At 62.2% G+C, this 88,058-nt stretch carries 79 protein-coding genes, 1 tRNA gene and 3 pseudogenes; 32 read left to right on the forward strand and 51 right to left on the reverse strand.

All coding sequences use genetic code 11. The annotated features are described in order from the left end of the window. Nucleotides 1-1,377 (forward strand): outer membrane beta-barrel protein (locus tag CN311_RS08770; protein WP_097572935.1); only part of this gene is annotated, 1,377 nt, incomplete at its 5' end. A gap of 29 nt (nt 1,378-1,406) precedes the next feature. Here the strand turns inward: CN311_RS08770 and galU are convergent. Then, on the reverse strand, nt 1,407-2,312 hold the full coding sequence (galU, locus tag CN311_RS08775; RefSeq protein WP_097572936.1) for a UTP--glucose-1-phosphate uridylyltransferase GalU: 906 nt from the start codon (nt 2,310-2,312) through the stop codon (nt 1,407-1,409). Nucleotides 2,313-2,516: 204 nt separating this feature from the next. Here galU and CN311_RS08780 point away from each other — a divergent pair, with 204 nt between their 5' ends. Both CN311_RS08780 and CN311_RS08785 read left to right on the forward strand, forming a co-directional pair. After that, a complete protein-coding gene (locus CN311_RS08780; RefSeq protein WP_097572999.1) occupies nt 2,517-3,743 on the forward strand; it encodes a lytic murein transglycosylase in 1,227 nt (408 codons plus the stop codon). 118 nt (nt 3,744-3,861) lie between these two features. Then, nucleotides 3,862-5,082: an SGNH/GDSL hydrolase family protein gene (locus CN311_RS08785; RefSeq protein WP_097572937.1), complete on the forward strand. Its 1,221-nt coding sequence runs from the start codon at nt 3,862-3,864 to the stop codon at nt 5,080-5,082. Between the two features lie 51 nt (nt 5,083-5,133). On the opposite strand, the gene CN311_RS08790 is transcribed toward CN311_RS08785, so the two are convergent. Together CN311_RS08790 and gltB are read right to left on the reverse strand one after the other, a co-directional pair. Continuing rightward, nucleotides 5,134-6,588 carry a glutamate synthase subunit beta gene (locus tag CN311_RS08790; RefSeq protein WP_097572938.1) on the reverse strand — a complete coding sequence of 485 codons (1,455 nt, stop codon included), beginning with the start codon at nt 6,586-6,588 and terminating at the stop codon, nt 5,134-5,136. Nucleotides 6,589-6,743: 155 nt separating this feature from the next. Beyond that, a complete protein-coding gene (gene gltB, locus CN311_RS08795; protein ID WP_097573000.1) occupies nt 6,744-11,465 on the reverse strand; it encodes a glutamate synthase large subunit in 4,722 nt (1,573 codons plus the stop codon). Nucleotides 11,466-11,941: 476 nt separating this feature from the next. Between gltB and CN311_RS08800 the strand changes: the two genes are divergently transcribed. Further along, nucleotides 11,942-12,994, forward strand: a complete 1,053-nt coding sequence (locus tag CN311_RS08800) for a threonine aldolase family protein (RefSeq protein ID WP_097572939.1) — start codon at nt 11,942-11,944, stop codon at nt 12,992-12,994. A gap of 70 nt (nt 12,995-13,064) precedes the next feature. Here CN311_RS08800 and CN311_RS08805 read toward each other — a convergent pair whose 3' ends face one another. After that, nucleotides 13,065-13,532, reverse strand: a complete 468-nt coding sequence (locus CN311_RS08805; protein WP_097572940.1) for an Hsp20 family protein — start codon at nt 13,530-13,532, stop codon at nt 13,065-13,067. 466 nt (nt 13,533-13,998) lie between these two features. Between CN311_RS08805 and CN311_RS08810 the strand changes: the two genes are divergently transcribed. After that, a complete protein-coding gene (locus tag CN311_RS08810) occupies nt 13,999-14,955 on the forward strand; it encodes an alpha/beta fold hydrolase (protein ID WP_097572941.1) in 957 nt (318 codons plus the stop codon). Between the two features lie 22 nt (nt 14,956-14,977). Here the strand turns inward: CN311_RS08810 and CN311_RS08815 are convergent, their stop codons facing one another. The 3 genes from CN311_RS08815 to CN311_RS08825 form a co-directional block, all read right to left on the reverse strand. Further along, the gene (locus tag CN311_RS08815; protein WP_097572942.1) at nt 14,978-15,490 is read right to left on the reverse strand and encodes a DUF1579 domain-containing protein; all 513 of its coding nucleotides are present in this window, start codon (nt 15,488-15,490) and stop codon (nt 14,978-14,980) included. A gap of 281 nt (nt 15,491-15,771) precedes the next feature. Continuing rightward, nucleotides 15,772-16,545 carry a histidinol-phosphatase gene (gene hisN, locus CN311_RS08820; protein ID WP_097572943.1) on the reverse strand — a complete coding sequence of 258 codons (774 nt, stop codon included), beginning with the start codon at nt 16,543-16,545 and terminating at the stop codon, nt 15,772-15,774. 368 nt (nt 16,546-16,913) lie between these two features. After that, nucleotides 16,914-17,855 carry an N-formylglutamate amidohydrolase gene (locus tag CN311_RS08825; protein WP_097572944.1) on the reverse strand — a complete coding sequence of 314 codons (942 nt, stop codon included), beginning with the start codon at nt 17,853-17,855 and terminating at the stop codon, nt 16,914-16,916. Between the two features lie 163 nt (nt 17,856-18,018). Between CN311_RS08825 and cpdR the strand changes: the two genes are divergently transcribed. From cpdR to CN311_RS08850, 5 genes are all read left to right on the forward strand, one after another. Continuing rightward, the gene (cpdR, locus tag CN311_RS08830; protein WP_006199474.1) at nt 18,019-18,381 is read left to right on the forward strand and encodes a cell cycle two-component system response regulator CpdR; all 363 of its coding nucleotides are present in this window, start codon (nt 18,019-18,021) and stop codon (nt 18,379-18,381) included. Between the two features lie 187 nt (nt 18,382-18,568). Further along, a tRNA-Val gene (locus CN311_RS08835) sits at nt 18,569-18,643 on the forward strand. A 74-nt stretch (nt 18,644-18,717) separates the two neighbouring features. Then, nucleotides 18,718-18,909, forward strand: a complete 192-nt coding sequence (locus CN311_RS32515; protein ID WP_165779641.1) for a hypothetical protein — start codon at nt 18,718-18,720, stop codon at nt 18,907-18,909. A 241-nt stretch (nt 18,910-19,150) separates the two neighbouring features. Then, complete coding sequence (locus CN311_RS33360) at nt 19,151-19,888, forward strand: hypothetical protein (RefSeq protein ID WP_245440784.1); 738 nt, start codon at nt 19,151-19,153, stop codon at nt 19,886-19,888. A gap of 163 nt (nt 19,889-20,051) precedes the next feature. Next, a complete protein-coding gene (locus CN311_RS08850; RefSeq protein WP_097572945.1) occupies nt 20,052-20,870 on the forward strand; it encodes a hypothetical protein in 819 nt (272 codons plus the stop codon). A gap of 1,158 nt (nt 20,871-22,028) precedes the next feature. On the opposite strand, the gene CN311_RS08860 is transcribed toward CN311_RS08850, so the two are convergent. The 4 genes from CN311_RS08860 to fcl all read right to left on the reverse strand — a co-directional run bounded on the left by CN311_RS08860 (nt 22,029) and on the right by fcl (nt 27,054). Then, on the reverse strand, nt 22,029-23,600 hold the full coding sequence (locus tag CN311_RS08860) for a hypothetical protein (protein WP_133117158.1): 1,572 nt from the start codon (nt 23,598-23,600) through the stop codon (nt 22,029-22,031). 218 nt (nt 23,601-23,818) lie between these two features. Next, nucleotides 23,819-24,574 (reverse strand): Stf0 family sulfotransferase, encoded by a 756-nt coding sequence (locus CN311_RS08865; RefSeq protein ID WP_097572948.1) that lies wholly within the window; start codon nt 24,572-24,574, stop codon nt 23,819-23,821. 97 nt (nt 24,575-24,671) lie between these two features. Beyond that, on the reverse strand, nt 24,672-26,147 hold the full coding sequence (locus CN311_RS08870; RefSeq protein ID WP_245440785.1) for a hypothetical protein: 1,476 nt from the start codon (nt 26,145-26,147) through the stop codon (nt 24,672-24,674). Next, the gene (gene fcl, locus CN311_RS08875) at nt 26,092-27,054 is read right to left on the reverse strand and encodes a GDP-L-fucose synthase (RefSeq protein ID WP_097572949.1); all 963 of its coding nucleotides are present in this window, start codon (nt 27,052-27,054) and stop codon (nt 26,092-26,094) included. The genes CN311_RS08870 and fcl overlap by 56 nt, the downstream gene beginning before the upstream one ends. A gap of 183 nt (nt 27,055-27,237) precedes the next feature. On the opposite strand from fcl, the pseudogene CN311_RS32930 reads away from it, so the two are divergent. From CN311_RS32930 to CN311_RS08890, 3 genes and pseudogenes are all read left to right on the forward strand, one after another. Next, a pseudogene (locus tag CN311_RS32930) lies at nt 27,238-27,541 on the forward strand (GMC oxidoreductase); the annotation flags it as partial. An 81-nt stretch (nt 27,542-27,622) separates the two neighbouring features. Beyond that, on the forward strand, nt 27,623-27,940 hold the full coding sequence (locus CN311_RS08885; RefSeq protein WP_097572950.1) for a Dabb family protein: 318 nt from the start codon (nt 27,623-27,625) through the stop codon (nt 27,938-27,940). Between the two features lie 90 nt (nt 27,941-28,030). Further along, nucleotides 28,031-29,248 (forward strand): MFS transporter, encoded by a 1,218-nt coding sequence (locus tag CN311_RS08890; RefSeq protein WP_097572951.1) that lies wholly within the window; start codon nt 28,031-28,033, stop codon nt 29,246-29,248. Between the two features lie 63 nt (nt 29,249-29,311). Here the strand turns inward: CN311_RS08890 and CN311_RS08895 are convergent, their stop codons facing one another. The 20 genes from CN311_RS08895 to CN311_RS08990 form a co-directional block, all read right to left on the reverse strand. After that, complete coding sequence (locus CN311_RS08895; RefSeq protein ID WP_097572952.1) at nt 29,312-30,157, reverse strand: EamA family transporter; 846 nt, start codon at nt 30,155-30,157, stop codon at nt 29,312-29,314. Nucleotides 30,158-30,164: 7 nt separating this feature from the next. Continuing rightward, nucleotides 30,165-31,076 (reverse strand): endonuclease/exonuclease/phosphatase family protein, encoded by a 912-nt coding sequence (locus CN311_RS08900; protein ID WP_097572953.1) that lies wholly within the window; start codon nt 31,074-31,076, stop codon nt 30,165-30,167. A 102-nt stretch (nt 31,077-31,178) separates the two neighbouring features. Then, a complete protein-coding gene (locus CN311_RS08905) occupies nt 31,179-32,729 on the reverse strand; it encodes a cation:proton antiporter (RefSeq protein ID WP_097572954.1) in 1,551 nt (516 codons plus the stop codon). A 68-nt stretch (nt 32,730-32,797) separates the two neighbouring features. After that, complete coding sequence (locus CN311_RS08910) at nt 32,798-33,970, reverse strand: glycosyltransferase (protein ID WP_097572955.1); 1,173 nt, start codon at nt 33,968-33,970, stop codon at nt 32,798-32,800. Between the two features lie 17 nt (nt 33,971-33,987). Beyond that, the gene (locus CN311_RS08915; protein WP_097572956.1) at nt 33,988-34,938 is read right to left on the reverse strand and encodes an NAD-dependent epimerase/dehydratase family protein; all 951 of its coding nucleotides are present in this window, start codon (nt 34,936-34,938) and stop codon (nt 33,988-33,990) included. Nucleotides 34,939-34,965: 27 nt separating this feature from the next. Further along, entirely contained in the window at nt 34,966-35,748 is a 783-nt protein-coding gene (locus CN311_RS08920) for a methyltransferase domain-containing protein (protein WP_097572957.1), read from the reverse strand. Beyond that, nucleotides 35,738-36,613, reverse strand: a complete 876-nt coding sequence (locus tag CN311_RS08925; protein WP_245440787.1) for a class I SAM-dependent methyltransferase — start codon at nt 36,611-36,613, stop codon at nt 35,738-35,740. Before CN311_RS08925 ends, CN311_RS08920 begins: the two co-directional genes overlap by 11 nt. Before the next feature lie 399 nt (nt 36,614-37,012). Then, the gene (locus CN311_RS08930) at nt 37,013-38,077 is read right to left on the reverse strand and encodes an ABC transporter ATP-binding protein (protein ID WP_097572958.1); all 1,065 of its coding nucleotides are present in this window, start codon (nt 38,075-38,077) and stop codon (nt 37,013-37,015) included. Between the two features lie 11 nt (nt 38,078-38,088). Continuing rightward, the gene (locus CN311_RS08935; protein WP_097572959.1) at nt 38,089-38,880 is read right to left on the reverse strand and encodes an ABC transporter permease; all 792 of its coding nucleotides are present in this window, start codon (nt 38,878-38,880) and stop codon (nt 38,089-38,091) included. Further along, nucleotides 38,877-39,794 (reverse strand): ABC transporter permease, encoded by a 918-nt coding sequence (locus CN311_RS08940; protein WP_097572960.1) that lies wholly within the window; start codon nt 39,792-39,794, stop codon nt 38,877-38,879. The genes CN311_RS08935 and CN311_RS08940 overlap by 4 nt, the downstream gene beginning before the upstream one ends. A 64-nt stretch (nt 39,795-39,858) precedes the next feature. After that, the gene (locus CN311_RS08945) at nt 39,859-40,965 is read right to left on the reverse strand and encodes an ABC transporter substrate-binding protein (protein WP_097572961.1); all 1,107 of its coding nucleotides are present in this window, start codon (nt 40,963-40,965) and stop codon (nt 39,859-39,861) included. 240 nt (nt 40,966-41,205) lie between these two features. Continuing rightward, nucleotides 41,206-42,378, reverse strand: a complete 1,173-nt coding sequence (locus CN311_RS08950; protein WP_097572962.1) for an iron-containing alcohol dehydrogenase — start codon at nt 42,376-42,378, stop codon at nt 41,206-41,208. Nucleotides 42,379-42,393: 15 nt separating this feature from the next. After that, the gene (locus tag CN311_RS08955) at nt 42,394-43,779 is read right to left on the reverse strand and encodes an aldehyde dehydrogenase family protein (protein WP_097572963.1); all 1,386 of its coding nucleotides are present in this window, start codon (nt 43,777-43,779) and stop codon (nt 42,394-42,396) included. A gap of 24 nt (nt 43,780-43,803) precedes the next feature. Continuing rightward, nucleotides 43,804-44,220: a type II toxin-antitoxin system VapC family toxin gene (locus tag CN311_RS08960; protein ID WP_097572964.1), complete on the reverse strand. Its 417-nt coding sequence runs from the start codon at nt 44,218-44,220 to the stop codon at nt 43,804-43,806. Then, entirely contained in the window at nt 44,210-44,620 is a 411-nt protein-coding gene (locus CN311_RS33365; protein WP_245440786.1) for a DUF7662 domain-containing protein, read from the reverse strand. The genes CN311_RS08960 and CN311_RS33365 overlap by 11 nt, the downstream gene beginning before the upstream one ends. A 74-nt stretch (nt 44,621-44,694) precedes the next feature. After that, nucleotides 44,695-46,065: a glutamine synthetase family protein gene (locus CN311_RS08970; protein ID WP_097572965.1), complete on the reverse strand. Its 1,371-nt coding sequence runs from the start codon at nt 46,063-46,065 to the stop codon at nt 44,695-44,697. Between the two features lie 108 nt (nt 46,066-46,173). Beyond that, nucleotides 46,174-47,238, reverse strand: a complete 1,065-nt coding sequence (locus CN311_RS08975) for a TRAP transporter substrate-binding protein (protein WP_208866464.1) — start codon at nt 47,236-47,238, stop codon at nt 46,174-46,176. Nucleotides 47,239-47,268: 30 nt separating this feature from the next. Next, a complete protein-coding gene (locus CN311_RS08980) occupies nt 47,269-48,594 on the reverse strand; it encodes a TRAP transporter large permease (protein WP_097572966.1) in 1,326 nt (441 codons plus the stop codon). Further along, a complete protein-coding gene (locus CN311_RS08985) occupies nt 48,591-49,100 on the reverse strand; it encodes a TRAP transporter small permease subunit (protein ID WP_097572967.1) in 510 nt (169 codons plus the stop codon). Before CN311_RS08985 ends, CN311_RS08980 begins: the two co-directional genes overlap by 4 nt. A gap of 32 nt (nt 49,101-49,132) precedes the next feature. After that, a complete protein-coding gene (locus tag CN311_RS08990) occupies nt 49,133-49,921 on the reverse strand; it encodes an N-formylglutamate amidohydrolase (protein WP_097572968.1) in 789 nt (262 codons plus the stop codon). 166 nt (nt 49,922-50,087) lie between these two features. On the opposite strand from CN311_RS08990, the gene CN311_RS08995 reads away from it, so the two are divergent. Next, a complete protein-coding gene (locus tag CN311_RS08995) occupies nt 50,088-50,915 on the forward strand; it encodes a MurR/RpiR family transcriptional regulator (RefSeq protein ID WP_097573005.1) in 828 nt (275 codons plus the stop codon). A gap of 127 nt (nt 50,916-51,042) precedes the next feature. On the opposite strand, the gene CN311_RS09000 is transcribed toward CN311_RS08995, so the two are convergent. Beyond that, nucleotides 51,043-52,839: a cation:proton antiporter domain-containing protein gene (locus CN311_RS09000; RefSeq protein WP_097572969.1), complete on the reverse strand. Its 1,797-nt coding sequence runs from the start codon at nt 52,837-52,839 to the stop codon at nt 51,043-51,045. A 391-nt stretch (nt 52,840-53,230) separates the two neighbouring features. Between CN311_RS09000 and CN311_RS09005 the strand changes: the two genes are divergently transcribed. Together CN311_RS09005 and CN311_RS09010 are read left to right on the forward strand one after the other, a co-directional pair. After that, entirely contained in the window at nt 53,231-54,394 is a 1,164-nt protein-coding gene (locus CN311_RS09005) for an efflux RND transporter periplasmic adaptor subunit (protein ID WP_097572970.1), read from the forward strand. After that, nucleotides 54,391-57,525: an efflux RND transporter permease subunit gene (locus tag CN311_RS09010; protein ID WP_097572971.1), complete on the forward strand. Its 3,135-nt coding sequence runs from the start codon at nt 54,391-54,393 to the stop codon at nt 57,523-57,525. The genes CN311_RS09005 and CN311_RS09010 overlap by 4 nt, the downstream gene beginning before the upstream one ends. A gap of 5 nt (nt 57,526-57,530) precedes the next feature. On the opposite strand, the gene CN311_RS09015 is transcribed toward CN311_RS09010, so the two are convergent. After that, nucleotides 57,531-58,568 (reverse strand): zinc-binding dehydrogenase, encoded by a 1,038-nt coding sequence (locus CN311_RS09015; protein ID WP_097572972.1) that lies wholly within the window; start codon nt 58,566-58,568, stop codon nt 57,531-57,533. Between the two features lie 116 nt (nt 58,569-58,684). Here CN311_RS09015 and CN311_RS09020 point away from each other — a divergent pair, with 116 nt between their 5' ends. The 4 genes from CN311_RS09020 (at nt 58,685) to CN311_RS09035 (ending at nt 61,229) form a co-directional block, all read left to right on the forward strand. Further along, nucleotides 58,685-59,500, forward strand: a complete 816-nt coding sequence (locus tag CN311_RS09020) for an SDR family oxidoreductase (RefSeq protein WP_097572973.1) — start codon at nt 58,685-58,687, stop codon at nt 59,498-59,500. A gap of 19 nt (nt 59,501-59,519) precedes the next feature. Continuing rightward, a complete protein-coding gene (locus tag CN311_RS09025) occupies nt 59,520-60,014 on the forward strand; it encodes a MaoC family dehydratase (RefSeq protein WP_280954029.1) in 495 nt (164 codons plus the stop codon). 154 nt (nt 60,015-60,168) lie between these two features. Then, nucleotides 60,169-60,813: a TetR/AcrR family transcriptional regulator gene (locus CN311_RS09030; RefSeq protein WP_097573007.1), complete on the forward strand. Its 645-nt coding sequence runs from the start codon at nt 60,169-60,171 to the stop codon at nt 60,811-60,813. A 167-nt stretch (nt 60,814-60,980) separates the two neighbouring features. Further along, nucleotides 60,981-61,229 (forward strand): DUF680 domain-containing protein, encoded by a 249-nt coding sequence (locus CN311_RS09035; protein WP_097573008.1) that lies wholly within the window; start codon nt 60,981-60,983, stop codon nt 61,227-61,229. A gap of 116 nt (nt 61,230-61,345) precedes the next feature. Here CN311_RS09035 and CN311_RS09040 read toward each other — a convergent pair whose 3' ends face one another. The 6 genes from CN311_RS09040 to CN311_RS09065 all read right to left on the reverse strand — a co-directional run bounded on the left by CN311_RS09040 (nt 61,346) and on the right by CN311_RS09065 (nt 67,272). Next, a complete protein-coding gene (locus CN311_RS09040; RefSeq protein ID WP_097572974.1) occupies nt 61,346-61,576 on the reverse strand; it encodes a hypothetical protein in 231 nt (76 codons plus the stop codon). Nucleotides 61,577-61,727: 151 nt separating this feature from the next. Beyond that, nucleotides 61,728-62,309, reverse strand: coding sequence for a sarcosine oxidase subunit gamma (locus CN311_RS09045; protein ID WP_097572975.1), 582 nt, complete (start codon nt 62,307-62,309; stop codon nt 61,728-61,730). Beyond that, nucleotides 62,302-65,295 (reverse strand): sarcosine oxidase subunit alpha, encoded by a 2,994-nt coding sequence (locus CN311_RS09050; protein WP_097572976.1) that lies wholly within the window; start codon nt 65,293-65,295, stop codon nt 62,302-62,304. Before CN311_RS09050 ends, CN311_RS09045 begins: the two co-directional genes overlap by 8 nt. Continuing rightward, nucleotides 65,292-65,588: a sarcosine oxidase subunit delta gene (locus CN311_RS09055; RefSeq protein ID WP_097572977.1), complete on the reverse strand. Its 297-nt coding sequence runs from the start codon at nt 65,586-65,588 to the stop codon at nt 65,292-65,294. The genes CN311_RS09050 and CN311_RS09055 overlap by 4 nt, the downstream gene beginning before the upstream one ends. 8 nt (nt 65,589-65,596) lie before the next feature. Further along, nucleotides 65,597-66,019, reverse strand: coding sequence for a hypothetical protein (locus CN311_RS09060; protein ID WP_097572978.1), 423 nt, complete (start codon nt 66,017-66,019; stop codon nt 65,597-65,599). After that, a complete protein-coding gene (locus CN311_RS09065; protein ID WP_097572979.1) occupies nt 66,019-67,272 on the reverse strand; it encodes a sarcosine oxidase subunit beta in 1,254 nt (417 codons plus the stop codon). The genes CN311_RS09060 and CN311_RS09065 overlap by 1 nt, the downstream gene beginning before the upstream one ends. Before the next feature lie 266 nt (nt 67,273-67,538). Here CN311_RS09065 and CN311_RS09070 point away from each other — a divergent pair. The 7 genes and pseudogenes from CN311_RS09070 (at nt 67,539) to CN311_RS09100 (ending at nt 73,007) form a co-directional block, all read left to right on the forward strand. Beyond that, a pseudogene (locus CN311_RS09070) lies at nt 67,539-68,296 on the forward strand (SDR family oxidoreductase). 105 nt (nt 68,297-68,401) lie between these two features. After that, nucleotides 68,402-68,788 (forward strand): SET domain-containing protein, encoded by a 387-nt coding sequence (locus tag CN311_RS09075; protein WP_097572980.1) that lies wholly within the window; start codon nt 68,402-68,404, stop codon nt 68,786-68,788. 183 nt (nt 68,789-68,971) lie between these two features. Then, complete coding sequence (gene rpsU, locus CN311_RS09080; RefSeq protein ID WP_008874389.1) at nt 68,972-69,235, forward strand: 30S ribosomal protein S21; 264 nt, start codon at nt 68,972-68,974, stop codon at nt 69,233-69,235. Nucleotides 69,236-69,393: 158 nt separating this feature from the next. Further along, nucleotides 69,394-70,239 carry a tetratricopeptide repeat protein gene (locus CN311_RS09085; RefSeq protein WP_097572981.1) on the forward strand — a complete coding sequence of 282 codons (846 nt, stop codon included), beginning with the start codon at nt 69,394-69,396 and terminating at the stop codon, nt 70,237-70,239. Nucleotides 70,240-70,403: 164 nt separating this feature from the next. Continuing rightward, entirely contained in the window at nt 70,404-70,877 is a 474-nt protein-coding gene (locus CN311_RS09090; RefSeq protein ID WP_097572982.1) for a DUF992 domain-containing protein, read from the forward strand. A 79-nt stretch (nt 70,878-70,956) separates the two neighbouring features. Further along, nucleotides 70,957-71,436 (forward strand): DUF992 domain-containing protein, encoded by a 480-nt coding sequence (locus CN311_RS09095; RefSeq protein ID WP_097572983.1) that lies wholly within the window; start codon nt 70,957-70,959, stop codon nt 71,434-71,436. Nucleotides 71,437-71,573: 137 nt separating this feature from the next. Then, nucleotides 71,574-73,007 (forward strand): MFS transporter, encoded by a 1,434-nt coding sequence (locus CN311_RS09100; RefSeq protein ID WP_097572984.1) that lies wholly within the window; start codon nt 71,574-71,576, stop codon nt 73,005-73,007. Between the two features lie 5 nt (nt 73,008-73,012). Here the strand turns inward: CN311_RS09100 and coaBC are convergent, their stop codons facing one another. The 5 genes from coaBC to ubiE form a co-directional block, all read right to left on the reverse strand. Beyond that, entirely contained in the window at nt 73,013-74,245 is a 1,233-nt protein-coding gene (gene coaBC, locus CN311_RS09105; protein WP_097572985.1) for a bifunctional phosphopantothenoylcysteine decarboxylase/phosphopantothenate--cysteine ligase CoaBC, read from the reverse strand. Between the two features lie 25 nt (nt 74,246-74,270). Beyond that, nucleotides 74,271-74,678, reverse strand: coding sequence for a type II toxin-antitoxin system VapC family toxin (locus CN311_RS09110; protein ID WP_097572986.1), 408 nt, complete (start codon nt 74,676-74,678; stop codon nt 74,271-74,273). Next, a complete protein-coding gene (locus tag CN311_RS09115) occupies nt 74,675-74,935 on the reverse strand; it encodes a FitA-like ribbon-helix-helix domain-containing protein (RefSeq protein WP_097573009.1) in 261 nt (86 codons plus the stop codon). The genes CN311_RS09110 and CN311_RS09115 overlap by 4 nt, the downstream gene beginning before the upstream one ends. A 74-nt stretch (nt 74,936-75,009) precedes the next feature. Then, nucleotides 75,010-76,584 (reverse strand): 2-polyprenylphenol 6-hydroxylase, encoded by a 1,575-nt coding sequence (gene ubiB, locus CN311_RS09120; RefSeq protein WP_097572987.1) that lies wholly within the window; start codon nt 76,582-76,584, stop codon nt 75,010-75,012. A 13-nt stretch (nt 76,585-76,597) separates the two neighbouring features. After that, nucleotides 76,598-77,374: a bifunctional demethylmenaquinone methyltransferase/2-methoxy-6-polyprenyl-1,4-benzoquinol methylase UbiE gene (gene ubiE, locus CN311_RS09125; protein ID WP_097572988.1), complete on the reverse strand. Its 777-nt coding sequence runs from the start codon at nt 77,372-77,374 to the stop codon at nt 76,598-76,600. A 136-nt stretch (nt 77,375-77,510) separates the two neighbouring features. On the opposite strand from ubiE, the gene CN311_RS09130 reads away from it, so the two are divergent. The 3 genes from CN311_RS09130 to CN311_RS09140 all read left to right on the forward strand — a co-directional run bounded on the left by CN311_RS09130 (nt 77,511) and on the right by CN311_RS09140 (nt 79,926). Next, nucleotides 77,511-78,485: an adenosine deaminase gene (locus CN311_RS09130; protein ID WP_097572989.1), complete on the forward strand. Its 975-nt coding sequence runs from the start codon at nt 77,511-77,513 to the stop codon at nt 78,483-78,485. 107 nt (nt 78,486-78,592) lie between these two features. After that, nucleotides 78,593-79,222 (forward strand): uracil phosphoribosyltransferase, encoded by a 630-nt coding sequence (upp, locus tag CN311_RS09135; RefSeq protein WP_097573010.1) that lies wholly within the window; start codon nt 78,593-78,595, stop codon nt 79,220-79,222. Nucleotides 79,223-79,362: 140 nt separating this feature from the next. Then, nucleotides 79,363-79,926 carry a TIGR02281 family clan AA aspartic protease gene (locus CN311_RS09140; protein ID WP_097572990.1) on the forward strand — a complete coding sequence of 188 codons (564 nt, stop codon included), beginning with the start codon at nt 79,363-79,365 and terminating at the stop codon, nt 79,924-79,926. 123 nt (nt 79,927-80,049) lie between these two features. Here CN311_RS09140 and deoA read toward each other — a convergent pair whose 3' ends face one another. From deoA to CN311_RS09170, 6 genes and pseudogenes are all read right to left on the reverse strand, one after another. Next, complete coding sequence (gene deoA, locus CN311_RS09145; RefSeq protein WP_097572991.1) at nt 80,050-81,369, reverse strand: thymidine phosphorylase; 1,320 nt, start codon at nt 81,367-81,369, stop codon at nt 80,050-80,052. Next, entirely contained in the window at nt 81,369-82,178 is an 810-nt protein-coding gene (locus tag CN311_RS09150) for a purine-nucleoside phosphorylase (RefSeq protein WP_097572992.1), read from the reverse strand. Before CN311_RS09150 ends, deoA begins: the two co-directional genes overlap by 1 nt. A gap of 13 nt (nt 82,179-82,191) precedes the next feature. After that, nucleotides 82,192-82,584, reverse strand: a complete 393-nt coding sequence (gene cdd, locus CN311_RS09155) for a cytidine deaminase (RefSeq protein ID WP_097572993.1) — start codon at nt 82,582-82,584, stop codon at nt 82,192-82,194. Between the two features lie 81 nt (nt 82,585-82,665). Continuing rightward, nucleotides 82,666-83,637 (reverse strand): ABC transporter permease, encoded by a 972-nt coding sequence (locus CN311_RS09160; protein WP_097572994.1) that lies wholly within the window; start codon nt 83,635-83,637, stop codon nt 82,666-82,668. A 1-nt stretch (nt 83,638) separates the two neighbouring features. Further along, nucleotides 83,639-84,777, reverse strand: a pseudogene (locus tag CN311_RS09165) (ABC transporter permease). Beyond that, on the reverse strand, nt 84,774-86,306 hold the full coding sequence (locus tag CN311_RS09170) for an ABC transporter ATP-binding protein (protein ID WP_097572995.1): 1,533 nt from the start codon (nt 86,304-86,306) through the stop codon (nt 84,774-84,776). The pseudogene CN311_RS09165 and the gene CN311_RS09170 overlap by 4 nt, the downstream one beginning before the upstream one ends. 185 nt (nt 86,307-86,491) lie before the next feature. Here CN311_RS09170 and CN311_RS09175 point away from each other — a divergent pair, with 185 nt between their 5' ends. Continuing rightward, on the forward strand, nt 86,492-86,698 hold the full coding sequence (locus CN311_RS09175; protein WP_208866465.1) for a SlyX family protein: 207 nt from the start codon (nt 86,492-86,494) through the stop codon (nt 86,696-86,698). Between the two features lie 13 nt (nt 86,699-86,711). After that, nucleotides 86,712-86,897: a hypothetical protein gene (locus CN311_RS09180; RefSeq protein ID WP_097572997.1), complete on the forward strand. Its 186-nt coding sequence runs from the start codon at nt 86,712-86,714 to the stop codon at nt 86,895-86,897. 77 nt (nt 86,898-86,974) lie between these two features. On the opposite strand, the gene CN311_RS09185 is transcribed toward CN311_RS09180, so the two are convergent. After that, complete coding sequence (locus CN311_RS09185; RefSeq protein ID WP_097572998.1) at nt 86,975-87,964, reverse strand: BMP family lipoprotein; 990 nt, start codon at nt 87,962-87,964, stop codon at nt 86,975-86,977. Between the last annotated feature and the right edge of the window lie 94 nt (nt 87,965-88,058).

An 88,058-nucleotide genomic window follows, 5' to 3' on the forward strand; every position in this document is an offset into this window, starting at 1 on the left:
AGCGCCAGGCAACGCGCCGCCGATGAAGACAAGGCGCAGGATGAAGCCGCTGACAGCAAGAAGACAAGGAAAACCACCGTCGACTCAACAACCACGGCCACGACGGATGACGCCGACACCGCCCAGACGGATCAGGACACCAATCGCCGCGCCGTGACCATTGATTCCGCCGACAGGCTGCCGCTTGACCCCGGCGCCGAGCGTGCCGAGGCGATCGAGGGCCAGGACAAGAAGGCGGAGGACGACCCCTTCGCCGCCACCGGCATCAAACTTGGCTCCTTCGTGATCAGGCCGACGCTCGAGCAAGGCCTGACGGCGACGTCGAATGCCGATTCGAGCAATGGTGGCAAGCCGGCACTGCTGTCGGAAACGACGCTGCGCTTCAATGCGATCTCCGACTGGCGAGAGAATTCGGCCATCATCGACGGCTACGGCACCTTTCTCAAGACCATATCGGGCGACGAGATCCAAGAGTTGCGCGGCCGTGTCGAAGGCACGCTCAATGTCGACCTCGACAACGATCTGCGCGCTATCGCCAGGCTCGGTTACGAGGCGGCGCCGGAATCGGCCTCATCGCCCGTCGTCATCGAAGGCACCGCCGAGCAGCCGGTGCGCCAGACCATCGACGGCAGCCTCGCAGTCGAGAAGGATGCCGGCAAGATGCGCTTTGCGCTGACCGGTGCGGCCGAACACGATATCTATGGCGATGCCAAACTTTCGACGGGTGGATCACTGTCGCAGAAGGACCGCGACTCGACCCTCTATACCGCGACCTTGCGCACTGGCTACGAGATCTCTCCCGCCATCACCCCCTTCACCGAGATCGAGGTCGGCCGCCGGCTCTATGATCAGCGCGTCGATAGCAGCGGGTACGAACGATCCTCGACACGGCTCGGCGCCCGGGCCGGCGTTGAACTCGACATGGGCGAGAAACTTGCCGGCGAATTCTCGGCCGGCTGGCTCAGGGAAGCCATCGATGACGACCGACTGCAGGCGATTTCGGGCGCTACGGTGAACGCCGACCTCAAATGGTCGCCCGAGCGCGGCACCATAATCGGCCTCACCGGACAGACGACCGTCGAGGACTCGACGACCGCCGGAGAAAGCGGCGACATCCTCTATTCCGGCCGCCTCACCGGCGAGCGGCTAATCCGTGCCAATCTGACCGGGAACGCCGCCCTTGGCGCGGACTGGCGTGATTACATAGGCTCCGACGGCCATGATCTGACGCTGAGCGCCGAGGCCGGGCTGACATGGTGGCTGAACCGCTATACCGGCCTCACCACCCGCGTCAGGACCGAAAAGCAGACCAGCAACCTGGAGGGCCGCGACTACACGGCCAACAGCATATTCCTTGGCGTGAAGGTCCAGCGGTAAGGCAAGCCGACCGGCATCGACGAGTGGCCCTAAAAAGCAGCGCCCTTGCGTTGTGACGGCTTCAACTCGTCGAGCAGCGTGCGGATGACGCCCGCCATGCTCGCATTCATATCGCTGCGCCACAGCGCGAAGGCGACATTGGCCTCGACAAAGCCCTCGGGCGATCCGCAATCGAAGGTGCGCCCCTGATAATGGTAACCGTAGAACGGCTGCTGTTTCTCCAGTTTCAGCATCGCATCGGTGAGCTGGATCTCGTTGCCAGCGCCCTTCTCCTGGCTTTCAAGGATCCCGAATATCTCAGGCTGCAGGATGTAGCGTCCGTTGATGTAGAGATTGGAGGGTGCGGTGCCAGCCTTCGGCTTCTCCACCATACCGGTGATCCGAAACCCATGATGCGTATCCTCACCGCGGCCGACGATGCCGTATTTATGGGCCTCGGCCGGGTCGCATTCCTGGACCGCGATGATGTTGTTGCCGGTCTCGGCATAGAGCTCGACCATGTCCTTCATGCAGCTTTTTTCCGACTGCATGATCATGTCGGGCAAGAGCAGCGCGAAAGGCTCGTCGCCGACCAGTTCGCGGGCGCACCAGACGGCATGTCCAAGTCCGAGCGGCACCTGCTGGCGGGTGAAGCTGGTCTGCCCCGGCCCAGGCTGCAACCGTTGCAGGCGGGCGAGCTGGTCGTCCTTGCCGCGCTGGGCGAGTGTGTCATAGAGCTCGAACTGGATATCGAAATGATCTTCTATGACTGCCTTGTTGCGGCCGGTCACGAAGATGAAATGCTCAATGCCCGCCTCGCGCGCCTCGTCGACGACATACTGGATGACCGGCCTGTCGACGACGGTCAGCATTTCCTTGGGAACAGCCTTGGTAGCCGGGAGAAACCGCGTGCCGAGGCCAGCGACCGGGAAAACTGCCTTGCGAACTCTCTTCATGCTGCCATTTATCCTTGCTAGCCTCGTGGGCAACCGCTTGCAGACATTTTCATGCCGAAATCGGGAATTACCGACTATCCGATGAAAATTTGCAATCCCTAAAGCATCGACCTGTCTTTTCGTTCCCAACAGCACCTATGGTAAACTAAATCCTAACCGGCTTCGGCGATGAATGATCTTCCTGTGATGAAAAAGGAGGAAAAGATGTTCCTACGCAATGCAGCAAGGCGCCTGACGAGCGTCGTGGCGGCCGCCGGCCTCTCGCTTGCCTTGCTGATGCCAGCCGGGTCTGCTTTTGCCGACGCCGGTTTCCGCCAATGGGTTGCCAGCTTCCGCGCCACCGCGGTGCAGAGTGGCGTTTCCGGCGCTGTCTACGACCAGGCATTCAGGGGCATAAAGGATGCCGACCCGGAGGTGCTGGAGAAAGCACGCTTTCAGCCCGAGTTCACGGCGCCCGCCTGGGACTATTTCGACAATCGCGTCCATGACCAGTCGATCGCCGTCGGCCAGCAAATGGCCAGGAAATGGAAACCGTGGCTGGACAGGATCGAGGCCAAGTACGGCGTCGACCGCAACGTCCTGCTGGCCATCTGGTCGATGGAATCGAACTATGGCGAAACCCTCAAGCGCAACGATATCATCCGCAATGTCGTGCGTTCGCTGGCAACGCTCGGCTACGCCGATAAGAGACGATCGAAATATGCCCGCACCCAGTTGATCGCGGCCTTGAAGATTCTGCAGAGGGGCGACATCGACGAAAGCCACCTGGTCGGCTCATGGGCAGGCGCGATGGGCCATACCCAGTTTATTCCGACCAGCTACCAGTCCTACGCGGTCGACATGGACGGCGACGGCAGGCGCGATATCTGGAATTCTATTCCCGACGCATTGGCAACGTCCGCCAATCTGCTCAGGAAGAACGGCTGGCAGGCCGGCAAGACCTGGGGCTATGAAGTCGTCCTTCCGGACGGCAAGAAATTCCCGAAAGGATCGATGTCGCTGTCGCAATGGCAAGCGCTGGGTGTCAAGCGCGCCAACGGCAAGCCGTTCAGGAATGGCGCGGACAAGGCGACGTTGAAGGTGCCCGGCGGCCGCGGTGGACCGACCTTCCTGATGATCAAGAATTTTTCGGTCATCAAGCGCTACAACAATGCCGACAAATACGCGATTGCCGTCGGCCTTCTTGCCGATGATATCGCCGGCTATGGCGGGCTTGTGCAGGATTGGAAGCGGCCCTTCACCAAGCTTTCCTTCGAGGAAAGGCAGGAGCTTCAACAACGGCTTTCCGAGCACGGCTACTATTCGGGTAAGTTCGACGGCAAGATCGGCGAGGGGTCGAAAGCCGCCATTATGGCCTTCCAGGCGAAGGCCGGCTTGACCCAGGACGGACATCCGAGCATGGAAGTGCTCAAATGGCTCAGGCAGAAATAGAGCCGTCTACAGCGTGCGTCCTTTCGAACGCGCAGAGGACGCTGTAGCACGTTAATTCGCGCGCATGGCCCCTTCCGAATCCGCTTTCGGGCCATGCGCCCAGGGATGGAGAGGGTGATTGGTTTCGGCTGCGCGCATCCGGGTGATCCTTCGTCGCGTGCCGGTACTCGCTCTGGCCATTGTCGTCCTGGTGGCGGGCATCGCCGGCGCCTTTCACACACCGGCCATGGCGCAGGAAGAAAGCCGTGGCTGGTCGCTGCGCGACCTGTTGTTTCCGCGCCGGAGCGAGCGGATCGAGCCGCCACCGCGGCAAATCCAGCCAGCCAGGCCACTCACGAAGGCAAGAAAGCCTCGCGCCGCGCCGCGCCGACCAGCTGAGCCAACAACCCCCATTGTCGAGAAGGCGCCGGATGCCCGCACTGTTCTGGTGGTCGGCGATTTCATGGCGAGCGGCCTCGCCGAAGGGCTGGATGCCGCTTTTGCGCAAAACGCTGGCGTCAGGATCGTCGTTCGCGGCAATGGTTCGTCCGGCCTCGTGCGTGACGACGTCTACAACTGGCCCGAACAGATCAAATCGCTGATCGAGACCGAAAAGCCCGCGGCCGTGGTCGTCATGCTTGGTTCCAACGACCGTCAGCAAATGCGCGTCGACGATGTACGCGAACAGCCGCGATCGGAGAACTGGACCAAGGAATACGAGCGCCGGACCGAGGCGCTCGGCAAGGCCATCGCGTCGACCAAGGTTCCCTATCTGTGGGTCGGCATGCCGCCTTTCCGGGTGGCGAAGATGACCTCCGACATGCTGGCTTTCAACGACATCTACCGGTCGGCGGCCGAAACTCACGGCGGCGAATTCATCGACATCTGGGACGGTTTCGTCGACGAGAACGGCGCCTTCGTCATCAGCGGGCCAGACATCAACGGCCAGGCGGTGCGCCTGCGCACCGATGACGGCATCAACGTGTCGAAGGCCGGCAAACGCAAGCTCGCCTTCTATGCCGAAAAACCGCTGCTGAAGATCCTGGGGCTGAGTGCACCGGGAGGCGCCACGACCGCCGCCGCGCCGGCCGGCGCTCCCGTCGAGGCGCCGGCGGCCGCGCCCATGGAAGTTGACCGAACCGTACCGATGCTGCTCAGCGATCCGGCGCTCGACGGCGGCTCGGAACTTCTCGGCGCCACCCCACTGAAAAAGGCGGACAGACCCGGCGAAAAGCTCGCCGTCGAGGGCAAGGCCCCCAAAGCCTCGCCCGGCCGCGCCGACGATTTTTCCTGGCCGCCCAAGGTCAATCCCGCGACGGCAGCCGCTGGAAGCGACAAGACGACGGCAATCAATCCTTGATCCGGCGGAAACGCCCGCAGATGGCCGCAGGAGTAGGGTTTCCAAACGATCTCAGCGTGGCAGGACGGTCGATCCCATAAGCGCCTCGTCGATCGCACGCGCCGCCTGGCGGCCCTCGCGGATCGCCCAGACGACCAACGACTGGCCACGTCGCACGTCGCCCGCCGCGTAGAGCCGTTCGACGCTGGTCCTGTAATCGCGGTCGTTGGCCTCGACATTCCTGGAGCGGCGGGCATCGGTGGCGATCTTCATCTGCCCGTCCAGTTCCTGCACCACGCCAGCCGCGGCGGGGCCAGCAAAGCCGATGGCGATGAAGGCCAGATCCGCGCGGATGACGAATTCGGTGCCGGCGATCGGCTTGCGCTTTTCATCGACTTCGCAGCATTTGACGCCGGTCAGCTGGCCATCCTCGCCGATGAACTCCAGTGTCGCTACCTGGAATTCGCGTTCCGCGCCCTCGGCCTGCGAGGATGACGTACGCATCTTGGTCGCCCAATAGGGCCAGACCGCCAGCTTGTCTTCCTTCTCCGGTGGCTGCGGGCGGATGTCGAGCTGGGTGACGCGCACGGCGCCCTGGCGGAAGGCGGTGCCGACGCAGTCGGAGGCGGTGTCGCCGCCGCCAACGACGACGACATGCTGGCCGCCGGCGACGATCGGGGGCGAGGGCCACGCCACCGACTGGATCGCTTCGCCGCCGACGCGCTTGTTCTGCTGCACCAGATAGGGCATCGCGTCATGCACGCCCTCAAGATCATCGCCGGGAATGTCGGCGGCACGCGGCGTTTCCGAACCGCCGCAATAGAGCACCGCATCATATTCGGCGAGCAATTCCTCCACCTTCTTGTCGACGCCGACATTGACGCCGCAATAGAAGCTCACGCCCTCGCCCTGCATCTGCTCAATACGCCGGTCGATATAGTGCTTCTCGATCTTGAAGTCGGGGATGCCGTAGCGCATCAACCCGCCCGGCCGGCTCTCGCGCTCATAGACATGCACGTCATGGCCGGCGCGGCCGAGCTGCTGGGCCGCCGCCATGCCGGCCGGTCCCGAGCCGATGACGGCGACGCGCTTTCCCGTCTTCTTCTCCGGCGGATAGGGCCTGATATGGCCGGTCTCGTAAGCCTTGTCGGCGATCGCCTGCTCGACGGTCTTGATGGCGACCGGGATGTCCTCGAGGTTCAGCGTACAGGCTTCCTCGCAAGGCGCCGGGCAGATGCGGCCGGTGAATTCCGGGAAATTGTTGGTCGAATGCAGGTTGCGGATCGCATTGTCCCAGTCGCCATTGTAGACGAGGTCGTTCCAGTCCGGGATCTGGTTGTGGATCGGGCAGCCGGTCGGCCCGTGGCAGAACGGAATGCCGCAATCCATGCAGCGCGCGGCCTGTTTCTCGACCTCCTTGTCCGACATCGGCAGCGTGAATTCACGGAAATGCCGGATGCGGTCGGAAGCCGGCTGGTACTTGTGCACCTGCCGGTCGATCTCGAGAAAGCCTGTTACCTTGCCCATAGTCCAGTTCCTGCTGTCCAGATGGTGCGCCCGCAAATCTAACTTGCCGTCGCACCGGTTAACCTCTTGAGGCAGCCATGGCAACCTTCAGCCCGAGGTCAGGATTGTTGATGAGCCCCGTGCCGGGAAGCCAGGCTTCCCGGCCGTCGCAAAATCTATTCCGCTGCCACGCCCATGCGCATGCGTTCCATCTCGATCAGCGCGCGGCGGTATTCGACCGGCATGATCTTGCGGAATTTCGGCCGGAAAACCGTCCAGTCGTCGAGGATCTCGCGGCCGCGCACCGAACCCGTGTAATGCACATGGTTGGAGATAAGCTGGTAGAGCCGTTCCTCGTCATGGCTGGTCATGTCGCCTGACACATCGACGCGACCCTTGTGATCGAGGTCGCCGCCATGATGCAGCAGCTTCTCCATCAGATCGTCTTCTTCCGGAACCGGCTCCAGCTCGACCATCGCCATATTGCAGCGCTCGGCGAAATCGCCCGCCTCGTCGAGCACATAGGCGACACCGCCCGACATGCCGGCGGCGAAATTGCGGCCGGTCTGGCCGATGACGACGACGATGCCGCCGGTCATGTACTCGCAGCCATGGTCGCCGACGCCTTCGACGACGGCGGCCACGCCAGAGTTGCGCACCGCGAAACGCTCGCCGGCCACGCCGGCGAAATAGGCCTCGCCCTCGGTCGCGCCATAGAGCACCGTATTGCCGACGATGATGGATTCTGCTGCGACGATCTTGGCCTCTTCCGGCGGACGGATGACGATGCGCCCGCCCGACAGGCCCTTGCCGACATAATCGTTGCCGGCGCCGACCAGCTCGAACGAGACGCCGCGCGCCAGGAAGGCGCCGAAGGACTGCCCGGCCGTGCCGGTGAGCTTGACCGAAATCGTGTCCTCGCGCAGCCCCTTGTGCTTGAAGCGCTTGGCCACTTCGCCCGACAGCATGGCGCCCGCCGAGCGGTCGACATTGCGGATCGGCAGTTCGATGCTGACCGGTTGCCGGCTTTCCAGCGCCGGCTTTGCCAGCTCGATCAGCTTGCGGTCGAGCACATCGTCGATCGGGTGCTTCTGCCGCTCGGTCCAGTGCACCGCGTGATGCGGCGCGTCCGGCTTGAAGAACATCTTGCCGAAATCGAGCCCGCGCGCCTTCCAGTGCTCGATCACGTCGCGCTTCTCCAGCAGGTCGGTATCGCCGATGATCTGGTCGATGTGGGTGAAGCCCATTTCGGCGAGCAGTTCGCGCACCTCTTCCGCCACGTAGAAGAAGAAGTTGATGACGTGCTCGGGCGTGCCCTTGAAGCGCTTGCGCAGCACCGGGTCCTGCGTCGCCACGCCGACCGGACAGGTGTTGAGGTGGCACTTGCGCATCATTATGCAGCCGGCCGAAATCAGCGGCGCGGTCGAGAAGCCGAACTCGTCGGCGCCAAGCAAGGCGCCGACGATGACGTCGCGGCCAGTGCGCAGGCCGCCATCGACCTGCAGCGCAACGCGCGATCTGAGCCCGTTGAGCACTAGCGTCTGATGCGTCTCGGCAAGGCCCATTTCCCACGGGCTGCCGGCATGCTTGAGCGAGGTCAGCGGCGAGGCGCCGGTGCCGCCATCATAGCCCGATATGGTGATGTGGTCGGCGCGCGCCTTGGCGACGCCGGCCGCGACGGTGCCGACGCCGACTTCGGACACCAGCTTGACCGAGACATCCGCCGCCGGATTGACGTTCTTCAAATCGTAGATGAGCTGCGCCAGATCCTCGATCGAATAGATGTCGTGATGCGGCGGCGGCGAGATCAGGCCGACGCCCGGCGTCGAGTGCCTGACCTTGGCGATGGTGGCATCGACCTTGTGGCCGGGCAGCTGGCCGCCCTCGCCAGGCTTGGCGCCCTGCGCGACCTTGATCTGCATCACGTCGGAATTGACCAGATATTCGGCAGTCACGCCGAAACGTCCCGACGCGACCTGCTTGATCGCCGAGCGCTCGGGGTTCTTGCCGCCGCCTGGCAGCGGCAGATAACGGTCGGCTTCTTCGCCGCCCTCGCCGGTGTTCGACTTGCCGCCGATGGCGTTCATGGCGCGCGCCAGCGTGGTGTGCGCCTCCCTGGAGATCGAGCCGAACGACATCGCCCCGGTCGAGAACCGCTTGACAATGTCGGCAGCCGGCATGACCTCGTCGAGCGCGACCTTCTTGCGGCCGGTTTCATCCGCGAGCCTGATCTTGAACAGGCCGCGAATGGTCTGGGCGCGGGCCGTCGCACTGTCGATCTGGGCGGAATATTCCTTGAAGGTTTCCCACGAGCCCTGGCGCACGGCGTGCTGCAAGGTGGCGACCGCATCGGGCGACCACATATGCGCCTCGCCGCGCATGCGGAACATGTATTCGCCGCCGACCTCAAGGCTGTTGCGCAGCACCGGGTCGTTGCCGAAGCCGTCGGAATGGCGCCTGACCGTCTCTTCCGCGATCTCGTCCAGCCCGACGCCTTCGATCAGCGTCGCGGTGCCGGTGAAATACTGCTGCACGAAATCCGACTTCAGCCCGATGGCGTCGAATATCTGCGCGCCGCAATAGGACTGGTAGGTCGAGATGCCCATCTTGGACATCACCTTGAGGATGCCCTTGCCGATCGACTTGATGTAGCGGGAGACGACTTCATAGGCGTCGACCTCGGCCGGCAGCTCGCCGCGCTTGTGCATGTCGAGCAGCGTGTCGAAGGCGAGATAGGGATTGATCGCTTCGGCGCCGTAGCCGGCGAGACAGCAGAAATGATGCACCTCGCGCGGCTCGCCGGATTCCACGACGAGCCCGACCGAGGTGCGCAGCCCCTTGCGTATCAGGTGATGGTGCACCGCGGCCGTGGCCAGCAACGCCGGTATGGCGATGCGGTCCGGCCCGAGCTGACGGTCTGACAGGATGATGATGTTGTAGCCGCCGGCCACCGCCGCTTCCGAGCGCTCGCACAGCCGGTCGATAGCGCCCTGCATGCCGGCCGCGCCCTCGTTCGAGCCATAGGTGATGTCGATCGTCTTGGTGTCGAAGCGATCCTCGGTATGGCCGATGGAGCGGATCTTTTCGAGATCGCCATTGGTCAGGATCGGCTGGCGCACTTCGAGCCGCTTGCGGCGCGAATTGCCGACGAGGTCGAAGATGTTCGGCCGTGGCCCGATGAAGGAAACCAGGCTCATCACCAGCTCCTCTCGGATCGGATCGATCGGCGGATTGGTGACCTGGGCGAAGTTCTGCTTGAAATAGGTGTAGAGCAGCTTCGACTTGTCCGACATCGCCGAAATCGGCGTATCGGTGCCCATCGATCCAACCGCTTCCTGGCCGGTCGTCGCCATCGGCGACATCAAAAGCTTGGTGTCTTCCTGGCTGTAGCCGAAAGCCTGCTGGCGATCGAGCAGCGAGACATCCTTGCGCAGCGCGCGCGGCTCGACCGGCTTCAGATCCTCCAGGATAAGCTGCGTATTGGCGAGCCAGCTCTTGTAGGGGTGCCTGGTCGCAATCTCCGACTTGATCTCCTCGTCGGAAATGATGCGGCCCTTTTCCAGGTCGATCAAAAGCATGCGGCCGGGCTGCAACCGCCACTTCTTAACGATCTTTTCCTCCGGCACCGGCAGCACGCCGGCCTCGGAAGCCATGATGACGCGGTCGTCATCAGTAACGATGTAACGCGCCGGACGAAGACCGTTGCGGTCGAGCGTAGCGCCAATCTGGCGGCCATCGGTGAAGACGACCGCCGCCGGCCCATCCCAGGGCTCCATCAGTGCGGCATGGTATTCGTAAAAGGCCTTGCGATCGGCATCCATGAGCTTGTTGCCGGCCCAGGCTTCCGGGATCAGCATCATCATGGCGTGGCTGAGCTTGTATCCGCCCTGGAACAGGAATTCGAGCGCGTTGTCGAAGCACGCGGTGTCGGACTGGCCGTCATAAGAGATTGGCCAGAGCTTCGAGATGTTGTTGCCGAACAGCTCGGAGTCTACGGACGCCTGCCGCGCCGCCATCCAGTTGTTGTTGCCGCGCACGGTATTGATCTCGCCATTGTGGGCGACCATGCGATAGGGATGCGCCAGCTTCCACGACGGGAAGGTGTTGGTCGAGAAACGCTGGTGGACAAGGATCAGCGCGGTCTCAAAACGCAGATCGGTCAGGTCCTTGTAATAGACACCGACCTGATAAGCCAGGAACATGCCCTTGTAGACGATGGTACGCGCCGACAGCGACACGCAGTAGGAACCGATGTCTTTGTTGTCGTTCTCGGCGTAGATGCGGCCCGATATGACCTTGCGCAGCAGATAGAGCCTGGCCTCGTACTCCTCGTCGTCGGTAATGTCTGCCGTGCGGCCGATGAAGACTTGCCGGTGGTACGGCTCGGATGCCACGATGTCCGGAGCCTTCGACAGCGACGAATTGTCGACGGGAACGTCACGGAAACCGATCAGCGGAAGCCCCTCGGACTGTGCCGATTCGGCGATGATGTCCTCGATATGGGCGCGAAGCGCCGCGTCCTGCGGCATGAACCAGTGGCCGACGCCGTACTGGCCCGCCGGCGGCAGTTCGATGCCCTGGGCCGCCATTTCCTCGCGGAAGAAACGGTCGGGAAGCTGCACCAGCACGCCGGCGCCGTCGCCGACGAGCGGATCTGCGCCGACGGCGCCGCGATGCGTCAGGTTTTCAAGCACGGCAAGCCCGTCCTTGACGATCTGATGCGACTTGACGCCCTTCATATTGACGATGAAGCCGACACCGCAGGAATCATGCTCGTTGCGCGGATCGTAAAGGCCATGGGCAGCGAAACCGGTATCGGTGCGCAGCGGATTTTTGACGGCTGCCGCTTTCGTCTGCGCGGCCTGGCCGTTGATCGCAGATGGCGTCAATTCCGTCATCATCCTGTCCTCCATTCGGCGCCCTCAGGGCGCTGGTTTGCGTCGGGAAGCGCATGCTTCCCTTCATCCTTGCGGCACGTCTTGCGAAATCCTTGCCGAACCATGCGGCTTTCCGCATGCTTCGCATATGGTATTCGTACTGGCCAGAGCCGGGCCGTCTACCTGTCGCTCGCGGCAATAGCCGGAGAAGCCAATGATACGCCACTCCAGCCCGATTTGTGCGACAAAATAAGACAGCACTACTGTCCTAAATTTTTATGACAGAAATCCTAGACGCGCACAAGACCGATTCACAAAAAACTTGGGCGTTCGGCGACAGAAAATTACGCGGAGGCGAAGGAAAACGTAAGCTTCAGTCGTCAGCCGCTGGCTGCCGTACAGGCTGGCTTTAACGGTTTTCCGACGTGTGGCCTCTTGCGGTCGGCCTGTGAAACCGGTCAACTTCATGCGGATTTCCCCAAAACACAGGCAGATGCATGTTCTTCGCTTCCGACAATTGGGCAGGCGCCCATCCCAATATCGTTGCCGGCCTGTCGGGCGCTGCCGGCGGGTTGTCCACCGCCTATGGCGACGGTGCGCTCGACCAGGCGGTTTATCAACGCTTCAGCGAGATTTTCGAACGCGAGGTTGCGGTGTTCTTCGTGGCGACCGGCACCGCCGCCAATTCACTGTCGCTGACCACCTACAACAAACCGGGGGGCATTTCCTTCTGCCATCGCGAATCGCATGTCATCGAGGATGAATGCGGCGCGCCGGAATATTTTAGCGGCGGCTCGCGGCTCTGTGCCATCGACGGTGCTCTTGGCAAGATCGACCCGCACAATCTGGAAAACACGATTGGCCGTTACGCACCGGAAATCGTCCATTGGGGACGGCCGATGGCGGTTTCGATTACCCAGTCGACCGAGGTCGGTACCGTCTACTCATTGGACGAGATCGACAAGATTTCGGCGATCGCTAGGCATTACAAGGTGCCGTTGCATATGGACGGCGCCCGTTTTGCCAATGCGCTGGTCGCGCTGGATACGACGCCGGCGGAAATGACCTGGAAGCGCGGCGTCGATATCCTCTCCTTCGGCGGCACCAAGAACGGCTGCTGGTGTGCCGAAGCGATCGTGCTTTTCGGTCTCGATCGCGCCGGGGAACTGGCCTTCCTGCGCAAGCGCGCCGCGCAATTGTTCTCGAAATCGCGCTTTGTCGCGGCACAGTTCGACGCTTATTTCAAAGATGGCCTGTGGCTTGACACGGCTCGGCATGCCAACGCCATGGCGGCTCGGCTTGCGGCGGCGATCGAGGATTCTTCATCTGCTAGTCTGGCCTGGCTGCCACAAGCCAACGAGGTCTTCGCGGTGATGAAAAAGGCCGAGGCCGAGAGGTTGCAAGCGGCGGGAGCCGCCTTCTATGACTGGCACAGGCCGCTTGGTTTCGACGGCCATATAGGTGAGGACGAAGCGCTCTATCGCTTCGTCACCAGCTTTGCGACGACAGCCGAAGACGTCGACCGTTTTGGCCGTCTGATCGCCGGATAGGCGCGTATCAAACAAAAAAGGCGGCGAGGATCTCTCCGCGCCGCCCTTGCCTGGAAGGCGATGTATTAATTTAGTTGGCGGTCTTGGCCTCGATCTGCTTGGCCTTGCCCGAAGACGCGGTGATCGCGATCTTGCGGGGCTTCAGCTCCTCGGGGATGTTACGCTTGAGGTCGACGAAGAGCAGGCCGTTCTTCAGCGTGGCGCCGACGACATCGACGTGGTCGGCAAGCTGGAAGCGGCGCTCGAAGGCGCGCGAAGCGATACCGCGGTAGAGCAGCTCGGCACCTTCGCCATTGCCCTCTTCCTTGCGCTCGCCCTTGACGGTCAACACATTGCGGTGGGCCTCGATCGAGATTTCCTCGTCCGAGAAACCGGCGACAGCCATCGAGATGCGGTAGGAATCCTCGCCGGTACGCTCGATGTTGTAGGGCGGATAGGTCTGCGCGCCGTCAGGCTGCGCAAGCGAATCGAGCATGGTGAATAGCCGGTCGAAGCCGACGGTCGAACGGTAAAGCGGGGAAAAATCAACGTGACGCATGGTGTGTTCTCCTGTTGAGCAACATGGTTTGCGTATGGCCGGTGCGAAACCCGTTGAGGCGTTCCGAGTGGGCCAGCGGCCCCGACATTGGCGGCCGCAGCAGACATTTGGGGAGCAGGCAGGAGCATTTCAAGATTTTCCTGCCGGCGAAAAACCGCTGGGTTTCGAGCCTTGATGAACGGCAGATGAACCGAGGCTTCGGCGGACGTTCAGCCAGGCAGAGCTAGATTGTTTTCCAGGATCAAGAAACAGCGGCAACCGGATGCGGTGCCGCGACGAGGCCGAACCGGGTGTAACGTCCCTTCCTCCCGGCTCGACAGAGGCCGGAAGCCCGCCGCAGGCTGCTTCCGGCCTCATTCGTTGCCTTTCCATCTCCCGCAACGCCTTTGCTTTTGGCGCATGGCCGTCTATCACCATGCCGACGTCTCGGCAGGATCGGCCGGGACAGCAAACAACGAAGCGCCGAATGACGGATCTCTTCCACGAAATTCCGGGCAATCCGATACCGGAAAATGCGGCCGGCGGCTTCTTCACCGCACGCGACGGCAAGAAAATCCGCTACGGCCTGTTTGCCGCCACCACCCGTCCGATGAAGGGCACCGTGGTCGTGCTGACCGGCCGCAACGAGTGCATCGAAAAATACTTCGAGACCATCGGCGATCTTACCGGGCGCGGCCTCGGTGTCGCCACCCTCGACTGGCGCGGCCAGGGCGATTCCGATCGGCTGATCGGCGACCGCCAGCGCGGTTATGTCAGGAGCTTCTTCGATTACACCAGCGATCTGGAACAGTTCTTCGAGGAGATCGTGTTGCCCGATTGCCGTGGGCCATATTACATATTGGCGCATTCGGCCGGCGCGGTGATCACGCTGCTTGCCGCGCCCTCGATGGTCAACCGCGTGCGGCGCATGGTGCTGATCGCCCCGTTCCTGACGGTGCCTGACCTGCCGGTATCGATAACGACCGTTCGCCGCGTCTGTACGCTGTTCAGCTACCTCGGCCTTGGCCGGCTCTATGCCGCCTGGGGTCCGCGGCCGAAGGAAACCGCGCCCTTTGCCACCAACAAGGTGACATCGGATCCGCAGCGGTATCGGCGCAACACCTTGCTCTACGAAACCTATCCGCAGCTGGCGCTCGGCGGGCCGACGATCCGCTGGCTGAAGGCGGCGGCGGAAGCCTCCGAAATCATCAGCGATCCGGACTTCATGGCCAGGATCCAGGTTCCCTTGCTGGTGATCGCCGCCGGCGCCGACCAGGTCGTCTCGACCAGGGCCGTGGAAGCCTACGCCAGGCGTCTGCGTCTCGGCTCCTTGCTGATGATCGATGGCGCGCGCCATGAAATCCTGCAGGAAGCCGACCTCTACCGCGAGCAGTTCCTTGCCGCCTTCGATGCCTTCATCCCCGGGACCGACGACGCAGCTTGATTTGCCCGTACTCAGAGTCCGTTTACGCTTGTCGGGAAAAATCCATGATCCAGTTGGTCTCCCAGGTCTCGCCACCATCGGGTGAAAAAGCCTGCTCCCAGCGCGCCGATTTTTCCGTCATCCGCGACCAGAGGAAACGAACCCTAATCTTGCGGCCGTCGAAAACGTCGTCGCACAGGAACGTACCGACGCCCGCCTCGAAGCGGCCGCGCATCGGCACATCGATGCTCGAGGGGTTGCGACCGTCGATCCACCAGATCGACCATTGTTCCGTCGCCGGATCGAAGGTCCGGACGGTAGCGGCAAGATAGGCGCCGCCGGGCAATTCAATGACATTGTCGTCGACATTGCCGAGACCGCCAAGGATCCGGCGCACATCGCATGTTCCGCCGAACTCGTCCCAATTCGTATTGCCCGCAAGCCGCGCTTGCAGCCTTCGATGGCTGACGTCCCAGCGGCCGAAAAAGAAATCGAAGTCGTTCCGGCCGTCTGCCGGGCCATCGCCGGAACGGCCGGCTGCTGATCGCGTTGTCATGTCTTCCTCCCTCTGGTGACATTGTTCCATAGCAGAGGACTACTGACATCCTGCTGTCAGGAGGTCGCCGCGCCAAGGTTCGTTGAGATTCAGGTCAGGCCGAGTCGAAAATGGTGGTTTCCGAGAACCGGCCTACGCCGGCCGTAGCCTTTATAGGACGGAGGCGCCTATGAGGGCTTCGGCCGGCGTAGGCCGGAGCGGAGCGTACCTTTTGTACGTGAGCACCGGAAGCGCAGGTAACCGCCATTTGCAGACCGGCATCACCTGAATATCAGCGGACCCTAACCGCGCAGCGCCGCCATCGCCGCTGCATGAAGCTCCGGCGTCGCCGCGGCCACGATGTCGCCGCCCTTCTCGGCCGGTCCGCCGTCGAAGGTGGTGACGACGCCGCCGGCCTTCTCGATGATCGGGATCAGCGCGACGATATCATAGGGTTTCAGTCCGGGGTCGGCGACGATGTCGACGCTGCCCGCCGCGACCATGGCGAAAGCGTAGCAGTCGGTGCCGTAGCGGGCGAGCCGGACCGTTGTCTCGAAGCGGTCATAACGCTGGCGCGCCTCGCCCTTGAACAGCGCCGGCGTCGTGGTGAACAGCGTCGCCTCGGCGAGATCCGTCGTCTTGCGCGTCGCGAGTTTTCGCGGTCCGCCCGGGCCTTCATAGTGCGAACCCGAGGCGTTGGCGTAGAACAGCTCTCCGGTGAAGGGTTGCGACATCATGCCGGCAACAGCATCGCCGTCGACCGTCAGCCCGACCAGCGTTCCCCAGACAGGCAGGCCGGAAATGAAGGCTCGTGTGCCGTCGATCGGATCGATCACCCAGACATGCCTGCTGGATGTGTTCTCGCTGCCATGCTCCTCGCCGAGGATGCCATGATCTGGATATTCCGCTGATATCAGCGCCCGGATGACCCGCTCGGCCTCGCGGTCGGCCTCGGTGACCGGATCGAAGCTGCCTGCCTCCTTGTTGACGACAGCGCCTTGGCTGCGGAAGCGCGGCAAGGTCTCGGCGGCGGCGGCAACTGCAATGCGGCGCATGAAATCGATGCTGATGTCCAACTGATTCTCCCGCGTTGCAGCATGCCGGACCTGTCATTTGCCCAAATTTTTCCGCCAAAGCCACGGTTTTCCGCCAAGACAAGGGCGCGCAGAGACATTTGCGCATCGACAACTGTTGCCTCAATGTCACGCAGGCGGCACCGAAATGCAATTTCCACATCAGAGTGATTTAAAAACCCGGGAGACAGCTTGACATTTGTGCAGCGCACAATAGATTTGTTCTCGAACAGGTTTTCCTGTTCATGCCCTCCTTGGGCGTTTCCTCCCTAGACTTCGACCGTGTCGTGAGAACGATGCGGTCTTTTTTTCAGGGCGGCATCCGGCGGACCAGGCGTCTTTCCCGACCAGCACTTGAAACTTCTATTTGGTCATTCTGCGGCAAGCGGAAGATCGACGAAATGGTGGTCGGGCATCGCCATCAGATCGGCCGAGAATTGTGCCAGATCGTCGGCGAGTGCGTCGAAGCCGGCGGATTTCTGGAACGTCCGCTCGTTCATGTAGAGCCCGCGATTGACCTCGATCTGCAGCGCATGGAGATGGCGCGCCGGGCGGCCATAATGCTCGGTGATGAAGCCTCCGGCATAGGGCTTGTTGTGGGCGACGGTATAGCCCATGCCGATGAGCAGGCCGATCGCCGTCTCAGTCAACGCCGGCGAGGCGGAGATGCCGAAACGATCGCCGACGATGAAGTCAGGCCTTAAGCCATTGTCGCCGACCCGGATGCTTGCCGGCATCGAGTGGCAATCTATCAGCACGGCATAGCCGAACCGCGCATGGGTCCTGGTCAGCAGCCGTTTCAGCGTCTCGTGATAGGGCTTGTAGACGGCCTCGATGCGCGCGATAGCCTCCGCCAGCGGCAAACGGCCGGAATAGATGTCGAGCCCCTCTCCCACCAGCTTGGGCACGGTGCCCAGCCCGCCCGCCACCCGCGCCGAGCGGATGTTGCAGAAGGACGGCACCGGCTCGGCGAACATGCGCGGATCGAGCTCCCACGGCTCGCGGTTGACGTCGAGATAGGCGCGCGGGAAGTTTGCCGCCAGCATCGGCGCGCCGAGCGCGACGGCGCCGCCGAACAGTTCCTCGACATAGCAATCCTCGGACCGGCGGATGGCGTTGCGGTCCAGCCGCGCCATCGCCAGGAAGCGGTCGGGATAGTAGCGGCCGCTATGCGGCGAGTTGAAGAGGAAGGGGACGCACTGCTCGGCGCGCGACCGGATTTCGAAGGGTGGAACGACCGAAAAATCCTCGGCTGCCGTTTTCAATTTGAACGAACCCGGAAACACCAATGCATCATCATTGGAAGGTGCCATCTCACCGGGCGCATGTCCAGCATTTCAGCGTCCGGGCCGCCTTGTTAAATGCGGATCGCATCTGTCTTCGTTCACTTGATGTTTACCGTCACATCCTCATATACAGGATGGTTAACGGGCTTGCCCCACGGCAATCTCGGGCGGGTGATTCGGACGGGTTACAATGGCACGCATTCTATTGGCGGAAGACGACGACGATATGCGCCGGTTCCTCGTCAAGGCATTGGAGCGCGCCGGCTACCAGGTCAGCGACTTCGACAATGGCGCCAGCGCCTATGAGCGTCTGCGCGAAGAGCCTTTCTCGCTGCTGTTGACCGATATCGTCATGCCGGAGATGGACGGCATAGAGCTCGCCCGCCGCGCCACCGAGATCGATCCCGACCTCAAGGTCATGTTCATCACCGGTTTCGCCGCCGTCGCGCTCAATCCCGATTCCAAGGCGCCGAAGGACGCTAAGGTGCTGTCCAAGCCGTTCCACCTGCGCGACCTCGTCAACGAGGTCGAAAAGATGCTGCAGGCCGCCTGACGCGCTTTTCGGCGCGCCTCGAGCGACGAGAGCAATTCCAGGAAAAGTGTGAAGCGGTTTTCCCGGGAAAAGCGGGTAGCGCTTTCCCTAGGGAATTGCGTCAAAACAAAGAAACAGACCGGGCATTCTTTCCCTTTTCCCACTATTGACGCGATGGACCAAAAGTGGTGTATGCGCGGCTTCGGATGGGCGTGTAGCTCAGCGGGAGAGCACTGCATTGACATTGCAGGGGTCACAGGTTCAATCCCTGTCACGCCCACCATCCGATCCCTTTATAACCTTGGTAAAACGCCTCCTTCGGTTCCTTCCGCTTCGCTCGAACACGTCGTCATTGAGGTGGTTCTGCTCCTGCGCCATTGCTGGGCGCGGCAGGTTGAGCGCGATGCACAGGCGCTCGATGAAAAGCTAATAGTTGGCCAGCTCAGACCCGCCAGAGGCACGGGCCTCAGTGATCAGAGCTTCAAGTTTTTCGGTGTCGATCTGAAATTCACCCATTGCGGCAAACTACCCGCCGTGATCCGTAAATGACAATGCAAAAGACTGGACGTCGAAATGCGAGGTCCGCTCGAAGGGGAAACGCTTAGCCAGTCGCAGGACGTACTCGGGGCCGTAGCCTGATCACGAGCAGACCGGGGACAAAAAGTCGAACATCCCCTAGCTACCCGCCACGGCTTAGACAAGGGCATCGGCAAAGTTTCCGAAATCCGCCAGCCAGTGAGAAGAGTGACCGAAACTCTCGGACGAGAACTGTTAATCAATTGGCAGGAGAATGCTCGCCTGGCGCTGCGAGGTAGAGGCGATGATAGGCAACGTCGTTACACAACGCGACTACATGCGTAAGCTCGCTGTTGAACTGGGCGGAGACCAGAGCAAGGTGTGCGCCGCGTATGTGCAAGGCGAAATTGACGGTATCGTTTTGCGCGCGCGAAACGCCAATGACACCCGGCCCGAAGAATACGCGACAGCCCTTTGGGCGGATGGTCTCAAGAAGGGTTGGCTACCGTTGGACAACGGTCTCGCAACGGATCGCATGAAATCACTATCCGTGGCCGAACTGCTCGTGCTCCACGCGCAGATAGGCGAGGAGTTGCGCGACAGGGGTGTGGTGCGAAGTGCCAACAATCCGACTGGCGATCTTGCCGAGTATCTTTTTTGTCGCGCTCTCGGTTGGCGACAGGCTCCGAACTCCGAACGGGGATACGATGCGACAGGGCCAGATGGCACGCGGTATCAAATCAAGGCTCGCCGCATTCATCGCCGGAACAAGTCGCGCCAGCTTTCCGCGATCCGCGACATCGAAGGTGGACATTTTCATGTGCTCGCCGCCGTTCTGTTTGATGACGACTTCCGAGTGATGAAAGCGGCCTTGGTGCCTGTCGGCCTGGTGGTAGAGCATTCCACCTTTGTGAAGCGGACAAACAGCAACAAATTCATAATGCGGGATGATGTGTGGAATGCCCCCGGCGTTCGTGACGTGACCGCTGAGATTGCGGCGGCGATGCCCTAGCCCGATTTCTAGGTCGAAGCGCAAGAGCGCATGCAAACGACACCGTATCGCTTTTCAGGCAGACCATTGATTTCCCGCGAGGCGATGCATTCGAGGGCAAAGCATGTAGGTTGCCCGATTGGAAGCCGGTTGTGTCGGCCTATTCGGTGGACGAGGGGGAAGAATGGCAAGACGTAGTGACAAGGAAGTTTTTCTCGCCGCGCTGGAAAGAGTGGGCGGGAGCGCAGGCAACACCGCCTTGCTCCGAGAGCTAGGGTGGACAGACGACAAATACTGGAAAATTCACCAGAAGCTGTATGAAGAAGGGCTGATAGAAAAAGGGCGTGGCTATGGTGGCAAGGTTCTGCTTGCGCAACGTGATGCGGCTCCCGCCACTAAAGAAGATACCGAGGCACTCGCTTCGGCTTTAGCAGCAACTTCACCTGAAGTCGCCAAGACACTTGTCGAAGCATACACAAACGAGCTTCAACTCTATCCGTCTGTGAAAGAGCAAATCGAAACACATTGGGCGCGGAGGAGACAGCTTGACGATTGCCACTGTGAAATCACTGCTCTTCAAGGCAGACGAGACACAGGGGGTAGCTGGAGCAGACCCGATTTGGCCTTGGTTGCTTACCGAAAGTATGAGTTCCTACCCGAACGGGTCTTTGAACTCATTAGTTTTGAGGTCAAGCCAACCAACGACATATCCATCAAAGGCGTGATGGAAGCACTTGCGCATCGTGAAGCGGCGACACGATCCTACGTAATCTATCACACAGCCGGACAGGATTTTTCTTCGTTTCCCGAGGCAGAGAGGATCGAAGAAGTCGCCTCGCGTCATGGCGTAGGCGTATATGCGGCAAAGGACGTAAACGACTTCAATCAGTGGGCGGAAGTTGTGACCGCAATCCGGGCAAACCCCGATCCCGAAGCGGTGGATACATTCATTAGACGCACCTTGTCGGACCAAGCGAAGACCAAACTTCGCAAGTGGTTTTGAGGCTGCTTCATCCGTTCCGACTGGATGCCGCCCGCATGTCAATTGCCTGTTTGATGAGGGAGTGGCGGAACTGGTCCGACTTGTTCCATTCAAGGCTCCTGTCCCTTGGTCCGCGATCATGGAAGCAAGCTGCACAGATGCATCCAGCTTACCCATTTGGTGATGCTAACTGGGAGGTGAGGCGCATCGCCGTGACGGCATTCGTTCAATGCGACCTTGCACTTTACGATTTCATTCAACCTCGTTCGATACAATCCGACCCATCTTTTCCAGACGGTTCACGTGTCGGAAGTCCTATGAGCAGGGTCAAACAGAAGTACAATCGACGCGAAGCTGAGTTGCGGTTCGAGCAGGTCTATGAGGCCGTGGCTGGAGACCAATGCGTTTATTGCGGGATGCCCAATGATGGGAAGCATGACCATCAACCCCCCGGTCTATGTGCTTCACAGGTTTGCGGACGGTGGACTGGTGACTAAGAAGGCGATCCGGGAGCGGTTCGGCCTGTGCAAACTGGTCCCTTGTTGCACCATCTGCAACGTGGGCCTTGGTGCCTTTCACGGCTCCAACGACAACGACCGCAGACGGGAGATTGTGAACTGGTTCCTCGCGGATGACCGATACCCCGACGACAAGCTCGTCCTGAAGATCGGGAACAGGCTGATCCAAGATAGACTTCAAGGCAGGCGGGGCATTGAGATTTACGAATTTCCCGGCGTTGGTCGTGCCATCTACATCAACGCGTTGGTCGGCTTGATCGAAGGAGAGTTCAGCGGACTTGACGAATTTCCCGAGTGGCTTCACGCAATCGGAACTGGCAGCGTGGCTACGTGCTGCGTCAAGACGCAAGTCGAAGTATTTTCTGGATATGGCAAACCTGCAAAGCTACGAGTTGGTGCCCGACGCCCGGGACGATCCACGGGGTCAGTTCGCGGCACAATACATGTCGACAAGGTGCACGAGTGCGTCCCACGCGGCGGGGCTTTAGCCCTCGAGCCGCCAAGGACAAAGTCCGCTGGCTCCACTGGCTACCCGCCACGGCTTTCAAGAGGGCAACGACACCGGCTCCCAAAATCCGCTGGTATGCCGAACCTTCGACTGTCGAAGTGAACGCTTCCTAGGCCGATATGTAAGGTGTATCGCGAGTTAGCAGCGCCCTTACTAGGGCAATATGAGACTTCCTTGCCCATTGCCTACAATGCGGTAAACGGCACCCACCTCTTTGGCTACAATGTCTGCGAATGTAGTTATTGGCATGCTGTTGCTCGCTTCGAGAAATCCGCGACGTGCAACTACGCCTTCCAAGGAAACGCCTGCATCGTCCTCTTTGATGATCACCTCGGAGACCGCAGCAAAGGCAATGCCCACATCCCCTAGCATGACTGTGTCGACAAAGATGCCGACTTTGGGTTGATCAAGAAATTGTGCAACGGGTTGCTTCATTCCCTCCAGTTTCGCCTCAAAGCTCGTTCCTATCTCGTCAACCAAGCTGAAGCACGTTTGGACAGCCGGATCAGAAGCCATAATAGTCTGAAGCGTAAATTCCGTCCCGGAAAGCCCAACTCGCTCAAGCAAGTTCTCAACACGCCCTATTGTCTCCAAAATCATGGCGTGCCGAGTGGTCACCTCCTCGCCGAAAACCGTGCTAGTAGGCAGGTTCGAGCCAAAAACCTTTTCTCCATCTGGCGTGTATAGTTCAAGACTAAAGTCTTTTGACCCTAAAAGAATCAGAATACGAAAAACGTCTTTCCACCAACCGCATGACCGCAACTCCTGCCTTAAATCTGCAATAGTAATCTTGAAAGTGCCGGAGAGCCGAATATCGAGCGTAACCGGAAATGACTTTACGATCAGTCGCAGCTTGTCCTTCGACTTTGGCATGAATGGCGGTGATACTACGGTGCCATCTTTAACAAGTGGCGTTCCATATCGTTCTTGGCGGTAGAAAATGCGGCAGCTAGGACTATTAACTGGAGTGACAGAAAGCGTACCTGTGCCCGCGAAATCCAGCCCGTATGGCCTCTTAAACCCGAACCGCTCTTCTGTTCCTGAGAACTCGATAATCTTGAGGGGGTTTAAACCCATCAACCCCTCTATGATTTCGTCTTCTGAGTCGCCTTGAAGCTTGAAGTTGAAGGTAACAGGGTTTGGGCCGTACCCAGCTTCTCGTAGCTCCTTCGCCTTGGCAACCAAATAGTCTCCGCTATCCGAGTACTCGCGACATACGTTCTCTACCACCGCGTCGAGACGTTCGCTATCGCCAAACGGGCGCCAATCATCGCCCCGCGTGAAGGTTATGGTTTTTCGATTGGAGACCTCTTCCTTTTTGTGACTTTCAAGCGCAAGCCGCTTCAGTACCTGCTCAAGAACAGCTCCTCCAAGATGAAGCACAAAAGTGTCTTTTACAGATAGGTCTTCCCTCACCCGCACGACAAATATGAAGGATGGCTCCTTGGATTTTGAAAGGCGCTCCATTGATAGAAGCGGAGCTGAAAAACTCCTCTTGTCCTCCCACATGGTCTTAATCTGGAAGTTGTAGCATAGGGGTACGGGTCTTTTGTCGGCATAACCACCCGCCTCCAGTCGCGAATTCGGTAGCTCAACCCTATAATCCCAACCAGTCCGATCACGCTCGGATTTGTTTGCCACAAGTCCCGAACGTGTGCAGAGCGTGCGGAAGAGCGCATCACCGTGCTCGCCAAGTTCGTCCGAAGTGAGTGGGCGGTTCTTCATAGCCGGAAGTGTGTACCTTCAGCATAGCACGGATGGAATGCCCTGAAGTAGCTTAGAGCTCTATTCCTGCTACATTATCTTCGAACATGTCCCCGGAAGCGAATATAGCGGGCTTGCATCAGAGGCGCGGCCAGTTTGCGTCCTGATCTTCAATGTCGATGCGCCCGCGATTGCGGCGCTAGTTGTGGTTGCCTCCAGCTTGCAAGATGCCGCCGGGTCTATCTCCTCCAGAACGTCCATCCGGATTTCTTGCGTTTGCGGTTTCCCATTGGATTGACCGCTGCTGGAAAGTTGTTCCGGTCGCCGGCCTCGGCGAGAAACCGCCGCCGCCAGTCGTCACTTTGCGCGTTGCGCTGTCGCTGCATGTCCACCTGTGCCGTCGCAGGCACGGGAGCTTCAAGACCCAGAAGTCCGCCCGCGCGCTGGCAGACGCTGTCGAAATCATCGTGGATGTCTTCGTAGAAGATATGCAGCGGTTCGATGCCGCTTCTGGCGAAATAGGCTGACCAGCGCCCGTTGCCGGCGATGATCTTGGCAAGCGCGGCCTCTATCCCCTCCACCGTATACTCGGCGTCTTTTACCGCATTCTCGCCACTGGTCCACGCCCTGTCCTGCATGGCCTTGGCCAGCGAAATGGCCTGGCCGAGCAGATCGCGCCTTTGAAGATGGACCCAAACCGGATCGGGAAACCATTCCGTGAGACGGATATCCTTTTGCAGCCTGTCGAAATGTTCGGGAAACAGCTTGAAGGCGACGACGCCATTTTCGCTTTTGCCCTCGCTGGCCGCCAGCAGACAGCGAGCCACCGTCGTCACTTCGGGAGTATCCCAATGATGGAAATACTCGCTTGGATTGCCCAGCACGCCGGTGCTGGAAATCTTGCTGCAAAGAAGACTGCTGCCGCTTCGCGGCGTGCTCGCTATGATGAGCGTCTTGCGAGGTCGTTCCCAGCTTTCAGGCGGGCTGATCGGCATGTCTGGCAGATAATCCCGGGAGAATGGTGGAGTCCATCCAGCAAGAGCCGTCCCCTGAAGCGCAAACCTCCCCGGCGAACTGGGACACCCAAGGGGCCTAAATCCTGATCCCGGCCTTCCAGAGTTGCAACCGTGCTTTCGGCAACAGGCCGGACTTGGGCGGGGTGATTGGCCGTATGGATCTTCTGATTTTCTTGAACAATGTATTTGTCGGTTCCGTGTTCAGCGATTGTGCGATCATCTGCAGCGCGGGTTTCAACTCCCCAAATGCACGATGCAGAATGTGCGCCGAACACGCCGCGGCATAGGGATAGCCCGCCCGTGCGGCCGCAAGGAAAGGTTCAAAATCCTTTGACATGACATGGCCGCTACACACACGGGTGGTTAGAACCTTCATGGCCCTCAAAGGCATTTCAGTAGAGACGAGAAATTCCCTGGTCATCAGCGACTTCAGAATTGCTTCGCCTGAACGACAGTCATTTTCACGAAAATAGGACGCGGCAATCTTCAGGGCGTAGACATCGTTTTCCGGATCAAGCCCGTAGGCTTTCTCCAGAATTTCTCTCGCCCGCGCGGAACTGATCCGGTCCTCCAGACTGAGGAAAGCGGCTTGATAGCCGAAGGCAGCCTCCAGCGGATGGTAGTCCGACTGATGAGCCTCCAATTCGCCGAGGATGATTTCCGCGGCTCGGGAACTGTCGAACAATGTCGTTGTCTCGGTAGAGGGAATATCACCCATCACCGACGCCACCGTCGCAAAGACACTGCTCCCGGCATAGATTCCCTGGCATCGCGCCATGAGCCGCATCTCAAAAAATGCCTTGAGTGTCTGGTCGTTGAATTCCCTCGCCCCGAAATCATCGGTCAGCAAGGCTCCGGTTTCGGATCTCAGATATTCGAGCGTGGCGCGATCCTCGCCGATCAGCAGGGTCGAGAGGCCCTTCGATGAAAGTTCCGACACGATCGACCTGGCCAAGGTGGAAGGGACCACCTTGTTCGCAAAACCCAGGCTTGAGCGGTACTTGCCGCGGACGATATCGCCGCTGCGAAGATGCAATGCGGCCATTGGACCGGGAAAGCGGCATCTGTCGGCGGCGTCGAGCGCCTGTTTCACATTCCTTGAGAAGTCAAAACCCCGCAAGGTCTCGGACCGTCGGATCGTTTCAGCGCCCTCGTCCTGAAATGCTTCCAGAATGCGAAATTCATTGCAGATCCAGCCGCGGAAATTCCGTTTTAACGCAGCAGCATCCAGCCTGGACCGTGTGAAGGCGGTCTTTTCGAGACTGGCAAAATCGGATCTCTTGATTTTCCTACCCAGCCAATATTTCTCGATGAACTCGGCTGAAAATATCTTCTCGACCCCGTCGACGGCATGAAATCCCTTGTCTCCGACGGCCTTCCAGGTGAAGCCGAAACGATATCCGAGCGTATCGGCGAGCGACTTTGCATTGGTCATGGCCAGAAGCCGGCCGCCCAGGCCGTCATCCCTGGTGGCGATAATCAGCTTTGATTGCGGATCAGGCCGCGCCGAGGCGGAGATCGCCTGTTTCAATATGCTGAAGAAACCACGCATAAGTCTGTTCCAAGCCGCTGCGAAGCGAATATTGCGGGCGCCAGCCGGTGGCGAACAGGCGCGACACATCCATCAGCTTGCGCGGCGTGCCGTCCGGCTTCGTCGAATCGAATGTGAGTACGGCATTGGCGCCGACGACGGAGAGCATGGTGCGGGCCAGCTCGGCAATGGTGATGTCTTCGCCCGAGCCGACATTGACATGGCTGTCGCCGCTGTAATTCTTCAGGAGCCAGACCATGGCGTCGGCGGCATCGTCGACATGCAGGAATTCGCGCATCGGCGTGCCCGATCCCCACACCTCCAGGGTCTTGTCACCGTCGCGCCTGGCCTTGTGCGCCTTGCGCATCAGCGCCGGCACGACATGGCTGGTGGAGAGGTCGAAATTGTCGCCGGGGCCATAGAGATTGGTCGGCATCGCCGAGATGTAATCGACGCCGTACTGGCGCCGGTAGGCCTGGCACAGCTTCAGCCCCGCGATCTTGGCGATTGCATACCATTCGTTGGTGGGTTCGAGCGGACCGGTCAGCAAGGCGTCCTCGGAGATCGGTTGGGCGGCGAATTTCGGATAGATGCAGGACGAACCGAGAAACAGCAATTTCTGCACCTCGTTGCGGAACGCGCTCTCGATGACATTGGTCTGCATGACGAGATTGTCCTGCAGGAAATCGACCGGAAGCCTGTCGTTCGCCAGGATGCCGCCGACCTTGGCCGCCGCCATCACCACCGCGTCCGGTCTGCGGTCGGCCATCCAGCGCCGCACGCCAGCCTGGTCCTGAAGATCGAGTTCATCGCGGGATGCCGTCAGGACTTCGCAATCCTCATCAGCCAGCCTGCGCAGAACGGCGGAGCCGACCATGCCGCGATGCCCGGCCACGAAAACACGCTTGCCCAGAAGTTCGAAATTCATTGGCGTATCCCTATGCAGAACGGCAGCGGGGCCCTCGGCGTCGGCGCGCCGGATGGGCCTTGCGTCGGACGCATAGCGCATACGGATTTGCCCAGACAAGGCAAATCGCCAAACCAGGCACAATCAGACGCCTGCCACGGCGAACAGGCTCTTGCGATCGCCAGGTCCGGTTGGCCAGCAACCCTGCCAGGCCCTGCCCTGCAGAGCGGCGGCGAGCTGTTCGATTATGCCTGCCGCAGTTCCAAGACCGACCATCATCCTGTCGGCGCCTGCCGCATGGGCCACGACGATATGACCGTGGTGACGCCCGATCTTAGGTTGCGCGGCATCGAGGGCTTGCGGGTCTGCCGCGCGTCCCTTGCGCCGACAATCATAGTCGGCGAAAAGGGCGCCGACCTGATCCTCGGCCGCGAGCCGCTGCCGCCGGCGGGTCTTCTCAGGCAACTACAGCGCCGCGCTTCCTATGGACGCGCAAAGGACGCTGTAGCACTTTGATTTGGTGCATGATCCCCAGCGAAAACCGATTCCGGTTTCGGGGTCATGCGCTGCGCAGCATGGGGAGTAGAAAATGATCAGGCATTGTGTTTTCGTCAGATTCCGCAACGACGTTTCCGACGCCGAGCGCGCGGCGATCCATGCCGACCTCGAAGCACTGCGGTCGGTGATCTCAGGCATGGCCGAGGTCGAGTTCAGCGCCAATGTCAGCCCTGAACCGTTCGCACGGGGTTTCGGCCACGGCTTCACCATCGACTTCCGGGACGCCGCGGCGCGCGATGCCTATCTGGTGCATGAGGCGCATCAGCGCGCCGGCGCCCGGCTGGTCGCGGCGCTCGAAGGCGGCACCGATGGGCTGATGGTATTCGATCTCGATCTTACGGAAAAGTGACTGCCGGTTTATCGAAAACCGGCCGATAGGCCGTTCTCTTTTGCGAACCGGGCGACATATCGTGCCTCCGGGTGGCAAAGGAGCAACGCCTTGAACCTCAATTCGCAGCAGAAGAAAACCGTCCTGGCGTCGTTTCTGGGCTGGACGCTCGACGCCTTCGATTTCTTCCTTCTGACATTCCTGCTCACCGATATCGCATCCGAGTTCCACACCGATGTCCCGGCGGTCTCCAAGGCGCTGTTCCTGACGCTGGCGACGCGCTTCATCGGCGCATTCTTCTTCGGCATGCTTGCCGACAAATACGGGCGCAAGCCCATTCTCATGCTCAACATCGTCAGCTATTCGGTGATCGGCGCGCTCGCCGCCTTCTCACCCAGTCTCGGCATCTTCCTGGCGCTGCGCGCCCTGTTCGGCATCGCCATGGGCGGTGAATGGGGGCTTGGCAGCTCGCTGGCCATGGAGTCCATCCCGCCCAGCGCACGCGGCATGGTTTCGGGGATCCTGCAATGCGGCTATCCGGCCGGCTACCTGCTGGCGGCAGTGGCCTACGGGCTGCTCTACCAGCACACGATCGCTGGCTACACCATCGGCTGGCGCGCCATGTTCCTGCTCAGCTTCGTGCCGGCGCTGATCGTCCTGTTCATCCGCTCGCATGTGCCGGAATCGCCGGCATTCGTCGATGCCCAGAAGGCGGCCAGACCGGGGCTCCTCGAAACGCTGCAGAAGCACTGGGGCGTCGCCCTCTACGCGGTCGTGCTGATGATGTTCTTCAATTTCTTCAGCCATGGCACGCAGGATCTCTATCCAACCTTCCTGAAGAAGCAGCACGGATTCGATCCCGATACGGTGAGCTGGATCACCATCGTCGCCAACATCGGCGCCATCGTCGGCGGCCTGGCGTTCGGCGCGATTTCCGAGAAGATCGGCCGCGTCAATGCGATCACCATCGCTTGCCTGATCGCCTTGCCGTCGATTCCATTGTGGGCTTACAGCACCACCCCCTTCATGCTGGCCATCGGCGCCTTCGTCATGCAGGTCGCGGTCCAGGGCGCCTGGGGCGTCATCCCGGTCCATCTCAACGAGCTTTCGCCAGGCGCCGTGCGTGCGACCTTGCCCGGCTTCATCTACCAGGCCGGCAACCTTGCGGCGTCCTATGGCGGTCCGTATCAGGCGGGCATCGCCGAGAGTCCCGGCAGCAGCTACGGATACGCGTTGGCCCTTTTTGCCGGCGTGGTCGCCGTCTGCATCATCGTCGTCATCCGTTTCAGTCCGGAAAGGCGTGGCCAGGTGATGACGGTGCTCGGCTGAAGTATTGGCGGCTTTTTACGCATGATCTTCTTCCGAAAAGTCTGCAATTTTTCGGGATCATGCTCAGCCAAGCCTGAGCGCAACAACGCCGGCGACGATGCTGAGCACGGCGGCACCACGCCATGCCGTCATCTTCTCGCCCAGGGCGAAGACCGAGATCATCATGGCGAACAGGATCGATGTCTCGCGCAACGAGGCCACCGAGGCGATCGGCGCCTTGGTCATCGCCCACATCACGATCCAGTAGGCGGCACCGCTGAGCACGCCGGTATACGCGCCCGCCTTCCAGTCGCGCGCCAGCACCGGCAGCGCTTGGCGTCCGCGGAAGACGACGCACAGCACCAGCGCCCAGAGCGCATCGCAGACGAACAGCCATGCCGCATAGCTTGAGGCCGTCGCTGCCAGCCGCGCGCCGCTCCCGTCCGACAGCGTATAGCTGGCGATGAAGATCGATGTGCCCAGCGCAAAGCCGACGGCGCGCAGGTTCAGCCGCTCCAGATGCGCGCCGCCGCGAAACGACAGCACCAGCGTACCGGCCGACAGAAGAACGATGCCGAGAATGGCCAGCGGCGCCGGAAGCTCGGCAACGACCACAATGCCGCCGAGAGCCGTCAGCAACGGCGCTGTCCCGCGCGCCAGCGGATAGGTCTGGGCGAAATCGCCGGCCTTGTAGGCGCCGATCAGGAACGTCCTGTAGCCCATGTGGAAAATCACCGAGGCGATGATATAGGGCCACACTTCCGCTTTCGGTACTTCGACAAAGGGCAACGCCACCAGCGCCGCCGCGCCCATGCCGAGCGTCATCAGCGTGATCGACAGGAAGCGGTCGAGATGGACCTTGACCAGCGCGTTCCAGGTCGCGTGCATGGCGGCCGCGGCAAGCACCGCGAAGAAGACGAAAAGCGTCATTCCAGGCTCATCCGCCGCCGGGCAATGCGAGCGGCGTTTCCAGGTCGATGTCGATCCGCAGCGGAAAATGGTCCGAGGCGATTTCGCCGATATCGGCACTGACCGAGCGCACGCGTCCGGCAAACATGCCGCCGACGAAGCAATGGTCGAGTCGGCGCTTTGCCAACTTGCCTTCGATGACCTTCTCATGGGTATGGAAGTCCACCGTCGGCTCCTGAGCGACGGCGGCGGCATCAACGAAGCCGTCGAGATAGGCCGCGCCCCGGTGGTATGGCGTACCGCCGGCGATGCGTCGGTATTCGGCGCTGTGCGGCTCCATGTTGAAGTCGCCCATCCAGATCGCCGCCAGTGGGTTTTCCGGCGCCGGCTCGCCATTGCTCCAGTTGCGCGCAGGCTCGTCGTCGACACCGCTCCATGGTCCACCTTCAAGCGACGACCGGCGATGCTCGGCAAGCAGATAGTCGATCTGCTCCAGCCGCTCCTCGACCGCGATATGCGCCAGATGCAGCGAGAAGAAACGTACCGGGCCGGCCGGCGTGCGGATCATGCATTCGAGCGCGGCGTTGCGGGTGTTGAGCGGACGCACTGTGCGTTGCATGGGCAACGTGTGCAGGCGCGACCAGGCGATCGGCAGCTTCGACAGAATCATGGTGCCGAATTGCCGCCGCCGGTTGACGACGCGGCCATCACGCTGTTCGCTGGCATCCATGTCGAAGGCCGGACCATAGACCCAGTGGTAGCCGGGCAGCATTTGGCAAAGATGCGCCGGCTGGTCGTCTTCATTTGTGCGCAACCAATGCCGTTCCACCTCCTGCAGCGCGATGATGTCGGCGCCGGCAACCACCTTGGCGCAGCGCGCGAGGTCATAGCGCCCATCGCCGCCGAACCCGTACTGGATGTTGTAGCTGACCAGCTTCATTGCTTACCCGGCTCAATTTCGTGATGGCTGTAGCGGTTAGGCGATAACGACGCAATGTACCGGGCAAATGGCGGGCTGGGCCAAGAGGCGGATTGTCTGCGCCTAAGTCGTCAGCGGCTGGAATCGCCCCGCCGGCGAAGCCGCCAGTTCCGACCAGTCGATCTCTTCCTCCAACCGGTGATAGGCCTCGTCGCCGATCGTCCCGTTGCGGCGCAGTTCCTCCAGGGCGTCGCGCTGGCTTTTGATGGCATAGAGGCGCAGCCGGTCGTACTCCGTTGCCGCCTGCGCGTTCTCAGGGTTTTCGGCAATCGCGCGTTGGGCCGTATATTGCTCGCGCACGGCGGCAGCCGCATTCGATGTCTTGCCGCTCAACACTTTGAGGGCCGCCTCCATGATGACAACGCGCGCTTGCGCCACTTCGCGATCGACTGTCGTGTCCGGATCGAAGTTGAGCCAGCGCAGCAACGGCTTCAGCGTCATCCCTTGCAGCACCAGCGTGCCCAGAACCACCGCGAAGGCGGCAAGCACGATCGGATCGCGACCGGGGAAGTCCGCCGGCAGGGCAATGGCCACCACCAGCGTCACCAGTCCCCGCATGCCGCACCAGCCGACAAGCATGGCGCCGCCAAACGTCGGCAGATTCCGCCTTTTGTCTTCGCCATCGAAGCGGGCAAACCATCTTATGATCGCAACGTAACTCGTCACCCAGGCGAGGCGCGCCACGACGACCACCACCAGCACCGTTGCAGCGAAGACAAAGGCCTCGGCGTGCCCCTCGCCGGAGAGCCTGCCGACGATCGAGCGTGCCTGCAGGCCCATCAGCACGAAGGCCAGCACGTTGAGCACGAACACCGCCGACTCCCAGACCGAATAGGTGCTGACCCGTCTTCTGGCCGAGATCAGGCGCGGTGCTGTGCGCGCGATCGTCATGGCATAGACGACGATGGTGATGATGGCGGAAAGGCCGAGCCTCTCGGCCAGGATCCAGACCCCGAATGTTCCGGCGAATTGCACCACCGTGCTGCTGGCCGCATCCTCGATACGAGTGAGCGTCAGCAGCGAGAGCCGGCCAAACACATAACCGGCAGCAAGGCTGCCAATCGTCGACAGCAGGATCGTTGGTACGGCGCTGCTCAACAAAATCGGACCGAGCGCTGCTGTCACCGCGATCCGGTAGATCAACAGCGCGGTGGCATCGTTGAGCAGGCTTTCGCCTTGCAGGATGGCGGTGATGCGGTGCGGCACCTTGAATTGCCCGAGCACGGCAGATGCCGCCACCGCATCCGGCGGCGCCACGATGGCGCCAAGGGCGATAGCAGCCGCGATCGGTAGACCGGCCATCTTCCAGCCAACGACTGCAACGACCCCAGTGGTGAAGACAACGGCGCCAAGCGCCAGCAGCGCCAGCGACAGCCGGTAGCGCTTCAGGTCGCGCAACGAGGTGTCATACGCAGCATCCAGAAGCACCGGCGCGATGAACAGGGCAAGCGCCAGTTCCGGGTCGATCTCGATCGTCGGCGCACCAGGCACGAAGGCAATCCCGACCCCAGCCAAGGCCAGCAGGGAGGGATAGGGGATCTCCAGACGCCGCGACAGTCCCGTCAGCGCGACGGCGATGAGCAGGAGAACAAGGGTGAGCTCGAAAAGGACCATACCCAACTATAGCCGTGAAAAGCGACTGTCTGCAGGTGCCTGGAAGGTTGGATCATGACTGAGGCCAATCAGCGAAACGCAGCGGCGCGCTGGAATGCGTCAAGAAGCGCATCCGCATAGGTCTGGCGGCGCGCGGCATGATCGGCGCGAAGCTTTTCGGCCGTTTCACGCACAAGCGCCGGCCCCCGAGAAACGGCGAGCATGGCGGACGCCAACGCCGCGGCATCGCCGGTCGGAAAGAATGTCGCGCCAGGCGCCTGTTCCCGATGAAGGCTGATATCCGACAGAAGCATCCTTGTGCCGAGCGCCTTGGCCTCCTCGACCGTGGTTGACCAGCCCTCGAACAGCGAAGGATTGATGAGAGCATCGGAAGCGGCGTTGAGGCCGAACACATCCTCGTAAGGCACAAGGCCCAGGTGACGGAAATGACTCGACACGCCGGCCTCCCTGGCGCTTGCCATCAGTTGTTCGAAATGTTGAGGATTGTGCGGATTGTCGGTTCGTCCTGTCAGGATCACCGGCGCGACCTTCTCAAGGCCGCCATTCGCCGCGATGTGCGCCAACGCCTCGATCACGACTGCATGATTCTTATGCGACCAGAATTGGTTCGGCAGGTAGAAATAGCGCTCGGGAAGCTCGTAGCGCGCGATCACATCGGCTTGCCGTGCAACATGCGGGGCCGGATCGAGATCGATCGCAAACCGGACCACGGCCGTCTTGCCGCGTGCTGCAGGATAATACGTCTCGCAGTCTCGCCTGGCGTCATCGCTCGACAAAAGGATGATGCGCCTGCCCGATGTCTGCAGACGGAATCCCAAGTCGCGGCGCCACCACATGGAGCGCGAGAATAGGTGTGGCAGGTGTCGGTGCTGGAAATCAGGAATCCACGAGACAACAGGAATCGGAAACCGATTGCCATAAAACTGCGCCGGCTCGAACACCACGTCGACGCCTTCGGCCTGCATGATTGTCGCCGCCTCGGCGTCGCTGCCTGTTGCCAGCGCCCGCACGACGCTGCGTCCGCGCCCAAATCCGCCCACCCTTGCATCGACGATCGGCGGCGAGGCCAGAAAGGCATTCATGGAAGAGCCGATTTTTTCCGACTGCGCCGGCGTCAGGAACAGCTTGGCCTTAACCTTGCCCGCCAGTTCATGCGAGATCACCCCGAGCATATTGCGCAGATAAGTTTCCCCACCCGACCAGTTGCCTCGGCCGATGAGCGTGAAGCCTGCGGTAATCATCTTCAGCTCTCGATGCCTCAGCCTGCCTTTTTGAAAGGAAACCGCGCAACGATATCGGTCACCGCGGCAGGCAGGCCGATCTTCGCGGACCAGCCAAGTCGATTTCCGATCTTGTCCACCTTGGCCAGCTGCGTTGCGCGGTCGACCCTGCGCACGCGCTCCTTGTCCTCGACGATCTCGATATCGACCTTCATCGCCGCTCCGATCAGGCGAACAAGCTCCTCCACCGATGCATCCTTGCCTGAACCGACATTCATGACGTCGAAATTCGCCTCGCCAATGTCGTCGGCCAAGGCCGCCACCCCGGAAGCGGTATCTTCCGCGTGGATATAGTCGCGACGCGGCTTCAGATTGCCCAATGCGATCCTGGCCTGGCCCTTGGCGTTGTAGAGCTGGTTCAGGATATCCGGAATCAAATGCGCATTGGGGTCGTCATGGCCGATGGTGTTGAATATGCGGGCGACGCGCCCTCTCCCACCGGTCCTCTCAGCCCAGAAGCGAAGCTGGCTTTCATTGGTCAGCTTGGACAGTGCGTAGTTGTCGCAGGGCCAGGTCTTGGTTGCATTCTCGTCCAGCGGGGCATCGACCCAATCATACACCGCGCCGCTGGACGCCAGCACGACCGTTCCGACACCAGCCTTTTCCGCGGCATCCAGAATATTTTCGGTGCCGACGACGTTGACGTCCAGCGCATAGGCGCGCTGTCGCTCGCATGTCGGGATGTGATGAATGGCCGCCAGATGGACAATGGTGTCGGGCTTGAAATCACCAACCAGTTCCATCATCCCGTCCTTGTCGCGGATGTCGATCTCCCGCGTCTCGCATGCCTCGATACTTGGCATCGGCATGCCGACCGAAAGATTATCGGCGATCAACACCCGAGCGCCGGCGCCGGCGAGATTTCGCGAGCACCGCCAGCCTATGAATCCGGCTCCGCCCGTAACGAGGACGCGTTGAGGGTTCGTCATCAGGATTTTCTCTCCGGCTGTCTGTGTTCAAGTGGGCCTGGATGTCGGGGCGGGTGCATCGTCGCGCGGTCGACAAAGCACCATGAGGGAAAACCCGCCCAGCAAAAGCGCTCCGGCACCGGGGGCAACGCTGCCTATCAGTTTACGCACCGGGTTGAGCAATTTGGTGCGCAGAGCCCGCGTGGAGACATTGGCCTCGCCCGCCACATCCGTAAAATGCCAGTCGACCACCGTGTAGCCTGTGTCCTCAAGCGTCGCGAGCGCAGACTCACGCGTGAAATAGTGGAGGTGCCCGACCTTCTGACGTGCATGCATGTATGCTCGCCGAACCAGTCCCTGGACGTGAAGGTCCAAAGGGATATGAAAAACATGGTAGCGGCCATGCGGGCGCAGTGCCCGCAAAAAGCCCATATAGTCTTCGACATGCTCGAACACGTCGATCAACATGACAAGGTCATGCACCGACTTGGTCGCCAGAAAATCCTCGTGGTGGAAGATCGCGCCGGAAGCCTCTTGCATCGGCCAGAGTTTGGCGGCGTCGTCAGAAATATCGTATCCGTGAATAGGTCGCCCCGGATATCTCGCGGCCAATTTGCCGACGATGCCGCCACTGCCGCAGCCGACTTCGACCGCGTCGCGCCAGACAACCTTGTTGCGTTCCAGGATATTGGCGATCTCACGCGCCTTCCAGGCCGTATCGGCCAGATGCCAGTCGGGATTGTTGGCAAGATACTGACTGTCCGAATAGACATCGGCGGCGGCATCGGTGACAGCTATCGGCCGCGCGTCGTCAACTCCTTTAGCCGGCATCACGAACTTCCTTTTCACAAATGAATGACACCAGGCGACCGGGGCGTTTGTCTAACAGAGTTGCAACAGCGCCGATCGCCTGCAAGGGCAGCAATGACAGGCCCGCGCGCAACGGGGGCGCCAGGAAAGAGAGTTTGCCGCCAACGCGATCGGCGATTGCAGCCCGAACCTGATCCGGACGCATCGGATCGTAGTTGATGACGGACGCAAACGATCCGAGTTCTTTGCTTATCCGCAGGCCCGCGCCCGTCAGGGCATCCCTGTACTGTCCCGCTTCAAACGCGTTCTCTCCGCCATAGAGATGATGCAAGGGATGCTTTGCGAGAAAGGCCGGCAATTGCTTCGGGCTGGAAATCACGTGGTCACGAAGCGTTATGACAAGTCCGCCGGGTCGCGCCAGACGCGCCATCTCGCGGCAGAACTGCCCAAGATCGTTGGCATGGTGCAAGACCTGACGCGCGATCACCAAATCATAATTTGCGGCTTCAAGCGGAATGGCTTCGCCGAACGCCTCGACGACGTCGATGGCAGTGCCGGTGTCTTTGGCAAGCGCCCGAATCGCGCCAGCTCCGATCAAGGCGCTGGGATCCGGCTCAACCGCAGTGACCTGCCATCCATCGACTGCCAGCGCAAAAGACAGGATTCCATTACCCGCGCCGAGATCAAGGGCCCGCCCAGGCTGTTTCGGCAAGTAGCGGCGCAGTTCGGCAAACTCGGCGCTTCCATGATATCGGCGGGCCGGCACGGATGTCGGCTGATCGAAGTAAGCCGCGCGAGCGAGTTCCGCCTGGTCGGGCTGATCGAGCAACCAGTTTACGGCACCTTCCCAATCGAGCAATTTGTTACCGGCCATCAGCCAAAGCACCTCGCGCAACGAATAGCCGTGACCTCAATACTGGGCATGTCGACGATGATATCTTGCTCCTGCCGGTTGCCCCGGTTGATCTGCTTGCATCTTCTGCTCATGAACAACGATTGCCGACCGCAGCGGCGCTCTGTCCGTGACGACATATGCTATGCCTGAAATCCCATACCATCGAGCGCGCTCTATAACCGCCCGATCGACGATTGTCACGGTACCTGGTCAAGCCGATGCTCCTTGCGCCTTCTGCACCTCTCGCCCGGGTTTGCCTGTCCATGGCAGATCGTCGCCTCCAGTTTGCTACCCTGCCATAAACGCTCTTTGAACCGCCCTGATGCAAAGCCTCGATGGCCTCGATCTCGCCGTCCGGATCGGATGAACAAACTGTTGAAAACTCAGAAGCTAGTGCAGCACCAGCATGTCGCCTGACGAGAACGAAATCTCGGCCTTTTCGCCGACGGCTGGCGGCGGGGTGGCCGGGCTGTTGAACGTGTCGAGCGATACCGTGCTGCCGCCGATGCCGACGCGCACCCTGATCACCGAGCCGAGGAAATGCACTTCGGAGATTTCGCCCGAAAGGCTGGAATCGCGGCCGGGCTGGCGGCCGAGCGAAATCGCCTCAGGCCGCAGCGCCAGCGAGAGCGTGTCGCCGGATTTCGAACCGTTGAGCTTGCCCTTGAGCGAGACTTCCTGCGTGTTGACTTGTACCTTGCCGGACGCGGCGTCGGTCACGGTGCCTTCAAGCACGTTGAGTGTGCCGACGAAATTGGCGACGAATTTCGTCGCCGGCCGGTTGTAGATCTCGAATGGCGTGCCGACCTGCTCGGCCTTGCCGCCATACATGACAGCAATGCGATCCGAGATCGACAAAGCCTCTTCCTGGTCGTGCGTGACGAAGATGGTGGTGATGCCGAGCTTCTTCTGGATCGAACGGATTTCCTCGCGCAGCGAGACGCGCACCTTGGCGTCGAGTGCCGACAGCGGCTCGTCGAGCAAAAGCAATTTCGGCTTCGGCGCAATCGCGCGCGCCAGCGCGATGCGCTGCTGCTGCCCGCCGGAGAGCTGGTAGGGATAGCGGTCGCCCATCTGCGGCAGCCTGATGATGTCGAGCATCTCGGCGACACGCCTGTCGGCATCGGCCTTGGGCATGCCGGCGACCTTCAGCCCAAAGGCGATGTTCTGCGCCACGGTCAGGTTCGGAAATAGCGCATAGGCCTGGAACACCATGCCGACATTGCGCTGGTTGGGCTTCAGCCTTGTGATGTCCTTGCCGGCCACGACGATCTTGCCGGCTGATGGCTCCTCGAAGCCGGCGACCATACGCAGCACCGTCGTCTTGCCGCAGCCCGACGGTCCGAGGAAAGAGACGAATTCTCCGGGTTCCACATCGAGATTGAAATCCTGCACCACCGTGGTGGCGCCGAAGGATTTTCGCACATGCTGGATGGAAAGGAACGGTTCGGCCATGGCTTTGACTTTCAGTTCGGACGGTTCGACGATCGCGGCGCGAAGCGCGACAGGATCTGGATAAGCGACATGCAGCCCCAGGTGATGGCGAAGGCTATCACCGCAAGAGCCGCTGGTTCATAGGCGCGGTTGGCGCCGATGTTCTGGAGATACGGGCCGAAAGCCGGACGGCTGAGCAGGCTGGCCATTGTGAATTCGCCAATGACGATGGCGAAGGTCAGGAAGGCGCCGGACAGCACCGCGATCAGCACATTGGGCAGGATCACGCGAGTGATGATCGTGCCCCAACCGGCGCCCAGAATTTGCGCGGCTTCGGTCAGCGTGCGCACATCGATAGTGCGCAGACCAGTGTCAACGGCCCGATACATGTAAGGCAGAGACAGCGTCGTATAGCCAATGACAAGCAACGCGTTCGCACCCCAATTGCTTCCCAGGAAAGGCAGCGGTGAATTCGAACCGTACATCCTGATGTAGCCGAAAACGATGACGATCGCCGGAATGACCAGCGGCAAAAGCGTGATGAATTCGACGATTGGCCTGAGCTGCGGCAGACGCAGCCGGATCCAGTACGCCGCCGGCACCACGATCAGCACCCCCAGAATAATGGTCCAGACGGCCGCGATGACTGAAAACAGGAAGGTCGACTGGAAGCGCGGGTCGCCCAGCACGACTTGATAGGCGTCGAAGGAGTGGACGCCGCGCCGCATGCGCAGCGAGAATTCGACCGTCGCCATCAGCGGAATGAAGAAATAAGCAGCCCCGACAACAAAGACAACCCAGGCCCAGAACTTACCCGACTTCATTTGAGCCACCTTTCGGAGCGAGTCCGAAACCAGATGTAGAAGACATTCGCCAGCCCGGTGATGACGATCATGCCGAAGGCTATGGCATAAGCGAGTTGCGGATTGTGCAGCACGTCGCCATTCATCTGCGAATAGAGCTTGATGGGAACGATATTAAGCGTCGGACCGGCAAACGCATACGCAGTGGCGATGGCGCCAAACGCGTTGGCGAACAGCAGGATGACGGTGCCGAGAAAACTCGGCCATATCACAGGGATGACAACCATGCGCCAGTACTGCGCCTGGGTGGCACCGAGCGTGGCGGCGGCCTCTCCCCACTCCTTCTTCAAGCCGTCGATGGCGGGCACGATGATCACTACCATCAGGGGAATCTGGAAGAACAGATAGACCGCGATCAGGCCTGTTGTGGTGAGAAAATTGAAGCCCATCGCGTAAATGTTGATGTTGAGCACGTCACGCAGAAGCGTCGTGACGATACCAACACGACCGAGCGTAGCCAGGAACGCGAAGGCGAGCGGCAAGCCGGCAAAATTCGAGGCGACGCCCGAAAAGGTCAGAGTCGCGGAGCGCGTCCAGCTTGGCAATCCGCCGCGCACGATCGCGATGGCGATGGCGAGCCCGGCAAACGCCCCGATAATGGCCGACCAGAAACTGATCTTGATCGAAGACCAGTAGGAATTGCTGATCGACGGATCGCTGACCAGCTGCAGAATATTGTCGAGCGTGAACCCGCCTTCACCGTTCCGGAAGGCCCCCACCACGAGATAGAGCGTGGGCAGGATCAAGAACATCAGGGCAAAGATGAAGAACGGCGCCACGCCGAGCCATTGCGTCGGCAACCGCAAGGCGCGCGCCTCGCCTGGGGGCGCGGTCTTCCCGGCAATTGCCTGATCGGAAAGCGAGAGATCGGTCATGCGCCGGCTACCGTCTTCTAGAGAGGCCCGGGCGGCCTTGCGGCCGCCCGGTGGATTTCAAGTCTTACTTGACGTTGGCGCCGACAGTGGCGTCCCAGTTCTTGCTGATGGCTTCCTTGGCCTTGGCCTGCTCGTCGAGCGACGGGAACGCGGCCGAGGCATAGGATTCCGCCGGCGGCAGCTTGGCCAGCACGTCCGCCGGGATCTTGCCGTTCTTGGCGAGATCGTTGAAGCGGATCGGGTGGCAGTAGCCCTTCAGCCAGCCGATCTGGCCTTCGTCGGAATAAAGGTATTCCATCCAGAGCTTGGCGGCGTTCGGATGCGGCGCATAGGCGCTGATCGCCTGCACGTAGACGCCGGCGACGACGCCGGTCTTCGGCACAATGACGTCGACGGGCGGGTTGCCCTTCAGCGTGTCGCGGCCGGCGAGCGCGTTGTAGTCCCAGTTGATCAGGATCGGGGTCTGGCCCTGGGCGAGAGTTGCCGGCTTGCCGACGACCGGAACGAAATTGCCGGCGGCATTGAGCTTCTTGAAGAAGTCAAGGCCAGCAGTGCCGGCAGCTTCACCGGCTGCAGCGCCACCGGAAAGGCCGGCAGCGTAGACGGCCTGGATGGCCTGATTCGAAACACGCGGATCGCCGGCAAGGGCGACCGCGTTGGCGAATTCTGGCTTCAAAAGGTCAGCCCAGTCGGTCGGTGATTCCTTGACTAGGTCCTTGTTCACCATGAACGACAACACGCCGTAATAGTCGCCGTACCAGAAGCCGTCGGCATCCTTGGCGCTGTCGGGGATCGAGTCCCAGGTCGACACTTTGTAGGCCTGGATCAAGCCGTCGGCCTTGGCGGTCGGACCGAAAGACAGGCCGACATCGATGACGTCGGGCGCCTGCGGGCCCTTGTTGTCCTTGTTGGCCTTGATCGCCTCGATCTCGTCGCCGGATCCGGCATCGGGATTGAGCTCGTTGATGGTGATTTCCGGATACTTCGCCTTGAAGCCGTCGATGACAGCGCCGTAGCCGCACCAGTCATGCGGCAGCGCGATCGTGGTAAGCTGACCCTCTGCTTTCGCGGCCTTGACGAGATCGTCCATCGCATCGGCGGACGAAATCACCGTCGACGCAAGCAGCGCCGCGGCCGAAAGGGAAAGCAGTCTCCCCGTGAAATTGAACATTTGTTCTCTCCGTTGAACTGACGCCATTGGACGCCTGCGATGCGGTATCGTTTTCGTGTGACAGCCAGATGAAAGCTGTGTGAAAGCGATGCGCCGCAGACCAAAAAGTAAACTCTTTTTAACCTGATGTAGCAATCGCTCCGCGATTCTTTTTCCGGCTAACTAGTTCTGCCCTGCCTTTAGCCCCTTCCCCTTTCCTTTCCCCTCGTTTTCCAAATCACGTCCGGTACGAAATCCGCCCTACACCGTACCAGCGATGGCATTTTCCAGCAGCGTGAGCGCCGCCTTCCTGGTCAGCTTGACCGGATTGCCGCCGGCGGTCGGATCGACCACCGCCATGTCGGCGATCAGCCCCTTGCGCTTCTTGTCCATGTCGAGCCCCTTGATCAGGCCCGGCAGCGCATGCGGCACCTTCAGTTCCTTGCGCAGCTTGATGATGGACTTGGCGAATCCGTCGAAGCCGCCCTTGATGCCGCAATAGGCGGCGAGCCTGGCGATACGCACCTCGATGGCGTCGCGGTTGAAAGCCAGCACATAGGGCATGAACACGGCATTGGTCATGCCGTGATGGGTGTCGTAGAGCGCGCCGATCGGGTGTGACAGCGAATGGATGGCGCCCAGCCCCTTCTGGAAGGCGGCGGCACCCATGGCTGCGGCACTCATCATATGGGCCCGGGCGACGAGGTCCTTGCCGTTGGCATAGGCCTTCGGCAGGTTCTCGAAGACCAGCCGCACGCCTTCCACCGCGATGCCGTCGGCCATCGGATGATAGCCCGGCGCGCAATAGGCTTCGAGGCAGTGGGCGAGCGCGTCCATGCCGGTTCCCGCGGTGATGAACCCCGGCATGCCGACCGACAGTTCAGGGTCCGCAATGACGATGGCCGGCAAGAGTTTCGGATGGAAGATGACCTTCTTGGTGTGGGTCGCCTCATTGGTGATGACGCCGGCGCGGCCGACCTCCGAACCGGTGCCGGCGGTCGTCGGCACGGCGATGATCGGCGCGATCGCATCGGAATTGGCGCGCGTCCACCAGTCGCCGACGTCCTCGAAATCCCAGACCGGACGCGTCTGCCCGGCCTGGAAGGCGATCAGCTTGCCAAGGTCGAGCGCCGAGCCGCCGCCGAATGCGATGACGCCGTCATGCTTGCCCTTCTTGAACACGGCGATGCCGGCGGTGAGGTTGGAATCCACCGGATTCGGCTTCACCTCGGAAAATACGCCATAGGGCACCTTGGCCTCGTCGAGGATCTTCAGGGTCGAGGCGACGACCGGCAGCTTCGCCAGCCCCGGATCGGTGACGAAGAGCGGCCGCTTGATGCCGGCGGCTTCAAGCACCTCGGGCAATTCCTTGATGCGCCCGGCGCCGAAGCGCACGGTGGTCGGATAGTTCCATTTGGAGATGAGCTTGGACATTTTTTTCTTTCGAGATCAGATGGCTTCGCGCAGATGGTATGATTTCGGCCGGGTCAGATTGTCGTAGCCGATGGCCGAAAGGGCGGCGCCCTTGCCGGTGTCCTTGACGCCGGTCCAGACCAGCGCTGGATCGAGATAGTCGCAGCGGTTCATGAATACGGTGCCGGTCTCGACGCGGTCGCCGATCGCCACCGCGTGTTCGATGTCGCCGGTCCAGATCGAGGCGGTCAGCCCGTAGGGACTGTCGTTCATCAGCGCGATCGCCTCCTCGTCGTTGCGCACCTTCATGATGCCGACGATCGGGCCAAAGCTTTCCTCGCGCATGACGCTCATCTGGTGGTCGACCCCGGTGAGCACTTCAGGCGCCAGATAGGGCGAGCCTGCCGTGTCGTTGGCCACCTTCATGTTGATGTGCGCCTTGGCGCCCTTGCGCAGCGCTTCGGCCTTCTGCTCGCGGATCAGGTCGGCGAAGCGCGCCTGCGCCATCGGCCCCATCGTCGTCGCCTGTTCCAGCGGGTTGCCGACGACATAGTTCCTGGTCTCGGCAATGAAGCCCTCGACGAATTCGTCATAGACCTTCTCGTGCACATAGACGCGCTCGATGCCGCAGCAGCACTGGCCGGAATTGTAGAAGGCGCCGTCGACCAGATTGGCCACAGCATGATCCATCCTAGCGTCGGGCAGCACATAGGCCGGGTCCTTGCCGCCAAGCTCGAGGCCGAGCGTCATGAACGTGCCCGCCGCCGCCTTCTCAATGGCGCGGCCGCCGCCGACCGAGCCGGTGAAATTGACATGGTCGATCTTGCCTGAGCCGAGCAGCTTTTCGGTCTGAGCGTGGTTCATGACTAGGTTTTGGAACAAGCCCTTCGGCAGTCCGGCCTTGTCGAACGCCTGTTGAAACCGTTCACCGACCAGCAGCGTCTGCGCCGCGTGCTTGAGGATGACGGCGCTGCCCGCCATCAGCGCCGGCACGATGGTGTTGACGGCGGTCAGATAGGGATAGTTCCACGGCGCGATCACCATGACGACGCCGAGCGGCACCTTCTGCACATAGCGGCGGAAACCGTCCTTCGGATTGGAAGCCATGACCGGCTTGAGTGCGGCCTCCGCGATCTCGACCATGTAGCTGGTGCGTTCCCTGACGCCGCCGAACTCGCCGCCATAGCGCACCGGCCGCCCCATCTGCCAGGCGATCTCCGGCACGATCTCGTCGGTCATGGCGACCAGCGCTTCGAGCATCGCCAGCATGTGCTTGCCGCGCTCGACGACCGGCGTCTCGGCCCATTTCTCCTGTGCCGCCCTGGCGCGCTCGACCGCGGCATTGATCGCCTGGTCCGTGGCGAGCGGCCGCTCGGCATAGATCGAACCATCGACGGGGGATTTTATCTTGACCGTTTCCAATCAAACGTCTCCAGTTGTCTCTAATCAGCAGGCAATGGCTCGAACGTGGCCTTGGGCGGCATAAGCCAGGATGGCCCGGTCTCGCGTTATGATCGTCAGATCGCGCTCTCTGGCAGTGGCAATGAGAATCCGATCGATGGGATCGTTGTGCGCCGCGCCAGGCAGATAGGACGCAGCAACAAGGATCCGTGGGGTAACCCCCTCCACTTCGACAGCGGCGGCTTGAACGAACTCATCGAACCAGCGCTCGGGTGTCTTTGTCGACGGCAACCTGCCCTTCGAGACCAGCATTCCCATTTCCCATGCCGTCATGACCGATACGTTCAGCGTGCCGGATTGAGGAACCTTGCTGATGGCCGTGATTGCCGTTTCGGCAATCGGCTCATCCTGCGATATCCAGATAACCGCGCAGGTATCCAGAAGAAGGTTTTCAGTCTTCATAGACTTTGCCCCAATCGGGATCGGCAGGCTCTGTCAGATCGACATCGGGAATGAGCGTAAGCGTCCCCTTCATGCACCCAAAGATCGGGTGGCGTGACGATTTTCCACTGATCCCTGCCTGCGCCGATTCACCAAAACCTTTCGACCCGCCCAAATGTCCCTCCGCGCGTCGAAACACCAGTTTTTCGCCGGCGATATTGACCGACTCCGTCTGGAACCCTGCAGCAAGCCATTCCTTCGTCATCGGATTGTTGCTGGGATTGTTGCTCCACCAGGCGGGGTACCGCTTGGATGCAGGCAGCTTCTCGCCAAGCAACTTCTCGATGTCACCGAAAGACATCGGAACCCGCTCACCGGCCTGGGACATGAGATACGAACACAAAGGCGAATACTTTCCCATTTCTCGCGCTCCCTGGAAGCCTAACTTAGCCAAAATACAGCTTTAGTTAGGCTCAGTCAACGCAAATTACAGCTTTAATACCGCTCGAACCCCCTGTGCAGTTCCCAATCCGTGATCCGGCGGTCGTATTCGAACTGCTCCCAGCGGGCTGTGTGGACATAGTGTTCGAGTACGTCCTCGCCGAAGGCCTGCTTCAGCATCTTCGACTTCGCCAGCGTCTCTGTCGCATCGCGTAGCGTCTTCGGGATCTCCGGCAGGCGCGACGCCTGGTAGGCATCGCCGACGAAAGGTTTTTGCAGTTCCAGCTTCTCGTCGATGCCGGCAAGGCCGGCCGCGATCAGTGCCGCGAACGCAAGATACGGGTTCAGGTCGGCGCCGCCGATCCGGCACTCCATGCGGATGCCCTTGGTGCCCTCGCCGCACAGGCGGAAGCCGGCGGTGCGGTTGTCCTCGCTCCACATGATCTTGGTCGGCGCGAAGGTGCCGGCCTGGAAGCGCTTGTAGGAATTGATGTAGGGCGCCAGGAACCAGGTGAATTCCTTGGCGTATTTGAGCTGGCCAGCCGCCCATTGCTGGCCGAGCATCGACAGCGTCCAGTCGGCCTTTTTGTCGTAGAACAGCGGCGTCTTGCCGTCGGCGCTCCACAGCGAATTGTGGATATGGCTGGAATTGCCGGCAAGCCCGTAATTATACTTGGCCATGAACGAAATCGCCTTGCCTTCCGATTCGGCGATCTCCTTGGCGCCGTTCTTCAGGATGACATGGCGGTCGGCCATGTCGAGCGCCTCGGCATAGCGCACATTGATCTCTTCCTGGCCCGGCCCCCACTCGCCCTTCGAATTCTCGATCGGAATGCCGGCCGCTTCCATCTCGTTGCGCAGCCGGCGCATGACGCCCTCTTCCTTGGTGGTAATGCCGATCTGGTAGTCACCGATATAGGGCGAAGCCGTGTCGAGCCCTTGCCAATGCTTCTTGCGGGCGGAATCGTAGGTCTCGCTGAACAGGTAGAATTCGAGCTCGGAGGCGAAATAGCCGATATAGCCGCGCTCACTCAGTCGCTTGATCTGCTTCTTCAGCATGGCGCGCGGCGAATGCGGCAGGTCGTCATGGGTATGGTGGTCGAGCACGTCGCAGATCACCAGCGCCGTCTTTTCCAGCCATGGAATGCGCCGCAGCGTCGAAAGATCCGGCTTCATGACGAAATCGCCATAACCCTTCGACCAGCTCGCCGCCTTGTAGCCCGGCACCGGCTCCATATCGATGTCGGCGGCCAGCAGATAGTTGCAGCCATGCGTCTCGCCATAAGCGGAATCGACGAAGTACTGCGCCAGAAACCGCTTTCCCGCGAGCCGGCCCTGCATGTCGACGATGCAGGCCAGCACCGTGTCGATCTCGCCGCCGGAGACCGCCTTCTTCAACTGATCGAACGAGAAATTTCCGGCCATAGCCTGCTCCGCATGTGGTTCCGCGTCCGGGCCTGCACACCGCGCCGGCCCTCAATGAACGTCGGCGCGGGCGCCCGTCCGCCGGGCGCCCGCGCGATCAGGGCTGTCTCAGCCCTGGGTATAGACGCCGCCTGCCTTCTTCAGCATGGCGTTGTACTCCTTGAAGATGCCGACCACCTTGGCGCGGGTTTCGCTCTCGGCCGCGATCTCGTCCCAGAACTTCAGCGCCGCGTCTTCGACTTGCGCCCACTCCGCGGCGGGGATTGTGGTCAGCTTCAGCTTGTCGCCATTGGCCCGCAGGCTGGCCTCGCCGCCCCAATACCATTGGTTGCGGTAGGTGTGGCCGGCATCGATGCAGGCTAGCCAGAGCTTCTGCAGGTGCTCGGGGATATCGGCCCAGCTTTTCTCATTGACGAACCATGAACCGATCCAGGCGCCCGAAATGTTGTTGGTCGTAAAATGGTCGGTCACGTCGGCCCAGCCCACCGTATAATCCTCGGTAATGCCTGACCACGACATGCCGTCGAGCTCGCCGGTCTGGACGGCGACCTGTACGTCCTCGTAGGGCAGCACGACCGGGATCACGCCAAACTGTGCGAGGAACTTGCCCGCCGTCGGGAAGGTGTAGAGGCGCAGGCCCTGCAGATCCGCGAGGCTGGTGATCGGCTTCTTGGTGTTGAAGTGGCAGGGATCCTGCCCGGCCGCGGAAAGCCACACGACGCCGCCGGCCTTGGCATAGGCGTCGCGCCAGATCTCGGCGAGGCCATGCTGGTTGAACAGCGCCGGAACGTCGAGGATGTGCTTGGTTGCGAACGGGAAATAGCCGCCGAACACCGAGATGTCGACCGGCGCCGCCATCGAGTCGTCGTCGGAATGCACCGCGTTGATCGTGCCGGCCTGCATCGCCCGGAACAGTTCGCCGGTCGGCACGAGCTGGTCCGCGTAGTACAGTTCGATTTCCATCTCGCCCTTCGCCGCCGCGTTGAAGGCGTCGACTGCCGGCTTGGTGACGTGCGGTCCGAGCGCCGCGCCGGCATAGGTCTGCAGCCGCCATTTGATGGGCGTCGACTGCGCCATGACGTAGGGCGTCGCAAGAGTCGAGGCGCCGGCGGCGCCCGCGGTCACGAGACCGGCTTTCTTGAGGAAATTGCGTCTGCTCTGCACTTTGTCCATTGTCTTTCCCTCTGGTTGAATTTTTTGGACCTACTTCGAATAGTAGTAGTTGGGCAGCCACGTCGCGACCTCGGGGAAAACTCCGATGATCAGCAGCGTCAGCAGCATGATCCCGACGAACGGAACTATGGAACGATAGATGTCGGGAAGCGTCACTTCCGGTGGCGCCATGGCGCGCATCAGGAAGAGATTGTAGCCGAAGGGCGGCGTCAGATAAGCGATCTGGCAGGTGATCGTGTAGAGCACGCCGTACCACACCAGATCGAAACCGAGCGCGGCGGCCAGCGGTATGAACAACGGCGCGACGATGACCAGCATGGCCGTGTCGTCAAGAAAGACTCCGAGGGCGAGGAAGGTGAACTGCATCAGCACCAGCACCTGCCAGGGCTCGAGGCCGAGATCGCCGAGGAACAGGCGCTCGATTGATTTCACCGCGCCAAGGCCGTCGAAGACAGCGCCGAAACAAAGTGCGGCGGTGATGATCCAGAAGAACATGCAGCTGATAGCGAGCGTCTTGCGCGTCGTTTGATGCAGTATCGCCCATGTCAGCCGCCCGCGCATCAGCGCGGCGAGGATCGACGTGACGGCGCCCACGGCCGAGCTCTCGACCAGGCTCGTTACGCCGGTGAGGAACAGCCCGGTCATCGACAGGAAGATTGCCAGCGGAACAAGCCCCGCCCGCAACAGCATGAATTTTTCCGCCAGGCTGTAACGGGCGCGCTCTTCCTTCGACAGCGGCGGTCCGAGCTCCGGCTGCAGCCAGCAGCGGATCACGATGTAGAGAACGAACAGAGCGGCCATGAGCAGGCCCGGAAATACGCCGGCCATCCAGAGATTGCCGACCGGCTGACGTGCGATCATGCCGTAGAGCACGAGCACGACGCTCGGCGGGACAAGGATTCCGAGCGTCGAGCCCGCCTGGATCACGCCGGTGACCATGGTCTTGTCATAGCCGCGCCGCAAGAGCTCGGGAAGGGCTATGGTTGCGCCCACGGCCATCCCGGCCACGCTCAGCCCGTTGATCGCGGAGATGATCACCATCATGAAGATGGTGCCGACGGCGAGGCCGCCGCGAAGCGGGCCCATCCAGACGTGGAACATCTTGTAGAGGTCGTCGGCGATATGCGACTCGGCCAGCATATAGCCCATGAACACGAAAAGCGGCAGCGTGAGCAGCGGATACCACTTCATGACTTTCATGATGGAAGTGAACGACATCTCGACGCCGCCGTCGCCCCACAGCAGCAGGGCAGCCAGGGCGCCGACGAACCCGATCACCGCGAAGACGCGCTGCCCGGTGAGGAGCAGCAGCATCATGCCTGAAAACATCAGTAGGGCGATGATCTCGTAGCTCAAGTCATCGGCTCCCCGCGATAACGCGCCCAGTCCTTGAACCAGATGGCGATCGCCTGGAGCAGCGTCAGGAACAGTCCGACGTTGATGACGACCTTGATCGGCGCCATGTAAGGCGCCCAGGCGGAAAACCCTTTCTCGCCGTATTGAAACGCGTAGATCACCGAGGATATGCCGCCGATCTGCAGCGCAACGAGAAAGAAGATGAGCGCGAGGCCCGTGACCAGGTCGGTACCGGCCCTGCGGCGCACTGTCCAGCCGGCATAGAGCAGGTCCATGCGCACGTGGTCGTCTTCGCGAAGAGAGAACGCCCCACCGAGGATGAAGTAGGCGACCATGACGAACTGGGCCAACTCTATCGTCCAGATCGACGGCAGGAAGAAGACCTTCATCACCGACGCATAGGTGAGGATGCCGATCATCGCGAAGACGAGATACATGGCGAAGACGCCCATGTACCAGCTCGCTTTGTCGACGACGCGCACGTAGGTCTTTATGAATTCAGGCATCGGCGGTCCGCCATTCGGTTCTCCACGGGCGTTCAGGCGACTGCATTCGAGACCTCACCGTCCAGCACTGAATTGGCCAGGATCGTTGATAGCCGCGCCGCCCACTTCCGCTGCCCGGCTTCGTCGGCTATCTCGTCGTTGCGGATTTCGATCATCGCGCATGGCAGGCCGCGCGAGCGTGCGTGCCGCTCCAGCGTGAAATAGACACGGTCGGCCGGCGAATAGGGCTCGTTGACGCCGACATTCACGCCGTCGAGCCGCCGCAGCGCGGCAATCAGCAGAGACGCCAACCGGCGATCCTCGTCATGGATGATGCCGACATGCCAGGGCCGGCTCTTGCCCTTGTAGACCGGAGTAAAGGAATGGACGGATACCAGCCGGGTCTCCAGTCCGCGCGCCAGCCTGTTGTCGACGATGCGCTCGACCGCGTCATGGAAGGGCTGCCACGACAAGGCGATGCGCGCCGCGCGCTGTTTTTCCGACAGGCCGGCATTGCCGGGAATGACCGTGGTTTCGCTGACCGGCGGCACCAGGTCCGGCGCATTGAGCGGGCGGTTGCAGTCGATGACAAGGCGGGAAATACGGGTTTCGACCAGCGTCGCATCGAGCGCCTCGGCCATGTGGCTGGCGACCGGCAGCGCACCGGGATCCCAGGCGATGTGACGGCAAAGCTGCTCGGCGGCAAGGCCGAGCGTTCCGAATTCGGGCGGCAGGAAGTTGGAGGCGTGGTCGCAGGTCAGCACGAAGGGGCTCGATCCGCCAGGGTTTGTCACCCTCACGGTTTCAGGCGATGCAAGGCTGGCGGGCCGTGCTGTCTCCATTGTCTGCTGTCCCCGGGGAGCGCTGTATCGTATGTTACGTATTTTGCATCATTGCGTCCCTGTGGATGATTTCATACAGTTTGACCGGCTTTGTCAAACGCGAATTCGGGTCAAACGCGAATTCGGGTCAAATGCGATTTCGGCAAAACGGCCAGGGTGGAAAATGATGATATCCAGCATTGCCGAACTGATCTCGGACCGCATCGGCGCGATGCCGGCAGGCGAGCGGCGCGCGGCACAGACGCTGATCGCCAACTATCCGCTGATCGGCCTGAAGACGGTCGCCGAATTCTCGGCTGCCGCCGGCGTCTCCTCGCCGACCATCCTGCGCTTCGTCGCCAGGCTCGGATTCCAGCACTATCCGGAATTCCAGTCGACGCTTCAGAACGAACTGGCGGCGCAATTGCAGTCGCCGGCGTCGCGGACGCTCAATACGCCGTCGCAGAACGGCGGCGCGGTGTCGCCAATGCTGGAGGCGACGCTCGACAATTTGCGCGAGACGTTCAGGCACCTGTCCGACAAGCAGCTTGCCGACATCGCCGCAAGGCTTGCCGACCGGCGCGGCAAGACATTCCTGATCGGCGGCCGCTTCACCGATCCGCTTGCCTGCTACATGGCCGCCCACCTCGCCATCGTCCAGCCCAACGTCTTCCACCTCACCGGGCAGGAGAGCGTCTGGCGCGACCGGCTGATCGACATGGGCAAGCGCGACGTGCTGGTGATTTTCGACATCAGGCGCTACCAGGACAGCCTGGTCCGTTTCGCCGAGACGGCTCATCAGCGCGGCGTGCAGATCGTGCTGTTCACCGACCAGTGGCTGTCGCCGATCGCCCGCTTCGCCCGCCATGTCATCGCCGGTCGCACCGCCGTGCCCTCGGCCTGGGATTCCTCGGCGGCGCTTTTCGTCGTTGCCGAAACGCTGATCGGCGCCGTCACCCGGCAGCTCGAAGCCGACGGCGCCAAACGCATCCGTGAGCTGGAAGGCCTGCGGTAGGGTCGAAACCCGATCACTTTGAACGAAAGGGGTCGCCGCCCAAGCGGAAGCTCGTGCGCGCTGGGCCGAATTCACACCGACGATCCTGAACGGATAATGCCATGGTTTGTCCGTCCCCGGACCGCTCTCATGGCAATCGGGATCTTTTTGGGCGGATCGAATGCGTGGATCCGCTTGCGTTCCGTGCCGCTGCCTCCTGCAACTCGCGCCGAAATTCATCGCGTTTCTCATGGATCGAAGCAATGACCGGCCCTGCCGCCTGCCCCAATCCGATCAGCGCCGCTTCCGACAGCTGCAGGCTTGCCTCGATCGTTTCAGGCACGGCGTCGGTCACGCCGATCGCATAGAGGTGACGCGCGTGGCCAGCATCGCGGGCGCGCGAGACGATGACGATGTCCGTTCTCAGGGCACGTACCTGTCTTACGATTTCGTCGATATCGGCCTGCCCGGCAACCGTTACGATGACGGCTTTGGCGTCCATCAGACCACAGCTCTTCAGGAATTCCGGCTCTGTCGCGTTGCCGTAATAGACCTCTCGCCCGCGTCGCCGGTATGCCGGGACCGCGGCTGCGTCATTGTCCACTGCGATATAGCGATAGCTGTGCCGATCCAGCAGCGAGCAGACGACTTGCCCGACCCGGCCGTGCCCTATGACGATTGCATGTCCGGCGGCGCCGCTTGGTGCAACGGTCAGTTCCGGGTCGAGCGCCCTGGGTTCCCGGAACCTCGGCGTCAATCGCCGCGCGACCAGATCCAGCACCGGAATGAGCGTCATCGTGATCGATGTCACCGTCAAGATGAAGCCCGAGACGTTGGAACTGACAAGGCCGAGCGTGGTTGCCATGCCAATGCCAACGAATGCGAATTCGCCGCCTGGACCAAGGAGCAGGCCTGTTTCGATCGCTACAGGCCACGACAAGCGAAACATCCGGGCGAGGCCGGTGAGCAGGACGACCTTGATGCCGATGAGGCCGACGACAGAGGCAAGAAGCCAGAATGGCTCGCGAGCAAGCTCGCGGACATCGATGTTCATGCCGACGGTAAAGAAGAACACACCAAGCAGCAGCCCCTTGAAAGGACCGGCGGTTGTTTCGATCGCCTTGCGAAATTCGGTCTCGGCGAGCAGCAACCCCGCGATGAACGCCCCCAGCGCCATGGACAGTCCGGCCAGCGCGGCCGCGACCCCGGTACCGATAATCACAAGCAACGTCGCGGCCACAAACATTTCGTTGGTTCCGGCGGAGGCCACCAATCGGAAAAGGGGCCGCAGGAACAGACGCCCGACGATAGCGATCGCCGCAACCGCAAGCGTCGCATGCAAGAGGGTGAGCGCGAGGTTGGCCGTGACCGAGCTGCTCGTGTCGCCACCTAGAATGGAGATAAAGAGCAGGATCGGAATCACGGCCAGGTCTTGCGCCAGGAGCACGGCAAAACTGGCTCGGCCGGCAATTGTGGCAAGCCGGCCCTGGTGGGAAAGCACATCGATGACAATCGCGGTCGAGGACAAGGCAAGGCAGGCGCCGAGGATGATCGATACGGTCGGTGGGTTGCCGGCCAGGGCCGCGATGCCGCCGATCACGGTGGCGGAAAAGATGACCTGCAGGCTTCCGAGCCCGAACACCAGGCGGCGCATGGTTTTCAAACGTTCGTAGGATAGTTCCATGCCGAGAATGAAGAGCAAGAACACCACGCCGAGTTCGGCGATACCGGCAACGTTTTTGGCATCGACGACGGTGACCCAGTACAAGAACGGAAATGCGTTGATGAGCGAACCCAGGCCCAGTGGACCAAGGAGCGCCCCAGCCGCCATGTAGCCGAGCACGGAGCTAAACCCAAAGCGCCGCACCAATGGAACAACAATGCCCGCCGTCCCAAGCACGACAAGCGCATCGCTATAGGAATCGATATTGATCGGCGCTGCCATTCATCCCCCTGGACCTGGCGTGATGCACAATTTCGTGCTGGAATACATAGGCTGTGCATACCCAACGCTGACCAAGTCGTACGATGAGTTCCATCCTACGCCGCGCCCAATCGCAGTCGAACAGCCGTATCGAACTCCCTTGCCCCAGCTTGCTCGTTCGCTATCGACGAGACGAATGGCGACAGCCCACAGATTTCGGCCATTGCGGCAGCCAGCTGATCGCGTTTTGACCCAAGCGTAGTTCTGCCAACGTTACACAGATTTAATGTGCATGGCAGCGGCAGAATTGCCATAAAGCCATGATATCAGCGCGGCTTCGCACGTACCGGGTGCGTCGCTGCGTTTTTATGCTTGGGGAAACCGGTAGACGTTTTTGCCAACCGGAGTGCCGATGGCCGCCTGGAAACAGTTAATCTTCGCGCTTGTGATCCTCGTGGCGGCGGCTGCCGCCTGGGTTCGCTTCTTTCCCGGCGCGCCGGATGTGCTGGCGCGTTGGGGCATCGACTGGGCTTATGCCGCGACGCCCCCGGCCGAGACGGGCGCAGTCGCCAACGCCAGGCGGGCAGAGGGCCGCAATGGCGCCGGTCAGTTGGCAACCATCGTCGCCTTGCCGGCGTCGAAGGCTGTCATCAACGACCGTCTGCAGGCGATCGGCACCGGCCGCGCCAACGCGTCGGTGACGGTCAATCCCTATAGTTCCGGCCGTCTCGTCGAATTCCTGGTCAAGTCCGGCGCCCATGTCGAGAAGGGCGAGATCATCGCCACCCTCGACTCCGACACCGAAGTGATCGCCCAGAACCGGGCCAAGCTTGCCTTGCAGGACGCACAGGCCAAGCTCGATCGGGTCAAGTCGCTCAGGGCTTCCAATGCCGCGACAGCAGTCGCCGTCGCCGATGCCGAGGTGGTGCTGGCCAATGCCAAACTGGCGCTCAGCGATGCGGAACTGGCCTTGCAGCGCCGTTCGATCGTTGCGCCGATATCAGGCACTGTCGGCATCCTGCCGATATCGGCCGGCAATTACGTGACCAGCCAGTCGGCGATCGCCACCCTTGACGACCGCTCCAGCATACTCGTCGATTTCTGGGTGCCGGAGCGCTTCGCCGCCGCCGTCAAGGTCGGCGCACAATTGTCGGCGACGCCGATCGCCAATCCCAACAACGCTTATGCCGGCACGGTCTCGGCCATCGACAACCATATCGACGAAACCAGCCGCACCCTTCTGGTCAAGGCGACGATCGCCAATCCTGCCGATTCGCTGCGCGCCGGCATGTCCTTCCAGATCACCATGAAGTTCCCCGGCGACAGCTATCCCGCGGTCAGCCCGCTGGCGATCCAGTGGGGATCGGACGGCGCCTATGTCTGGGCGATCGAGGACGGCAAGGCCAAGCGCGTTGCCGTGCGCGTCATCCAGCGCAACACCGAGACCGTGCTGATCGACGCACCGATCGTCAGCGGCGACATGGTGGTGACCGAGGGTACCCAAAGCGTCAGCGAAGGCGGCGAGGTCCGCATCGCCGGCGAGCAACAGCGCGCCGCCGACGCTGAAGGCTCATGACCGGGGCCGTCAACAGCGGCAGCGAGACCGGCTTCACCGCCCTGTTCATCCGCAGGCCGGTGATGGCCTTCGTGCTGAACACATTGATCGCGGTTGCCGGCCTTGCCGCCTTCTATGGCGTCGAGGTTCGCGAATTGCCCGATGTCGATCGTGCCGTCATCACCGTTTCCACCACTTTCGAAGGCGCCGCGTCCGAAACCGTCGACCGCGAACTGACCGACGTGATCGAGGGGGCGGTCGGCCGCGTCTCCGGCGTCAAATCGATCTCTTCGACGTCCTCCTTCGGCTCCAGCCGCGTCACAATAGAGTTCAACGACGGTGTCGACTTGAATGTCGCCGCTTCCGATGTGCGCGATGCCGTCGGCCGTGTCGCCAACCAGATGCCGGACACGGCGGATCCGCCGCGCATCGTCAAGGCCGACGCCAATTCGGATGCGGTGATGCGGCTGGCCGTCACCTCCGACACCATGTCGGTGCAGGACATGACGGTTGTGGTCCAGGACCAGATCGAGGACACGCTTGCCGCCGTGCCCGGCGTTGCGGACGTCCAGGTCTATGGCGACCGCGACAAGATCTTCCGCATCGACGTCGACCAGACCAAGCTGGCGAGCCTCGGCTTCACCGTCGCCGATCTGAGGGCCGCACTTGCCTCGGTCGCCTTCGATTCGCCGGCCGGCTCGATCACCACGACCGACCAGGATCTCATCGTGCGCACGACGGCGGACGTGACCACGCCGGAGGCGTTCGAGAACATCATCATCATCGGCGGCAAGACGCGCATCCGCGACGTCGCCACTGTCACGCTCGGCCCCGACATCGGCCAGACCACGTTGCGTTCGAACGGCAAGACCGGCATCGGCCTCGGCATCATTCGCCAGGCGGAATCGAACACGCTGGACATTTCGAACGGAGTGAGGACCGCCGTCGCCAAGCTGCAGGCGGACCTGCCCCAGGGCATGTCGATCAAGGTCACCAGCGACGACGCGGTTTTCGTCAACGGCGCTGTGCATGAGGTCGAGATCGCGCTCGGTCTGTCCGTCTCCATCGTGCTGATCGTCATCTACGTGTTTCTCCTCGATTGGCGCGCGACGCTCATTCCGGGGCTTGCGATGCCGGTCGCCATGATCGGCACGATCGCCGCCATCTATCTCGCCGGCTTCTCGATCAACATATTGACGCTGCTCGCTTTGGTGCTGGCGACAGGCTTGGTCGTCGACGACGCGATCGTCGTTCTGGAAAACATCGTGCGACGACGCAACGAAGGCATGGGGCCACGCGCCGCAGCCGTGCTCGGCGCCCAGGAAGTGTTCTTCGCCGTCATTGCCACGACGCTGACGCTGGTCGCCGTCTTCGTGCCGATCTCCTTTCTGCCCGGCCAGACCGGCGGCCTGTTCCGCGAATTCGGCTTCGTGCTCGCCATATCGGTGCTTCTGTCTTCCGTCGTGGCGCTGACCCTTTGTCCAATGCTTGCCTCACGCATGCTGTCGGCCGCGCCGCTTCGCCGCGAAGGCGGCATCGGCGTCGGCGCCCGCGTCGGCGGCGCGCTGAACGCGCTCTACCGGCGCTGCCTGCGTGCCTGCCTCGACGCGCCGTGGATCGTGCTTCTGGTCGCGGCACTGTTCGCGGCCACCGCCTTCACGCTGTTCGGCACCATCCGACAGGAACTGACGCCGACCGAGGACCGCGCCGTCGTGCTCTTGCGCGTCAACGCTCCGCAAGGCGTCAGCCTCGACTACACGACGCAGCAGTTGCAGAAGATCGAAAAACTGATCCAGCCGCTGCGCGATTCCGGCGAAATCCTCAACACCTTCGAGCGCGCCGGCTGGAGCGGCGAATACAATAGCGGCTTCATGGTGATGACGCTGGCGCCGTGGGAAGAGCGCACGCGCAGCCAGCAAGAGATCATGGCCGACATCAGCCGGCTCACCAAACAGGTGCCGAGCGTGCGCGTCTTCCCGATACAGCCCAACAGCCTCGGCATCCGTGGTGCCGGCAACGGCCTGCAATTCGCGCTGGTCGGCAACGATCGCAAGGCGCTCGGCGACGCCGCCGTCAATATCATCGCCGAGATGCAGAAGGATCCGCGCTTCCAGTCGCCGCGCCTCTCCGTCGATCCGACGCAGCCGCAGCTGGCCGTCGCCATCGACCGCGAACGCGCCTCCGATCTCGGCGTCGACATCACCGGGCTTGCCGACACCATGCAGGCCATGCTCGACGGCAATGACGTCGTCGACGTCTATATCGCCGATCGCAGCTACGGGGTGAAGCTGGTCTCGACCACCAACCCGATCAACGATCCGACCGATCTGGAAAACGTCTTCCTGAAGACGGGTGACGGCCGCTTCGTGCCGATGTCGACCATCGCCACGCTGACCGAGCGCGCCGTGCCGCCGTCGCTGACGCGCGAGCAACAGCAGCCGTCGGTGGCGATCACCTCGAACCTTGGCGGCGATTTCGCGCTTGGCTCGGCGCTGTCGCGCGCCGAGGAGATCGCCACGCCGTTGCTGCCGCCGGGCAGCCGCATCCTGCCGCTGGCCGAGGCCGCGACGCTCGGCGAAACCAACAGCGCCATGATCACCATCTTCGGTTTCGCGCTGGTCATCATCCTTCTGGTGCTCGCCGCCCAGTTCGAGAGCTTTGTCAGCGCAATCATCATCATGGCGACGGTGCCACTCGGCCTTGCCTGCGCGGTCTTTGCCCTTTTGCTCACTGGCACCAGCCTCAACGCCTACAGCCAGATCGGCCTTGTGCTGCTGGTCGGCGTCATGGCCAAGAACGGCATCCTGATCGTCGAGTTCGCCAATCAGTTGCGCGACCGCGGGCTCGGCGTGCGCGAGGCGATCGAGCAGGCCTCCATCATCCGGCTGCGGCCGGTGATGATGACGATGATCTGCACCGTGCTCGGTGGCGTGCCACTGGTGCTGGCCAGCGGCGCCGGCGCCGAGGCGCGCATCGCGCTCGGCTGGGTGATCGTCGGCGGGCTCGGCCTTGCCACCGTCTCGACGCTGTTCCTCACCCCGGTCGCCTATCTGCTGCTCGGCCGCTTCGTCACGCCGAAGGTGGAAGAAGAGAGCCGGCTGAAGCGCGAACTCGAGGAAGCCGCCTACGCCAATATCGAGCCGGCGGAGTAGGCGATCTACGGCTTGATGAACACCTTGCCATTCGGCTTGGCCAGTTCGGCAGGTACGCCCCCCATTGCCTCGGCCAGCGGCACGACCGCCGTCACGTCGGTCGACCAGCGCCCATCGGAAAAGCGCTGCTGCGCCTCCATCACCGCCAGTCCGCGGCGGTCGCGGATCTGGCGCATCCATTCGACGAGCCAGAACCCCTCGATACGCTTGTGCTGGAAGATCAGTTGCCCGGGTTGGCGGATCACCGTAGGGTCCGGGTCCAGCCGCCCGTAGACGATCCAGCGCGAACGCTTCGGCATGGCGTCAAAGATGGTCGAAGCCAGCGGCCCGGTCACCGCGTCGAGGAATATGCGCGGCTGCTCGGCCGTGATCACCTCGCGCAGTGCGGCCTTGAAGTCCGGCGCCTTCTCGTTGAGCACATGGGCGGCGCCGATCTCCTTCAGAAGCGCGATCTGCTCGTCGCGGCGCACCGTGACGATCGGCCGGAACCCTTCCTCCCTGGCCAGGCCCGATATCAGCTTGCAGAGCTGGCTGGCGCCGGCGGTCATGATGAAGGCCTTCTCTCCTTCCTGCTTGACCATGTCGAACATGGCGAGCGCGGTGAGCGGATTGACGATCATCGCCGCGCCGTCCTCGTCGCGGACCGTATCGAGCAGCGGGATGCAGACGACCGCCTCGGCGACGGCGTATTCGGCCCATGAGCCCCAATTGCTGACGCCGGTGGCGAAGGCGACGCGCTTGCCGATCAGGCTCTTCGGGTAAGGCTCTTCGCCGCTGGCAACGACTGTGCCGACGCCCTCGAAACCGGCCGGCTGGCCCTTGACGCGCGGCTGGCCATATTGGCCCTTGATGAAGGCGATGTCGGACGGGTTGATCGAGGCGAGGCTGACCTTGATCAGCACCTGGCCTTGGCCGGGCGGCGGCACCGCGATCACCCCCGGCTGCACATAGGGTTCCATCGCCTCCAGCGCGCTTGCGGAGGGTGTCCTGGCGTAGCCGTCGCCGACGAGCAGGAGGGCTTTCATTTCGGATGGAACGTCCATCGCTCTTACCCTCCCACGACACTTGGGCCCTTTACCCGTGGCAAGGATGACCGTACTTCGGGTAGCCTTGTCAACACGGCCTCATGCGTTTGGCGAGAGGACGGCAGGAGTTGCGAATGAGCTATCTGGACGAGCTGTTTTCAGTCGCCGGCAAGACCGCGCTGGTGACAGGCGCCGCGACTGGTATCGGCCGTATGGCGGCGACCGCCCTGGTCCGGGCCGGCGCCAGTGTGATGATCGCCTCGCGCAAGGGCGAGGACTGCCTCAGGGTCGCCGGCGAATTGAACGGCCTCGGCGCCGCCGGCCGGGCCGAGGGCTTTGCCGGCGATGTTTCCAGCGAGGCCGGCATCGCCGCGCTCGTCGCCGAGGTGAAAGCGCGGACCGCTCGGCTGCACATACTGATCAACAATGCCGGCGTCTCCTGGGGCGCGCCGCTGGAGGACTTCCCTTACCACGCCTGGGCCAAGGTGTTCGGCGTCAACGTCACCGCCGTTTTCCATCTGACGCGCGAGCTTCTGCCGCTGCTCGATGCCGCCGCCAGCGAGGCCGATCCGGCAAGGGTGATCAATCTGGGCTCGGTGATGGGCACCCAGCCGCTTGCCGACGACGCCTATTCCTACACGGCCTCGAAGGCTGCGGTTCACCATCTGACCCGCACGCTGGCGATCGAGTTTGCCGCGCGCCACATCACCGTCAACGCCTTTGCCCCCGGTCCCTTCCAGAGCCGGATGACCGCCTTCGCCACCGCGACCGAGGAACAGGTGAAGCATGTCGGCGACCATGTTCCGATCGGGCGCATCGGCACACGGGATGACATTGCCGGCGCAACGCTCTATTTGTGCAGCCGTGCTGGCAGTTATGTCACCGGCGCCATCCTGCCGATCGACGGCGGGCAGTCGGTGCAGCATGGGCTGACACTGTTCAAGGAATGAAGCCGCCCGGGCGGCTGAAATGGAGGACATCAGCGTGGAACCGATCAGTCTCGATGTGCTTCTGGCCAGCGTCGGCAAGGAAGTCGGCGTGTCGCCGTGGCGGGTGGTCTCGCAGCGCATGATCGATCAGTTCGCCGACGCCACCGACGATCACCAGTTCATCCATTGCGATCCGGAGCGCGCCAGGCGCGAAACGCCGTTCGGCGGCACCATCGCGCATGGCTTCCTGTCGCTGTCGCTGTTGTCGGCGATGACCTTCGAGACCATGCCGCCGCTCGAAAACAGCAAGATGGGCGTCAACCACGGCTTCGATTCATTGCGCTTCCTCGCCCCGGTGAAGACCGGCTCGCGCATCCGCACCCGTTTCGTGCTCGCCGACGTCAAGGTCAGGCCGTCGGGCTGGGTGCAGACGGCGCATGACGTGACCATCGAGATCGAAGGCTCGAAAAAGCCGGCGCTGACCGCCCGCTGGTTGACGTTGACGCTGATCGAACGCCAACCGGAGGCGGTTTGAACGTCTCGATAATGCAGCAATCGATGTCCGGGAAAAATGGCGTCCGAGCGGCATGGCCATCCGCTGTGCCGTAAAGCCGGTTTGATACCGGGTTGTCCGATTCCGTACAGCGTATATAATTTTGCCGGCCACCAACAACCGAAGGCAGGAAAAATTGCCGCTGAGCGTCCAGACACGCCGCGAGAAACAAAAGGCTGAACTGCGCGCCGAACTTGTCGCGGCGGCGCACAAGCTTGTCCAGGAAGAAGGCTATGAGGGCCTCACCATCCGCAAGCTGGCCAAGCGCGTCGGCTATGCGCCGATGTCGGTCTATTCCTATTTCGCCGACAAGCAGGACATTTTGTTCGCGCTGGCCGAGGACGCGTTCGAGACGCTTGCCCGGCGCATCGAGGAGCACCCGTCAGACGATCCGATCGAGGCATTGCAAGCGGTCATGACCGAATATGCCGCCTTCGGGCTTGGCAATCCCAACGAGTACCGCACCGTATTCATGACCGAAAAGACCAGGCCGCCGGAGGGCAAGACCTTCGTCGAAGTGCATGAAAGCAACCCGGCCATGAAGGTGCTGATCAGCAGGGTCGAAGCCTGCGTTGCCGCCGGCAAGCTCAAAGGCGATCCACGCGCCATCGCTACAACGCTGTGGGCGGTCGGCCATGGCACGATCTCGCTGCTGATCACCTTCCCCTTCTATCCCTTCGGCGACCCCCAGGCTTTCGTAAAGCGAATGTGCGATTTCGCGCTCGCCGGTCTGATGACGCAAGATATGCCGCCGCTGACTGAAACACCGCCCAACCGCTGACTGCATTCCTGAACAGTTTGACCTGACGGCACCTTGCCGTGCGGCTTCTTGGCTTTTTAAGAAAATTTGATCGTACGTGTACGATTCCTTGCTTGAAGTCCTACGTCTTCAGGCGTATCTGTACGTCGTGTCGTACACGTACGGAAAGATTTGACTGGAGACAGATGATGAAAAAGGCAATTCTCACCCTCACTGCCCTGCTTGTTTTCTCGGGCGCCGCCTTCGCCGGCAACCAGCCGGCCAAGCAGGCGCCGGCAGCGGCCTGCATCCACACCAACGCCAATGTGAAGCTCGATTGCGTCGCGACCGGCTCGGTCAAAAAAGCTGGCGCCACGACCAAGACCGGCTCGGTTGACCGCGAGGGCCAAAAGCCCGGTATCTACGTCAATCCGTGGATCGTGCCCAGCACGTTCTAAGGTCGGGAACCGACCCGAACGGTTATGACGACTTCGTTATGATGAAAAGGGCGGCAAGAAATTCTGGCCGCCCGTTTTCTTGACCACCGAAGTACAGCTTCGCCACGCCAGACGGACTATTTCTTGCGCCTCTTCATCCCCGCTACCGTCTTGGCTTTGCCCGGTCTTGCGGGAGCGCCGGAAATGGACGTCGAGGTGATCGACACCGGATCGCTGGCCGGAAACGTATCCTCGAGACCTTCCTCGAGTTCCTCTTCCGCACTCACATCGAGACGTCTCTCATGTTCGAGCGAGCGCACGGCCGACGTCTTTTTAGCCTGTGATTTTGGCGCGGGTTTCGACGGCATCGGCACTCTCCCTCGACCAGAGCATGATCCCGAAAAGTGGAATCCGGTTTTCGGAAAGATCATGCTCCAACAAAAAATGCAGTTCCATCCCGATTCTTACCGGGATGGAACTTGCTCTGGCAAACGATCCGGCGCGACGAATGTTCCTGGCTCACGCTGCCGCGTCGCCTGCCGCCTCCGACAGGAAAGTAAAGACATAGTCGGAGAAGGAACGCCAGCATTCGACCCGGAACGCGTCCTCGGCGGTGCGCAGCAGCACGATCTCGACCTTGCCCAGGATGGTGCGCGACGCCGCCCCCACCGGAAAGGCGTCGAGCGACAGATCCTGCGGACAGCCTGAGTTGACCGCCTCGGCAGAAGCCGGGCCGGTGACGGAAATGGCGACGTTGCGATGCGAGATGCCGACCGCCGAATGCAACGCAGTTACCTTAGCGCAATCGGCCAGCGGATCCTTTCCGGCCTCGTCGATGATCAGCCATTCGTCCGGTCCAAGCCACAGCGCCGTGCGCCCTGCCTTGGACGCCGAGGTCTTCGGCTTGCGTGGCAAGGTCACGCCAAGCGCCTTCGAAAGCGCCGCCACGGAGGCCTCAGGCGCGCGCAGCGAGATGCGCTCCGCCGACGGCAGCACGGCAAGCCTAACGCCGGTGGCGGAAAGTTCCTGACCAGCGAGCGCGGCGCGGCGTTCGGCCGACGGCGCCGCGGCGGCGGTTTTCCTGGTGGCGGCCTTAGCCATTGAGGCGCTCCCCCTTCTCGTCGAAGAACACCATGCCGGTGACCTCCACTTCGATCACCTCGTTCGGCATCGGCACGTATAATGTCTCGCCCATTCGATCACGGCCGCCAGCGACCAGCGCCAGCGCGATCGAGCGGCCGCAATTTTCCGACCAATAGCTGGATGTCACATGGCCGATCATTGTCATCGGGACCGCCTGCTTCGGATCCGCGACGACCTGCGCACCTTCTTCCAGCACCACTTTCGGATCCTTGGTCTTCAGGCCGACAAGCTGCTTGCGGCCCTTGGCGACGAGATCGGGTCGCGCCATGCCCCTGATGCCGACGAAGTCGGTCTTCTTCTTGCCCACCGCCCAGTCGAGACCGGCATCGTTCGGCGTCACCGTGCCGTCGGTGTCCTGGCCGACGATGATATAGCCCTTTTCGGCGCGCAGCACGTGCATCGCCTCGGTGCCATAGGCGGTCGCCCCATGCTTCTGGCCTTCGGCCCACAGCGCCTCCCAGACTGCCTGGCCGTAGTCGGCCGGCACATTGACCTCGAAGCCGCGCTCGCCGCTGAACGACATGCGGAACAGCCTTGTCGGCACGCCGCAGATCCTGCCTTCGCGCACCGACATATGCGGCAGCGCCTCGTCCGACATGTCGATGCCTTCGACCAGCGGCGCGATGATGTCCCGCGATCTGGGTCCCTGCACCGCAATGACGGCCCATTGTTCGGTGGTCGAGGTCAGCCAGACATTGAGATGCGGGAACTCGGTCTGGAGATAATCCTCCATATGGTTCATGACGCGCGGCGCGCCGCCGGTCGTCGTCGTCACATGGAAGCGGTCCGGCGCCAGCCTGCCGACGACGCCGTCATCATAGATGAAACCGTCCTCGCGCAGCATGATGCCATAGCGGCAGCGGCCGGGCTCGAGCTTCTCCCAGGGGTTGGTGTAGAGCAACTCCATGAACTTCGCCGCATCCGGCCCGACCACCTCGATCTTGCCCAGCGTCGAGGCGTCGAACAGTCCGGCCGTCTTGCGCACGGTGACGCATTCGCGGTCGACGGCGGCGTGCATGTCCTCGCCCGCCCTGGGGAAATACCAGGCGCGCTTCCATTGGCCGACATCCTCGAAGACAGCACCTTGGGCCTCGGCCCATGGGTGGATCGCCGTCTTGCGGGTCGGATCGAAGAGCGGACCGCGCGCGTGCCCAACGATCGAACCGAAGGTGACGGGCGTATAGGGTGCCCGGAACGTCGTCAGCCCGACTTGCGGGATCGGCTTGCCGAGTGTTTCGGCGGCGATCGCCAAGCCATGCATGTTGGAGGTCTTGCCCTGGTCGGTCGCCATGCCGTTGGTGGTGAAGCGCTTGACGTGCTCGATCGAGTGCATGCCCTCATGCACCGCCTGGCGGATATCCTTGGCGGTGACGTCGTTCTGGAAATCGACAAAGGCCTTGACCGTCGTGTCCGGCCCGGCGCCGGGTGCTGCACCCAGCATGCCGCGCGACCAGCTTTCGCTGGCGTCGACCTTCGGTTTCGTGCCCTTGGCGGCCTTGGCGCCGGCATCCTTCGACGCCTTGGCGCCCGCCGCATAGGCCTCGTCGATCGTCGCCGAAAGCCCGTCGGTGCCGTTGCAGGCGCCAATGGAGACGCAGTCCTGCGCATAGGTGCCAGGCACGAAGCGCTTGGTTTCGTCGTTGAAGGCGACCTTGCCGCGCGATTGCGAGAACAGATGCACCGATGGCGTCCAGCCGGCCGACATCAGGATCGCGTCGACGGCGATAGTGCGCTCGCCGCCGCCATTCTTTGGCTGCACGGTCATCGACGTCACCCGCAATTTGCCGCCGGCGCGGATCACCGCGCGGCCGAAATTGATCTCGATGCCGAGCGCCCTCGCCTCGTCGATCACCGGCCCGGTCGGATTGTCGCGCAGGTCGACGATGGCCGCCACGTTGACGCCGGCCTTCTTCAGGTCGATCGCCGCGGCATAGGCGGAATCATTGGCCGTGTAGACGCCGACATTCCTGCCGACGGCGACGCCGTAATGATTGAGATAGGTGCGCGCGGCCGATGCCAGCATGATGCCCGGCCGGTCATTATCGGCGAATACCATGTGGCGCTCGATGGCGCCCGTCGCCAGCACCACGCGTTTGGCGCGAACCTGCCACAGCCGCTCGCGCGGCAGGTCGCGGCCCGGATTTTGCAGATGATCGCTGACCCGCTCGACCAGCCCGACAAAGTTCTGCGCGTAATAGCCGAAGGCAGTCGTGCGCGACAGCACGCGGACATTGTCTAACGCCTTGAGCCTGGCGATCGCCGCTTGCGCCCAGGCAAAGCCGTCCTGGCCGTCGATCCCAGCACCACTCTCGAAACGCAAGCTGCCGCCGAATTCCACCTGCTCGTCGGCAAGGATGACGCGCACGCCGGTCTCGGCCGCCGCAAGTGCGGCCGCAATGCCGCCAGCACCGCCGCCCAGCACCAGCACATCGCAATGCGCGTAGCGCGCCGAATAGTGGTCGGAGTCGGGCTGGTCGGGCGCGACGCCAAGGCCGGCTGCCGCCCGTATCTTCGGCTCGTAAAGGTTCTTCCAGGCCGCCTTCGGCCACATGAAGGTCTTGTAGTAGAAACCCGCCGAAAACAGCGGCGAGGCGATGTCGTTTACCGCTCCGACGTCGAAGGCTAGCGACGGCCAGCGGTTCTGCGATTGCGCGGTGAGTCCGTCATAGAGCTCCTGGACGGTCGCCCGCACATTCGGCGTCTTGCGCGCCGCGTCGCGCTTGATCTCGACCAGCGCGTTGGGCTCCTCGGCGCCGGCCGACAGGAAGCCGCGCGGCCGGTGGTATTTGAACGAACGGCCGACCAGATGAACGCCGTTGGCAAGCAGTGCCGAGGCCAGCGTGTCCCCTTCGATGCCGGAATAGGACTGGCCGTCGAAGCTGAAGCGCGCCGTCTTTGCCTGGCTGAGACGCCCGGCGGCGGAAATGCGGAACGCGCCGCTCATTTGGCAACTCCCGGCAGCTTCACAGGCTTCGGCTCGCCGGCCTTGTAGGTCATCAGGAACTTGTCGCTGACGGTGTCGCGCACGGCGTTGAAGAAGCGCGCGCAGCCATGCATGTGCCGCCAGCGCTCATAGATGATGCCCTTGGGGTTGGAGCGGATGAAGAAGAACTTTTCGAAGTCGTCATCGCTCTCGCCGGCAATATCAGCCGAACGCGCGATATGCGCTTCGCCGGCATTGCGGAATTCGAGTTCCGGACGCTCTTCCTCGCAATAGGGGCAGCGGATGAGAAGCATGGTGTTTCCTACAATTCGCCGTGGCCGACATGGGCGCCGGCCGGTTGGTCGCAAAGCCGCTGGCCGAGCATCGCGAAGGGCGCGACCAGCCGGATGCGTTCCTCGACACTTGCCGCCGGGCGGAAAAGGTCGCGATCAGCCATGTTGCCGATCGTGAGTTGCAACGGGTCGGTGGTCACGATGACGTGGCGTGGCTGGAACGTCTGGTCATCCTCAAGTTCGGCCGGCCGGTTTTCCAGGAAGGTGACCACCTTCTGGCCGCCGCTCCAGACACAGGCGAGCACGCCCGCGTCGACGGAAAACGGCCATCCGGTCTCGTTCTCGGCGCGGCTGATCGGCTGCAGGCGCACCTCTTCCACCGAGGGAAAATGAAACAGGCCCTGCTCGCCCGCGAGCAGCAACGGCATCGCCACTGCGACCTCGGCCATCATCAGTGCGCCACCGCCGCCGCCGCCGCCTCGTCGATGAGGCGGCCGGTGCGGAAGCGTTCGATGGTGAAGGGCGCGTTGATCGGATGCGGATCGTCCCTGGCGATGGTGTGGGCAAAGACGTGGCCCGAACCCGGCGTCGCCTTGAAGCCGCCCGTGCCCCAGCCGCAATTGACATAGAGGCCCGGCACCGGTGTCTTGGCCAGGATCGGCGAGCGGTCGGGCGTCACGTCGACGATGCCGCCCCAGGAGCGCAGCATCTTCATGCGCGTGAAGATCGGAAACATCTCGCAGATCGCGTCGAGCGTATGCTGCAATATGTGCAGGCCGCCGGTCTGCGAATAGGAGACATACTGGTCGGTGCCGGCGCCGATGACCAGCTCGCCCTTGTCGGACTGCGAGATATAGGCGTGCACCGTGTTCGACATCACCACGCACGGCACCACCGGCTTGACCGGCTCCGACACCAGCGCCTGCAGTGGATAGCTTTCCAGCGGCATGCGCACGCCGGCCATGTTCATGATGACGGAGGAATGGCCGGCCGCCACGACGCCGACCTTCTTGGCGCCGATGAAGCCGCGCGTCGTGTCGACGCCGGTGACGGCGCCGTTTGGCGCGCGCTTGACACCGGTGACCTCGCAATTCTGGATGATGTGGACGCCGCGCGCCGAAGCGCCGCGCGCATAGCCCCAGGCAACCGCATCGTGACGAGCCGTGCCGCCACGGCGCTGCAAGGCAGCCCCCACTACGGGATAACGCGCCTGCTTCGAGATGTTCAGCGGCGGGCAGAATTCCTTCGCCTGCTCCGGCGTCAGCCATTCATTGTCGATGCCGTTCAGCCGGTTGGCATGCACATGGCGCTTCAGCACCTGGATGTCATGTACATTGTGGGCCAACATCATGACGCCGCGCGCCGAGTACATGACGTTGTAGTTGAGCTCCTGGCTCAGCCCATCCCACAGCTTCAGCGCATGGTCGTAGATGCCGGCGCTCTCGTCGTAGAGATAGTTGGAGCGGATGATGGTGGTGTTGCGACCGGTGTTGCCGCCGCCGAGCCAACCCTTCTCCAGCACCGCGACATTGGTGATGCCGTGCACCGAGGCGAGATAATAGGCGGTGGCCAGGCCATGGCCGCCGGCGCCGACGATGATGACGTCGTATTCCTTCTTCGGCTCCGGCGAGGACCATTGCTCTTCCCAGCCCTTGTGGCCGCGCATGGCCTCGCGGGCGATGGCGAATACCGAATATTTTTTCAACGCTCAAGCCTCGCAGATACCGGCCGGGCATCCAATCGAGCCTCGGCGCGCGAGGTGTATCACTAGCGAAACAGCGCTGCCACCCTTGCGCTGTTTGCGACGGCGCTTGCCGTTTTGCGCCGTTACGAAAAAGACGCATCGGAAGCAATGAACGATCAATTCCTGTCATGAGGCCTTCGCAGGTATCGGGTGGCTCGCGCCGCCCTAAGCTGCGATCAACATCCCGATTGCCGGCAAAGCTGGCGCGAATAAAAAGGATGCAGAAAATGCTCGCACTGACCAACAAGGTCGCCATCGTCACCGGCGCCAGTTCCGGCATCGGCCGCGCCACAGCAAAACTCTTCGCCGAGGAAGGCGCCAAGGTGGTCGTCGCTGCCCGTCGCCAGGCGGAGCTTGACGCACTCGTCGCTGAAATCGAGGACGCCGACGGCGCGGCAATCGCCCTCGCCGGCGACGTCAGGGATGAAGCCTACGCGAAAGCCCTGGTCGACCTGGCTGTCGAAAGCTTCGGCGGGCTCGACATCGCCTTCAACAACGCTGGCTCGGTCGGCCAGATGGGACCGGTTCCCGACATGTCGCTGAAGACGTGGCACGAGACCATCGACACCAACCTGACTGGCGCCTTTGTCGGCGCCAAATACCAGGTGCCGGCACTGCTGGAGCGCGGTGGCGGCTCGCTGATCTTCACCTCCAGTTTCGTCGGCCGAACCGCCGGGATACCGGGCATGGCAGCCTATGCCGCGGCGAAGGCCGGCCTGATCGGGCTGACGCAGGTGTTGGCGGCCGAATACGGAGCACGAGGGTTGCGGGTCAACGCATTGCTGCCCGGCGGCACCGACACGCCGGGCGCCACCACGACCACGCCGGAGGCAGGGCTTTCGTCGAAGGCATTCATGCCCTGAAGCGCATGGCGCAGCCGCAAGAGATCGCCCGCTCGGCACTCTATCTTGCCTCCGCCGCGTCGAGCTTCACCACCGGAACCGCACTGTTTGCCGACGGCGGCGTCTCGATCAACCGGACGTGAACTGTTCGGCGGCGCGGCACACATCAGCCGAAATGTCGCAAGACCGCCCTTGATTTTCGCTGCGATTTGACGATTTCGTTTTCTCGTCGAAAACGGGCCGGAAACATGCTGCTGATCAGAACCTATATTGCCCAGAGCGCAATCGAAGGCGTCGGCGTGTTCGCCGCCGAACCGATCCGGAAGGGAGCGTCGATCTGGCGCCTCGATCCGGACTTCGACCGGCTGATCCCGATGGAAAAATACGAGGCGGCACCGCCGCATCTCAAGGAATTGCTCGACAGATACGCCTATCCAAGTCCCGACAGGCCGGGCTTCATGGTCTACGAAGTCGACAATGGACGCTTCATGAACCATGCCGAGCGGCCGAACACCGATTTTTCGCAATATGGCGGGGCGACCGCCACCCGCGATATCGTGGCGGGCGAGGAAATAACCTGCGACTATGGCGAATTCTTCGAGGATTTCGCCCGGCTTCATTTGGCGACGGCATAGAGCTCAGCCAAGAAGTCGTCTAACGACGATCGATGGTGGTTTTGGCAGCCGGCCTTCATTGGCTGTGGACACAGCCCCCTGATTCTGCTATCAGCCGCCACAATTCGTGGTGTAATTCGCCGCGGAGGCTTTCGGCTATGGCCGCTTGCCTATTGATATCAAACCCGAAAGACAGGATTGCCCGTGCAGGTACTCGTTCGCGACAACAATGTTGATCAGGCGCTTCGCGCGCTCAAGAAAAAGATGCAGCGCGAAGGCATCTTCCGCGAAATGAAGATGCGCGGACATTACGAGAAGCCCTCCGAGAAGCGCGCTCGCGAGAAGGCGGAAGCCGTTCGCCGCGCCCGCAAGCTGGCCCGCAAGCGCGCCCAGCGCGAAGGCCTGCTGCCGATGACGCCGCGCCCGGTCGCGGCCGGTGCCGCTGGTGCAGCGCGTCCGCCGCGCTGATACCGTCAATTTTTCGTCCTTTTCGAAGGATACCCAAGGTGGCGCGATGCGGAATCGCCGCCACCTTTTTGTTTTGAATGCGACCCAGTTCGGAGAAGGCCGGTTCGGAGGGGGAGAACGGACCTGACGGCGCGGCGGCAGTTAAGGACAGAGCAGACATGAACGCAATTACCGTGGAGCGCCGAACCGCACTGCGCGGCTTTGCACTGACGGCAGCCCTGCTTTCCGGCCTGGCGCTGGCCGGCTGTCAGACGGCCCCGACTGGCGAATTCAACAACATCGACAAGGCGCAAGGCTCGACCGAGAATATCTCCTCGCTCTCGGCCGTCATCCAGCGCAATCCCCAGGATCCTGAAGGCTACAATGTGCGCGGCTCCGCCTATGGCCGCGGCGGCCAGTATCAGGCGGCGCTGAAGGATTTCAACACCGCCATCCAGCTCAATCCGAATTTCTACCAGGCCTATTCGAACCGCGCCCTCATCCAGCGCTTCCTCGGCAACCAGGAAGCCGCCCTTGCCGATTACAACCGCGCGATCCAGATCAATTCGAGCTACGACGCCGCCTATATCGGCCGCGGCAACCTCTACCGCAAGGCCGGCCGCACTCAGGAAGCCTTCAACGATTTCCAGAAGGCGATCCAGCTCGACACGACCGATGCCCGCGCCTACCACAATCGCGGCCTGATCTATCAGAGCCAGGGCCAGCACGCTTTCGCCATCGAGGATTTCTCGACCGCCATCTCGCTGTCGCCGGACGCTGCCGAGCCCTACAACGGCCGCGGCCTCTCCTACCTCGCCATGAACGATGAGGACAACGCTTTCGCCGATTTCAACATGGCCATCAAGCTCGACGGCAAGAACGCCGAAGCCTGGTCCAATCAGGCGCTGATCTACGAGCGGCGCGGCGACAAGGCGAGAGCCGCCAAATCCTACCGCGAAGCGGTCCATCTCGACCCGACCTACCAGCCGGCCAAGGATGGCCTGGCGCGGACCAACGCCGGCTGATCGAAGGCGGCGTTCCAGCCATGTGTGGCAGGCCTACCGCCTGACATGGCTTCGAAGCCAATCGGTAATGCCATATTAACTCTTGCCTTGATCGCGCCAAGTTTTCGGCGGAACGCTCGACGCATTCGACCGTTTAATCCAGGCAATTGCGAAAGGATTCCCCCATGATCAAGAAAATCGGCTGCGCCGCAGCGCTCGCCACGACCCTGCTTGCCGTTCCCGTCAACGCCGGAACTCTCAGGCTTGGCACGCTTGATTGCACCATCGACGGTGGCACCGGCTATGTCATCACGTCAAACAAGGGCGTGTCCTGCACCTTCCGCCCCTATGATCACGGGCCGTCCGAGAAGTACACCGGGATGATCTCCAAGCTCGGCGTCGATATCGGGCAGACGCATCAGGGGCAACTGGCATGGGCGGTTCTGGCCGCCACCCGCAGCCGTGACGAGGGCGACCTTGCCGGCAGATATTATGGCGTCAACGCCGAGGCGAGCATCGTGACCGGCGGCGGCGCCAATCTCCTGGTCGGTGGACTGGACGGCGCCTTCATGCTGGAGCCGCTCAGCGTCCAGGCGCAGACTGGCGTGAACCTGGCGGTGGCGGTCGCCTCGTTGGAGCTGATCCACTCCTTCAAGTAAGCGGGCACATTCGCCCCCTCTACTCACGGCGCGGAACAGGATACTGTTTCGCGCCGTTGTTTTTTTGGGGGGATCCGCCGTGCGGAAAATCATCATCGCCTCTGCCATCGTCGCCATCTGGGCAGGTCAGGCCCATGCGCGCGATCAGGGCGTCGAACTTGGCGTGCTGGATTGCGCCATCGGCGGCGGCACCGGCTTCATTTTCGGCTCGAGCAAGGATCTGAGCTGCACCTTCACGCCCGCCGACAAGACGTTTGCGCCGGAAGCCTATTTCGGCGTCGTCAACAAATACGGGTTGGACATCGGCACCACCAGACAGAGCGTGATGCAGTGGCTGGTGCTGACGCCGCTGAAAAACATCTACGCGCCGGGCGCGCTGGCCGGCGATTATGTCGGCGCCAGCGCCGAGGTGACGGCCGCGGTCGGCGCCGGCGCCAACCTGCTGGTCGGCGGCTCCTCGCAGGCCTTCACGTTGCAGCCGCTCAGCCTGCAGACACAGACCGGCGCCAACATCGCCATCGGCGTCAGCCAGTTCCAGTTGCGCAGCATGGCCGACTGATCGAGGCGGATCGCCCACGCGTAAAATAACGCTTGAGCTCAACAGCGGTTGAGGTTCTACAAGCCTTCCCGGCCAGAGCCGAGCGCCGTCCCAGACGCTGACGTTCCGGCGCTTTTTGGCAGGGTCGGGAGGTCGAATTGGTCGCAGGCGGCAGCAACAAGGTGGACTGGCGGGCGCTGTGGGCAGGCGGCGATCTGGCGCGCTTCTGTTTCATCAATCTCGGCATTCTTCTCTACGCCACCAACGAGACGATGCTGGCCACAGTGACGCCGGCGATGGTCAGCGAGCTGGCCGGCGTGCAGTTGGTCGGCTGGTCGCTGGCGGTCTACGAGCTCGGCGCCATCGTTGCCGGAGCGGCTGCCGGCCGGCTGGTGAGCTACGTGCCTCTGCGCACCAACATGATAGTTGCCTCGCTGCTCTATGCTTCGGGCGCGCTGATCAGCGCGCTGGCGCCGTCAATGCTTGTCTTTCTCGGCGGCCGCGTCGTCGAGGGGCTTGGCGGCGGCGCATTGGTGTCTTTGGCCTTCATCTCGGTCGAGCGGCTGTTTCCGCGCGCCATCTGGCCGCAGCTCTTCGGCGTCATGTCGGCGATCTGGGGCGTCGCCGCCTTCAGTGGACCGATGCTTGGCGCGATCGTCACCGAAATCTCGTCCTGGCGCTGGGCCGTCGGCATCTTCGCGGCTGGCGGCGGCGCCATGGCATTGGCGAGTTTCATCGTGCTCGACACGCCCGGGGCGGCAAGCCCCGCAACGTCGGGCAAGGCGCCGCCTTTCCCCTACGCGGCACTCTTCTGTCTCGCCATCAGCGTGGTTCTGGTCGCCGCGGCCGGCGTCGACATTGCCGTGCTGCGTTCGTCGCTGCTGATGATCCTTGGCCTGGTCGGTCTTGCAGCCTTCTTTCGCATCGATGCCCTGAAGCCTGGCTCCCGGCTTTTCCCGTCATCGCTGTTTTCCTGGCGCTCGCCGGTCGGCGCTGGCATGACCATGGTCGCCGCCTTCTCGGTGGCGACCTGCTCCTTCGGCGTCTACGGGCCTTTGCTGCTGACCAGCCTGCACGACATCCCGCTGCTGACCACAGGTTACATCATCGCCACCGAATCGATCGCCTGGTCGATCCTGTCGATCCTTGTCGCCAACGCGCCGCAGGAGCGCGAACGGCCGATCATCGTCTGTGGCGCACTGATGATCGCGGCGGGCGTCGCCGGCTTCGCCTACACGGTGCCATTGGGCTCCATCCCGTTGATCCTGCTTTGCGCCCTGCTGCAAGGTGGCGGCTTCGGCATCGCCTGGCCGTTCATGACACGCGTTGTCGTTGCATCGGCGTCTGCAAGTGAACAGACCATCGCCGCGGCCGCGGTGCCGACCATGCAGCGTATCGGTTATGCTGTGGGCGCGGCGCTTGCCGGGATCATCGCCAATGCGAGCGGCTTTTCCGACGGCCTCAACCGCGAGGCGGCGGCGAACGTCGCAAGCTGGCTGTTCCTTGCCTTCGTGCCGCTCGGCATCTTGGGATGCCTTGCCGCGCTCAAGCTGGCGACAGTGACAGGCAGGCCGCAGGAAGCGACGGGATAGACTAATCAGACCACAATCGTCTTCAGCCGTTCCGCGATCAGGGCGGCGAGTCGCGCCGCCACTTCGTCCTTGGTCATCTCCGGCCATTCCTCGACGCCGGTCTTGGAGACGATCCGCACCTTGTTGCGGTCGCCGCCCATGACGCCCGAAGGTCCGACGCCACTTTCATGTGACACATCATTGGCGACGATGAAGTCGGCGCCTTTCTTCCTGAGCTTGGCCTCGGCGTTGCGGATGAGATCCTGCGTTTCGGCGGCAAAGCCGACAACCAGCCCCGGCCGCAGCTTGTGATGGCCGACCCCGGCCAGGATGTCCGGGTTCTCGACCATCTGCAGCGCCGGCGGCCCCTCGCCCGCCACCTTCTTGATCTTCTCGCCGGCCGTACCGGCGGTGCGCCAGTCGGCGACCGCCGCGACAAAGACCGCCGCGTCCGCTGGCAACAAGCTTTCGACCGCGGCCTGCATCTCGGCCGCGGTTTCGACATGCACAGTGGTGACGCCGGCCGGATCGGCAATCGAGACCGGCCCGGAGACGAGGCGCACATCGGCGCCCAGCCTGGCAAGTGCCGCCGCGATGGCATGGCCCTGCTTGCCGGACGACCGGTTGGCAATGTAGCGCACCGGATCGATCGGCTCATGCGTCGGCCCCGAGGTGACGATGATCCGTCGGCCCGAAAGCGGCTTCGGCCTGGTATCGAGCAACGTCTCGATGGCGGCAACGATCTCCAGCGGTTCGGCCATGCGGCCCTCGCCCGCCTCGTTGCTTTCGGCCATTTCGCCCTTTACCGGACCGATGAAGGGGATGCCGTCCTTGGCCAGCGTCGCGCGATTGCGGCGGGTCGCCGGATGCGACCACATTTTCGGATTCATGGCCGGCGCCAGCAGAACCGGCTTGTCGGTGGCCAGCAGAACGGTCGAGGCCAGGTCGTTGGCATGGCCATTGGCGAGCTTCGCCATCAGGTCGGCGGTGGCCGGCGCCACGACCACAAGGTCGGCCTCGCGCGACAGCCTGATATGTCCGACATCGTGCTCGTCTTGGCGATCGAACAACTCGGTGAAGACATGGTCGGCGGACAGCGCGCCGACCGAGAGTGTGGTGACGAATTCCTGCGCGGCTGATGTCATCACGACACGCACCGCAGCGCCCCGTTCGCGCAGCCGGCGGATCAGGTCGAGCGCCTTGTAGGCGGCGATGCCGCCGCCGATGATGAGCAGGATGCGCTTGCCGGAGAGGGTCATGCCCGATGCGAGTTCCTTTCCGATGTCATGCCGGCTTCAGCGCCGGTTCGATATCGGTATGGATGAAATCATTGCCCTTGAAAAGCAGCGGCAGGTTTCGTGTCTTGGCCAAGGCGTAGGCGAAGCAGTCGCCCATGTTAAGATCCGCACGGTGTTGAGATCCGCGACCATAGCGAGAGTAGGCAAGTCGTGCGACTTCAAGCTGCGCCAAATCAAAAGGAACTACCGTCAGTTCGAGATGGTCTATGAGCATCTGGAACTCTTTAGCATTGACGCCTCCGCTTGATCGGCTCGCCACACAATGCGCCTCCAGCAACGTCGCAGTGCTTATCAATGCGGCAGGTGAAGTTCCGAAAACGTCTATGAACGCAGCTGCGTCAGGTTCTTCGCCAATGATGGCAATCAAAGCTGAGGTATCGACTGCGACCGTCACAGAAGTCCATCGTCCCACATATGATCACTGATGGCTTTGAGATCAAAAGGACGTTCTAGCTTGCGTCCTAGCGCCAAGATTTCTTCGCGAGAAGCTTTCAGCCGCCATGCTCCACTCTCAAGCTTGGTTTTTGGAATGGTCAAATCACGCAACGAATCTCGCACTTCCTGCTCCATAGAAACCCCACGAGCAGCAGCGCGTTCGCGAAGCACCTGTTTCACACTGTCGTCTAAATTTCGGATTGTTATGGTGCTCATTGTTTGCCCCTTCCACCTAACATAGGTTACAAGTAGCATGCATGCAATGACAGCACTGCTGTCATTGCATGCATTCAGACAAGTTTCCACGCAATGTAGACCAGCGTCAGCGCGAGCACCCACAGCGCCAGCCGGCCGGACCTTGTATAGCGCGCCTCGGCCTTGCCGATGGCGCGTGCGGTCGCCTCGTCGAAGCGCAGGCCGTGTTCGGCCATCAGGTCGATCTCGCGCGACAGCCGCTCGGTGCGGGCCGCAAGGTCGGGCGCCTGGCGGGCCAGCGCCAGCATCGCCCTGGCGCCATCGCGGGCATCGGTAAGCAGGCCGCGCGGGCCGAGATTGCCCGCTATCCAGTCGCCGACCACCGGCTCGGACGTCTTCCACATGTTGAAGGCCGGATCGAGCGTGCGGGCGACGCCCTCGACCACCACCATGGTCTTCTGCAGCAGGATCAGTTCGGGCCGCGTCGCCATGTCGAACAGCTCGGTCACCTCGAACAGCAGCGTCAACAGCTTGGCCATCGAGATGGTCTCGGCCGGCTGGCCATGGATCGGCTCGCCGATGGCGCGGATCGCCTGCGCGAAGGCGGCGACATTGTGCTGGCGCGGCACATAGCCGGCCTCGAAATGCACTTCGGCGACGCGCAGATAGTCGCGGGTGATGAAACCATAGAGGATTTCGGCGAGGAACCGGCGCTCCTTCTTGCCGAGCCGCCCGGCAATGCCGAGATCGACGGCGACGATGGTGCCGTTGGCCTCGACGAACAGGTTTCCCGGATGCATGTCGGCATGGAAGAAGCCGTCGCGCAGCGTGTGGCGCAGGAACGACTGTATCAGGTTGACGGCGATCGCCCTGAGATCGTGGCCGGCATCAATGAGGCCGGCGATGTCGTTCATCTTGACGCCATCGACCCACTCCATGGTCAAGACGTCGCGGCCGGTCCGCTCCCAGTCGACGGACGGCACGCGGAAGCCGGGATCGTCCTTGGTGTTCTCGCCGAGTTCCGAAAGCGCCGCCGCCTCGAGCCTGAGATCCATCTCGATCTTGGTGGTCTGCGCCAGGGTCTCGGTCACCTCGACCGGCCGCAGCCGGCGAGAGGACGGGATGTATCTCTCCTGCAGGCGGGCAGCCAGGAAATAGCTTTCGAGATCGTGGAAGAAGCGGCGGCGCACGCCTGGCCGGATGACCTTCACCGCCACGCTTGAAGCAACGCCGTCATGAACGGTTTCGGCAGAATGGACCTGGGCAATTGAAGCGGCAGCGACGGCATTGCCGAAACTGGCGTAGAGATCGCCGATCTTGCGCCCGAGCGAGGCCTCTATCGCAGCGATGGCCTCGCCCTGCGGAAAGGTATGCATCTTGTCCTGCAGCATGGCGAGATCGAGCGCCATGTCGTTGCCGACGACATCGGGCCGCGTCGCCAGGAACTGGCCAAGCTTGACGTATGATGGCCCGAGCCGCACCACCGCCTTGGCCAGCCGGTCGCCGCGTTCATAGGCAAGCGCGCGGCGGCGCGTGAACAGCCGCGCCAGGCGCCAGCCGAACTTCGGCAGGCCGGAGAGCTCTTCGCCCGGCAGCGCGGCGACGACGCCTTCGCGGACCAGCACCCAGCCGGCCCGTACGAGCCTGAAAGCAGCGCCGACGGAACTCATGATCGGGCCAGCCTCAAAGCTTCCAGCCCGAATGCAGCGCGGCGATGCCGCCGGAATAGTTGCGGAAAGAGGCGCGGTCGAAACCCGCGCGGGTGATCATGGAGGCAAAATTCACCTGATTGGGAAATTTGCGGATCGATTCCACGAGATAGGAGTAGGGTTCGTCGTCGCCGGTGACGGCTTTGCCGATCCTGGGGATGGCGTTGAACGACCAGGCTTCATAGGCCTTGTCGAGCAGTGGCATCTCGACCTCGGAAAATTCCAGGCAGAGAAAGCGGCCGCCCGGCTTCAGGACGCGATAGGCCTCGGCAAGCGCGACATCGATGCGCGGCACGTTGCGGATGCCGAAGGCGATCGTATAGGCATCGAATGTGGCGTCGGGGAAAGGCAGTTCCTCGGCATTGGCCTCGACGAAATCGGTGTTGTCGGACAGCCCTCTTTTCTCGGCCCGGTCGCGGCCTACCGTAAGCATCGAGCCATTGATGTCGAGAACCGTGGCATGGGCATGACCGTGGCTCGCCTCGACGATCCGGAAGGCGATGTCGCCGGTGCCACCGGCAACGTCGAGAACCTTCCAACCTGGGCGTTTCGGCGGATTGAGCCACGTCACCATGGCGTCCTTCCACAACCGGTGCAGCCCGGCCGACATCAGATCGTTCATAAGGTCGTAGCGGTTGGCGACCTTGTGGAAAACGTCGTTGACCAGGGACTGCTTGTCGTCTGCCCCTACGCGCTTGAAACCATAGGAGGTTTCCATGCCGCCCGCGGTCGTGGTTCTCTCAACTGACATTATTTTGATCCGTCATAAAACCGGCGGGACCATAGCCGATCGATGGTGCGGGCGCTATTGTTTAAGGCGCGGTGTTCGGCCGCGCTTCTGGTGCGGCTTTGAATCCCACACCAGACGAATCTGACGGGATGACTGCATGCCTTTGAAAGCGGAACTGCACTGCCACATCGAAGGGGCAGCGGCGCCCGAACTCGTCATCCGTCAGGCGCAGAAATACGGCAAGGACACCTCGCCCTACATCCGGGACGGCTCGTTCGTCTGGCACGATTTCAGCTCTTTCCTCGCCGCCTACGATTTCTCCTCCGACCTCTTCCGCACGGAAGAGGACTATGCGCGGCTGGCCGATCATTATCTGACCAGCCTCGCCCGCGACGGCGCCATCTATTCGGAAATCTTCACGTCGCCCGATCACGCGACGAAAGCCGGACTGTCGCCCAAGGCCTATACGGACGCGCTTGGCGAAGGCATGGCCCGCGCCAAGGCCAAGACCGGCATAGAGGGCCGCATGATCGTCACCGGCGTGCGCCATATCGGCGTCGAGGCGATCGAGCAGGCGGCGCGTTTCGCGGCGCGCTGCGGCCATCCGCTGGTGACCGGCTTCGGCGTCGCCGGCGACGAGCGGATCGGCGACCTGGAGGATTATGTCAGGGCCTTTGAGATCGCCCGCGAGGCCGGCCTCGGCATCACCGTCCATGCCGGCGAACTGATGGGCTGGGAGAGTGTGGCGGCAGCACTCGACCACATCCGCCCTTCCCGCATCGGCCATGGCGTGCGCGCCATCGAAAACCCCGATCTGGTCCGCCGCATCGCCGACGAGGGCGTCGTGCTCGAATGCTGCCCCGGTTCCAACATCGCGCTGAAGGTTTTCGACAGCTTTGCCGACCACCCTTTTCCGGCACTCAAGGGAGCGGGCTGCAAGGTGACGCTCAACTCCGACGACCCGCCCTATTTCTGGACGTCGCTGAAGCGCGAATATGACATTGCCGCCGAGCATTTCTCGATGAACGACAAGGCGCTCACCGCCGTCACCAGAACGGCAATAGAGGCCGCCTTCGTCGACAGGAAGACCAGGGCGGCCTTGCTCGCCCGCCTCAACGGTGCGGGGCGTTAAGGCTCTTTTTCTCCAGCAAAAGCTGTGGTCGGCGCCAGCAACCAGTTCCTTGGCCGGCGTATTGCCGATAGGGTTTGCGCAAGCAGCCGGAATTTCAGGAGAGCACCATGCAGGGCGTCACCGTCGTCGACCATCCGCTTGTCCAGCACAAGCTAACCATCATGCGCAAGAAGGAAACCTCGACGGCCGGCTTCCGGCGGCTGCTGCGCGAGATATCGCTGTTGCTGGGTTACGAGGTCACCCGCAACCTCGAACTGACGACGACCACCATCGAAACGCCGATCGAGACGATGGAAGCGCCGACGCTGGAGGGCAAGAAGCTGGTCTTCGCCTCGGTGCTGCGCGCCGGCAACGGTTTGCTCGAAGGCCTGCTCGACCTGGTGCCGGCGGCGCGCGTCGCCCATATCGGCCTCTACCGCGATCATGAAACACTGGAAGCTATCGAATATTTCTTCAAGGCGCCGGGCGATCTCGCCGACCGGCTGGTGATCGTCGTCGATCCGATGCTGGCCACCGCCAATTCGGCGATCGCTGCCATCGACAAGCTGAAAGGGCGAGGCGCCACCAACATCCGTTTCCTTTGCCTGCTGGCGGCGCCCGAGGGCATCGAGCGCTTCACCAAGGCGCATCCGGATGTTCCGGTTTTCACCGCCTCGATCGACCGCCAGCTCAATGAGAAAGGCTACATCATGCCCGGCCTCGGCGACGCCGGCGACCGCATGTACGGGACCAAATGATCGAAGCATGGTTCTGGCGCCCGCTGTGGAGTTATCCGCCGGCCGTTTACCTCTCGTTTACGCAAAGGCGCAGTTTCAGCACCCGTTAAAGCGGCGAACACCATACCGGATTAAGGATCGGCGTTCACGAAGGCCGGTCCATGCTGCGCAAGCTTCTCATTCTTGGCGTGTTTGCCGGAGCATCGGCGTCCATCCCGATGCTCTATCAGTCGAATCCGCACATGCTGGACGGCCTGCTGAAATCGGCGGTCGGGTCCAGGCCAGATGTCGAAGCACCAACGGACCTGAACCTGGCCACCGCCCCCAGCAAGCCGGCGATAGCGCAGCCGCTGGGCCGCAAGGTTGTCGTTGCGGCGGACGCGCGCGGGCATTTCACCTCGACATTCAGGCTCAATGGCCGTCAGGTCGATGGCATGATCGACACCGGCGCGACGTTCGTCGCCCTTAACACCTCGACCGCGCGCCGGATCGGCATTTCGCTGAATGCCTCCGACTTCCGCCACCAGGTCAACACCGCCAATGGTGCGATCAAGGCTGCCCTGGTGACGATCGACCGCCTGCAGATCGGCAAGATCTCAGTCGAAAGCGTCCAGGCGGTCGTGCTCGACGACAAGGCGCTGCGCACCAACCTGATCGGTATGAATTTTCTCCAGCGGCTCGAAAAATACCAGGTCGAAAACGGCGCGCTGTTGCTCGTGCAATAGAGCACGATCCCGAAAGGTTGCAGACTTTTCGAACAAGATCATGCGAAAAACAAAGACCTAGAACAGGATGACCAATTCAACTTCAACTCATCCTGCTCTAGAGGCAGCTGTGCGGTAGAAGAACTATCCGCGTGGCAGGATCCGCCGGATGACGGCTTTTTCCGCGGCCGGCTTGGAAGCGCCTATCGTATAGGCCGAAAGCACGGTGGCTGCTGCCGCCTCGGCATCCGCCGTAGTGCGGGCATGGACCAGCGCCAGCGCTTCACCGGCCCGCGCTTCCGCGCCGACCGGCAGCAACCTGGTGATGCCGACCGCGTGGTCGATCCTGTCGTCCGGATGCCTGCGCCCGCCGCCGAGGCCCACCACCACAAGCCCGACATCACGCGTCGCGATACCGGTGACAAAACCGTTTCCGGTCGCCTTGACCGCAAGTTCCACCGCCGCCTTCGGCAGGTATTTGTCCGGCCTTTCGACGAAATCGGCCGGACCGCCGAGTGCCGCCACCATGCGCCCGAAGACAGAAGCCGCGCGGCCGCCGGCAAGCGTCTCGGTGGCGCGGCGCATGCCGTCCTGGTTGGATGACACAAGACCTGCCGACTGCAGCATGTCCGCGGCCAGCGCCAGCGTTACGTCTTCCAGCCGGCGGTCGCGAAAACGGCCGGTGAGGAAGTCGACGGCATTGCGCACTTCGACCGCATTGCCCGCGGCTGACGCCAGCGGCTCGTTCATGCCCGTGACCAGCGCCGAGGCCTTCAGCCCCGCACCGTTGGCGACTTCGACCAGGCTGTTCGCCAGAGCCGTTGCATCGCGCGACTTCTCCATGAAGGCGCCATTGCCGACCTTCACGTCGAGCACCAGCGATTGCAGGCCGGCGGCCAGCTTCTTCGACAGGATCGAGGCGGTGATCAGCGGCACGGATTCGACCGTTCCCGTCACGTCGCGGATCGCATAGAGCCTGCGGTCGGCGGGCGCCAAATGCGCGGTCTGGCCGATGATGGCGCAGCCGGTTTCGAGCACTGCCTTGTGCAAGCGCGCCACATCCGGCTGGCTGATATAGCCGGGGATAGCATCCATCTTGTCCAGCGTGCCGCCGGTATGGCCGAGACCTCTGCCCGATATCATCGGCACATAGGCGCCGCAGGCGGCAACGATCGGCGCCAGCATCAGCGAGACATTGTCGCCGACGCCGCCCGTCGAATGCTTGTCGGTGACCGGGCCGGGCAGGTCCGACCAGTCAAGTACCTCGCCGGAATCGCGCATGGCAAGCGTCAGCGCCACCGTCTCGTCGCGGCTCATGCCGTTGAAGAAAACCGCCATGGCGAAGGCCGCGGCCTGGCCCTCCGAAACGGTGCCCGATGTCAGGCCTTCGATGAACCCCGCAATCTCCTGCGGCGACAGCCTATGGCCGTCGCGTTTGCGGCGGATGATTTCCTGGGGAAGCATCAGCTCTCCGGCAACCCGTCTCGGAACACGCGCTGGAGAATGGTCGCCAGCCGCGCGCCGCCGATCGGCGCCATGTCCTTGGTTTCCTGGTGCGAAAGCTCCGCCCCGGTCATCCCCGCTGCGAGGTTGGTGATGACCGAACAGGCGGCCACCCGCAGACCGAGGAAGCGGGCGAGAATGACCTCCGGCACTGTCGACATGCCGACGGCGTTGGCGCCCATGATGCGCGCCATGCGGATCTCGGCCGGCGTTTCGAAGCACGGCCCCGAGAACCACATGTAGACGCCCTGGTGCAGCGTGGTCGCCGTCACTGCTGCTGCCTTCTCGATCGCCTTGCGAATGCCGGCATCATAAGCCTCGGTCAGGCCGACGAAACGGCGGTCGCTCGGCTCGCCGATCAGCGGATTGGAGCCCGAGAAATTGATGTGGTCGGTGATCAGCATCACCGACCCCGGCCCCATCGCCGGATCGACCGAGCCGGCGGCATTGGTGAGGATCAGCTTGGTGATGCCGATGCCGGAAAGCACCTCGAGCGCCGGACGCATCGCGGCCGCATTGCCATGCTCGTAATAATGCGCGCGGCCGGACAGCATCAGCACCGGCGTACCGGCGAACAGCCCCGCCACGACCTCGCCGGCATGGCCGCTGACGCCGCTCCTGGGAAAGCCCGGCAAGTCGGCGTAGGAAATGCGCACGGCACCCTCGACCTGATCGACAAGCCCGCCGAGGCCCGAACCGAGCACCAGCGCGGTTGTCGGCACCAGCCCGTCCAGCCTTTCGACGAGGTGATCGAGTGCTTTTTCCGTCATTTCATCCAGTTCTTCATTTCAAGACGTCGCCCTTGAAGCCGTAGGGCAGCATCTCGCCCATAGTCACGGTCTCGACCACGCCGCTATTGTCGCAGAGATAAAGTCTGGTTTCGGGCTGGCAGAACTCGGCCAGCCGCTGGCGGCAGCCGCCGCAGGGCGAACATTTGGCCGTGCGCTCGGCAATCACCGCGATCTCCGTGATCCTGCCGCCGCCGGCCATGATGTAGTGGCCGAGCGCGGTGGTCTCGGCGCACCAGCCTTCCGGATAGGACGCGATCTCGACATTGGCGCCGGCAAAGACCCGACCGTCCTCGGTGCGAAGTGCCGCCCCCACCGGGAACTTCGAATAGGGCGCATAGGCCTTGGCCATGGCGGCCTTGGCCGCTTCGAACAGATCATGCGACATTCGGTTCTTCTCTCGGATGATCTTGTTCAAAACCCGGCGCTTCCTTTCCCCGCGATGCCGATCCACATTTTCAGGATCAGTTCAGCGTTCCTTGACATAGGGCACGCCGCCGGCGCGCGGCGGGATCGCCTTGCCGATGAAGCCGGCGAGCAGGATCACGGTCAGCACATAGGGCAGCGCCTGCATGAACTGCACCGGCACCTTGCCGATGACAGGCAGCGGCGTGCCTTGCAGGCGGATCGACAGCGCGTCGAGGAACCCGAACAACAGGCAGGCGAACATGGCGTTGACCGGCTTCCACTTGGCGAAGATCAGCGCGGCAAGCGCGATATAGCCCTTGCCGGCGGTCATGTCCTTTACGAAGCCGCCATTCTGCACCATGGACAGATAAGCGCCTGCGATGCCGGTTAGCACGCCGGTGCAGATCAGCGCCCGGTAGCGCAGCCAGGCGACGGAAATGCCTGCGGTGTCGACGGCCGCCGGGTTCTCGCCGACCGCGCGCAACCTGAGGCCGAAGCGGGTGCGAAACAGCACCCACCAGGTGAACGGCACCATCAGGAAGGCGAGATAGACCAGTATGGAGTGGCCGGAGATCAGTTCCGCATAGATCGGTCCGAGGATCGGCACGCCCCTCAGCGCGTCCGCGCCGGGCCAGGTGATCGCCTCGAAGCGCTCGCCTGGCGCCAGCGCCGGCGTGCGCCCGCCTTGGCTGAACCAGGCCTGGCCGAGCATGATCGTCGAGCCCGCGGCGATGAAATTGATCGCCACGCCGGAGACGATCTGATTGCCGCGATGGGTGATCGAGGCGAAGCCATGCACCATGGCAAAGGCGACCGAGATCAGGATGGCCATGCCCAGCCCGATAAGGGCCGAGTGGAAGACCGATGCGGCCGCGGCGCCAGCGAAGGCGCCGACCAGCATCTTGCCCTCGAGCCCGATATCGAAGACGCCGGCGCGCTCCGAATAAAGGCCGGCGAGGCAGGCCAGCAGCAGCGGCACCGACAGGCGGATGGTCGAGTCCAGGACCTGGATGATGGCGTTGAACAGGTCCATCTCAGGCACCCTTCCCCTTGGCCGCTTCGATGCCGACCGATCGCGGACTGAACGAGGCGAACAGCGCCTGGACATAAGGGCGGAACATGTGCTCGAGCGCGCCGGCGAACAGGATGACCAGACCCTGGATGATGACGATCATGTCGCGGGAAATCGCCGGCATCTCGAAGGCGAGCTCGGCGCCGCCCTGGTAGAGCATGCCGAACAGGATGGCGGCAAGCACGATGCCGACCGGATGCAGGCGCCCCATCAGCGCCACCGCGATGCCGACGAAGCCGGCGCCCGAGACGAAATCGAGCGCAACATTGTGCTGGTCGCCCATCGTCGGGTTGAGCGCCATCATGCCGGCCAGCGCGCCCGAGATCATCATGGCGATGATGATGATGCGGGTTTCCGAAATGCCGGCATAGCGTGCCGCCTTCGGACTGTGGCCATAGGTGCGCATCTCGTAGCCGAGCCTGGTGCGCCAGATCAGCAGCCAGACCAGGAACGCCATGAGAAGCGCCAGCAGGAAGGTGATGTTGAGCGGCGCCGAACGGATCTTGGCGCCGAACAGCTCGATCACCCAGTTGAGCTTCGGCAATTGTGCGCCGTCGAGGAAGGTGCGCGTCTGCGGCGCCATTGAACTGGGCGGCTTCAGGAACCCGACCAGCGCATAGACCATGACGCTGGCGGCGATGAAATTGAACATGATGGTCGTGATGACGATGTGCGAGCCGCGCTTGGCCTGCAGATAGGCCGGGATCAGCGCCCACAGCGCACCCATCGCCGCCGAGGCGACGATGGCGACTGGAAAGGTGAGCCACCACGGCAGCACGCTGTCGAAGGCGAGGCAAACGATGCCGATGCCGAGGCCGGCAATATAGCCCTGGCCCTCGCCACCGATGTTGAACGGCCGCAATGCGCCGCGACCGCCACCGAAAGCCCGCTGAAGATGAAGGTGGTGGCGTAGAAAAGCGTGAACGCGATACCCGATCCCCTGCCGAAGGCGCCTTCGACCAGGATGACGGCCGCACGGAACGGGTTCTCGCCGACCAGCATGACGACGAAACCGGCGACGATGAAGGCGACCGCGAGATTGATCACCGGGATCAATCCGTAATCGGCCCAGGCCGGCAGCTTGGCGTAGGGCGCGCTCATTGCGCGGCCTCCCGCTGTTCGACACCGGCCATCAGCAGGCCGAGTTCGCCTTCGGTCGCTTCGGGGCCGCGCTCGCCCACGATGCGGCCGGCAAACATCACCAGGATCCGGTCGGACAGCGAACGGATCTCGTCGAGCTCGACCGAGACCACCAGCACCGCCTTGCCCTGGTCGCGCATGGCGATCAGCCGCTTGTGGATGAATTCAATGGCGCCGACGTCGACGCCGCGCGTCGGCTGTCCGACGATCAGCACGCCCGGATCCTGTTCCATTTCCCGCGCCAGCACGATCTTCTGCTGGTTGCCGCCGGAGAAATTGGCGGTCTTGAGCCGGCAGTCCGCCGGGCGGATGTCGTATTTGGTGATCTTGTCCTTGGCGTCGTTACGAATGGCATCGATATCGAGGAACGGCCCTTTGAGATAGCGCTCGTCGTCGTGATAGCCGAGGATCGAATTCTCGTTCTCCTCGAAGGCCAGCACCAGGCCGACATGATGGCGGTCCTCCGGTACATGGGCGAGCCCGCGGTCGCGCAACTCGCCGGGATCGGCGGCCCCGGTGAGGTCGATCGGCTTGCCGTCGAGCATGACGGAACCGGAGACGGCGCGCCTGATACCGGAGATCGCCTCGAGCAGTTCGGACTGACCGTTGCCAGCCACACCCGCGATACCGACGATCTCGCCGGCACGCAGGTCGAAGGAGATATCGTCGACCATGGTGACGCCGCGGGTATCCTTCACCGTCAGGTTCTTGACCGCAAGCTTGACGCCGCCGGCCTCGGCCTCACCCTTCTCGACCCTCAAGAGCACGCGCCGCCCGACCATCAGCTCGGCCAGTTCCCCGACCGTGGTCTCTTTTGTCGCCCTGGTCGCCACCATCGTGCCCTGGCGCATGACCGAGACCGTGTCGGTGATCGCCATGATCTCGCGCAGCTTGTGGGTGATCAGCACCACCGTCTTGCCCTGCTCCTTCAACTGCTTGAGGATGCGGAACAGATGGTCGGCCTCAGCCGGCGTCAGCACCCCGGTCGGCTCGTCGAGGATCAGGATCTCGGCGCCGCGATAGAGCGCCTTCAGGATCTCGACGCGCTGCTGCAGGCCGACCGGCAGCTCCTCGATGATCGCATCGGGATCGACCTCCAGCCCATATTCGCGCTCGAGCCGCTCCAGTTCGGAGCGCGCCTTGGCAATGCTCTTCTTCAGGAGCGCATCGCTTTCGGCGCCGAGGATGACGTTTTCCAGCACCGAGAAATTGTCGACGAGCATGAAATGCTGATGCACCATGCCGATGCCGAGCGCGATGGCATCGTTGGGCGTCTTGATCGAGGCAGGCTTGCCGCCGACGCGGATCTCGCCGCTGTCGGCTTGGTAAAAGCCATAGAGGATCGACATCAGCGTCGACTTGCCGGCGCCGTTCTCGCCGACAATGCCGTGGATGGTGCCGCGCGCGATCTCCAGGTTGATGTCGCGGTTGGCGCGAACGACTCCAAAACTCTTGTTGATGCCGATCAGCTCGATTGCCGCTTGCGCCATGCAGCCAGTCCCACTCTTATTTTTTTATCGCTTGGTCAAAACGCCTAGCATGACGCCCCGCCCGTGCCAATTGGCCGGAACGGCACCACTCTCGGCAAATCACTGCGCGCTTGTCAATTTCGAACGTGGCCACGGCCTTCACATTCGCTAATGTGGCACTTTGCACGTCCGAGGATTTTCGAATGATCATGCCCGCTGACCGGCTGACGACGCTGGAAATCCGCGCCGCCGAGCAGGAGAAGACCATCGAGGAACTGTCCGGCCAGATCGCCGAGCAGTGGAAGGTGATCGAGCGCATGCAGCGCAAGCTCGATGCGCTGACCGAGCGCTTCCTGGCGCTGGAGGAACAGGCCGCCCCCGACGTGCCGGTGACCAAGCCGCCGCATTGGTAGAGGAGCAACGGACATGGCCGATGAAAACGGCCGCATCGGCCAGGGCAAGGCGAAGCCACCGGTGATCGACAGCTTGCGGCAGCCGCCCCATGGTATCGGCCTGCACGCACTCGGTGGCCGCCGTGGATTTGCTATCGCCATAGGGCTGATTACGGCGTTCGCGTTGGGCTACCTGGCGGCAGTGCTTACGCTGCCCTGAACGGCCTCCGGTTCGGAATTAAAGCAAAGCCGCCGGGTTTTCACCCGGCGGCTTCGATCGAATCGGCGGTGCCGCGATCAGTACGGGCAGGCGTTGTCCGACATATAGTCGTGCACCTTGATGGTGCCGGCGATGATGTCGGCCTTGGCCTTTTCGACCGCCGCCTTCATCGCATCGTCGACAAGCGCCTTGTTGTTGTCGTCCATGGCGTAGTCGACGCCGCCCTCCTTGAGGCCGAGATCGTTGATGCCGGCGGTGAACTTGTCGTTCTTGGCGTCCATGAAGGTATTGTAGACGGCAACGTCGACGCGTTTGACCATCGAGGTCAGCACCTTGCCGGGCTGCAGGCCGTTCTGGTTGGAATCGACGCCGATGCCGAGCTTGCCAGCGTCAGCCGCCGCCTGCAGCACGCCGACACCGGTGCCGCCGGCTGCGGCGTAGATCACGTCGGCGCCCTGGTCGATCTGCGTCTTGGCGATTTCGCCGCCCTTGGCGGGATCGTTCCAGGCCGCCGGCGTGTCGCCGGTCATGTTCTGGAAGACTTCGGTAGCACCGGCCGCCTTGGCGCCGCCGACAAAGCCGCAGCCGAACCTGCGGATCAGCGGAATGTCCATGCCGCCGATGAAGCCAACCTTCTTCGACTTGGAGGCCATCGCTGCCATCACGCCGACGAGATAGGAGCCTTCCTGCTCCTTGTAGACGAGGGAGCGGACATTGGGCTTGTCGACGACCATGTCGATGATGGCGAACTTGGTGTCGGGAAACTCGGTGGCGATCTTGTCCAGCGCGTCCGACCAGGAAAAGCCCGCCATGACGATTGGATTGCGGCCATCCTCGGCGAAACGGCGCAGCGCCTGCTCGCGCTGGGTGGCGTTGGAGACCTCGAATTCCACATAGGGGATGCCGGTCTCGGTCTTGAACTTTTCGGCGCCATTGTAGGACGCTTCATTGAATGATTTGTCGAACTTGCCGCCCAGATCATAGAGAATCGCGGGCTGGATGTCCGCGGCGAAGGCCGGAAGAACCATGGCAACTGCGGCCAGGAGGCCGAGAACGATACGTTTCATGTGATCCACACCCTGTCGGTTATTTTTTCCGTTACGCACCGCCTGCCTGCCCGGTTCTCCGGCAGGCATGCGGCATCAGGCAGGAGTGTCTTCC

This window comes from Mesorhizobium sanjuanii (assembly GCF_002529485.1).
Classification (GTDB): domain Bacteria; phylum Pseudomonadota; class Alphaproteobacteria; order Rhizobiales; family Rhizobiaceae; genus Mesorhizobium; species Mesorhizobium sanjuanii.

Coding starts and splice junctions, on each gene's coding strand:
- CN311_RS08780 (WP_097572999.1), top strand. CDS start 2,517: ATGTTCCTACGCAATGCAGCAAGGCGCCTGACGAGCGTCGTGGCGGCC.
- CN311_RS09140 (WP_097572990.1), top strand. CDS start 79,363: ATGCTGCGCAAGCTTCTCATTCTTGGCGTGTTTGCCGGAGCATCGGCG.
- CN311_RS09150 (WP_097572992.1), bottom strand. CDS start 82,178: ATGACGGAAAAAGCACTCGATCACCTCGTCGAAAGGCTGGACGGGCTG.
- CN311_RS33365 (WP_245440786.1), bottom strand. CDS start 44,620: ATGGGAAAGTATTCGCCTTTGTGTTCGTATCTCATGTCCCAGGCCGGT.
- ubiE (WP_097572988.1), bottom strand. CDS start 77,374: ATGTCAGTTGAGAGAACCACGACCGCGGGCGGCATGGAAACCTCCTAT.
- CN311_RS08915 (WP_097572956.1), bottom strand. CDS start 34,938: ATGACGAACCCTCAACGCGTCCTCGTTACGGGCGGAGCCGGATTCATA.
- CN311_RS09060 (WP_097572978.1), bottom strand. CDS start 66,019: ATGATGGCCGAGGTCGCAGTGGCGATGCCGTTGCTGCTCGCGGGCGAG.
- CN311_RS09055 (WP_097572977.1), bottom strand. CDS start 65,588: ATGCTTCTCATCCGCTGCCCCTATTGCGAGGAAGAGCGTCCGGAACTC.
- CN311_RS09160 (WP_097572994.1), bottom strand. CDS start 83,637: ATGGACCTGTTCAACGCCATCATCCAGGTCCTGGACTCGACCATCCGC.
- CN311_RS09075 (WP_097572980.1), top strand. CDS start 68,402: ATGCTGCTGATCAGAACCTATATTGCCCAGAGCGCAATCGAAGGCGTC.
- CN311_RS08920 (WP_097572957.1), bottom strand. CDS start 35,748: ATGCCGGCTAAAGGAGTTGACGACGCGCGGCCGATAGCTGTCACCGAT.
- CN311_RS08790 (WP_097572938.1), bottom strand. CDS start 6,588: ATGGGCAAGGTAACAGGCTTTCTCGAGATCGACCGGCAGGTGCACAAG.
- upp (WP_097573010.1), top strand. CDS start 78,593: ATGCAGGGCGTCACCGTCGTCGACCATCCGCTTGTCCAGCACAAGCTA.
- cdd (WP_097572993.1), bottom strand. CDS start 82,584: ATGTCGCATGATCTGTTCGAAGCGGCCAAGGCCGCCATGGCCAAGGCC.
- CN311_RS09020 (WP_097572973.1), top strand. CDS start 58,685: ATGAGCTATCTGGACGAGCTGTTTTCAGTCGCCGGCAAGACCGCGCTG.
- CN311_RS08945 (WP_097572961.1), bottom strand. CDS start 40,965: ATGTTCAATTTCACGGGGAGACTGCTTTCCCTTTCGGCCGCGGCGCTG.
- CN311_RS08895 (WP_097572952.1), bottom strand. CDS start 30,157: ATGACGCTTTTCGTCTTCTTCGCGGTGCTTGCCGCGGCCGCCATGCAC.
- CN311_RS09090 (WP_097572982.1), top strand. CDS start 70,404: ATGATCAAGAAAATCGGCTGCGCCGCAGCGCTCGCCACGACCCTGCTT.
- CN311_RS08910 (WP_097572955.1), bottom strand. CDS start 33,970: ATGATTACCGCAGGCTTCACGCTCATCGGCCGAGGCAACTGGTCGGGT.
- deoA (WP_097572991.1), bottom strand. CDS start 81,369: ATGCTTCCCCAGGAAATCATCCGCCGCAAACGCGACGGCCATAGGCTG.
- CN311_RS08825 (WP_097572944.1), bottom strand. CDS start 17,855: ATGGCACCTTCCAATGATGATGCATTGGTGTTTCCGGGTTCGTTCAAA.
- CN311_RS08885 (WP_097572950.1), top strand. CDS start 27,623: ATGATCAGGCATTGTGTTTTCGTCAGATTCCGCAACGACGTTTCCGAC.
- CN311_RS09040 (WP_097572974.1), bottom strand. CDS start 61,576: ATGCCGTCGAAACCCGCGCCAAAATCACAGGCTAAAAAGACGTCGGCC.
- CN311_RS09025 (WP_280954029.1), top strand. CDS start 59,520: ATGGAGGACATCAGCGTGGAACCGATCAGTCTCGATGTGCTTCTGGCC.
- CN311_RS09005 (WP_097572970.1), top strand. CDS start 53,231: ATGGCCGCCTGGAAACAGTTAATCTTCGCGCTTGTGATCCTCGTGGCG.
- CN311_RS33360 (WP_245440784.1), top strand. CDS start 19,151: ATGCTCGCCTGGCGCTGCGAGGTAGAGGCGATGATAGGCAACGTCGTT.
- CN311_RS08990 (WP_097572968.1), bottom strand. CDS start 49,921: ATGGAGACAGCACGGCCCGCCAGCCTTGCATCGCCTGAAACCGTGAGG.
- CN311_RS09180 (WP_097572997.1), top strand. CDS start 86,712: ATGGCCGATGAAAACGGCCGCATCGGCCAGGGCAAGGCGAAGCCACCG.
- ubiB (WP_097572987.1), bottom strand. CDS start 76,584: ATGAGTTCCGTCGGCGCTGCTTTCAGGCTCGTACGGGCCGGCTGGGTG.
- CN311_RS09035 (WP_097573008.1), top strand. CDS start 60,981: ATGAAAAAGGCAATTCTCACCCTCACTGCCCTGCTTGTTTTCTCGGGC.
- fcl (WP_097572949.1), bottom strand. CDS start 27,054: ATGAATTTCGAACTTCTGGGCAAGCGTGTTTTCGTGGCCGGGCATCGC.
- CN311_RS08850 (WP_097572945.1), top strand. CDS start 20,052: ATGGCAAGACGTAGTGACAAGGAAGTTTTTCTCGCCGCGCTGGAAAGA.
- CN311_RS08960 (WP_097572964.1), bottom strand. CDS start 44,220: ATGAAGACTGAAAACCTTCTTCTGGATACCTGCGCGGTTATCTGGATA.
- CN311_RS08975 (WP_208866464.1), bottom strand. CDS start 47,238: ATGGACAAAGTGCAGAGCAGACGCAATTTCCTCAAGAAAGCCGGTCTC.
- CN311_RS08865 (WP_097572948.1), bottom strand. CDS start 24,574: ATGCCGATCAGCCCGCCTGAAAGCTGGGAACGACCTCGCAAGACGCTC.
- CN311_RS09130 (WP_097572989.1), top strand. CDS start 77,511: ATGCCTTTGAAAGCGGAACTGCACTGCCACATCGAAGGGGCAGCGGCG.
- CN311_RS08905 (WP_097572954.1), bottom strand. CDS start 32,729: ATGGTCCTTTTCGAGCTCACCCTTGTTCTCCTGCTCATCGCCGTCGCG.
- CN311_RS09115 (WP_097573009.1), bottom strand. CDS start 74,935: ATGAGCACCATAACAATCCGAAATTTAGACGACAGTGTGAAACAGGTG.
- CN311_RS09085 (WP_097572981.1), top strand. CDS start 69,394: ATGAACGCAATTACCGTGGAGCGCCGAACCGCACTGCGCGGCTTTGCA.
- CN311_RS09015 (WP_097572972.1), bottom strand. CDS start 58,568: ATGGACGTTCCATCCGAAATGAAAGCCCTCCTGCTCGTCGGCGACGGC.
- galU (WP_097572936.1), bottom strand. CDS start 2,312: ATGAAGAGAGTTCGCAAGGCAGTTTTCCCGGTCGCTGGCCTCGGCACG.
- CN311_RS08870 (WP_245440785.1), bottom strand. CDS start 26,147: ATGCGTGGTTTCTTCAGCATATTGAAACAGGCGATCTCCGCCTCGGCG.
- CN311_RS09000 (WP_097572969.1), bottom strand. CDS start 52,839: ATGGCAGCGCCGATCAATATCGATTCCTATAGCGATGCGCTTGTCGTG.
- CN311_RS09185 (WP_097572998.1), bottom strand. CDS start 87,964: ATGAAACGTATCGTTCTCGGCCTCCTGGCCGCAGTTGCCATGGTTCTT.
- CN311_RS08805 (WP_097572940.1), bottom strand. CDS start 13,532: ATGCGTCACGTTGATTTTTCCCCGCTTTACCGTTCGACCGTCGGCTTC.
- CN311_RS08810 (WP_097572941.1), top strand. CDS start 13,999: ATGACGGATCTCTTCCACGAAATTCCGGGCAATCCGATACCGGAAAAT.
- CN311_RS09050 (WP_097572976.1), bottom strand. CDS start 65,295: ATGAGCGGCGCGTTCCGCATTTCCGCCGCCGGGCGTCTCAGCCAGGCA.
- cpdR (WP_006199474.1), top strand. CDS start 18,019: ATGGCACGCATTCTATTGGCGGAAGACGACGACGATATGCGCCGGTTC.
- CN311_RS08935 (WP_097572959.1), bottom strand. CDS start 38,880: ATGAAGTCGGGTAAGTTCTGGGCCTGGGTTGTCTTTGTTGTCGGGGCT.
- CN311_RS09010 (WP_097572971.1), top strand. CDS start 54,391: ATGACCGGGGCCGTCAACAGCGGCAGCGAGACCGGCTTCACCGCCCTG.
- CN311_RS08815 (WP_097572942.1), bottom strand. CDS start 15,490: ATGACAACGCGATCAGCAGCCGGCCGTTCCGGCGATGGCCCGGCAGAC.
- CN311_RS08860 (WP_133117158.1), bottom strand. CDS start 23,600: ATGAAGAACCGCCCACTCACTTCGGACGAACTTGGCGAGCACGGTGAT.
- gltB (WP_097573000.1), bottom strand. CDS start 11,465: ATGACGGAATTGACGCCATCTGCGATCAACGGCCAGGCCGCGCAGACG.
- CN311_RS08950 (WP_097572962.1), bottom strand. CDS start 42,378: ATGTCCAAGCTCATCTCCAAATGGAACTATCCGACCACCGTGCGCTTC.
- CN311_RS08930 (WP_097572958.1), bottom strand. CDS start 38,077: ATGGCCGAACCGTTCCTTTCCATCCAGCATGTGCGAAAATCCTTCGGC.
- CN311_RS08970 (WP_097572965.1), bottom strand. CDS start 46,065: ATGGCCGGAAATTTCTCGTTCGATCAGTTGAAGAAGGCGGTCTCCGGC.
- CN311_RS08985 (WP_097572967.1), bottom strand. CDS start 49,100: ATGCCTGAATTCATAAAGACCTACGTGCGCGTCGTCGACAAAGCGAGC.
- CN311_RS08995 (WP_097573005.1), top strand. CDS start 50,088: ATGATATCCAGCATTGCCGAACTGATCTCGGACCGCATCGGCGCGATG.
- CN311_RS08800 (WP_097572939.1), top strand. CDS start 11,942: ATGTTCTTCGCTTCCGACAATTGGGCAGGCGCCCATCCCAATATCGTT.
- CN311_RS09045 (WP_097572975.1), bottom strand. CDS start 62,309: ATGGCTAAGGCCGCCACCAGGAAAACCGCCGCCGCGGCGCCGTCGGCC.
- CN311_RS09170 (WP_097572995.1), bottom strand. CDS start 86,306: ATGGCGCAAGCGGCAATCGAGCTGATCGGCATCAACAAGAGTTTTGGA.
- CN311_RS08900 (WP_097572953.1), bottom strand. CDS start 31,076: ATGAAGCTGGTCAGCTACAACATCCAGTACGGGTTCGGCGGCGATGGG.
- CN311_RS08940 (WP_097572960.1), bottom strand. CDS start 39,794: ATGACCGATCTCTCGCTTTCCGATCAGGCAATTGCCGGGAAGACCGCG.
- coaBC (WP_097572985.1), bottom strand. CDS start 74,245: ATGACCCTCTCCGGCAAGCGCATCCTGCTCATCATCGGCGGCGGCATC.